Raw genomic sequence first — 110,637 nt, forward strand, 5'->3', positions numbered from 1 at the left:
CCCTTGCCCCGGACATGCAGGACGATTGCATCCGCCGTCATACCCTCCTGGATCTCGAAGCTACGGGGGACGACATCACCCCAGTCCAAATTCTTCAGCTCCGTAGGTCGCATGCCGGTGAACCCGGCGATCATGCAGAAGCAGTGGAGCTTGATCCGGTCCAGATAGATACGCTGGTTGCGCCCGCGCTCGTCATCATCCTTGATGCGCTTGCCCGGCTGGTAGTTGGGGTTCTGCTCGAACTCAGCGACCCTTAGTTCGCTGACCTTCTTTAAGTGCGCGAACTCCTCCAGCGTGAAGCCCGGGCGGGAGCGATCCCGGCGGGTTGTATCTTTGGGCGGCTGGATCAGCGGAACCGTCTTAACGAACCCTGTGCGCTTGCCGAACTCAAACAGCTGGCCCAGCAGCCACCCCTCCAGCTTGAGTGTCGCGGGTGAGGGGGACTTCTCCTTCACCGGCCGCACGATACGCGCTGGCGGGCCTGCGTCGTCCTTCTTACGGCGGAAATACACAATGCTCGGGTCTTTCGAGCCCGGACCGGTCAGCCAGAACTCGCGTCGCCAGTCCCAATAGCGCTCGATGTCTGCGGATGTGATGGCGCTCATCAGGCGATCGCCGAAGTAGCCGATGAAAAACCGGCGGATCACCCCGGGGTAGCCTTTGATTTGATAGCCCGGCTTGTCTCCGCGTTCGACCGCGCGCTCCAACCCGGCAATGTAGTCCGCGGCGATGTCGGCAAACTTTTTGTTCGTGACCACCAGTCCGGCCTCAGCGAGGATCCTGCACTTGTGCCATTCCGCCTGTGCTCGGCGATGAGCCTCGGTAAGATCCGCCGTTTTTAGGCTCACGCGACGCTGGCCTTGATCTGGAACAGAGAAGCGGGCGTTGATCTGAGGATTTCCCGGCCGTGTGAACAACTGGTAGTCGTCGCCACTGAAGATCGTCGGCATTAGAGATTTGCCCTGAATGATGCTGATGCTGCGCCATTAACAGCGCACATTATGCAGGGTACTTCCAAGTTATTTGCTAATCAAACGCGCTAGGCCTGCGCTACGTAGTATGACGCGCGAACACTTAAGCTATTATGGTTAAAGACTGCCTGTGCTAGGCTGTGCTAATTGGAAAAGGACGAAACGGCCTAAAGCCATCGCTTTCCGGGTCTGCCGAATTTACCTCTAACTCATTGTAAATGTTGAGAAAATAGTGGTGCCCAGGGACGGAGTCGAACCGCCGACACTGCGATTTTCAGTCGCATGCTCTACCAACTGAGCTACCTGGGCGCCTTGCTGCGGAGGGATGCGGCGGGCCGCGTCCCTCGCGGGTGGTGGCCTTATATGAAGATCATCCGGCGCTGTCCAGCCACTTTCTTCAGGCGAGGGACGGTGATGGCCAGCAACCGGTTCTGGCTTGGTACGCTGCGCGGTCGCCTTGGCGCGCTGCGCCGCCGCCACGCTCCGCTTCCCCCCCCCCCCCGGCCGATGGCCTTGCGCGAGGCTTTTGTCATTCACAGGGATATCGATTGTTTGCACCCGGACCGCTTGCGCTTCGCCCGGGGCTATGTCAGAAGGCCCTCGCTTTCAGCAAAAGCGCTGCGGTAGCTCAGTGGTAGAGCACTCCATTGGTAATGGAGAGGTCGGGAGTTCAATCCTCCCTCGCAGCACCATCATCTACTTCTCGCAGAAATCTCTGAAACGCCGCGCAATAGCCCGTTTCTGAAGATGCGGTACGTTCCCTTACGTTAAACCATTCAACTTGAAACCGGACTGACCCTGTGGTTTTTGCAGGATGCGTCGAGCGCAATCGTCCCGCTCGACAGCGTATGGGATCAACTGGTGTTGTGCCGCTGTAGCATCCGTCGGTGGGGCGGACTTGCCCGGTCGAAGCAAGAGACCCCCAATCCAGGAAGACAGAGCGTTCTTTTTGCACACTTCCGGGCGACTGCGCTCTCGCAAGCTGACCGGTATCAGAACTCGTTCCAGCTTTCGTTCTGACGTTCGTCCGCAGGCATGGCGGCGAGGGCGGTCCTGCCGGGCGTCCGGCGCTGGGCGGGAAGGGGCGGCTGCGGGCGTCGCTTGGCGACCGGTTTTGTCCGGGCGGCGACGGGAGCGCCGACGTCGAAGCGCGCCATCATGGCGGACATGTTTTCCGTCTCCTGCTGGAGGCTTTGAGCGGCGGCGGTCGCTTCCTCCACCATGGCGGCGTTCTGCTGGGTGATCTTGTCCATCTGGTCGGCCGCGATTGTCACCTCGCGCAGCCCCGTCGCCTGCTCAGTCGCGCTCTTGGCGATGCGTTCCGCCATGCCCTTCATTTCGGCAACGCCCGCGACGATCTCCTCGAGGCTCTTGCCCGAGGCCACCGCGAGCTTGACGCCGCGTTCCACCTGGCCCGACGAGGTGGCGATCAGGCCCTTGATCTCCTTGGCCGCTTCGGCCGAGCGCTGGGCAAGGCCGCGGACCTCCTGCGCGACGACTGCAAAGCCGCGGCCTGCCTCGCCCGCCCGGGCCGCCTCGACCCCGGCGTTCAGCGCCAAAAGGTTGGTCTGGAAGGCGATCTCGTCGATCACGCCGATGATGTTTCCGATGCGGTTGGAGGACTGCTCGATCTCGCTCATCGCGCCGATCGCCTCGGTTACCACCGCGACGCCCTGCTCTGCGCACCGCATCGCGGAGGACGCAGCCGTGCTTGCGGTTCGTGCCTCCGCGGCTGTGCTGTTCACCCCTTGCATGACTTCGGACAGCGAAGCGACCGTCTGTTCCAGGGTCGCCGCCTGCTGCTCCGTGCGTTGCGAGAGGTCGGCTGACGCGACGTTGATCTCGTCAAGGCCGACGGCGATCGTGCGGGACGTCTCTCCTACGCGTTCGATCGCGCCACCCAGCGTCTCGGCCGCGCGGTTGAGGTCGTGGCGGATCGATTCCAACTCGTGCGGAACGGCGGCGGTTATCCGCCGGGATAGCTTTCCGTCGGCGAGGTCGCGTAGGGCGGCGCCGATCTCCTCAACGGCCACACGCCGCGCCGTCACGTCCATGACGTACTTGACGACCTTGGAGACCTTGCCGTCGAGGTTTCTGATAGGATTGTAGGATCCCTGGACCCAGACCACCCCGCCGCCCTTGGCGATGCGCTTGAACTCGTCTGACTGGGACTCGCCCTCGCGTAACCGACGCCAGAAGTCCGCGTATTCGGTGCTGGCCGCAAACCCACTGTCGACGAACATACTATGGTGCTTCCCGACGACCTCGCCGAGTTCGTACCCCATCACCCTCAGGAAGTTGGGATTGGCGGTCAGGATGGTGCCATCGGGCTTGAACTCGATGATGGCCTGGGAGCCGATCGCCGACATCTGAGCCGTGAACTCCAGGTTCGCCAGCCGGTCCCTGGCATCTTTCCATTCGACGACGTAGCCCGAGAGCTTGCCCTTCGACCGCAAGGGAGCGACGAGGAGATCGAAGACGTGCTCTCCGACGTGGATTGTCGCGTTGTGCGGCGCCGTCAGCTTTGCCAGCATGTTACGTTGATGGCTCGGCGCCTTGTGAAAGATGTCAATGTTGCTGCCGATTAACTTGTCGACGGCGAATGCAGGCAGTTCGCGCTTCAGGTCCGCCTCGGCGTTCCTCAACAGGGACCGGAGCGACGGATTGAGATATCTGATGTGCAGGTTTGCGTCCGCAAGCATTACCATCGACGCCATTGCGTCGAGCGCAAGGTCTCGGCGGCGCGATGACTTGTCTTTGAGGAGCTCGATTGCCATGGAACGACTTCCTATAATAGAAGGCGGCCTGACCAACTCGTGCCGCAGTGATATATGATAAACATAATCGTCCTGTAGTAGGCTAACATTACATCCGAACGCATTAAAAATTTGATAAAGCTGGTCTGCTGCCGCAATAACTTATACTTAGTAGTGAAATTTGACCTATTATATATTTTGATATTCGGTATTTACTGTTATGTTTATTTTTTGAATCTGCCCGGGCTAGCGAGAGGCATGGCCCATCGGATCGCTGGCGACGATCGTTCTTCTGTTGGGGCCTCCGTTGTAGAGGTCAGTCGTCTGAGTCTCGCTGGGGGGCGTCTGCGGCGCCCCGGACGCCGCCTCCCTGGCGCCGCAACGCTGCAGACCTTGGGGCGAAGGGGCGAGGTGTCGCCGCCGGGTCCGGCGGGTCCGTTCACGATGGAGTTCCCTCGGCTTGTCGGTGGTTTCGAAACCGATTATCACACGCCCGGAAACGCTGCCTGCCGGGCGATCCGGCGAGGCGGCAGGCTTCTCCGCCGGCGGGCCTTAAGGTTCGCGGGGCCGGGTCCATGCTCTCCAGCTGGCGGATAACGCGTCCGGGTGGCAACGAAGCGTGACGAAGGCAGACGACATGTTGCACCTCTTTTTCGCCATTCCCTGCGTGTATGTCATCGCGCGGTTCGTCCTGCCGCTGGCCTTGCCGCTTTGGGCGACCCTCGGCGCGATCCTGCTGCTCCTCGCCGGGGCTGAATTCCATCTCTGGAACCGCCTGTCCTCGGGCTCGGTGTTCTCGCCCGAGTTCCCGCGGGCGCTGGTGATCGCGTTCAACGTGGCTTTCGGCGCCATCCTGTTCCTCGCCGTGCTGCAGTTCGCCCTCGACGTCGGCACCGCCCTTGTCAGCCTCTGGCGCGGGCACTGGATCGGCATCGCGCCGGGCGCGCGGGCGGCGATTGCGCTGCTTGCTTTGGCGCTGGCCGGCGTTGGCGTCAGCCAGGCCATCAAGGTGCCGGGTGTGCGGGATGTGACCATCGCCATTGCCGACCTGCCGCCGCAGTTCGCGGGCTACCAGATCCTGCAGCTGACGGATCTCCACATCAGCCGGCTGTTCGAAACGCCTTGGGCGGAGCAGGTCGTCGCGCGGGCCAATGCGGTCGGCGCGAACCTCATCGCCATCACCGGCGACTTCATCGACGGGACGGTCGAGAAGCGGCGGGCGAACGTCGAGCCGTTGCGCGGGCTCGCCGCGCCCGACGGGGTTTTTGCGGTGCCGGGCAACCACGAATACTTCTTCGATGCGGAAGCCTGGCTCCGGCACTTCCAGTCCTTTGGCATCCGCATGCTCGTCAACGACCACGCGGTGATCAAGCGGGACGGCGCAGGGCTAGTGCTCGCAGGTGTTGCCGATCTTTCGGCCGTTGAGGTCGGCCTTCCGGGGCCGGACCTCACCATGGCACTTGCCGGCGTACCGAAAGGAATGCCGGTGGTTCTCCTGGACCACCAGCCGCGGAATGCGCGAAAGTCTGCCGCTGCTGGCGTGGCGCTGCAACTGTCAGGTCATACCCACGGCGGCATGATCCTAGTCTTCCACTGGCTGCTGGAGAAGATGAACGGTGGCTTCGTATCCGGGCTCTATGCGGTCGACCGGATGAGCCTCTATGTCAGCAACGGCACCGGCATCTGGCCGGGATTTGCCTTGCGGCTCGGCAAGCCGGCGGAGATGACGCGGATCACGCTCCGCCGCTCGTAAGCGTTTCAGAAAGCTCGCTGCCCGCCGTCAGGCGAGATCGAGCGTCTGCCGCTGGATCCGCGCCGCGGCCTCGTCTTCCGTTTCCGCGTCGTCTTGCGGTGCCGGATCCCGGCTGTCCTCGAAAGCGGGGTCGTCGGAATGCCGGATTTCTTCGAGGTCGGGGGTCCGCGGGTTGATGCCGGGGGTGTTGGACATGGCTTCCTCCATTTCACTGAATCAGCAAGCCGGTTCTGCCTGTCATTGTTCCCAGCCCGACCCGCGACTGCCTCGGCGCGCCGCTCAGGGCGGGCCAGTAAAAAGCCCCCTCCGACCGGGTCGGAAGGGGCTGATGGATGGCTTAAACCGTGAGCGTTGTACCGAGCTGAACTTGCGCCGAGACGCTTCAGCGGCTCGGTCGCAAAACCGACCCAAGGGGTGGAATCACCCCTTCTGGGACTAGCGGACCGAGATCACGTCGCCCGAGCGGCGGTCGATGTCGACGCGGATGTCGCGGCCGCGACGGTCGGCGCCCAGCACCGAATAGGTGCGGCGCGACGTCCGGACGTCGTCGACCTCGCGCACGCCTTCGCCGCGGGCGATCCGCACGGCTTCGCGTTCGCTGATCTCGCGACGGTCGCGGCGATCGTCGCGCGGCGGGCCCCGACGGTCGTCGAGCGGCGGTCCGCGACGGTCGCGATCGGGCTCCATGACGCGCACGCCGTCCGGTCCGATGACGATGTTCTGTGCAAGGACGGGCGTTCCGACGGTGACCGCGCCCAGCGCGAGGAGACCAATAGCCCAGAATTTATTTTGCATGGGAATGCCTCTTTTCTGCCGACGCTCTCCGCGCCAATCTTGGTGCACTCTAACCGTTCACGCGACAGTTCGTTCCGCGCGCCCATTGCTTCTTTCACAGGCGTTCGGACGCGTTGCGGGTTTCGCATCCACTCGGTCTTGGGCGCCAATCTCGTTCGAAATTCGGCGAAAACCTATCATGGGTTAGAGAACGGGTTCCCGTTTCGTCTTAGTCTCCTGCGCATGAGGGGAACATCCAGGATGGATTTTGATCGGGACGGCGACCAGGGCTTTCTGCTTGATCTCGAGCGGGCAGCGAAGGGGCTGTCGATCGGCAGCGACGGATCCTCGATCGCGAAGCTTCGCCAGCTCTTCCAGGAGGCGGAGAGCGATCTCGGCGCCTCGGGGCAGACTCTCACCGTCGTTTGCCAGCCGAAGTGAGCCGCTAGCACGGCGTGATGCGGGCTCTCGGCCGAGACCACCTGTCCTCGGGATAGGGCGGAAGGGCGAAACAGGCTGGTTCGACCGGCATCGCCGCCGAGATGGCTTGGCCTTCGCGGGTCGCCTGGGCTAAACCCTCGGAAAGCCCGGCATGGATCCGGCAGCGCAAGCCCCGGGAATGCTCATGGTCGCGACCGATATCGCCACGCGGGTCTGGAACCACACCTTCAAGCTCGACCCGATCGTGCGCAGCCTGCTCGACACCGATTTCTACAAGCTCCTGATGCTCCAGATGATCTGGGGACTCCACCGGGACGTCGACGTGACGTTCTCGTTGATCAACCGGGCCAAGACCATCAAGATCGCCGATGAGATCGACGAGGGTGAACTGCGCGCCCAGCTGGATTATGCCCGCACCATCCGCCTGTCGAAGCGCGAGATGATCTGGCTCGCCGGCAACAGTTTCTATGGCTCGACGCAGATCTTCCGTCCGGCCTTCCTCGAATGGCTCGAGAATTTCGCGCTGCCGGAATACGAGCTTCGGCGGGTCGACGGGCAGTTCGAGCTGACCTTCAGCGGGCCGTGGACGCACACCACGATGTGGGAGATCCCGGCGCTCGCGATCATCAACGAGCTGCGCTCGCGTGCCGCCATGAAGGATCTCGGCCGCTTCGAGCTCGACGTGCTCTATGCCCGCGCGAAAGCCAAGATGTGGGGCAAGGTCGAGCGCCTGAGGCAGCTGCCGAACCTCAAGATCTCCGACTTCGGCACGCGGCGCCGGCACTCCTTCCTCTGGCAGCGCTGGTGCGTCGAGGCGCTGAAGGAAGGGCTGGGGGATGCCTTCATCGGCTCGTCCAACGTGCTTCTGGCGATGGAGACCGACGTCGAGGCGATCGGCACCAATGCGCACGAGCTGCCGATGGTGGTGGCGGCGCTGACCGACAGCGACGCGGCCCTGCGGCAGGCGCCCTACGAGGTGCTGAAGCAGTGGCAGAGCTATTACGGCGGCAACCTCCTCGTCGTGCTGCCGGACGCCTTCGGCACCGAATCCTTCCTGCGCTGCGCCCCGGACTGGCTGACCGAATGGACCGGCTTCCGGCCCGATTCGGCCCCGCCGATCGAGGGCGGGGAGGCGATCCTCGCCTGGTGGAAATCCCGGGGCATTGATCCGCGGGAGAAGCTCCTGGTGTTCTCCGACGGCATGGACGTCGGCGGGATCGAGGCCGCCTACCGGCACTTCGAGGGACGGGTGCGGATGAGCTTTGGCTGGGGTACCAACCTCACCAATGATTTCCGCGACGTGGCGCCGGACGGGCGCTCGGCGTTGGAGGCGATCTCGCTGGTCTGCAAGGTGACGGAGGCGAATGGCCGGCCGGCGGTAAAACTGTCCGACAATCCGGGCAAGGCCACCGGCGATCCCGCGGAGATCGAGCGCTACCGCCGGCTTTTCGGCGCCTCGACGGTTTTTCCCCGTGCGGTGCTGGTTTGAGTAAGGCGTGTCTCGCCACAGCCCGATTTATAGGTCAAACCCGCGCGATAGCCCTGTCGGCACCCCTGTCCTCCCGGCGCGCGCCTCTCGCGGGCCGGATCGCAATCCTGAACCGGAAGGCCCGCCTTCGATGAATGCCCTTGCCCCCGAGACCGCCGCTTCCTTCCCGATCCCGGCCGGCGTCTACGCCGAGACCGTGACCGAGGTGACGCACTACACCGACCAGCTCTTCCGCTTCCGGATGACGCGACCGGAAGGTTTTCGCTTCCGCTCGGGCGAGTTCGTGATGATCGGCCTGCCCAATGCCGAGAAGCCGGTCTATCGCGCCTATTCGGTGGCGAGCCCATCCTGGGCGGAGGAGCTCGAATTCTTCTCCATCAAGGTGCCCGGCGGCCCGCTGACCGAGCATCTGCAGAAGATCGAGATCGGCGACACCGTGCTGATGCGCAAGAAGTCGACGGGTACGCTGGTGCACGATGCGTTGGTGCCGGGCAAGCGGCTCTATCTGTTCTCGACGGGCACGGGCATCGCGCCCTTCGCCAGCGTCATCCGCGACCCCGAGACCTACGACAAGTTCGAGACGGTGATCCTGACGCACACGACGCGCACGCTGGCCGAGCTGACCTACGGCAAGGAGCTGATCGAGGAGATCAAGGCGGACGAGTTGATGAGCGAGTTCGTCGGCGACAAGCTGCTCCTGCATTCGAGCGCGACGCGCGAGGGCGATGCCAAGGGCGAGCGGATCACCACGCTGGTCGAGACCGGCAAGCTGTTCACCGATCTCGGCCTGCCGCCGCTCGATCCCGCCACCGACCGCGCGATGATCTGCGGCTCGATGGCGATGCTGAAGGATACGGCGGCCATGCTCGACCGCTACGGCTTCGAGGAAGGCGCCAATTCCAAGCCCGCGACCTACGTGGTCGAGCGCGCCTTCGTCGGCTGAGCCTGGCGTCGGTCGGGTTCGTCCCGGCCCGTCTGCAGGGCTGGCACTACGCGCCGCCGAAAGCCTTGAAGGCGACGGTAGTGAAGGTGTCGGTGACGCCGTCGATCACCTGCAGGCGCTCGGTGACGAAGCGGCCGAGATCGCTGGAATCGCCAAGGTAGAACTTTGCGAGGAGGTCGAACTGGCCGGAGGTCGAATAGACCTCCGAGATCTCCTCGACGTCCTGCACCAAGGCGTCGGCGACGGCATAGGCCTTGCCGGGTCGGCACTTGAACTGCACGAAGATGGTCTTCATCGAGATGCTCCGGCTGGGCGCTGAGAACGGTCCGCCGTCTCTACAGCATCGGCCGGCGGATCGGTATCGGTTTGCGGGCGCGCCAGTCGCGTGACTCGCTGCGTCGGGGTGCCATTTTAACCTGGGCCCGCATCGAACTTTCACGTTGGCAGACGATAGTTTTGCGCGCCGCTGGTCCGAGTGGGAATGCACGCGATGCGCTTCGGCGGTCGTGGCGGCTTCCATCGTCCGGCCGGGATGTCTATGGCTGCGGCAACGCCTTTCCATCCTCTCCGAAAGATCGCCATGACCCGCCTGACCCTTGCCGATGCCGAAGCGCTCGTCGTCGACGCTCTGATGAAGGGCAATGTCGACCGCACTGTTGCCGGCTCGGTCGCCCGCGCGCTGGTGTCGGCGGAGGCGGCGGGGCAAGGCAATCACGGCCTGCGCCGCGTCGTCGCCTATACCGGGCAGGCGCGGACCGGCAAGGTGAGCGGGCATGCCGTGCCGACCGCCGCCCGGCCGGCGCCCGGGGTGCTGGTGGTCGATGCCGCCGACGGCTTCGCCTATCCCGCGCTCGACATGGCGGTCGACCTCCTGCCCGAGATCGCCCGCAGCCAGGGCGTCGCGATGGCCGCCATCCGCCGTTCGCACCATGCCGGTGTCGCCGGTCTGACGGTCGAGCGGCTCGCCGATCTCGGCCTCGTTGCGTTGATGGTCGCCAATGCGCCGGCGGCGATGGCGCCCTGGGGCGGCCGCACGCCGCTCTACGGCACCAACCCGCTCGCCTTCGCCGCGCCCCTCGAGGGGCAGGAGCCGGTGGTTGTCGACCTCTCGCTGTCGAAGGTCGCGCGGGGCAATGTGATGACGGCGCGGCAGAAGGGTCTGCCGATCCCCGAGGGTTGGGCGCTCGACCGCGATGGCAACCCGACCACCGACGCCAATGCCGCGATGGCCGGCACCATGGTACCGGCCGGCGATGCCAAGGGGGCGGCACTGGCGCTGATGGTTGAAATGCTCGCCGCAGGGCTCACCGGCGGCAATTTCGCCTACGAGGCCGGCTCGCTGTTCGAGGACAATGGGCCGCCTGTCGGTCTCGGCCATATCATCATCGTGCTCGATCCCGTCCGCATCGGCGGCGCCGGCACGACGGTGCGGATGGCCGAGATGGCGACGCGCGTCGCCGACGAGCCGGGCGCGCGCCTGCCGGGCCGCCGCGGCCAGACGGCGCGCCGCAAAGCCATCGAGGAAGGCGTGGACATCGAGGCCGACGTGCTGGCGGCGATTGCCGCTTTGTAGACGGGCGTGACGTCTGCCAGATACAAAAAAAGGCGCCCAGCCAGAAGCTGCGGCGCCTTTTCATTTCGGGAGCGCGCGGTTGGCCGCGCGTCGCTCGTTCCTTAGCGCGAGGCCTGCGCCTGCGGGCTCTGCGCGACGCGCCAGATCGTGTTCGACAGGTCGTCGGCGATCAGCAGGATGCGCTTGTTCGGATCGAACAGCACGCCGACCGGCCGGCCGCGCGTCTCGCCGTCCTTCATGAAGCCGGTCACGAAGTCCGTCGGCTCGCCGGACGGGCGACCCTGTTCGAACGGCACGAAGGCGACCTTGTAGCCCGACGGATCCTGGCGGTTCCAGCTGCCGTGCTCGCCGATGAAGGCGCCTTGCGCAAACTTGCTGCCGAAGCCGTCCTGCGTCGCGAAGGACAGGCCGAGTGCGGCGACGTGCGAGCCGAGCGCGTAGTCCGGCGCAATCGCCGTCTCGACGAGGTCTGGCTTTTGCGGCTGAATGCGCGGGTCGAGGTTCTTACCCCAGTAGCTGTAGGGCCAGCCGTAGAATGCGCCTTCGCGCACCGAGGTCAGATAGTCCGGCACCAGCTGCGGGCCGAGCTCGTCGCGCTCATTCACCACGGCCCACAGCGCCTTGCTGTTCGGCTCAATCGCCAGCGCCGTCGGGTTCCGGATACCGCGGGCGATGGTGCGGTGGGCGCCGGTCGCCCGGTCGATCTCCCAGACGACGGCGCGGTCCTGTTCGACGTTCATGCCGCGCTCGCCGACATTGCTGTTCGAGCCGATGCCGACATAAAGCTTGGTGCCATCGGCGCTGGCCGCGAGCGACTTCGTCCAATGGTGGTTGATCGCCGAGGGAAGCTTGGTGACCTCCTCGCCGGGCGCGGTGATCTGCGTTTCGCCGTCCTGGTAGGGGAAGCGCATCAGCGCGTCCTGGTTGGCGACGTAGACCGCACCGTCGACGAAAGCGAGCCCGTAAGGCGCGTTGAGGTTGTCGATGAAGACCGTGCGCACCTCGGGCACGCCGTCATTGTCGGCGTCGCGCAGCAGCGTGATGCGGTTGCCGCTCTTCACGCTGGTATTGCCTTGTTTCTTGATCACGCCCGCGATGATGTCCTTCGGGCGAAGCGCCGGCGCACTGCCGCCGCGGCCTTCGGCCACGAGGACGTCGCCGTTCGGCAGGACGAGCATCTGGCGCGGAATGGCGAAGTCGGTCGCCATGGCCGAAATAGTGAAGCCCTGCGGGACGGTCGGCACTTCGCCGTTCCAGCTTGCCGGTACCGCGATCTTCATCGGCGGGATCAGCGTCTCGTTGATGCCGGGCAGCTCGGGCTGGCCGCCGGTCTGCTTGAGGCTCGGATCGCTGCTGTCACAGGCGGAGAGAGCAAGGGCGGCCGAAAGGGCCAGCAGAACGGATTTGGTCATCGGGCTACCTCCCACTGAAGGGTACGCGAGTAGAAGATCCAGCCGGCGACAAGGGCCAGCACGGTCGAGATGATGGTGAGGATGAGGCCGACAGTACCAACCGAGCTCCAGCCGTCGCGGGCATGGTGGAAGGCGTTGACAAGGCCGATGATCCACATCACCGCGAGGACGGCGAAATAGACAAGGCGGCCGCGGCTGGCAGGATGGCCGAGCTTGACCAGCCACTCGATCAGTGCCCAGGCGAGCACCAGTCCGCCGAAGACCAGCGCGCCGGCGATCGACCAGCTGGCGAAGTTCGTCCACTGCGTCTCGGCGGTCTTGAGGTAGGCGATGTCTGTCGCGAGGGCCAGGCTGAAGAGGGCAACGGGGAAGCTCAGCAAGATGCCGTGCAGCGCGCTGGCTTTCGATCCGTGGTCTTCGTATGTTCTACTCATTCTCAGCTCCAGCTTGGCTGCAAGTGAACGTCGGTCGCCGCCTTCCCTTGCGGTTTGCGCCTCGGGCGGCGACGAGCAGGAAGGCAGGCGTGACGCGTGTCGGAAATGGCGTTTGGTGTTTCGATGGCGACGAACAGATGTTCCGGTTCGCCTGAGAGGCGATGTAAGGCCGCCATCCGTCTTGGTAAGATCAAAACGGCCCGGCTTCACTATCTTTTGTGATTCCAGCGGGTCAAAGCCGTGGACCGACCGCAGAAGCCCTGCGATGGCGCTTGCAGAATGATCCTGTCATCGGATGACAGGTGGCCGTCCGTGAGCTCATACTTCGGGACATCGCTGCAAGCCTTCGGGGCACGTCGGAAAGTCAGCGCGTCGATGTGAAGATATCCTGTCCGGGCGCGTTGACAGGCTCCCGCGCTGATCGGCCGGGAGGCGCTGAGTAACGTCGGCGGCCTCTTGTCATTCCCGCGCCATGCAGGCCTGCAGCACATGAAAAGAGGTTGATGGGAAAGGTAATCTTCACCCCACCTGCGTCGCCGCCAGCCGCTCCTCGTCCAGCGCGATGCCGAGCCCCGGCGCGTCGGACAGCACCAACCAGCCGTCCTCGGCCTTCAGCGGTGCCGACATCGGGTAGTCGCGGCGGTCGAGCGACCATTCCGGCGGGTCGTAGGGCCATTCGAGCCAGGGCGCCTCGCCGATGCCGGCGGTGAGGTGGGCGTTGGCGGCGACGCCGATGCCGTTGGTCCAGGAATGCGGGGTGAAGGCAAGCCCCGCCTCGCGCGCCATGATGGCGACGCGGCGAAGGCCGGTGATGCCGCCGACGAGGGCGACGTCGGGCTGCAGCACGTCGAGGCAGCGGCCCTCGATCAAGTCGCGGAACTCGTGCAGTTCGCGCGTCATCTCGCCGCCGGCGATGCGGATCGACACGGCCTGGCGAAGCTCCGCCATGCCCCGGCGGTCGGCCCGGTGCAGCGGCTCCTCCATCCAGTAGATGCCGAGCCGCTCGAGTTCGCGGGCCACCTGGAGCGCGTCCTTGTAATTCCAGGGAGCGGACGTGTCCCAAGGCATGCGCCAGCCCTGGTTGCAGTCGACCATCAGCTCCAGCCCATCGCCGACCCGCGCGCGGATCGCCTCGAGCGCTTTGACGTCCTCGCGCCAGCCGAGGCGGCCGCCGGCGGAGGAGGTGAAGCGCACTTTCATGGCCGGAAAGCCCTCGGCACGAAAACGCTCGGCGGTCTCGGCCATGGCGCCGTGGTCGCGCAGCACGCCGGAGGAGGCGTAGAGCCGGACGCGGTCGGACCGGCCGCCGAGCAGGCGCCAGACCGGTTCGCCGGTGACCTTGCCGGCGAGGTCCCAGAGCGCGAGGTCGACCGGCCAGCAGCGTCCATTGTGGAACTGCAGGTGCGACAGCACCTCGTAGTGCCGTTCCAGAAGGCGCGGGTCCTGGCCGATGAAGAGGTCTTCATGCCCCTCGAAGCCCAGCATCAGGTCGCCGGAGCCGACGCCTTCGCGGCCCTCATCGTCGCGGATGCGGACGATGGCGGCGTCGAAGGCGGTGCGCGGACGGCCATCCCAGCTCGCCTTGAACGGCGGGTCGAGCGGCAGCCGGTGGCGGGTGATCTCGATCGCGGTGATCTTCGACATGTCAGGCGGCCTTTCCGGGCGCGGTGGCCAGCAGCAAGGCGGCAAAGGCCTCGATGTCGCTGTCGCCAATCTCGCGCACCGTGGCGGCGCGCATCGGCGCCTGTCCGGGCGCACGCATCGCGCCGGCGAGTTGCTCGGCGGTGACGCCGGCGAAGGCGTCGGGCAGCACGCGCTGGAAGCCGCACTGGTCCATCAGCGCGCTGACGAAGCCGGGGAGGTAGGCGACGGAGACGAGGCCCGCTGCCTCCGCGGCGGTCTGCATGTCGTGCGTCCCTTGCTCGGCGAGCCAGGGGAGCGTCGCCTCAAAGGCGAGTGCGGTGGCAAAGCCGTGGTTGACCGGCGCGATGCTGGCGAGCGCATGGCTGATCATGTGGGCGACGGCGGTGCCGCACTGGTCGATGGCGATGCCGGCATAGCAGGAGCCGAGCAAGAGGTCGCCGCGGGCCTCAATGTCGCCGGGCTCGGCCACGGCCCGGGCGAGGGCGCCCGCGATCAGCCGGATCGCGGCATGGGCATAGAGCTGTGCGCCCCGATGGGTCTTGCGGTTGGTCGCGGCCTCGAAGGCATGGATGAAGGCGTCGAGCCCGCAGGCGGCAGTGAGCGCCGGCGGCAGGCTGACGGTGAGCGCAGGGTCGAGCAAAGCAAGGTCCGCCTTGGTCTCGGGGCCCCAGATCCAGACCTTGTCGCCGCTGACGTCGGAGAAGACGGAGGTGGACGAGGTTTCCGAACCGGTGCCGGCGGTGGTCGGGATCAGGATCTTCTTCAGCGGCTCGGCCGGCAGCGGGTTGATGGCCAGCGCGTAGTGCATCGGGTCGGCCTCGCCGACGGCGAGGCAAGCGGCGACCTTGGCCACGTCGAGCGCCGAGCCACCGCCGATGCCGATGACCAGCCCGGCGCCGCGCGCGGCCTCGCCGGCGGCATGGAGGTGCGCGGCCTTCGGCTCGCCGGAAATCTCGCCGTAGACCGAGGCGTCGATGCCATCCGCTGCAAGGTCGGCCTGCAGCCGGGCGACGCAGCCGGACTGGACCAGGAAGGCGTCGGCGACGATCAGCGCCCGCCGGGACGGATCGAGCGCCAGCGCCCGGGCGCCGATCTGCTGCAGGCTGCCCGGCCCAAAGACAATTTCCGGGACGGCGGCGGCATTGAACGTCATGGACAAACCTCTTGCGCGATGCCGGGACGAGCGCCCGTCGGGACGGAGCGTGTCAGGCCGCAGCCCGCCGCGTCAATCGCCGAGTGCGACACCCTCGCGTCGCGGATCGGCACCGCCCTCGAGCCCGCCCGGCGTGATCTCGATCGCGTGCAGCCCCGAGTTCAGCTCGCCGGTCTTGGTCTTGAACCCGGCCGCCTGCAGCGGCGCCGCGAGTTCGGCGGCCGGCGTGCCGGCCTCCAGCTCGAAGGTGCCGAAGCGGTTGAGGAGATGCGGGGCGGCGACCGCCGCTTGCGCGTCCATGTTCCAGTCGATCATCGCGATGAGGCCTTGCGCGACGAAGCCGATGATCGAGCTGCCGCCGGGCGAGCCGATGGCGATCACCGGGCGTCCGTCCTTCATGACGATGGTTGGCGCCATCGAGGAGCGGGGCCGCTTGCCGGGCTGCACGGCATTGGCGACGGGGCGGTCGTCCTCCTGGGGGGTGAAGGAGAAATCGGTCAGCTCGTTGTTGAGGAGGAACCCGCCGGTCATCAGGCGGGACCCAAAACCGTTCTCGATCGTCGTGGTCATCGAGACGACGTTGCCGGCCTTGTCGGCGATGACGAAATGGCTGGTCGAGGGCAGTTCGATGCTGGCGTCGTCGCCGCGCGCAGGGACGGTGCCGGGCGCAAGGGCGGCATGATCCCAGCGCGGCTCGCCCGGCATGGCCGCGGCCTGCGGCAGCGCCGTCTCGCCGGCGATGAGCTTGGCGCGGTCCGCGAGATAGGCCTTGTCGAGGAGGCCGGTCGGCATCGGCACGAAGTCGGTATCGGCGACGTAGCGGCCGCGGTCGGCGAAGGCGAGGCGGGAGGCGTTGCCGATCAGCGTCCAGGCCTTGGCGTTGTCCGGGCCGAGCGCCGCGAGATCATAGGGTTCGAGCAGGCCGAGGATCTGACCGACGGCGATCGCGCCGGAGGAGGGCGGCCCCATGCCGCAGACGTCGTAGCCGCGATAGGCGGCGCACACCGGCGGGCGCACCGTCAAGCGATAGGCGGCGAGGTCGGCGAGCGAGAGCGTGCCGGGATTGGGGGCGTCGGCGATGGTCTCGCCCGACGCGACCGTGTCGACGATCCCTTGCGCGACCGGGCCGGAATAGAAGCCCTCAGCCCCTTGGTCGCGGAGGCGCTCCAGCGTTTCGGCGTATTGAGGGTTCTTCAGGATGTGGCCGACCGGCCAGGGCTGGCCGGCGGGATCGAGGAGATAGGCGCGCAGCGAGGGCGAGCGCGCGAGGTCCGGGTCGGCAAGCAAGGTGTTGAGGCGTTGGGTGACGGCAAAGCCGTTGCGGGCGAGGTCGATGGCGGGCTGGACGACGCGGCGCCAGGCGAGGTCGCCGGCGCGCAGGTGCGTGTCGTAGAGCAGCCGGACGGTGCCGGGCGTGCCGACTGAGCGGCCGCCGACGACGGCATCGAGGAAAGACAGTGGCTTGCCCGCGGCATCGAGGAAGAGGTCGGGCGTCGCCCGCGCCGGCGCGGTCTCGCGGCCGTCGACGGTCTCAAGCGTCTTCGTCGCCGCATCGTAGCGCACCAGGAAGGCCCCGCCGCCAAGGCCCGAGGATTGCGGCTCGACGAGGCCGAGCACCAGCTGCACCGCCACCATGGCGTCGACCGCATTGCCGCCGGCGCTGAGGATGTCGCGGCCGGCCTCGGCGGCGAGCGGATGGGCGGCGACAACCATCTGCGACTTCGCGCGGACCAGCGTCTTGCCGGCGATGGCCGAGGCGGCTTCCGGCGCTTTCGCGTCGGCGGCCTGCTGGGCTTGGACCGGGCTCGCGAGCAGCGTGAGCGCTAGGACGAGGTGGGATCGGCGCATGGACGTCTCCTTTGCCGCTGGCTGGACCGGCGTGTCGTCAGGCTCTGCAAGCCGGCGCCGGCTGTCAACGCCGGGAGGCGCCGTCACGGAGAGGATGCCCCCCGCGTTTTGCGGGGGGCGGAACGACGGCCGCGGGATAATTCGGGGCGGCTGCGATATAGGCTTTTCCTTCGCCGCCGAACCGGTCTAGGCTCCCGGCGGGCACCGACCGGCCGCGTGGAGGCGCAGCCGGATCAATGAAATCAAGGAGGTACGTCGTGGTAGCACGGCTAATGGGCGCGCTCGTCGCGCTCTTGATTCTGCCCGGCCTGGCACTGGCGCACGGGCCCACCCGCCAGAAGGTGACCGAAACCATCGAGGTCAACGCGGCCCCGGCGAAGGTCTGGGAGCGGATCAAGGAATTCAACGACATGTCCTGGCACCCCGACGTCGCCAAGACCGAGGGCGCCGGCGGCAATGCCGTGGAGACCGCGCGCCTCGTCACGCTGAAGAGCGGCGGCGAGTTGGCGGAGTCGCTCTACAAGTACGACGCGGCCAAGATGATGTATGCGACGCTGCTGCCGCACGTCGACGTCAAGGTGCTGCCGGTCACCAACTATTCCTCCTACCTCACCGTGAAGCCCGGCAAGACGCCGGAGACGTCGACGGTCGAGTGGCGCGCCGCCTTCTACCGCGGCGACCCCAACGGCAATCCGCCGCCGGACCTCAACGATGCCGCCGCGATCAAGGCGGTTTCCGAGTTCGCGCAGAAGGGGCTCGGCGGCATCAAGCAGGCGGCCGAAAAGGGCTCCTGACGTGACGCGATCGGCTCTCGCCGCGCTGGCTCTCGCCGTCCTGGCGGGGCCAGTGCAGGCGGGAGACACCGCCTTCGTCACCAACCAGTCGAGCGATAATCTCTCGATCGTCGACCTCGAGACGATGGCGGTGACGAAGACCATCCCGATCGGCGGCAAGCCGGCCGGGATCGCGGTGACGAAGGACGGGCGCCGGGCCTTCGTCACCTCGCCGGATTCGACCGAGCTCTCGGTGGTCGACACCGGTTCCGGCGATGTGATCCGGCGCATCAAGCTCGCCGGCGGGCCGCTCGGCATCGCGGTGCATCCCTCGGGCGTACCGGTCTACGTCGCCGATTGGTACGAGCACGAACTCTTCGTCGTCGATCCCGAGACGGGCGAGATCACCCGCCGCGTCGAGGTTGGCCAGTCGCCGTCCGGCGTCGCCGTCTCGGCCGACGGCAAGACCATCGTCACCGCCGACCGCGACTCCAACCAGATCTCGATCATCGATGCGGCGACGCTGACGGTGACGGGGACCGCTGTGGTCGGCGAGCGGCCCTTTGGGGTCAGCTTCTCGGCCGACGGACGGCAAGTCTACACCGCCGATGTCGGCAGCGATTCGGTGACGGTGGTGGATCTCGCAAGCCGCAAGGCGGTCGGCACCGTCAAGGTCGGCCTGCGGCCCTACGTCACCGCCACGGCGAAGGGCAAGGTCTTCGTCACCAACCAGTATGCCGGCACCGTCAGCGTCTTCGACGCGGCGACTTTGGCGGTGGTGAAGACGATCGAGGTCGGGGAATATCCGGAAGGGATCGAGGCCGGCAGCGGCGAGGATTTCGTCTACGTCGCCAACTGGTTCGACAATCTCCTGATGAAGATCGATACGGCGACGCTTGCCGTCGTCGGCGAGGTCGAGGTCGGCGACGGACCCCGGGCTTTCGGCCAGTTCATCCGGCGGGAGAAGTAGGCCGTTGCAGGGGCCGTGGGCCACCGTGACATCCTGCCGGGCTGCTTAAGCTGCCGCATCGAAGAGTTCAGAGGCTGGGAGGCCAACATGACGCGATTTCAACGACCGGGGTTCGCCGCGCTGGCACTTTTGATGTCGGCCGGGCTGGCATCGGCCCAGACGGCGGCGGGCGCGAAGACGGCGGCACCGATCCTGCCGTCGAACGACTACCCGACGGTCGCCACCGCCGACTACGTCTTCGGCTGCATGCAGGCCAACGGCAACACGCCGCAATCGCTGCAGCGCTGTTCCTGCTCCTTCGACGTCGTCGCCTCGATCGTGCCTTATGACGAGTATGTCGAGGCGTCGACCTATCTCTCGATGGGGCAGGTGTCCGGCGAAAAGGGCGTGCTGTTCAAGACCGGCGTCGAGTCCAAACGGGTGATCGGCGACCTGCGGCGCGCCCAGGCCGAAGCGGAGATCCGCTGCTTCGAGTGAGCGGGAAGGTGGGTTGTTTTGACGCGGAGTGTCGGGGCAACCGGAGAGGAATGGACCTCGACGAAACCAATGGTTTCGCTGGGATCAAGTCCGGCATGACAAAACTGATAAGACTCAGTTTTGCTTTCAGTCCGGCGACAAGCCAAGTCGGTGCACCGGTCGACCCTCTCCGATACTCTGGAGAGCGTACGCCCGCCCTTGCCTCGCTTACGAACTGCCGGCCAGAAACGTCTTCTCGAACACGGCGCCTTCGGTGTCCGTCGCCTTGGCGGTGAAGGTGGCATCGGCGCCGCCGGTGTAGTCGAAGCGGAAGTTCGGGTCTTCCGAGATCGAGATGCCGCCGGACATCGAGAACACCAAGGCGTCGCCGCGCTTGACCGTGAGGTCGGAGACGAAGTGCGCGGGGATGTAGAGCAGCGTCACCTGGTCCTTCTGCAGGCCGGAATTGTTGGGGTGGCGGATCATCAGCTGTGCCACGTCGCGGCCGGCATTCGGGCCTTCCTCGGCGCCGAGTCGCTTCAGCCGCATCTCGCCGAGGCTTTTCGCCGCCGCCGCGGCGTCCTTGGCCGCCGGGGCCGCACAGCCGCCCGCGGCCTTCACGAAGCGCTTGACCATGTAGAGCGTGCCGTCGTCGGCCTCGGCAACCGCGTGGATGTCGGTATAAGCGTTGACGCGCACGCGCGTCTCCAGCGTCGTCAGCCCCGACTGGTCGCCGAAGGTGAAGGTGGCGGCGACCGGCGAGGGGTTCTCGTCGATCACCAAGGTCAGCTTGCGGATGTTCTTGGCTGGATCAACGACCAGCTTGATGGGGACGAGGGCGGGATCGGCGGCGCGGGACGGCGCCTCCAGCGTCACGATGCCGGTGCCGTCGAGCATCGGCTTATCGTCAAACACGTCGGTGACGAGGCCCGGCCAGGACGATTGCGCCGAGGCCGCAGCTTCCTCCGGTGTCGGGGCGGATCCGGCGAGGGCGATCGACGTCGTGACCGACAGCAGTGCGGCGGTAAGGCCAGCGGAAACAAGAATGCGGCTTGGCCGGAGCGTGTGGGCACAGAGTTGCGAACGGATCATGACAATCTCCCAGTCGGCGCCGTCCGCGTGTGCCCGCCGCGGTTTTTCTGGATCGCCTGGACCAAGTTTGCCGCCGGCGGCCGGAAAGCTCAAGCGTGGTGGGGTCTTATGGTGACCATCAGCGGGCACATTGGCGTGAGGTCGCCACCGGGCGGCATCCTCGAGATCGTCCAGATTCGCCGCCAGGCGACCATTCCCCATCATCTCACCGGATGGCCGGGCCGACGTCGGTGTCGCCGGATCCGCTAACGAGGGGACCTCGCAAAGGCTGCCAGGAAGGGAGAACGAGGGCTGCGTCCCCGTGCCGCAAGCGATCACCTAGTCCTTTGGTCGAGCATTAGCGGAGGCGACGCTGTTGACGCAATCGTCAACCGGCCGCGAGGGGAAGCCAGATAATTAGAAGGGAATCTTATCACCGCCAGAGTTTCCGCAGGACTGCCGAGAACGCGAAAGTCGTTGGCGACAAATTGGGCTGATCGCACAAGCTTTAGCCAGCAGCCAGAGCAGTAGACACGCTCGCTAAAACTTTGGAAAAATAAGGCAAAGCCAGCGAAAAATGTCAGTTTTTGCCGGGCGGCTTCGCGGCTATTCAAGATATGTAACAGGTGAGTGCAAGCATGGACTGGGGATGCCGGAGTATCGCCAACTGAATTTAGTGCGATGCAACAGATCTATGCTGCAATGCACGCAATAATTCTTGGTTTGCGAGCTTGCGTAGCCGTCATCTTCAGCCTAGCGTGAACCATGGTTTCCGGCTTCAAGGTCGGCGTGTTGGGAGCATGCCGAATCTCGAAGGCCACGGTAGGGCAAGATCAACGGTGCCCACCAAGACCCCTATTGGCGGTCGTGACACGCTGCCGGGAACCTTCCCCCATATAAGATGTGAGCGGTCGCACGCGGACATTTCCGTTCGCGGGAGCCGAACGGGTGATGTTCCTTGGGAGGAATCTGATGCTGAAGATGATGACGAAGGCGGCGCTGGCGACAAGCCTGCTGATCGGTCTGGGAACCGCAACGGTCTATGCCAACGAAGCTTTGTCCGAGCTGGCGAAGAATCCCGCCGACTGGACGATGCCGACCGGCGACTACGCCAACACACGCTACTCCGCGCTCGACAAGATCAACAAGTCCAACGTCAAGGAACTCGTCCCGGCTTGGACCTTCTCGACCGGCGTGCTGCGCGGCCATGAGGGCAACCCGCTCGTCATCGGCACCACGATGTATGTCCACACGCCTTTCCCGAATATCGTCTACGCGCTCGACCTGAAGGATAACGGGTCGATCAAGTGGAAGTATGAGCCGACCCAGGACCCGAACGTCATCCCCGTCATGTGCTGCGACACCGTGAACCGCGGTGTGGCCTTCGCCCCCGGCGCCGACGGCAAGCCGGGCACGGTGATCCTTCACCAGGCCGACACCAGCGTCGTGGCGCTCAACGCCGATACCGGCGAAGTGCTGTGGAATATAAAGAACGGCGACAGCACTAAGGGCGAGACCGGCACGGCCGCGCCGATGGTCGTTAAGGACAAGGTGCTGATCGGTATCTCCGGCGGCGAGTTCGGCGTGCGCGGTTCTATCACCGCCTACAACCTCAAGGACGGCAGCAAGGCCTGGCGGGCTTATTCGACCGGCCCGGACGCGGAAATGCTGTTCGACCCGGCCAAGACGACCTCGCTCGGCAAGCCGGTTGGCGCTGACTCCTCGCTGAAGAGCTGGGAAGGCGACCAGTGGCAGATCGGTGGCGGCACCACCTGGGGCTGGTATTCCTACGATCCTGAGCTGAACCTCGTCTATTACGGTACCGGCAACCCGTCGACCTGGAACCCCTCGCAGCGGCCGGGCGACAACAAGTGGTCGATGACCATCATGGCGCGCGATGCCGACACGGGTGTCGCCAAGTGGGTCTACCAGATGACCCCGCATGACGAGTGGGATTTCGACGGCATCAACGAGATGATCCTGGCCGACATCGACGTCGGTGGGCAGCCCCGCAAGGTGCTGACGCATTTCGACCGCAACGGCTTCGCCTACACCCTCGACCGCGCGACCGGCGAGCTGCTCGTCGCCAAGAAGTACGATCCGGCGGTGAACTGGGCGACCGAAGTCGTCATGGACAAGAACTCGGAGCAGTACGGCCGTCCGCAGGTGGTGGCGCAGTATTCGACCGAGCAGAACGGTGAAGACGTGAACTCGACGGGCATCTGCCCGGCGGCGCTCGGCACCAAGGACCAGCAGCCAGCGGCCTACTCGCCGAAGACCAAGCTGTTCTACGTGCCGACCAACCACGTCTGTATGGACTACGAGCCGTTCCGTGTCGCCTACACTGCTGGTCAGCCCTATGTCGGCGCGACGTTGTCGATGTATCCGGCCCCGAACAGCCATGGTGGCATGGGCAACTTCATCGCCTGGGACGCCGGCAAGGGTGAGATCGTCTGGTCGCTGCCCGAGCAGTTCTCGGTCTGGTCGGGTGCTCTCGCCACCGCGGGTGACATCGTCTTCTACGGCACCCTTGAGGGCTACCTGAAGGCGGTCGACTCGACCACCGGCGAGGAACTCTACAAGTTCAAGACCCCGTCGGGCATCATCGCCAACGTGATGACCTACGAGACGGACGGCCAGCAGTACGTCGGCGTGCTCTCGGGCATTGGCGGCTGGGCGGGCATCGGCCTCGCAGCCGGCTTGACCGATCCGAACGCCGGTCTCGGTGCCGTCGGTGGCTATGCCGCGCTGTCGAAGTACACTGCGCTCGGCGGCCAGCTGACGGTCTTCACCGTGCCGAACCAGACGGCCACGAAGTAGACCTCGATCCCTCCCTCCGGCCCGCCGTCCTCCACGGCGGGCCAACCGGCCCTGCACCCGACGAGCGGCCCAGGTCGTTCGCCGGGTTTTTCATGTCTTCGGCCCGTTAGATTGCGGTGCTGCAAACTGTCGCAAGGAGGAATGCGTGTGCATTAAAGACTTGCGTTCGATCCCTTCTTCACGTGCTCTTTAGGGAATTAGCCGACATTTGCGGATGAGCTTGGCAGCCGCCGATCGTTATAGGCAAAAAGGTTTCAGTATCACGGCGTCGACCGTTTTGGTCGGTTCTTCGTACCCCGATATCCATGAGGTTAAGATGACTCGACAGCTTCTCGCGCTTGCAGGCAACCTGGTTCTGTCCACCGCCATGCTGACCACGGCGACCCTGGCCCCCATGTCCATGGCGAGCGCGCAGCAGGCTCCCGCCGAGATCGTGCCGGCAGCCCCCGCCGGCGCGGCCGCCCCCGCACCTGCGGCTCCCGCTGCCGCGGCACCGGCAGCACCGGCAGCAGCACCAGCCCCTGCGGCGGCTGCTCCGGCGGCACCGGCCGCCCCCGCAGCAGCTGCGGCGGCACCGGCGGGCGACGCCGCTGCGGCTGGTGGCGCGATGTCCGCCGACAGCAAAGCGAATGGCACCGCCGCCACCCCCGGCGAAGAGGGAAAATTCGTCGATTCGGCTGGCAATCCCATCTACAGCAAGGCTGCCGACGGCACCTTCGACTACTATGCCTGGCGCGGTTATAAGAAGTATTCCGCCAACTGCATGCAGTGCCACGGGCCCGACGGTCTAGGCTCGTCCTTCGCACCGAACCTGACCGAGCAGCTGCAGCGGATCAACTACTACGATTTCACCGGCATCATCGTGAACGGCCAGCAGAACAAGTGGCATCCGGTCAATTCGATCATGCCGGCTTGGGGTGAGGACCTCAACGTGATGTGCTTCCTCGATGGCATCTACGTCTATCTCAGAGGCCGGGCGGACGGCGCGATCGGGCGCGGTGAGCCCAAGAAGCCGAAGGTCAACAAGGAAGCGCAGGCGGCTGAAAACGCCTGCCTCGGCTTCTGACGATGGCCTCCCGCTTCGTCATTCTCGGCGGTGCCCTGATGCTCGCCTTGACGGCGACGGCGGGAGCACAGGACCGGGAGTTCGGTGGATCCATCGAACTCGTCGATCCCAACGTGCTGCGGGTCTGTGCCGACCCCAGCAACCTTCCGTTTTCCAACGAGAAGAACGAGGGTTTCGAGAACAGCCTTGCGACGTTCGTCGCCGAGAAGCTCGGCCGAAAATCGGTCGCCTACAGCTTCTTTCCGCAGGCGACCGGCTTCGTGCGGATGACGCTCGGCGCCAATGCCTGCGACGTCATCATGAGCTATCCGCAAGGCGACGAATTGGTGCAGAACACCAATGCCTATTACCGCACCGCCTATTCGCTGGTGGTGGCGAAAGGCGGACCGCTCGACGGGGTCGACGTGATCGGGGATCCCCGCCTGAAGGGCAAGGTGATTGGCGTCGTCGCCGGCACGCCGCCGGGCACCTACATGGCCCGCGCCGGCCTCATCGGCAAGGCGCGGGGCTACCAGCTGATGGTCGACACGCGCTACGACAACTCGGCGCAGAAGATGATCGGCGATCTCGACAAGGGCGAGATCGATGCGGCGATCCTCTGGGGCCCGCAAGCCGGCTTCTACGCCCGCAAGTCGGATAAGGACTACACCGTCACGCCGCTGGTCAAGGAGCCGAAAGGCGGCCCGGCGATGACCTTCCGGATCACAATGGGTGTGCGGGTCTCCGACCAGGAATGGAAGCGGACGCTGAACACCTTGATTCGCGACAACCAGGACGCCATCAACGAGATCCTGATCTCCTTCGGTGTGCCGCTGCTCGACGAGCAGAACCGTCCGATCGTCTCGAAAAAGGGCGGCTGATGCGGGGACTGCGCTGGATCCTGGCGGTCTCGGCGGTTTCCGCCGGGATCAGTTCGGCATTCCCGGCGCGGGCCGATGAGCCCGCCTCCACCGCAGTCGCGCCCGCTGTCGCCGTTACAGACGCTGCCGGTACCACCGCCGCCGTCGCCGAGCCGGCTGGCTACCGGACGGACGATTACCGCTCGCCGACCCCGGCCTCGCTGAAGGGGGCCGATGTCGTCGACACGGCGGCCGTAAAACGGCTGTTCGAGACGAAGGCCGCTGCCTTCATCGATGTTCTGCCAAGGGCGCCGAAGCCGAAGGGTCTGCCGGCGGGGACCGTCTGGCATCCTAAACCCCGCGCCGATATTCCGGGCTCGATCTGGCTGGTCGATACCGGCTATGGCGCCTTGCCGCCGGAGATGCAGACCTATTTCGAGGCGGGGCTCGCGCGTGCGACGGGCGGCGACAAGGCCAAGCCCTTGGTGTTCTACTGCCTCCGCGACTGCTGGATGAGCTGGAACGCCGCCAAGCGCGCTGTCGCTAGCGGCTACAGCGCAGTGTCCTGGTATCCGGACGGCACTGACGGCTGGAGCGAGGCAGGCCTTCCGCTGGAGCGGAGAGAGCCGGAGAAGCGGCCGGAGGAGTAGTGCGCTGGGCGCTTACTCCAGCGCGACTTGCCGCGACCTTTCAGCTTCGTCATCCCGGACTCGATCCGGGATCCATTCCTCAGCACGTCCGCTTTGGTCCATCTCAGAACATAAGGGAAGGTCGCCCCTTACCCCGCTCGTTCGGCGATTTGGAATGGATCCCTCGCGAAACCAAGGGTTTCGCGGCGATCAAGCCCGGGATGACGACCGTGATCGGTTCGTCGCCAAATGACGAGTTCCCAATGATTGGACGTCGGCCCGAGAGTCGAAGTCGTTTTACGGAAAATCCAACGCGACATCGGCGTCCCTGCCACATCCTACCTTACAGCGCGCCGCTCATCGCCCGGCCGAGCGCGAACAGGCGTTGTTCGATCAGCGTCGGGACCTCGCAGACATAGGTCAGTGATCGCCGGCGCTCCTCGAAGACCCGGGTATCCCAGAGGATCGCCTGCTGGGCATCGGCGGCCTTGGCATCGCCCTTGGTGCGGAGGTCGCTGAGGGCCGCGTTCTCCTGCCGCAGCTTGTCGGCCAGCGCCTGCTGGTGCGCGCCGTAGCGCTCGATGCCGCGCATGATCTGGCTGCGCTCGTCGTTCATCAGTTTGAGCAGTTCGGAAAAGGCCGCGGATGCAGCGGGCGCACGCTGGTCGGCCGGCAAGGCTTTGACGAAATCAACGGCGGTCTTTTCGGCCTCCGGCAGGGGCAAGCGGCGCGCGGCGACGGTGGCGACGAGCTGCCGCATGGCGTCGGTGCGCGGCACGTCCGCGGCCGCTTCGAGCGGCGGTCCCGGCCAGACCTGGCCGGCGTCGACATGGTCGACCTTGCGCTGGACGCAAGGCCATTGGTGCCGGCTGCCGGTGCCGGTGCCGAGGATCTGGGTCGTGCCCGCGCTCGGCAGGACGAAGCTCTGCGTTGCCACATTGCTGCCGGAGGAACTGGGGACGACGCCGGGCGACACCACGGCGCCGGCGGTCGTCCCCGGCGTAGAGGTCGGCACGGCGCTGGGCGCGGTCGCGCCGGGGGCGGGGGTCGTGCCGGCGGGGGCATTGGTCGGGGCGGGGCCGGGCAGCACGAAGCCTTTCGGGATCTCGCGCGGTGCCGGGGCTTGCGCCCGTGCGGGGCTGGTCCACGCCGTGCCGGCAAGGCCTGTGCCGGTCAGGGCGATGAGGCAGGCGGCCATTGCCGCTGTCCTGGTGTTCGCCATGTCATCCCTCCCAAGATGTTTTTGGTCTGTCTTGTCGGTCTATCAGCCTAGCCTAGGCTGGCCGGCAGAAGGTAAGTGCGATGCCCGTCCCTGCCGCTACTGCCGCTTGCGTCCGATCAGGCCACGGGCCGGGTCGTAGGCGAGGATCGCCCCGCCGAGGAACAGCGCCGTGCATCCCAAAACAATGCCGAAGGCCATCCAGTTCATCTGGCCGTAGAGCGCGAAGCGGATCAGCTCGACGGCGTGGGTGAACGGGTTGGCCTGGCAGAGCCGGTAGAGCGCCGGACTGGATTCCAGAATTCGCCAGAGCGGGTAGAGCGCCGAGGAGGCGAAATACATCGGGAAGATCACGAAGTTCATGACCCCCGCGAAATTCTCCAGCTGGTGGACCAGCGAGGAGAGCAGCATGCCGAGCGCGCCCAGCATCAGACCGGAGAGCACCAGCGCCGGAAACACCGTGAGGTAGCCGATGGCGGGTGGGCGCACTTCCCAGAACCAGGCGATGGCGAAGAAGACGTAGACCTGGACGATCGACACCGCGACGCCGGCGAGCAGCTTCGACACCAAGAGGAACCAGCGCGGCAGCGGGCTGACCAGCAGCGTCTTCATCGAGCCGGTCTCGCGGTCGTAGACCATGGAGAGCGAGGACTGCATGCCGTTGAACAGCTGGATCATGCCGATCAGGCCCGGCGTGATGTAGACTTCGTAGAGGATGTAGGTCTGGTAGGGCGCGACGATCGAGACGCCGAGCACCTGGCGAAAGCCCGCGGCGAAGATGAACAGCCAGAGCAGCGGGCGCACCAGCGCCGAGATGAAGCGCTCGCGCTGGTGCAGGAAGCGCAAGGCTTCGCGCCAGACGATGCCGGCAAAGCAGATGGCGTATTGCCCGGCGGTGAAGCCGTCGCGGCCCGTGTCCGCGGCCTCGGCGCGCTCGGCGATGGTGCTCATGGCTGGAACTCCGCAGGCGGGGCGCCGTCGAGGCGGACGAGGCCGGTGAGGCTGGCGAAGGCGTCGCGTACGGTCGACGCGCCCTGTTCCTCGACGATATCGGCGACGTTCCCTTCCGCCAGCACCTTGCCGTGGTGGAGGACGACGACGCGGTCGCTCTCCTCGATCTCGTCGATGAGGTGCGTCGCCCAGAGCACGCTGACGCCCTCCTGGCGCACCAGGCGCCGGACCTCGGCGACGATCTCGGCACGGCTGCCGATATCGAGGCCGACGGTCGGCTCGTCGAGGAGGATCAGGCGGGGGGAGTGCATGAAGGCGCGCACGATCTCGACCCGCCGCAGCTGGCCGCCCGACAGGGTGCGGGCCTTGTCGCCGAGCCGGTCGGCGAGATCGCTGCCGGCGAGGATCTCGGCGGTACGGGCCCGCGCGACCTTGCCGGGCAAGCCATGCAAGGCGGCGTGGTAGGCGAGGTTCTGGCGGATGGAGAGATCGAGGTCGAGCGTGCGGGCCTGGAAGACGACGCCGAGACGGCGCAAAGCCTCGCCGGGATGGCTGGCGAGCGATCGTCCGAGGATCGAGATCTCGCCCTTTTGCGTGTTGTAGAGCCGGGTGATCAGCGAGAACAGCGTCGACTTGCCGGCGCCGTTCGGCCCGAGCAGCGCGGTGAAGCTGCCCTGCGGCACGCGAAACGAAACGTCGCCGAGCGCCAGCCGGCTCCCGTAGGAGTGGCTGACGCCGACGACGTCGAGGGCGGGCGCCCCATGCACCGCAGTGCCGGGCCTGTCGCGCGAATCGATGAAACCCATGCTTCCCCTTGTGGTGCCGATCGCGGTAGCGGGCCGACGCTCGGCGCCGGCTCTGCTTGTGAACCTAGGGCATTTCTGCCGCAGGGTGACCCCATCGCGGAAGGCCCCCAGCCGCCGCGCGCGAAGGGCGTGGATCAGGGGATGACGGTGATCGTGCCTTGCATGTCCTGCGCCCCTTCGAGGCCCTCGATATGCCATTCGTAGTCGCCGGGGCGGATGGTGGTGAACTGGAGGGCGATGGTGCCCTTGTCGTCATATTCCAGCCAGGCGGGCGGGCCGGCCATATGGACCTCGAGATCCGAGATGACGATCTGGTTGAACCAGACGTTGCGGAAGAAGTCGTTGGCGTGGAACTTGTATTCGAGATCGCCGGCGGAGGTGATCTTCCAGCGATAGCCCTGGCCCGACCGCAGCACGAAATGCTTGTGGTTGGTGACGAAGGGCTTGTCGGCGGAGCCGAGGATCATCTCGGGAATGTCCTGGCTGGACTTCGAGACCTCGGGCAGGCCGAGCTGCTTGGCGTTGAGGGCGCTGGCCGGCATGCCCTTGCCCGGCTTCTCGGCCGGGGCCATCGGCGAGGCCTTGGCGGCTTCCGCGGGGGCGGCGGCGTCGTCGTCGCCATCATCATCATCGTCGTCGGCCTGGGCAAGCAGCATCTTGCCGCCCCCGGCATGGGCCGTCTCCGCATGGGCCAGGGTCATCGGCGCGAAGGCGAGCGAGGCCGCGATCAGCGACAGCCAGACTGGTTTCATCAAAAATTCCTCCCGTGTCATTGTTCTTGGGTCCGCCGCTCTGCGTCAGCGGGCCTTGGCGAAGACCGAAAGCTTTGGCCTCAGGGTGCCTTAACGTCGGCGATGGCGACGCCCCAGGGCTGCTGGCCGACCTGCACCGACTTGATCACCTCGTCGCTCTCGACGTCGACGACCGAGATGTCGTTGGAGATTCCATTGGTGGTGTAGAGGTATTTGTCGTCGGGCGAGAAGGCGAGCTGCCAGACCCGCTGGCCGACGAGGAGATAGTCGGTGACCGCGTAGGTCTTGGTGTCGACCACGGCGACGCGGTTGGCGGGCCCGAGCGCGACATAGGCCTTGCTGCCGTCCTTGGTGATGCGCACGCCGACCGGCTGGATCGATTCGGAATTGATGCCGGGGATGGCGAAGGTGATCTTGTGGGTGATCTCCTTGCTCGCATTGTCGATGACGCTGACCGTGCCGCCGATCTCGGCCGAGACCCAGATCTCCGAGCCGTCGTGCTTGTACTGGGCGAAACGCGGGCGGGAATCGACCAGGACGTTGGCGACGATCTGCTGGCTCTCGCGGTCGATGAAATGCGCCATGCTGGTGGTTTCGGACGTGTTGACGATGGTGTTGCCGTCCGGCGAGATGCCCATGCCCTCCGGCTCGACGCCGACCGGGATCTCGATGACGCGCGTGCCGTCCTCGAGGTTGATCACGGTGACGAGGTTGTCGTCCTCGTTGGCGACATACATGCGCGTGCCGTCGGGCGAGGCGACCATCAGCTCAGGATCGGGGCCCGATGGGAGGGTGCCGATCTTCTCGTAGGTCGTGGTGTCGTAGATCTCGATCGTGTCGTCGTCGCTGGCGCAGACGTAGACCTTCTTACCGTCCGGGCTGGTAACGATGCCGCGCGGCCGCTGGCCGGCCTTGATGGTGTGAATGATCTCGTTGGTCTCGCCGTCGAGCACGGTGACGTCGTTGCCCTTCTCGTTGGAGACGAAGACCTTGTAGGCGAAGGCGGGCGATGCCGACATCAGGAGCGTGGCGGCAAACGCCGCAGCGGTGAAAGTCCTCATCATTCCTCCCGTCGGCCCCGTTCGGAGCTCGTTGCCGGGGTTTTTCCCCCGGCTCTTCCTTCAGGCTTTCGCCTCCCGGCAATCGTCGGTGCGATCGCCCTTGAGGGCAAGCGCAAAGACCGCCGCTCCCCTAGTCTATTCGTCGCGGGTCGCTCCCGGTCCCTCCGGCAGATGTCGCACGGGCAGAAACGGCCGCGCCCGAAGGCTTGCAAGGCTCGAATCTCTCCCGGGCTCCGGCTCATTGGGAAAGACCGGAGCCACGGGAGTGTTCACGAGATGCCTTCCGACGGGTGATCGCCTTGGGAGAGCGAGAACGGAAGCCTGCCTTGCAACACCGACGCTAGCGAGGACCCGCCCGGCGCGCCATGGGACAAGTTCCCGTTGTCGGTGGACGAGGGCGTTCGGCCTTGGGCCGGGATGCTGCGGGAGACATGGAGATCCGAGATGCCGCGGCCAGCGTTTTGTTCGGCCAGAGTTAGAAGACGGCGAGGTTGGGTGGAAAGGAGACTGGCAGCTTTCGGATCGTGCGGGCCAAGAAGCTGACGGTCGTCGAACTCTGGAAAAGCACAGTTCGTTGCTGAGGCACGTAGCGGCAATCTGGCGGTCCCACGTCTGGTCGAAAGCGGGCGCTACTTGCCCAACCATCTTGCTCGCAGCGCATCACTCAGCTTTTGGCCAACCTGCCATCGCTGCATCCACGATCCCCATCAGCTTGCTGCGTCCAGCCCCGTCCTTGGCAAGCGTCGACATACCCTGGACCACCGCGAAGACATGGCCTGCCAGCGTCTCTGCGTCCGATCCCCATGGCAGAAGACCATCGCGAATGTCTCGCTCGATGCGGGCACGCAACGCCGCCTCAATGCCCCGGCGGATCGCAGCCAGTGTCTCGCGCACGGTGTCGGCATCGTTGGAACTCGTCACGAGAGAACTCGCGAGGAGGCATCCTGGCGGCGTCTCGTCGCCGGTGTCACCGAGCACGGCGGAAACCAGAAGGTCGCGGGCGGCATCATAGGCGCTCGCCGCGCCCGCGATGCTCTGTTCGACGGCTTCAAGTCCCCCCAGATAGCGTTCGACCGCTTCCAGGAAAAGGCGCCGCTTGTCCCCGAACGCGGCGTAGAGACTAGGAGGCGTGATCCCCATCGCACGCGTCAGATCGGCGACGGACGTTGCCTCGTACCCATGGCGCCAGAAGAGATGCATCGCGCTGACCAGCGCCGCATCCCGGTCAAAGGAGAGCGGTCGCCCCGTGCGTCGCGCGGCCGGAGGAGGCAAGGGTTCCATATCGCTCGCTATAGAACCCTTGACCGGGTCGATCAAGCTGGCTAGACGGCTTACATAGCGATCACTAGGAAACGATCTCATGTCCATGACCACCTATCGCACGCTGGGCCGATCCGGCCTCGTCGTCAGTCCTCTGGCGCTGGGGACGATGACCTTTGGCGTCGGTCGGTGGGGCATGGAACGGCCTGAAGCGGAGGCTGTCTTCGATGCCTATGTCGAGGCGGGCGGCAATCTCGTCGACACGGCCGACGTCTACGCCGGCGGCCGCAGCGAGGAGATGCTCGGAGCCATGATCGCCGATCGCGGGCTTCGCGACAGCCTCGTCGTTGCCACCAAGTCCGGCTTTTCCGCCGGGCGTGGCTCCCATGCCGGAGGCAATGGCGCCAAGCATGTGCATGCCGCACTGGAAGGGTCGCTGCTCCGGCTTGGAACCGACTACATCGATCTCTACTGGGTGCATGTCTGGGACTCGGTGACGCCTGCGGAGGAACTGCTAGAGACGATGGCGGGCCTCGTAAGAGCCGGCAAGATCCGCTATTGGGGCCTCTCCAACGCACCTGCCTGGTATGCCGCCAAGATTGCGACGCTGGCGTCCGCCCACGCGATGCCGGGGCCGATCGCGCTCCAGTATTTCTATTCCCTGGTCAGCCGCGAGGTCGAGGCCGAGCACCTGCCGCTCGCCCGGGACATGGGCCTTGGCCTGATGCCGTGGAGCCCGCTTGCCTACGGTCTGCTGACGGGCAAGTACGATCGCGCCGCAGTCGAGGCAGGCATGCCGCGTGCCGGCGGCCTTCCCACCGACGTCGGAACCGGCGTCTCCCGCCCGAAGAACGACAAGCGTCTCGATGGCAGCAATCCCTTCGGCGATACCCTCTTCACCGAGCGCAACTGGCGGATTGTCGACACCCTTCGCCATGTCGCGGAGGCGATCGGCGAGACGCCGGCCCGGGTTGCGCTGGCTTGGGTTCTCTCGAAGCCCGGCGTCGACACGGCCCTGATGGGTGTGAGCCGAGTGTCGCAAGTCCACGACAACATCGCCGCGACCGAGCTTCGCCTGCCCGCCAAGCAGATTGCAGTCCTCGACGAGGCCAGCAAACCGGAGGGGGCAATGATCTACGGCCTCTTCACGCAAGCCGCACGCCAAAACCTTGTCTTTGGCGGAAGCAATGTCGTCGATCGGGGGTAGCGACACTTCGACGAATTTTCGTCGGAAGGCATTTTGGATCCCTTCTCTTGCGTCCATCGGGCGGCCGCCACGGTGTCCGCTTCCGAGCCTTGTCCGCAATGTGGCAAGGACCATCTCGGGTCGTGAGCGGAAGGCCCAGTTCCGGGCGTCCGTTTCCTCTGCCGATCGGGTCGACTGGGTGGAAATCTGTCTGTCCGCTTCCGAGGCAGCTTTGCGGATAGCTTGCTTCCACTACGGCATAAGGTCGGTATCGCCGGAAGGCCTATCTCGGCGTACTTCCGGTGTGTCGTCACAGCGGCGTTACGGCATAGACTAAAGCCATAGTTTGGTATTTTGACGAATAATGGTCACATTCAACGCTGCGACGACACTTCGGGAGTTCGAAGATTGTCTCGTTGAGACTTTGCAAGCCTCCCGCAAACTCCCTTCCCGGGCGCATTCGCGTTCAGGATCACTGCGATGGAGACTCCGATGGAACTCGTTACGCCCGCCCAGTTCTCACTTGTCTACAATGCCTTTTCTTTCACGTTCGCGACGATGGGCGCGGCCACGGCGTTCTTTTGGCTCAGCCGTTCGCAGGTCGCCCCGGCATACCGTACAGCTCTCACGATATCGGGGCTGGTTACCGGGATCGCGGCTTATCATTACTTCCGAATATTTGAGAGCTGGAACGCAGCCTATACGTTCAGGGAGGGTATCGTCACTGCTACAGGTTTTGCGTTCAACGATGCGTACCGATACGTTGATTGGCTTCTTACGGTTCCGTTGCTGCTGGTCGAACTAGTGCTTGTCATGCGGCTGTCTCGTGAAGAGACGACCTCCAAGGCGCTCCGTCTTGGTTCGGCTGCCGCCTTGATGATCGTGCTCGGATACCCCGGTGAAATTGCCACGGATATTCCGACTCGCGCGATCTGGGGTGCGCTGTCCTCGATACCGTTCGTCTATATCGTTTGGGAATTGTTCGTCGGTCTTGGCAAGTCGATCCAGCAGCAGCCTGCAACGGCGCAAAATTTGGTGCGCAAGGCGCGCCTTCTGACGTTTGCCTCTTGGGGCTTCTATCCGATCGTCTACATGGCACCCTACACCGGACTGACCGGAGGAACGGTGACCACGACTATTCAGATTGGCTACACAATCGCCGATATCGTCGCCAAGGCCGGACTTGGCATCCTTGTCTTCCTGATCGCCGTGCGAAAGTCGGAAGCTGAAGCCATTGGACTGAAGATCCAGACCGCCTGATGCGAGGCAAGACGTGTTGCACCCCCTTAGACAATCCGCTCTTCGCGCCCCTATCGGGCACGAAGATGTCGTCTATCCAGCCTTCTGGATCGCAGCCATCGCACTTCTCGTCGCGATTATGTTGCGGGCACCGCTCGAGCAACCGTCGTCGGTTGCCGCAGCGACGGTTCTGTTCATCGGCGGCGGCCTTCCGCATGGTGCCTATGACATAGCATTGCTGCGGCGCGCCGTGACGCTCGATCGATTCGGCTTGGTGATGGTTATTGGCGGCTACGTAGCGGTCGCCGCTCTTATGGCAGCCTTATGGATGAGCCTGCCGCTCATCGCCCTCGTCCTCTTTTTGGGAGTGGCGGCTGTGCATTTTGGCGAGGATTGGCAAATGCTCGACGAACCATTGCTTCGCTTTGCAGCCGGTGCTGCGATCATCGCTGCGCCGACCATCGGTCATCCCAGCGACGTAGCTGAGCTGTTCATCTCGATGAGCGATCCGCGTGCGGCAATTCTGGCCCAAATCATCATAGCGTCTGCGCCTGTGTCTTTGTTGATGACGGCCGTTGGCATCGCAGCGGCTTGGCGGAACGGGAGCAGAAATTGGGCAGCGGCGATGGCGTTCTGCCTGGTGCTGCTCTTGATCCTGCCTCCCATCGCCGGTTTTGCGCTCTTCTTCGTTTTCCTACACTCGCCGCGGCACCTCGCGCAGACGCGGACCCTTCTCAGCGACATGACGCTGGCTCGATGGATCTTCACCGGTGCGATGCTTTCCAGCGCGGCTATCGTCGGCTGGTGGGCTCTGCGGAGACTGGCACCGGAACTCGTCGACGTCAGCATGGCTGCCCAGGCTTTCCAACTTTTGGCGTCGGTTGCCGTGCCGCATCTTATGCTGTCGCAGTGGATTGAGAAGCGGATCATCTGACGAAAGCCTTGGCGGAGCTTCGATAGCCAGGACGATAACTCGTCAGAGAAAAAATGGCGATTATTCCCCGTTCTAGCATAAGCGCGGTCCTCAGGCCAAGACTTCAAACGCGTCATGGGGCCTGAACTGCCACAGCATGAGATCATCGATGGCGCTGTTGGGATGGCCCTTGGACGGTGAGCGTGATGACGACGGCCATGTAGGCTGTGGATCGACGCTGTTGAGCTTGCAGGTCTCGATCCGCGAGGCGATCACGGCCTAGTGGCCGGCGCCGCCGTCAGAGCCGGGCCGGTAACGAACGGTTTGGGTTGGATCCCGCCTAGGGCCGCACTCGGATAAAAACTGCCTGCTCGAACCTCCCATTATTTAAGTGCCATCAAATCACACCGTCTGTAAGGTAAGCCGCAGGGGGAGGGTGGACCATTTGATGGCAAAGGGGGAGAGTGGTGTTTCCTATCAGCACCGCCACATTCGTCTTGTAATCGACAGCCCGATTCCGTCGGTGATCAGCGATCCGAGATTGCCGGACAATCCGATCGTCGCCTGCAACGATGCGTTCTGCCAGCTTACAGGATATTCCGTCGATGAAGTTGTGGGGCGCAACTGCCGTTTCCTCTCTGGACCCGCGACTGAACCTTGGCTGACCGAGGAAATCCGCCGCGGCGTGCGCGAGCATCGTCCGGTGCTGGTCGAGATTCTGAATTATAAGCGCAGTGGCGAGCCGTTCCGCAATGCGGTGCTAGTGGCGCCGATATATGACGAGCAGGACGCCCTTCTGTACTTCCTAGGTTCACAGGTCGAGCTCGACGTCGACGCGATGGCCCCGTCGAGCATGCGCCGAATTCGTGCCGCCGAGATGGTCAAGGGGCTTTCTCCTCGGCAGGGACAGGTACTGAAGCTAGTGGCCAACGGCCTGCTCAACAAGCAGATTGCCGCCAAACTCGAACTTGCGGAAAAGACGGTGAAAATGCACCGCTCGATCCTGATGGATCGACTTGGCTTGAGGACGACGGCCGACCTGATCCGTCTTGCCGTCGAGGCGGGCCTCTAGCGGCGCCTAGCTCCCGGATACGGCTTACACCCCGTATCCACGCCCCACTCGACAAGGGCCTATCGTCCATCTAGTGCCGTAGCGCCAATGGCGCAGAATCCCCAGGGTGGGATCTTGAGGGCCGCCGAAGCATGGACAGCGACGTCGAATAAGTCGCGACGCTGTTGCCCATGTCCGGTCTGGTGCCCCGCCATCTCGACATCGCGCCGCTTCTCGGTGAGGTAAACCGGCAGCTTCGCGAAAAGGCCGACTACACGAAGAGGCGCATTGCCGTGAGCGCTTTTGCTACGCTTCTCGGCGACGACTCGGACTTTCTCCTCCCGCCCGTGCATCGCGACCTCTAAGAGCCTGAGCGAAAAGGAGTTGAGCGATATCAGCAGGTTGTGATTTCGCTAAGTTGTCGAAATGATGGGGAATGCAGATGGCCTGGGATGATACCGCTCGGCTTGAGCATAACGTCAAAAACGGGCAAGATGCCATAGAGTTCATCGAGGTCTAAATGGGGACGGCATGAGGGGGCGCGGAGGACATGACGACTGTCGATAAAGCAGACAACGGCAACGATCTGAAGAGGGCCGTCGCCTGGATGCTGATGTTGCCACTTGTCGTGGCTTGGCCCATCCTGTCGACCATGTCCCTTCTGACTTTGTTAGTCGCTGGGCTGACGCCGATCGTCTACGCGGTCCAGTTCATGCTCTTCGTCACAGGATTTTGGTCGGCACTCGGCGGCTACCTGATCGTGAAATACATCCGTGGTCTAAGTGAGAAGCATTCTCATGCGCCGAAGCCACTGCTTGTCGAGCGCGAGGTAGTAGTCGGCGGTTATATATCGGTCTGGACCGTGTTCTACGCAATTGCCGCTTTCGCCAGCTTTTGATCTGTCAACGGGCGCCGGATGATGGGGCCGCAGCGACTTCGTGTGTGTGAGGCCTGTTCGTTTAAGAGCTTGAGCGAAAAGGAGTTGAGCGATATCAGCAGGCTGTGATTCCCGTACGTTGTCGAGACGATGGGGAACAGAGATGGCCTGGAATGATGCTGCTCGGCTTGAGCATAGCCGCAGATGAGTTCGCTATCCAAACGACCTGTCAGAGAGGGAATGGGCGCTGATTGCGCCGATACTGCTATCGGCCAAGCGTGGCGGCAGGCCGCGGACGACCTGCCTGCGGGAGGTCATGAACGCCGTTCTTTACGTTTCCTCGAGGGGTTGCCAGTGGCGAATGCTGCCCACTCATTTTCCGCCGGCCTCGACGGTTCGGGGCTATTTCTACGGCTGGCGTGACAGCGCCCCTCTTTCAACGATCAATGACGTTCTGGTCATCGGCGCCCGTGAACTGGAAGGGCGCGAGGCCAGCCCGACAGCCGGCGTGATCGATAGTCAAAGCGAGCAGGGATGGAGTTCGCCAGCGAGCGTGACGGCTGGCGCCTGCCCTCGACAGACTCGCTGTTTCTCCAGGATAAACTCGACGGCACTTATCTCCTGGCTACACGCCTCAAGGCGCGGATCGACGTGAAGGCGATGCCGTCGTCATCTCGGCCGATAGTTTGCACCCGCGGCCGGGCCCACTCCCGCCCGGCCGCAGGTCTCTTCGTTAGCCCTTGGGCAGAAGTACCGCGTCGATCACGTGGATCACGCCGTTCGTGCACTCGATGTCGGCGGACACCACATTGGCACCATCGACGGTAACGCCATCAGTCCCGTCCACGTGTACCGTCGCGCCACCGGCGGTCTTTGGGTCCATTACCTTTCCGGAGACATCCGCCGCCATAACCTTGCCAGGGAGGACATGGAGCAAGAGGATCGCGGTGAGTTTTTCCTTGTTCTCGGGCTTGACGAGGGAATCGACAGTCCCGGCAGGCAGAGCCGCGAAAGCCTCGTCGGAGGGGGCGAAGACAGTGAACGGGCCGGCGCCCTTTAGCGTGTCGACGAGGCCTGCGGCAGTCACGGCAGCTACGAGCGTCGAGAACGAGCCCGCGGCGACGGCGGTGTCGACGATGTCATGTGTGGAAGCGGTCATTTCAGTTTCCTTCGAAGGCGGCAGAACACCGAACGAGACGAATGCTCGGAATTGCCTGCCCATGGTTGTCCATACGGGCGTCTTCGTCCCCGTTTCCAACCATCGCATCGGGCGGCGGGGCTCCCAATACGGGCTTTGGGTCACCTTGATGCCTGATGCCTGATGCTTGGGGTGAATTCAAAACACGCTGGGGCAACCATAGACAGCCCTACGAGCATAGTAGAATGCCCGCGGCATTCTGCTTTAAAGTAGGCGCTGGGAACTGGTTAGTGGGTGCCTACCTCGTGGGAAGTCTGAGTGCGGCAAGGCGCTGGAGTTTGGGACGCACCCGAAGAAATGCGCGATACCCTCGCTCTAGGATGGCGAGCACCCAAGGTCGCCGTGCAATCATTCCAATCGGACGCAGAATTGGGATCGCACGCCACATCGCCGCAAACGCCGCCGCACCGTCAAGCATCACTCCGTCCTCGCGAGCGTGGAAACGTGCGAGCAATTTGGCCCGGTCCACTGGGCATCCGAGACCATCTTCGGTAGCGTCGACGAACTGGATCACGCCGTCACGGTCGAGCCGCCGCATTAAGGCGATTTCACGGCGACAGAGCGGGCAAGATCCATCGTGCCATACGGTCAGCTTGTTCATGTCCGGAATGTAGGAAGCCACTCCCTAGATCCTACCCGCTGTGCCGATATGTCCGATGCTAGCCGAAGGAGCCGAAGCGGCAGTTAAGCTCGGCACGAGCCGCATCGGAATTCATACATATTCGGTGGTCCTTGAACGTCGAGCCAATCAGGAATGGGGTGTCGATCGCTCCCATTCGACCGCTCGCTACGGCGTCGATGACGATCCGGGTTGTCAGGTTCAAGGCGTCGATGTAGACCGGGTCGTCGTAATCTGCGGGAACAGTGCGCCTCGCTGGCATCCAGCGCTTGGTCAGCATATGTGCGAAGAACTTGTCATTCACCGTCGAGGTGGTCGAGGACGAGTGCTGGGGAGACAGCATGTATCCGAGGGTCTTGTCGCAGCCTGCTGTCAGCAACGTGTCGGTGCGCTCGGCGATCGACGGTTTGCCGTAACGCATTGCCCAGTCGACCACTACCTGCGTGTCGCCGGCCATCCGGATGGCCAACTTCTCGCCCTGCGCCCGCGTAAAGTGCGCAGCGGCGACTCGTCAAGTTCCTTATTCCAGATCGAGGCATAGGCTTTGCCCGACCGGGTCGGGCGCGTGGTGAGCACGATGCCGTAGAGGATCGGGTTCCACGACCATGGCGACAGTTCGATCACCCGCTTGACTGAAAGGAACTATTTAAGGTAACGCCGCATCGGCATGTAGCTGGTGCAGTCCGGCGTTGCCAACCCATGGGAAACGCACTCGGCGTCGCAGTGCCGCGTACGCGCTTGGCGATCCTTGCTGCGGCGGGCCTTGCTACCGCGGGCGGTGTCCTGATCGTCGGCCCGCTCAGCTTCGTGGGCCTCATCGCTCCGCAGCTCAGCCGAGCCCTCCGCTTCTGAGAAACAGGGGGGCATCTCATCGCCTCGGCGGTGTCGGTGCCCCCGTCATTGTCCTAACCGACGGCCAACACGGCTGTTTCCAAACGAAAGTCGGCGGGAATCCTGGCCATCCTGTTCGGCGCACCGTATTTTCTTTGGGCAGTAAGACCACGTCGCCGAAGCTAAGTGTTCAACTCTCCCCATCCCCATGCAGGCTGAGACTCACATAACTGAGACGATCGAAGCTGACCGCGGATAATTCGAGATCTGACGTCCGCTTTTCGGCATGCGGTTAAAAGCGACGGATGACAAGAGTGGGTCGGCACTTGCCATCCGCCCGCTGTCTAGAAAGCTCAACTTCCTGCCGCCCCTCAAATGTCCCCCGGCTCGAACATCCGCCCGCCCCGCGTCTCAATCGCCAGCCGGATCAGATCCGACGTCCTTTCCACCCCAAGCTTTTCCTTGATGCGGGTCGAGGTGTTGGCGATGGTCTTGTAGGCGACGCCGAGGCCGTCGGCGATGTCGGAGAGGCTCTTGCCGTCGCCGAGCATGTGCAGGATCTCCAGCTCGCGGGTCGACAGTTTGCGCGTGGTGGCGGCGGCGCCGAGGTCGCCGAGGGTTTCGGTGTCGACATAAGGCTCGCCGCGCGCCGCCTTGCGGATGGCGGCGAGGAGCTCGTCCGAGGGGGCGCTCTTCGAGACGTAGCCGAGCGCGCCCTCGCGCTGCGCCGAGGTGGCGTAGACGAGGTCGGAATACATCGAGAAGACCACGATGCGGGCGTTCGGATCGTCCGCCCTCAAACGCCGGAGCACGTCGAGGCCGCTGCCGCCCTTCAGGTTGATGTCGAGGACGACGACGTCCGGCCGCGTCTTGCGGAAGGCGGCGAGCGCCTCGGAGGGCGTCTCGGCCTCGGCGATCTCGGTGGCGGGAATGGCGGCAACGAGCCGGCGCACCCCCTCGCGCACGATGACATGGTCGTCGACGATGAGGATTTTCAAGCGGCTTGCCTCGCGCCGGGGGTCGGCGCCGTGTGGGGATCGACCGCGCCGGCGGACCCGTTCGCGCTGATGGGGTCGGCAGCCCCGGCGGCGAGCGCACCGGGAGAAGGCATGTCGCGGCGGGCGGAGCGGGGCAGGAAGCCGGTCACGGCGACGCCGGCGGGCAGGCCGATCTCGACGAGGTCGAGCGTGCCGCCGATCGCCTCGACCCGCTCGCGCATTCCGATCAGCCCATAGCCCCCTGTCGGGCCCTTCGCGCCGAAGCCCCCGCCATCGTCGGCGATGCGGAACGACACCCGGTCTGCGGCCGTGCGCAAGGCGATGCTGATGGTGCTCGGCCGGCCATGGCGCAGCGCGTTGGCCAGTGCCTCGCCGGCGACGCGGTGGAGCACGGCGTCGAGCTCGGCGCCGAGCTCCTCCTCGCAGACCTCGAGCCGGAACAGGATGTCGGGATGGCGGAGGCGCGCTGCGGCGACGAGGTGGCCGAGGGTTCCGTCAAGGCCGATGCCGGGCATCAGCCCGGGGCGCAAGGTGCCGAGGATGCGTCGGACCTCCAGCCTCGCCTGTCGGGCTGCCTGCCGGATCGCCGTTGCCCGCTCGCGCCGCGGCTCCGTGCCGTCGCTGCTCCCCGCGGTGTCGGCGATGTGGGCGGCGTCGACGTCGATGGCAAAGAGCAGCGGTCCGATGTCGTCGTGGAGGTTGCGGGCGAGCTCGGCGCGCTCCTCGTCCTGCAGCCGCAGCAGCTGTTCCGACAGGCGGCCGTTCTGCCGTGCCATGGCGGCGAGCCGGTCGGCCATGTCGTTGCAGCCGGCGGCGAGCGCGGCAAGCTCCGGCGGGCCGCGCAGCGGCAGCGGGGCGGCATAGTCGCCGCGGCCGATGCGGCGGAAGGCCTGCGTCAGGTCGCCGAGCGGCGCCAGCGCGCGACCGACGACGAGGAAGACGAGGCCGAAGGCGAGGGCCAGGAACAGCGCGAGCATGCCGAGATTGAGCACGAGATCGGTCCAGACCTCGGCGATCTCGTTGATCGGAACCACCACCAGCATGGCCGCCACCACCGGCGCGGCGTTCGGCGGCAGCGGGATCATGTCGCTCATCCGCTGCGGCGCGAGCACCCGCTCGAAGGCGGCGGGCACCGATATCTCCGGCGGCGACAGATGCGATTGCAGGCGGACGCCGCCGAAGGCGTCGATCAGCAGCAAGCGGACGTGGCGGTCGCCGTCGAAGGTGCGGATGAGACTCTCGAGGTCGCGCTGGGGCGCGGCGGAGCCGGGGAGCGCGGCGATCAGGCGGGTGATGCCGTTCGCCGCGACGCTGCGTGCCGCCGACATCTCGGCGGCGATCCGGTGCTGCGCCCGGATGTAGCTCATCACCCCGCCGACGATCAGGATGACGACCGTCAGGAGCGCGATGGTGGCCGCCAGCCGTCCTCTCAGCGACATCGTCGCTTGTCCTTCCGATGCCCTGTGGTCGGGATCTTATACGCTGGCCGGCCGAGGCCCGGCAAATGCCGCCGGGCGAGCGCCAAAACGCTCAGAAACGGCACTTCGTCTCCGGCTTGTCGACGCCCAGCGTATCGAGCTCCGAGCCCTGGTGCAGGAACCCTTCCTGCGGCGAGCTGGAGACGACCGAGGTCTCGTCGCCGAGGAGGATCGGCTGGCGCAGCTGCCAGTTCCAGTCGCGGAAGGTCAGCCGCTGGCCCTTGAAGGCGGCGACGGTGAAGTCGGGGCCCTTGATGAAGGCATCGAGCTTCTCCGGCTCGAGCGACTGGGTACGGGACGCCGCCTCGCCGACGACGCGCACGGCGGTCCAGACCTGCATGTCCTTCGGCAGCATGCGCCGACCGATCGCCTTCTCGAAGCGGTTCTGGATCTGCGCCCCGCCCCATTGCTCGGAGGCGGGATGCCAGGAGCCGGGGACGAGGCCGGCGGTGCCGGCGACCGGGCGCGGCACCCAGGTGTGCCAGGGGATGTAGCTGCCGAACACCTGGCTCTCGTCGGCGACAAGGACGACGTCGTGGTCCGGCAGGCCTTGCATGAACACCGGGATCTGCCGCTGCACCAGCGCCTGGCCGGAATCGGTGGAGCGGGCGCCGCCCTTGTCCTCGAAGACGCGCTCCTCGAGAATGGTCCCGCCGAACTTGCGGGCGGAGGTCTTCATCGCCTCGGCAAAACGCTTGTCGGCCTCGTGGCTGCCGGAGATCAGCACCCAGTTCCGCCACTGCTTCCACATCAGGTACTGCGCGAGGCCATCGGTCAGCATCGAGCGGGTCGGCGCGGTGTGCAGCATGTTGGGCCGGCAGTTCTCTTCGCGCAGGGAATCGTCGACCGCGCCGGCATTGATCACCATCGCGCCCTTGGCCGCGGCCTTGTCGGCGACCTTCAGCGTGTCCTCGGGCCCGAGATCGGTGACGATGTAGTGGACGCCTTCGGCGAGCATCTTGTCCGCAGCGGGCGAGATGTCCTCGCCGGGCTTGGAGGTCACGGTCTCCAGCTCGAAGTGCTGGCCCATGAAGCTGCCGGTGGTGTTGTTGTCGGCAATGCCGACCGTGCCGCCGGCGAGGCCGTCGTCGGCCGGCGGGATGTCGAGCACCGACAGCGCGAGCACGCGCTCATAGGTTCTGAGGAAGCCGATCTTCAGGGTCTTCATCGCGACGCCCTTCGGCGCGAAGGACGCGGCGGGTTTGGGCGGCGCGGCTTGCTGCGCTGCGGCGCCGGTGACGAGAAGGCCGAGGCCGACGACGGCCCCCAGCACGGGCGCGAGGATATGGTTCGGCTGGCAGCGCATGGCGCCTTCCTCCCTGTGTGCGCCCGGCCTTCCTCTCGCCGGAGACGGCGGAGGATTTATCTTTGTCTCATGACCTGACGGCGCTAAGTCATGGGTCGGCGGGCGCCGATTGACGTGCATGAGGAGCAAAAACGCCATGCGAAGACAAGTCGGACTTTTTCCCGTTCTGTTGATCGGCCTTGCCGCGTTGCCGGCTCTCGCGCTGTCCCGGCCGGCCGATGCCGCCGAGAAGAAGGTGGCGGTGTTCGATTTCGAGCTGATCGACACCAGCCTCGAGGGCGAAATTAATGGCGTCAATCCGGCCCAGACGGCCCGCCTCGTGACCATGGCGCCGCGGCTGCGCGCCGACATAGCGGCTGAGCCGGAGATGAGCGTGCTCGACATCGGCGAGAAGGCCGCGCAGCCCAAGGACCGGCCGTTCTCGAAGTGCGAGAAATGCGCGCTCGAGCTCGGCAAGGAGCTTGGCGCCGACATCGTCATCACCGGCACCGTGCAGAAGGTCTCGAACCTCATCCTCAACATCAACGCCTACGGCCACGAGGTCGCGACCGGCAAGCTGGTCGCGCAAGGCAGCGCCGACATCCGCGGCAATACCGACGAGATGTGGGGCAGGGGCCTCGAGGCGCTCTGGAAGAACACGCTGAAGAAGCAGTTCAAGGCGATCGAGAGCAATCCATGAGCCGGATGCCGGCCGAGATCAAGATGCTGGCGAGCGTGACGGGGCCGGAGGAGGCCGCCGTCGCGCTGGCGGGGGACGCCGACTTCATCGACCTGAAAGACCCGTCGAAGGGCGCGCTCGGGGCGGTGTCGCCCGAGGTTCTTTCCGCGACCATCGCCGAGATCGCCGGCCGCCGGCCGGTCTCGGCGGTCGCCGGCGATTTGCCGATGGAGCCGGAGGCCGTGCGGGCCGCGGTCCTCGCGCGCCGCGCGGCCGATTTCGTCAAGGTCGGGCTGTTCCCGGCGGACCGAACCGCACGGCGGGCAGTGATCGCGGGGCTTGCCGATCTGGCCGAGGAGACCCGGCTGATCGCGGTGTTCTTCGCCGACGGCGATCCGGATTTCGCCTTGCTCGACGATCTGAAGGCCGCCGGTTTCCACGGCGCCATGATCGACACGCTTGGCAAGGACGGCGGTGGCCTGCTGAAGCATATCGCGACCGGGGCGCTGGCACGCTTTACCGCCCGGTGCCGAGCGCTCGGCCTCGTCAGCGGGCTCGCGGGTTCGCTCGAGGCCCCCGATGTGCCGCGGCTGGCGGTTCTCCAGCCCGACTATCTCGGCTTTCGCCGCGCGCTGACCGGCGGGGCGCGCGATGCTGCGGTCGATCTCGGCCGCATCGCGGCGCTGCGCAGCCTCATCAGCGCCGAAAGCCGGCAGGCCGGGCAGGGCGTCGGCGATCCCGAAGACGCCGCCAACGCGCTGGAGAGCGCCGAGACCGACCTCATCTTCGTGCGCGATTTCGTGCAGGAGATGGAGATCGGCGCCTACGGCTTCGAGCGCGGCCGCCGGCAGACGGTGCGCTTCTCGGTCGAGGCCGACGTCGTCCGCGCGCCCGTCCGGCCGGGCGAGATGGCCGACATCTACTCCTACGACCTCATCATGGACGCTGTCCGCAGCCTCGTCGCCTCCGGCCATACCGACTTCGTCGAGACCCTGGCGGAGGAACTCTCGGCGACGCTTCTCGGTGATCGGCGGGTGCGGGCGGTCAGGGTGAAGGTGGAGAAGCTGCAGCTCGGGCCCGGTGCCGTCGGCATCGAAATCCGGCGGAGGCGACCCCACTAACGCCGCGCCGGCCGCGCAAACTTGCATGGCTGACAGGGAAGCCTTGCCGAATGAGACTTTGCAACGTGCCCTGATCCCGCCCTATGATCGCCGGAGAGCGGCCACCATCCGAACGCGGCCGCAGTACATCATCCCGCCGTGCGCGTTTTCTTCCACGGCCGGTGAACAGGGCGCCGCACCCGCGGCGAAGCCGACATGGACAGCATTCTCGTCGTCAAGCTCGGCGGCAGTTCCGCCGCATCCCCGGATTTCCTGCGCTGGATCGAGGCGATCGAGAAGGCCACCGGGCCGGTCATCATCGTGCCCGGCGGCGGGCCTTTCGCCAACACCATTCGCCGCTACCAGCCGAAGATGGGCTATGACGACGATGCCGCGCACCACATGGCGATCCTCGCGATGGAGCAGTTCGGCCTCGCCCTCGTCAGCCTCGGCACCCGCATGGTGCCGGCCTATTCGCGCGAGGAGATAGACCAGCTCCTGGCCGACGGGCGCATCCCGGTCTGGATGCCGGCGCGTACCGTGCTCGGCGTGCCCGAGATCATCCGCGACTGGTCGGTGACCTCCGACAGCCTGTCGGCTTGGCTCGCCGGGCGGCTGCCGCAGTCGAAACTTCTCTTGGTCAAGCAGATCGACGTGCCGCAGCACTCTTCGCTCGAGGCGATGCAAGGCGCTCAGATCGTCGACGACAGCTTCATGTCCATGCTGCAGCCGGGCACCGTCGTCTATGTCGCCGGGCCCGAAGATCTGCCGCTTGCCGGCATTCGGCTTGCCGAAGGCCTCGTTCCCGGCCATGAAGTGCCGGGGCGGCCGCATCTCCTGGATGCCGCGCAGTAGACGTCAGGAAGCGACAGCGAGATCATGCCGGCCGAAAAGCTTCTGTTTCTGACCGGCCATCTGGCCTTGCCGCGGCTGGAAAAGCTGCTGGGCGATCTCGGCCAGACCGACTTCGAGTGGGCGATCCACGACATCGGCGTCAAGGTGGCGGCGCTGATGACCGGCGAGATCATCTTGCGCCGGCTGAAGAAGCCCGTCATCGCCGACCGCGTCATCGTGCCCGGGCGCTGCCGCGCCGATCTCGATGCGCTGTCGCGGCATTTCGAGGTGCGCTTCGACCGTGGTCCGGACGAACTCGTCGACCTCCCGGCCTTCCTCGGACGCAAGGGCGCGCCGCCGGACCTGTCGCGTCAGGACATGCGGATCTTCGCCGAGATCGTCGACGCCTCCGCGCTGACCGCGGGCGAGATCGCGGCGCGGGCGGTGGGGATGCAGGCGGCGGGCGCCGACGTCATCGACCTCGGCTGCTTGCCGGATACGCCGTTTCCGCATCTCGAAGAGACCATTGCCGAGCTGAAGCGGCAGGGATTGCGCGTCAGCGTCGATTCTGCCAGCCGCGAGGAGCTGACGCGGGCGACCAAGGCCGGCGCCGACTATCTCCTCAGCCTCAACGAGGAGACGCTCGACATCGCCGGGCTCGGCGACGCCGTGCCGATCCTGGTGCCCGCGGTGCCGCACGACATGGCCTCGCTCGACCGTGCGATCGCGCGCGCAACCGCGATGGGCATCCGCTTCATCGCCGACCCCATCCTCGACCCCATTCACTACGGCTTCTCGGCCTCGCTGGTGCGCTACCACCAGCTGCGCGAGCGCCATCCCGAGATCGAGATGCTGATGGGGACCGGCAACCTCACCGAGCTGACCGACGCCGATACCTCGGGCGTGACGGCCATGCTGCTCGGCGTCGCCTCCGAGCTTTTCATCCGCAACCTCCTCGTCGTGCATGTCAGCCCGCACACGCGGCGCACGATCGAGGAGCACGACGCGGCGCGGCGCATGATGTTCGCCGCCCGCGCCGACAGCGCCTTGCCGCGCGGCTATTCCAGCCGCCTGCTGCAGGTGCACGACACCAAGCCCTTCGCCTCGACGCCGGACGAGCTGTTCGCGCAAGGTGCCGAGGTGCGCGACCGCAATTTCCGGATCGAGACGGCGGTGGACGGCATCCACGTCTACAACCGTGATGTCCACCACGTCGAAACCGACGCCTTCGAGTTCTACCCGAAACTCGGCGTCGAGGACGATGCGGCGCATGCCTTCTACCTCGGCGCGGAGCTGCAGAAGGCGGAGATCGCCTGGCGGATCGGCAAGCGCTACGCTCAGGACGTGGCGCTCGACTTCGGTGTCGCCGCGCCGAGACCGGACAGCGACCGTACCCGGCTTGAGGCCGCCGGCCATACGCTGAAGCCGAAGACCGGCGAGGCCGGGGCGCGGCCGGTGGAAGAGCCGGTGCCGGACGTCGCGCCGGACGCTCCAAAGAACGGCTAGCGCAGGCTGCGGTCGGGCGTGCCCGTTCGAGGGTTAGCTGCTTTCGATGCCAGAGCCGCCGAAACTGCCAGCAGTAAAAGATTCTGGGAGGACCGATGCCCTACATCCGCGAGACCATCATCACCACCGTCAGTGCCGACGGCACGGTCCACATCGCGCCCCTCGGCATCATCGAGGACGGCGCCGGCTGGATCATCGCGCCGTTCCGGCCCTCGCAGACCCTTGCCAATCTCGAGGCCAACGGGGTGGCGGTGGCGAACTACACCGACGACGCCCTTATCTTCGCCGGCTGCCTGACCGGCCGGAAGGAGTGGCCGCTGGTGCCGGTGGAGGGTTGCGCGGTGCCGCGGCTGGAGGCCGCCTTGGCGCATGACGTTCTGGCGGTACAGCGGGTCGACGGCAGCGACGAGCGTCCTCGCTTCCATTGCACGGTGACCGCCGCCGGGCAGCACGCGCCGTTCCAGGGCATGAACCGTGCCAAGGCGGCGGTCCTCGAAGCCGCCATCCTCGTCAGCCGCCTCACCATGCTGCCGCGCGAGAAGATCGAAGCCGAGATGGCCTATCTCAACATCGCCATCGAAAAGACCGCCGGCGATCGCGAGCGCCAAGCCTGGTACTGGCTGATGGAGAAGATCATCGCGCATCTCGCGGCCGTCGACGCGGGTTAGGCGGGGCAACGAGGTTCGGTGCCTGGCAGTATTGTGCGGGATCGTTGGACAATCTTCGGTAGCTGATTAATTGTCCGGAAATCGATGTCCTGTAGGGTGGTGGCAACTCTTGTTCCGGGGATCGCCATGTCCCTCAGCATACGAACGAAACGCGACATCGCGAAATACGCCGCGATCATCACCGCCGTTGCGGTCGTCTCTACAGCAAGCTTTGTTCATTTCGCCACCTTCCGTTTGCTGAACCAGCAAGGATATTCCTTCGCGATGGTGCTAGCGATCGGGTTGCCGCTGGTGATCGCCCTGCCGATCGCGACGATTGCCCTGTTCCTTGTCCGGATGATCACCGCGGGGCTCGACAAGATCGAGGCCTTCGTAAAATTTGATCCCCTCACCGGGACGCTGGCGCGCAGCTATTTCATGGAAGTGGCACGAAGGGCCTTTTCAGGCGGGGGCGCCTTGCTGCTGGTCGACGCCGATCATTTCAAGCGCATTAACGACAGCCACGGGCATGATGTGGGTGACGAGGCGCTGCGGGTTCTCGGGGCAACGCTCAACTTCGCGGTCCCGGACACGGCCGCCGTGGGTCGTATCGGCGGCGAGGAATTCGCAATCTTCCTGCCCGGGGCCGACAGGTCCGCGGCCGAAAGGACGGCGGCGGCGATCAATGCGGTCATGCGCGAGAATGGCCGTGTGATTGCAGGCAAGCCGCTCGGCATGACCGTCAGCATCGGCGTGGCGATGGTGACGCCCGGTTCCTCCCTCACCCTTCTGTTCAAGGAAGCGGACGAGACGTTGTACTCGGCCAAGCACAACGGTCGCGACCGCTACCTCCTCGGCCGGTCCTGCATCGGGGCGCAGCCCGTCAGCGCCTCCGCCCTTGCCTAGCGGACGCGGAAGCGATGCTCAGGCCGAAGCTTCAGCCAGAAGGGCCAGTGCCGCAGCCGGTGCGGCCCGGCAGGTGGCATCACGGATGTCCGACCGGCAGTCCAGCAGGTCGGCGAAGTCGACCACGCCGCGATCGAGCCGCGCGGCGAGGCGCTTCAGCACCGAGCGTCCGGCTCCCGCCACCACTACCGGCGCATCGTCGGAGACGTCGCCGCGCGACAAGACGATCAGCGCAGCATCGTGGAGGCGGCGGATCTGCGCTTCGGCAAAGGCCCGCGCCAGTTGCTCGAACGCTTGCGGCGACGCCTCGGCGGCATCGCGGCCGATCATCCGGGCAAGCCGGGCGCGGGAGGCGTCGAGCGTCTTTTCCTTGCCGTCCGCGGCCGGGTGCTGGTCGTCTTCCTCGTCGAGCGTGCCGAGGAGCCGTTGGGCATCGGCCATGGTCGCGAAAAATTCCGCCATGATCGGCGTCTTGCGGCCGAGGAACGGCACCTCGGTCGCCACCGCCATCAGCGCCGTGCGGGTGTAGCCCTGATAGACGAGTTCGCCCGCGAGCAGGCGCTCGGCGTCGGTATGGCCCACGGCCAGCACGACACCATTCTTGACCGGCACGAGGTCGGTGGTGGTAGAGCCCATGTCGAGGAACAATGCCTCCTCGATGCGCGCGGCGGTCAACGCGGCAGTGGCGTGCCAATTGGCCGAGGCGATCTTCATCATCTGCTCGCCGGACGGCCTGGCCGACAAGAAGCCGGCGCTTCCGGCATAGAGCCTGAGGTCGTCGCCCAGATGTACCGTCAGGATGCGCGTGAGTTCGTACACGCCCTCGTCGCGGTCGGCGAAAATATCTGACAGCTCGCCGGTCATGGTGACGGCGTGCCGGTCGACGGGTCCGACCTTGGCGAGAATTGAGGTCAGCGCGTCGCCGAGATGGTGGAGGCCCTTCCAGATGGGCGTCGGCTCCTGCCAGACCTTCAGGATCTCGCCGTTCTCGGCCAGGGCCGCTTTCAGATGCGCGCCACCGACATCCCAACCGAGCGTTCTCATGTCTGCCTTTCGTCGCGCGCTTCCAAAGCGCTCGCTGCGATGCCGGAAGTGTCCTAGCTTTATAAAGGCGTCGACGACGGAAACCAACAGGTTGCCTGAGGTCGGCGCGAATGGATTCAGGGACGACGTGATGCAGATCATTCCGGTGCTCGACCTGATGGGCAGGCTTGTCGTGCGCGGGGTGATGGGCGATCGCGCCGCCTACCGCCCGATCGTCACGCCGCTTGCCACCTCGGCCGACCCGCTGGCCGTGGCGCGCGGGCTCTCCAGCCTTGGGGCGTTCGAGGCGTTCTATCTCGCCGATCTCGACGCTATCGAGGGGCGGGCTCCCAACCATCAGACGGTGGCGGCGCTGTGTGCGGCGTTTCCGCAGGCGGCCTTCTGGCTCGATGCCGGCGTGCGGGATGCGGCGGCAGCGCGTGTCCTCCTCGAGAACCCGCAGGTGACGGTGGTGCTCGGCAGCGAGAGCGTCGAGAGTGCCGGCGTGGTCGCTGGGTTCGCGGGGGAGCCGCGGGTGGTGCTGTCGCTCGACTATCGCGGCGACGATTTCCTCGGGCCGGCGGCGCTGGAGACGGATGCCGCTCTCTGGCCGGGCCAAGTGATCGCGATGACGCTCGCCAAGGTGGGCAGCGGCACGGGGCCGGATCTCAACCGTCTGCGGGACATCCGGGCGCGGGCCGGAGGGCGGGCGGTCTTTGCCGCAGGCGGCGTGCGCGGCGCGGCGGATCTGGCGCTGCTGGCAGCCGCCGGGATCGACGGCGCGCTTGTTGCCTCGGCGCTGCACGATGGCCGTCTCGATCAAGCGACGCTGGCGGCGCTTGGCGCTGCGCCCCGCGCCGGGCTTGCGACTTCAGGCAAATGAAAAAAGGGGCCGAAGCCCCTTTTCTCGAATCACTGGAAACCGAAGATGGCGGCCAATCGCCGGAGAAGGCCGGCTTTCATTGCAGGCTGTTGATCTTCTCCGGGATGGTCTCTTGTCTAGGCGCCGGCGAACGGATGTGCCGCCGAGCCCTTCTTGGCGACGACTTCCTTGGCGGTCGGCGTGCCCTTGATGGCGCGCTCGATCGACTCCTTGGTGGCCTGGTAGTTGTATTCGCGGATCTTGGCGTCGTCCGCGGCTTCCCAGTGGATGAACACGCCGACGCAGATGAACAGGTCATCGGCTTCGTCGGCCGGGATGGTGCCGTCCTCGACGCTGTCGGCGACGGCGCGGGCGACCGCGGTCTGGGCCGGTCCGAACATCTGCACCGCCTGGCGGGCATCCTTGATCGTGACCTTGTTGAACATCAGGGTGTTCGGCTTGCACGGCAGGTTGGGGGCGACCACTGCGAGGAGCGAGGTGAAGCCGTCCTTGTTGTTGGTCAGCGAGTTGCAGAACGCGGTTTCCGCGGCGCTGCCCCGGGGGCCGATGATCAGGTCGATGTGCGCAACCTCGTTGCCCTCGCCCACCAGCGATTCGCCGACCATTACCTTGTTGATGACTGCCATGGTGTTTCCTCCAAAATTGACAAAAAGCCTCCGGCGCCCTGCTGGGCCGGGGTCACAAGTTCCGTATTTCGGGACAAAGTTATGCCGCCGCATCGAGCGGCATGGATCTCTGGCTCCCTCCCGAACGCCGGACCTCAAAGTCCGGCACACGGCTATCCTTGTTCACGGCGTCCCCTGCGGGACCGGTTGGCCAGATAGCTGCCGGGGGGACATGGCCCCCGGCATTCGACAGTCAATCATTCAGGGCGTCATTCTTCAAGGCGTCTGACGAGTTCTTCGGTGAAAAGGCTGGCAACGGTTAGATCGGCGGAAGTGCCGGGATTGAGGCCGCGTTGTTTCAACCGGGTATCGGCACCAAGCAGCTCCGCCTCGCGGGCGGCGCGATCGGGCAAGGCGGCAAGGCTCCATCGGAGGTCGCCCATCTCCGCCTGCAGCGCCTTGGCGGCCGGAGGGCCGAACTTCCGGCCGACATGGCTGTCGGGAAATTCCTCGGCAAAGGCAAGGAAACAGGCGATCGCCGGCCACATCCCGGTCTCGCCGGCCTGCCGCGCGGCCGCCAAGGCGGGCAAGCCGACGTCGAAGATACCGGCAAATCCGTCCGCATACTGCCGGGCGACGAGATCGCGCGGCGCGGCGAGGCGCATCGCCTCGACGAGGCTTATGCTCGGCGTCGCGCGGACGTCGTGTGCATCCTCCGTGCCGAGCCCGCCCGGCGAGGCGTGGGCGATGGCGCGAAAGGTGTTGGCGGCGTCGTCCGCGGTGAGATCGGACAGGACGCCGCCGACCGCCACCCGCAGCCGCTCGGCCCCGCTGCCGCGGGCGGGCCCCGCTCGACGTTCGCCGCCCAGCCGCTCGGCCGCGACGGCGAGAGGGGCGGCCAGCAGCAGGATGCCGAGATTGGTGTTCATGCCGACGGCGGCCCATGTCGCCTCGACGGCGGCGAGAACGCGCGCTCCGGTCGGCGCGCCGACCGCGGCGATCGCCGGGGCGGAGACGACGGCGCTCCGCTCGAACACGCCGACATCCATGCCGTGGCCGCCAGCGAAGCGGTGGACGTTGCCGGGCTTCAGCGCGTCGAGTTCGGCCCGGCAAGCCAAGAGATAGGCGTCGGCGATCGCCTCGGACGAAAGCATCAGAAGGCCCGGGCAAGGCTCGCCGGGCGATGGCCCGCAGCCCGGCCCGCCAGCCGTTCCAGGAGATCGGCGACGCGCCGCGCGGGAATGTCGATGCCGCTCGCTTGTTGAAGGCCTGTCCAGGCCGGCATCGAGTTGACCTCGATCACCTGCGCCGCGCCGGTCGAGTCGCGCAGGAGATCAACGCCGCAGAAATCGCCGCCGACCGCCTCGGTCGCGGCGATCGCCAGCGCCTCCAGCTCCGGATCGGCTGGCATCGGCAAGGCCGCGGCGCCTTGCTTGATGTTGGTGATCCACTGCCCCGCCTGGCGCATCATGCCGGCGGCGACGCGGCTGTTCGAGACGAGGATGCGGTAGTCGGTGAAAAGGCCGTTGCCGCCGTGCCCGGCGAAGCGCTGGAGATAGTAGACGCCGGCGATCTCCGCCTCGGACGGCAGGTCGTCCGCCCCGTGCACCAGGCGCAAGCCCTTGCCTTGCGCGCCGAACAGCGGTTTCAGCACCAGCGCGCCGTCCTCGCCGTCACAGATGCGCGCGGCCTCCGCCCGGCTTTCGACGGTCCAGCTGCGCGGGCTCGGCAGGCCGGCACGGGCGAGGAGGAAGCTCGTCATCGACTTGTCGACGCAGCGCTCGATCGAGGCGGCGTCGTTGGACACGAGGACGCCGAGTCGGCCGAGCGCGTGCAGGACGCCGAGGCGGCGTGTCACCTGCTCGAAGCTGCCGGCATCGAGCGTGCGCACGCAGACCGCGTCCGGCAGGTCCTCGCCGAAGTGCGGCATCACCAGCCCGTGCTGGGCCTCGGTGTCGTAGGCGATGTCTGCGAGCTCGATCGCCGCCACGTCCGCGCCAGCCGCCGTGAAGGCGGCCAGCATGTCGTGGGCATGGCGGTCGAGATCGGCGGTGACGAGGGCGATGCGCGGCGCGGGCGCCATAGCGCCGGGTGACGGCGCGATGGCTTCGGCAGCGCTCACGAGAAGGAGGCGTCGAGCAGCGCCGGATGGACCCCGCCGGCGCGGAACGTCTCGCCGGTCTCGAGCGCGACCACGGCGACCTCGGCCGGGCTGAACAGGCTCGGATCGATCTTGTAGAAGTCGCCGTCGTATTGCTGGAAGATCTTGGCGAAGGGCGTGCCGTGGTCGGCGGAGTTGTGGCTCGGCAGCGCCTCGGCCAGCGCCTTTGCCTCGGCCGCCGGGCCCGTGACGTGGAGGAGCACGCGTCCGCCATAGATCACCGCATCGTTGGTGCGGCCCATGGCGGTGATGAAGTCGGGATGCGGCGGCGGCAGCGGGACCGTGCCGAGGCCCGACTTGATGCGCGCGAGGTCGAAGGCGAGCGTGTGCGCCTTGTGCAAGGCGACCTCGACGACGCGGCCGATGATCTGGACGGTGCCGGCAAGGCTCTGCGTCGGCGCGTAGAGGATGGTCAGCCGGTCCGGCGCGACCTTGCAGTCATCGGCGATGCGGCGGACGAGCTCCTCCGGCGGCGGGCTGCCGGTCTCCAGCACCAGGATTGCCCGCTCGCTGGCGTCGGCATAGGCGATGTCGGCAAACAGCGTTTCCTTACCGGCGAGCGCGCGGGCGGGGCCCGAGCCCATCGAGAAGTAGTTGCCGACCTCGGAGGTCAGCTGCCAGCCGGCATACTGGCTGCCGAGGCAGGCGAGCACCGGGTCCCAAGTCTCGACCGTCAGCGCGAAGGGATAGCGCGGCAGCGAGGCGTCGGCGACGAGGCTGGCGCGGCCGAGCCCGCCGAGACAGATCTCGGTCAGCAACCGGCCGGCCTCCAGGCTGCCGAACGCCGCGGCGCCGGCATCGACCAGCGTTTCGCCGGCACTGCCGGTCGACACCGCCACGCCGAGCGCGTCGGCGCGGTCGATGAGCTCGGCGACGATCCGCTCGGCGCCGCGGCTGACCGAGGGGGTGCGCGGGCCGCGCGCGGGCATCTGCGGATGGGTCATTGCGGCATTCCCTCGATCGAAGTCTTGATGGCGGCGAGCCGGCTGGCCAGAAGGGCCATGGCGGCATCAGGCGTCTCGCCGTCCGCCTTCAGCGTGCAGATCGGCTCGCCGTAGCGGATGACGGTGCCGGGCATGGGCCTGTCCGACACGAAGTCCGGCCAGGCGACGCTGCCGATCGTCAGCATCTCGGCCTCGCTGTAGGCAAAGCCCGCGGCGCGGATCGGTGTCGCCGGCAGCGCACCCGGGCCACCGGGGAGGCGGCCGGCGCAGGCGTCGAGATGGATCGTCAGGAGCGGCGCGCCCGGCCGTTCGAACACGTCCATCGAGGCGCCGGGGCGTGGGTTGATCTCGAGGAGGATCGGCGCGTCGCTCTCGTCGAGGATGAAGTCGGCGCTGCAGATGCCGGCCAGCGCCGGCACGGCCGCGGCGATCGCCGCGATGGCACGGCCGATGCCGTCCTCCAGGCCCTCGCGCAGCCGAACTGGGCCGCAGGCGCCGCCATAGCGGAACGGCTCCGTCGGGCTGGGGCTCGGCCATTGCTCGGAGAGCCCGAGGATTGCGGCCCGTCCGCCGGCGGCGACGAAGAGCGCCGAGCGCCGGTCGCCGGAGACGAAGCGCTGGTAGTAGCGGTCGGGCGCCGGGTCGCGGGTCGCGAGCGTGCCGATGTGCAGTCCGCCGGCCGCACCTGCGCGTTTGCTCAGCCAGTGCGTGCCGTCGTCCGCCTCGGCTTCCGGACGCTCGCGCTGGGTCTGGGGATGGCGAATGCCGTTTCGGCTGCACAGTGCGGCGAAGCCGAGCGGGTCCTTGAGGATCCGGACGGTGTCGCCGCTGTTGCCGAGCAGCGGCCAGCGCGCGCCGATGGCGTCGATCAGTTCGGGGCGGTCCTCGAAGCCCGGGCCGCAGACGACGCCGACGGGGTCGCGCCCGGCCGCCAGCGCACCCAGCGCTGCCAGCAGATCGTCGCCATCGAAGCCATCGACGAAATCGCCCTCGACGGTGCGGAAGTCGGCGACGAGATCGCGCAGGTCGTTGTCGGCGAAGAGGTCGGCGACGAGCGGCGTGTAGCCGGCCGCGCGCGCGCTGGCGGCCAGCGAGCGGCCGGAGAAGGTGGCGATGAGCAGGAAGGGTGCCGCCATCAGAGCTCGGGGACGAGCGTGCGGGCGAGGATGAAGGCATCGCGGAAATCGAGCGCCAGCACCTCGTCCGCCTCGATCATCCGCCGGAACAGACCGGACTCGGTCTGGTACTTGACGTTGCCGATGGCCAGCGCGCCGACGCCGAGGATCGAGGATCCGGCGATCGGCTTGCCCATGTCGAAGACGTCGACGCCCTCGATGCCGGACGGCGGCACGGCGTTGACGTCGGCGGCGGCCAGAAGCTTCGGGGCAGCCCGCAGGTTTTCTGCGGTGAGGACGCGCACGCCGGCCTTGGCGGCGGCCAGCACGATCTCCGCGCCCTCCAGCACCGCGGCCTTCTCCGCGTCCGTCGCGCCGTTGACCGCGGCGACGTCGACACCGAAGCGCGCCTTCATCTCGTCCGCCCGGGCCTGGACCCGCGCGACGCCGCTATGGCCGACGAGGGTCACCTCAGCGCCCTCGAGCGCGGCGATGACGGCCGAGCAGTAGCCGACGACGCCGGTCGCGCCGAACACGGCGATGCGGGTGCCGGCGAGCCCGCGGCCGTGCTTGGCCTGCACGACCTTTTCGGTGCAGGCGACCATGGCGGCGGCGGTGGTGAAGGAGCCGGCGGGATCGGCGAAGATGTTGGTGCCGAAGGGCGGCACCAGCGCCGCCTTGGCGGCGTCGATCATGTCGAGCGCCAGCACGGCGTCGTCGCCGCCGAAGAAGATGCCGGTCGAGACGCCGAAATGCGGCGGCCGGGAGAAGATCGCGTCCTGGACGAGGTCGGCGACCTCGTCCAGCGTGACGTTCTCATAGGGCACGATGACGTCGTAGCCGGCGTCGGCCGCCATGTTCACGTCGAACGGGCTGACATGCTTGTGCGGCGTCAGCATGTGCAGGATGTTTTTCTGGGCCATGTTTCCTCCAGGACGTTTTGGCCGGTTTGCCCGGCATTCTTGTTTGGGCGGCAGCGTTCAGGCGGCCGAGCTCGTCGTGATGGTCGCGCCGCTGTTGCGCCCTTCCACGACGCGGATGTCGAGGCTCTCGCCGGCGCCGCGCAGCCGCGCGACCATGGCGCGGGCCTCTTCGACGCTGGCGGCGAAGGCGAAGCCGGTGGGTCCCCAGGAGCTTTGGCCGATGCCGGTTGCGCCCATGGCCTTCAGCTGCGCCATGGCGCTGGCGACGCGTGGGCTGCTGAAGAGGCCGCCTTGCGCGGCCGCGAAATGCTCGCCGACATGGCGCTGAATCTCACCGAGCGCCGCGCCGAAATTGGCAAGGTCGGTTTCGACGAGGGCCGGCAGCAACTGCATCAGCACGAGGTGGCAGATCTGCGCCGCGGTGGTTTCAGGGAATGCCGGAAGGGCGGCGAAGGCGTCGATCTCCTCGCTGCCTTCGAGGCCGTTGCGGGCGGGATCGATCACCAGGATCACCCGCCAGGCCTCGGGAAACCGCAGCCGCGCGATGACCGGCGGCGGCAGGTTCAGCGCGCCCTTGCCGCCGTCGACGAGGAACCCGCCATCGTTGAAGAAGCCCGCGCCGACGCCGGACCGGCTGCCGCGGCCGAGGAAGGCGGCATCGCCTTCCGGATCGAGCGGCATGCCGTTCAGCCGGCGCAGTGCTCCGGCCACCGCGAGCGCCAGCTGCGTGCCCGAGCCGAGGCCCGCATGGGCGGGGATGACGCTGGAAATCGAGAGGTGGTGGTGGTGGTGGCTGATGCCGAGATGGGCGCGCATCGCCTCGAGGTGCCAGCGGGCCCGCGACTTCTCCGGTCCCTCGACCACCGTCGCCTCGGCGCGGCGCAAGGTGATGCGGGTCGAGGGCTCCGACACGGCCATGCCGATGCCGCCGAAACGGCGGCCGAGGCCGCCCTGCATGTCGAGAAATCCCAGATGCAGGCGCGCGGGTGCTGCGACGCTGACGACGTCCGTTGTCACGATATGTCCTGTCTTCTGATGCCCGCTCAACTATTATTCTTCTTTGGCGAAGGCCGGCAAGGGGAGAAACCGAGGCGATGGCGAACGAGGGCACCTATTGCGATGACGCGGTCAATGAAATCCTTCGGCGCGACCTGCCGCGCTGGCAGCTGGAGGACGGCTCGATCCGGCGGACCTTCAAGACCCATGGCTGGAAAGCCAGCCTGATGGTGGTCAATGCCATCGGCCATCTGGCGGAGGCGGCGTTCCATCATCCCGACCTCCTTGTCTCCTACGGTGCGGTCGAGGTGCGGCTTTCCCATCATGACGCCAAGGGGATCACCGACCTCGACTTCGAGCTGGCGCGCAAGATCGAGGTTGTGATCGGCTGGCAGCCTGGCCGGGAAGCCGGGGCACTGACCGGGCCGCCTGACGATCCACGCTTCGCCTATATCCGCTACGACGACTGAGATCGCGGGCGATCCGGCGACGGCGCCGGCGGCTTGCCGCTACAATTTTTGCACGCCGGGGCTTGGCGCTTGGGCGTCCTTGGCTTTAACTGGCCCCGGGCGCCAGGAAGCGATGTCTTTTGGGCAATGTAGGGACTGACGGGCCGATGGCTCCGCGGGACGGGTTGGACGGGGCGACTGCGCCTGTCGCCTGGATCGACGGGGCCGGAGCTGCACAGGACGGAGCGATCGCGGCGGCAGCGCAGCTGATCGGCCGCAGCCGGATGCCGTTGTTCACCGGGCTGTCGACGGACGTCGCCGGCGTGAAGGCGGCATTGCGGCTGGCAAAGCTCTCGGGCGGCGTGGTCGACCACGGCGCCTCGGAGGCGCTCTACCGCAACATCGAGGTGCTGCGCGGCAGCGGCATGTTCCTCGCCGTGCCCGCCGAAATGCGCCGGCGTGCCGATCGTTTCCTCATCGTCGGCGGCGACGCCGCGACCCTTGCGCCGGACCTTCTCGCCTTTCTCTTCAGTGGCACCCGCGATCTCGGCCGAGACGGCGAGGGTGGCGGCGAGCGGCGCATCGTCTGGCTCGGCGGGCCAGCCGATCCGCAGATCGGGTCCGGCCGCATCCCGGTCGAGGCTGTCGCCTGCGACATCATCGATCTCGCCGATGCCACAGCGATGATCCGCGCCGCGCTTGGCGGACGGCGTTTCGGCGAGGGGCCGATCGATCGCGACAAGGCCGCCGAGATCGCCGCCTGGCTGAAGGGGGCGGGCTTCGCCTGCGTCCTTTGGTCCGCTGAAAGCCTGGACGCGCTCGGCGTCGAGATGCTCGCCGGCCTCGTCGCCGACCTCAACCTCACCACCCGTGCCTCCTCGATCCCGCTCGCTGGCCCCGGACAGGCCTGGGGGGCGGCGCAGATTGCCACCGCGGTCACCGGCTATCCGCTGCGGGTGAGCTTTGCCCATGGCGACGCCGAGCACGACGCCTTCGCCTATGCCGCCGGCCGGCTGATCGCCGCGGGCGAGGTCGACCTTGTCGTAGACATCTCCTCGCTGGCCGCCTTCTCGGGCGCCGAGCCGAAAGGCGACGTGCCGCTGATCGTGCTCGGCACGCCGACCGCTGCCTCGGCCTTGCGGCCCGAGGTCGGCTTTGCCGTCGCCGAGATCGGTGCGGGAAGCCTCGTCTATGCCGACGAGATTTCGAGCTTCGTGCCGGTGGAGGCGTCCGATGAGGAGGCCGCCGCGCCCGGCGATCTGCCGACGGCCGCCGCCATCCTCGACGCGCTCGCCGCTGCCCTCGAAGCCGGCCTCGGCGGTTCCGAGCGAAAGGCCTGACGATGCTGACGAAACTTTCCGGCGGCCATGTCGTCGATCCCGTCAACGGCCGCGACGGCATCGGCGACCTCTTCTTCGAGGACGGCCTGATCGTCGCCGCGCCGGGCGAGGGGCGGACGCCCGACAGAACGATCGACTGCACCGGCATGGTGGTGATGGCCGGCGCCATCGACATCCACTCGCACATCGCCGGCGGCCACGTGAACACCGCGCGGCTGCTGCTGCCGGAGTTCCACAAGGCCTTCAAGGCCCGGCCCGATGCGACGGCGCTGACCAAGGTCGGCTGGACCACCGAGGAGACCGGCATCCTCTATGCCGGGATGGGCTTCACCACCGTCGTCGAGCCGGCGATGGCGCCCTCGGCGGCGCTGCACGCGCATCTGGAACTTGCCGACATCCCGATCATCGACAAGGCGACGCTGGTCATCCTCGGCAATGACGACTTCCTGCTGTCGCTGATGCGCGCCGGTGAGAGCGAGGCGGCGATCGAGGACTACGTTGCTTGGTCGGTCTCGGCGTCCCGCGCTCTGGGGGTGAAGACGATCAATGCTGGCGGGTCGGCGGCGTTCAAGGACAATGTCCGCGGCTTCTCCTTCGACGACACCGTGCCGGACTACGGCGTCACCTCGCGGCAGATCGTCAAGACCCTGCAAGGCGCGGTGACGCGGCTCGGCATCGCCCACCCGCTGCACGTCCACTGCAACAATCTCGGCATTCCCGGCAGCAGTGCCGATGCTGCCGCGATGACGATGGACGCCGCGGAAGGGCAGCCGCTGCACCTCGCGCACATCCAGTTCTACGGCTATGGCGCCGACGGCAAGCGCGCCTTCTCGTCGGAGAGCGAGCGACTGGCCGCCGTCGTCAACGCGACGCCGGAGGTGACCGTCGACATCGGCCAGGTGATGTTCGGCCAGACCGTCACCGTCTCGTCCGACGCCATGCGCCAGTTTGGCGGGCGGGCGGGGGCGAGCCCGAAGAAGAGCGTGATCCAGGACGCGGAGGCGAATGGCGGCGGCGTGGTGCCGATCGACTATCGCCAAGCCAACTACTTCAACGCGCTGCAATGGGCGATCGGGCTGGAGCTGTTCCTCTTGATCGAGGATCCCTGGCGGGTCTTCTTCACCACCGACCATCCGAACGGCGCGCCCTTCACCGCCTATCCCGAGATTTTCGCGCTGCTGATGGACCGGGAGGTTCGCGCCCACTGGATCGAGGCGATGCCGAAAGCCGCGATGCGGATGACCAAGCTGCCGGAACTAACACGCGAATATACGCTGAACGAGATCGCCATCATGACCCGCGCCGCGCCCGCCAAGCTGCTGGGCCTTGCCGACCGGGGCCATCTCGGGCCCGGCGGCATTGCCGACGTCGCGGTCTACCGCGCCAGCCCGGACAAGGCGGCGATGTTCGGCAAGGCGGCCTACCTCTTCAAGGACGGCGAGCTGGTGGTGAAGGACGGCGACGTTGTCGCGCGGCGGATGGGCAAGACGCTGTCGCTCGGCACCAAGGCCGATCCCGCCATGCGGCGGCGGCTCGAGACTTATTACGACGAGACATACGGCATCCCGATGCGCTGGTTCGAGGTGCCCCAACACGCCCTCGGGCTCGGCGATCCATTCAAGGTGGTCCCATGGCAGCGCTGATCCGCAACGGCGTCACCATCGACGACACCTTCGCCGAGGCTTTTCCGATGAGCGGCACGGGGGTCATCGTTACCGCCGTCAACGAGCGCTGGGTCATGGCCGCGGCGCAGTCGATGACCGGCTTCGCCACCTCCGTCATCGCCTGCGGCTGCGAGGCCGGCATCGACCGGATGCTGTCGCCGGAAGAGACGCCGGACGGGCGGCCCGGCGTGCGGCTGTTGATCTTCGGGATGGAGCCGGTGGGACTGGCCAAGATGCTGGCGACGCGGCTCGGCCAGTGCATCCTGACCAGCCCGTCATCGGCCTGCTATGCCGGGCTGGAGGGCGAAACGCGCATCGATCTCGGCAATGCCATCCGCTATTTCTCCGACGGCTGGCAGGTCTCCAAGAAGTTTGGCGAGAAGCATTTCTGGCGCATGCCGGTGATGGAGGGCGAGTTCCTCTGCGAGGCGCAGACGGGGTTGACCGGCAAGGCGGTCGGCGGCGGCAACCTCCTGTTCCTCGCCAAGGACGCTGCGCATGCGCTGCGTGCCGCGGAGGCGGCGGTCGACGCGATCCACGCGGTCGACGGCGCGATCATGCCGTTTCCGGGCGGCGTGGTGCGCTCGGGCTCGAAAATCGGCGGCAAGTACAAGGGCATGATGGCCTCCAGCAACGATGCCTTCTGCCCGACGCTGAAGGGCGTGACGAAGTCCGAGCTCGGCTCCGAGATCGGCTCGGTGCTGGAGATCGTCATCGACGGCGTGACGTCCGAGGTGGTGGCCGAGGCCATGCGCGTCGGCCTGAAGGCGGTGGTCGACCTCGGCCCCGACAAGGGCGCGCTGCGCGTCAGCGCCGGCAATTACGGCGGCAAGCTGGGACCGCACCACTACCACCTGAAGGATCTCGCACCATGAGCGGCCTGACCTTCACCCTGCGGCACGCGCCGGACCAGCGGCTCGACCTGTCCAGCCTGACCGCCGCCCGCCTCGCGGGGCTCGGCACTGCGGCGATCTCCGCTCTGCCGATCGGCACGACCCGGATAGGCCTTGCTGTCGGCGACGTCTTTGCCGTTACCGGCGACGATCCCGCCGACATCCGCATCGTCGGCGGCTCCGAAAGGTTCGACCGGGTCGGCGAGGGCCAGGCGGGCGGTGCCATCCTCGTCGAGGGCGATGTCGGCCAGCGCGCCGGGCGGGCGATGACGGGCGGCACGCTCGAAATCCGCGGTTCGGCCGGCCCGTTTGCGGGCTCCGGCATGTCGGGCGGTACGCTGACGGTGACGGGCGACGCCGGCGACGATCTCGGCGGTCCGCTGGCCGGCGAGATGGCTGGCCTCCGGGGCGGGACGGTGAATGTTCTGGGGAGCGCCGGCGCGCGGGCCGGCAACCGGATGCGCCGCGGCGTCGTCCGGATTGGGGGATCTGCCGGACCGAATGCGGGCGCGCGGATGATCGCCGGCACGATCGTCATCGGCGGACGGGCGGCGCGCGGCGCCGGCATGCTGATGAAGCGGGGCACCATCGTGCTGGCGGGCGGCGCGGACGCGATCGGGCCGACCTTTCTCGACAACGGGCCCGCCGACCTCCTGATCCTGCGCCTGATGGCCCGGACCTTTGCGGCCGAGCCGTTTGACCGACCTATGTTCGACGGCAGCCCGATGCGGCGCCTAGCCGGGGACACCGCAGTCTCGAGCCAAGGCGAGATCTTCCTGCCGCTGGACTGATCCTGATCGGGCCTTCCGCCATGCTGCGAGATCCGTGAATACGTCACCGCAGATCATAGAAAAACCGCCGGCACCTTTTGATGCCGGCGGTTTCGAGATGGACCGGCGTCTCCCAGGGAGACGCCGCAGTCTCTTCATCGAGATTAGCTGCCGAAAGCTTTGGTCAGAGCCTTGACGGCCATGTCTGTCGCTTCCTTCGCTTCCGGCACAACCGCCGCCATGCCGAAGAACTCGTGCGTCACGCCGTCAAAAGTCTTCTGCTCGGTGGCGACGCCGGCCGCCTTCAGCTTCTCCGCGAGCATTTCACCTTCTGACCGCAGCGGATCGATCTCAGCATTGATGATCGTGGTCGGCGGCAAGCCGGCGAGATCCGTGCGGTTGACGAGATCGAGCCGCGGGTCCGCGGCCTGGTCCTTGCTCTCGAACACGTTGGAGACGAACCACTCCATCGCCTGCTTCGACAGCGGCGCGGCCTCTGCATTCTCGACGTAGGACGGGGTCATCATGTCCTTGCCGGCGACGGGATAGACCAGCACTTCGGCCAGCGGCATGGTGAGCTTCTGGTCGCGGGCCGCGATGGCGACGTTGGCCGCCAGGTTACCGCCGGCGCTCTCGCCGACCAGCGCGACCTTCTTGGCATCGCCATTGAAGCTTCCGGAATTCTCGATCGCCCACTTGTAGGCCGCGATGGCGTCCTCGTGCGCCGCCGGGAACTTGTTCTCCGGGGCATGACGGTAGTCGGCCGAAACCACGACCGCCTTGGCGTTGGCGGCGATGCCGCGGGCCGAGGCGTCATAGGTATCGATGTCAGCGATCACCCAGCCGCCGCCGTGGAAGTAGACGACAACCGGAAAAGGCCCGGTGCCTTCCGGCGTGTAGACGCGGACCGGAATCTCGCCGGCTGCACCGGGGATCATCATGTCCTTGGTCTTCACCGCCTTGAAGGCAGCGTCAGGCTCGATGCCCTTCTCCTTCATGACCGCCATCGCCGCGTCTGCCGGCGTCGGGCCCTTGCGGGTTTCTTCCACCGACTGCGTGCCGATCGGCTTGGCGCCGAGTTCCTCTAGCTTGTCCAGGACGGATTTCATCTCGGCCGTCGGCTGCGCCATCGCAGGTTTGGCCGTGTCGCTCATTGGGGCAGTCGCCGGAGTGGCGGTCTGCGCGAGGGCGGCGGTCGAGAGGAGCGTTGCCGAAACAAGCGCCAGAGCCAGACGGGTTGCGGTTTTCATAAGGTATCCTTTGGAATGCAGAGGGATGTGGCTGGAGAACCGCACATCCTCTCGATGCGTTCCGGGTCGGTGAGCGAACAGAAACGTGATTGATTCCGAACGGTTTTTCGGCGTGTCTGTCTGCCGTGGCGGGAACCAGAAGAAGGCTCGGGCGTGTCTTGGCCTGCGAGAAACGGCCAGCGAGTTCAAGCGTGACGACGGATCGCCAAGAGGGCTCCGCCTGTGCTCGCGAAATCTTGAGAGATCTGGTGTCTGCGCGTGTCTTCCTCCCCATGCAGGCTGCTCTACGATCAGATGTGCAGGGGATGGGTGCGGCCGATGTAGCGCTCCCTCGGTTTCCTGCGATGGGCACCAAAATCGGGCTGTCGGCCCAGGGAGCGCGAAATGATCGACCTGATCCTGTCCGTCTGCATGGTTTCCCAGCCGCAGACTTGCAAGGAAGAGCACCTCTACTACGAGAGCCGGGGCTCGCTGACCCAGTGCATGATGCTGTCGTCACCCTATGTCGCCCAATGGGCCGGCGACCATCCGCAGTGGAAGGTGACGAGCTGGAAGTGCGGTTGGCCTCAGGCCCGTAAGCAGCCAATCTGAACAGCAACGTGCCATCTGCCTCATATATAGGCAATTGTACTGGTGCAGCAGGCGCATGCAGCGGCGGAGAAGGTCTTGCGCATCGAGCCTGCTGATTCTCGCGGCATTCCGACCGTGCGGAACGCCCTGCAAGGCCTTGATCAGCAGTCGACTGACTATTTTGTTGCGCTCGAACTTTGGTCGGCAGCGATATGGCACGCGGCTTGCCAATCCACTTGCGAGGATCCGTCAGGGGGCGGGTCGGAACGAGTGGAGAGTGGGAATGTTTTCAGCGAAGAAGTGGCTGCGGGGAGCCGCTGCGGCCTTGGCTCTTGGGTCTTTTGGGGCCCCTGCAGCCCAGGCGCAGGAGACCATCAAGGTCGGCGTGCTGCATTCGCTCTCCGGCACGATGGCGATCTCCGAGACGACCCTCAAGGACGTCATGCTGATGCTGATCGAGGAGCAGAACGCCAAGGGCGGCCTGCTCGGCAAGAAGCTTGAGCCGGTCGTCGTCGATCCCGCCTCCGACTGGCCGCTGTTCGCCGAGAAGATGCGCGATCTTGTCTCGGCCCAGAAGGTCGCGGCGGTGTTCTGCTGCTGGACCTCGGTCTCGCGCAAGTCGATCCTGCCGGTCGCCGAAGAGCTCGACACCGTCGTGTTCTATCCCGTGCAGTACGAGGGCGAAGAGTCCTCGAAGAACATCTTCTACACCGGCGCTGCCCCCAACCAGCAGGCGATCCCGGCCGTCGACTACATGATGGAGGAAGGCGTGAAGCGCTGGGTGCTGGAAGGCACCGACTACGTCTATCCCCGTACCACCAACAAGATCCTCGAAGCCTATCTCCTTTCGAAGGGCGTCCCGGCCGAGGATATCAAGGTCAACTACACGCCATTCGGCTTCAGCGACTGGCAGACCGAGGTCTCCGCGATCAAGGAATTCGGCGCGGCCGGCAAGAAGACGGGCGTCGTGTCGACCGTCAACGGCGACGCCAACGTGCCGTTCTACAAGGAACTCGCCAACCAGGGCATCACCGCCGAGGATATTCCCGTGATGGCCTTCTCGGTCGGCGAGGAAGAGCTTGCCGGCATCGACACCGCCCCGCTGGTCGGCCACCTCGCCGCCTGGAACTACTTCCAGTCGGTCGACACGCCTGAGAACGCCGCCTTCATCAAGGCCTGGCATGCCTACATCAAGAACGACAAGCGCGTGACCAACGACCCGATGGAAGCCCATTTCATCGGCTTCAACCTCTGGGTCAAGGCGGTCGAGAAGGCCGGCACCACCGACCCGGACAAGGTGATCGACGCCATGGTCGGCCTGTCCGTGCCGAACCTTTCCGGCGGCATGGCGACGATGGGCAAGAACCATCACATCACCAAGCCGACGCTGATCGGCGAAATCCAGGCCGACGGTCAGTTCGAAGTCGTCAAGGAGATCCCGGCTGTCGAGGGCGATGCCTGGTCGGACTTCCTGCCGGAGTCGAAGCCGCTCGTCGCCGACTGGACCGACCCGATCCGCTGCGGCAACTACAACACCGAGACGAAGACCTGCGGCGGTTCCGTCAAGGCCAACTAAGCCTCCCGCGCCGCTGCAACCAGCGGCGCAAGACCCTTCGGCAGACCGCGGCGATACGGCACCCTCTTTCGCAAGGCCTGCCCGGATGGCGTGCATGACCTCCCGCATGCGCGCCCTCCCCACGGGGCGGCGGCCCTCGCCGCCGCCCCGTCTTTCCTTCCCTCGCAACCGGCGTCCCGATGACATCTTCTACGCTGCGACATGCCTTTCTTGCTGGCCTCATGCTCTTGGCCGCCTTCCTCCTGCCGGGCCCCGCCATGGCGCAGGACGCCGCCGGCATCGCTCCGATCATCGCCGAATTCGCCGGCAAGAAGAGTTTTGACGCGACCGAGGCGACCGTCCGCAAGCTCGCCGCCACCGGCGATCCGGCCGTCGCGACCGTCTTGAACGCGCTGGCGGCGGGTGAGCTGTTCTACCGCGCCGACGGCAGCGTGGTGATCGCCCGGGGGCGGGCGGATCCGGCTGAAATCCTCGACCCCTATACCGGCGCACCGCTCGGCACCGCCGCGGCGGCGGACCTCCAGAAGGTCCGCGTCAAAAATTCGATCCGCGTTGTCGTCGCCGATGCGCTGGGCACGCTGACGCTCGGCTCACCTGATCCCGCACGCCGCCTGTCCGCGGCGATGAATCTCTTTACCTCGGCGACGCCCGATCAGGTCGGCGTGCTCGATGCCGCCATCGCCAAGGAGGACGTCCCGGCCGTCAAGCTGCGGCTCAGCCAAGCGCGCGCCGCCGCGGTGATCAAGTCGGACCGCCCCGTCGCCGAAAAGCTTGCGGCCATCGACCTGATCGCCGACCGTGGCGACCGCCAGTCGCTGGTGGTGCTCGCCGAAATTCGCTCCGCCGAAGCGTCCGAGCTGACCGCTGCCGCAACCGCCGCCGCGGCCGCCATCGAGCAGAACATCACCCTCTGGGGCTACGCGCAGAACGTCTGGTACGGGCTGTCGCTCGGCTCGGTGCTGCTGCTCGCCGCCATCGGCCTTGCCATCACTTTCGGCGTGATGGGCGTCATCAACATGGCGCATGGCGAGATGGTGATGCTCGGCGCCTACACCACCTTCGTCGTGCAGGAGGCGATCCGCACGCATGCACCTGGCCTGTTCGACTGGTCGCTGCCGATCGCGCTGCCGCTCGCCTTCGCCGTTTCCGCCCTCGTCGGCCTGGTGATGGAGCGCTTCCTCATCCGCTTCCTCTACGGCCGGCCGCTGGAGACGCTGCTCGCGACCTACGGCGTCTCGCTGATCCTGCAGCAAGGCATCCGCACGATCTTCGGCCCGACCAACCGCGAGGTCGGCAACCCCTCCTGGATGTCCGGCGCCTTCGATGTCGGGCTGATGTCGGTGACCTGGAACCGCGCCTGGATCATCGTCTTCTCCGCCGTGATCTTCTTTGCGCTGCTCGCCGCGCTGAACCGCACGGCGATGGGCCTGCAGATGCGGGCCGTCACCCAGAACCGCAAGATGGCCTCGGCCATGGGCATCCGCACCCCTTGGGTGGATGCCGCGACCTTCGCGCTCGGCTCGGGCATTGCCGGCATTGCCGGCGTCGCGCTCAGCCAGATCGACAATGTCTCGCCCGATCTCGGCCAGGGCTACATCATCGACAGCTTCATGGTCGTCGTCTTCGGCGGCGTCGGCAATCTCTGGGGCACGCTGGTGGGCGCGATGTCGCTCGGCATCGTCAACAAGCTGCTCGAGCCCTATGCCGGCGCAGTGCTCGGCAAGATCGTGGTGCTCGTCCTCATCATCCTCTTCATCCAGAAACGACCGCGCGGCCTGTTCGCCCAGAAGGGGAGGTTCGTGGACGCATGATCTTTGCCAAATTCCTCGGACCGCGCGTCTGGTTCATCGTCCTGTCGCTGATCGCCGCTGCCATTTTGGTGCCGATGGCGAACCAGTGGATGCCGCCGGAGAGCCCTTTCCATATTCCGTCCTATGCCGTCCCGCTGATCGGCAAATATCTCTGCTACGCGCTGCTGGCGCTCTCGCTCGACCTCGTCTGGGGCTATGTCGGTATTCTCAGCCTCGGCCACGGCGCTTTCTTTGCGCTCGGCGGCTACGCCATGGGCATGTATCTGATGCGCCAGATCGGCACCCGCGGCACCTATGGCAATGCGGTGCTGCCGGACTTCATGGTCTTCTTGAACTGGAAGGAACTGCCCTGGTTCTGGACCGGCTTCGACCAGTTCTGGTTCGCCGCTCTGATGGTGTTCCTGGTGCCGGGGCTGCTCGCCTTCGTCTTCGGCTACTTCGCCTTCCGGAGCCGGGTCACAGGCGTCTATCTCTCGATCATCACCCAGGCGCTGACCTACGCGCTGCTCCTTGCCTTCTTCCGCAACGACATGGGTTTTGGCGGCAATAACGGACTGACCGACTTCAAGGAACTGCTCGGCTTCCCGCTGGCCGCCGCGTCGACCCGGCTCGGCCTCTTCGTCGCCAGCTGCGTGGCGCTGGCGCTTGGCGTCGTCCTCGTCGGCCTCATCACCCGCTCGAAGCTCGGCAAGCTGATGATCGCCGTGCGCGATGCCGAGAGTCGCACGCGCTTTCTCGGCTGGCGCGCCGAGCACGTCAAACTCTTCGCCTTCACCGTCTCGGCGATGATGGCGGGGCTCGCCGGCGCGCTCTACGTGCCGCAGGTCGGCATCATCAATCCCGGCGAGTTCGCCCCGGTCAATTCCATCGAGGTGGTGGTTTGGGCGGCGGTCGGCGGCCGCGGCACGCTGCTCGGCCCGGTGATCGGCGCGCTGATTGTCAATGCCGGCAAGAGCTTCTTCACCGCGGCGGCGCCGGAGTTCTGGCTGTTCGTGCTCGGCGGCCTCTTCGTCTTCGTGACGTTGTTCCTGCCGCGTGGCATCGTCGGCACGTTCGACGCCGGCTGGGGCGGGCTGCGTGATCGCCGGCGGGCCCGCGCGGCGGAAAAGGGCATCGGTGATTCCCGGACCGGCAGCGATGCCGCCGTGCCGAGTGCGGCGGAGTGAAGCCGATGAACGAGATCAACCCTGCCTTCTCGGCGCTCGACGGTGCTGGCTTCGTCGTCTCGCCGCACCCCTATGCCACGCAGCGCGCCGCCGAACTCGCGGCCAAGGCCAGCCTTGTCTCGCCGCGACGCGAGACGCTGCTCTACCTCGACGGCGTGACGAAGACCTTCGACGGCTTCAAGGCGATCAACGGCCTGTCCATCGTCATCCAGAAGGGCGAGATGCGCGCCATCATCGGCCCGAACGGCGCCGGCAAGACGACCATGATGGACATCATCACCGGCAAGACCAAGCCCGATGCCGGCGAGGTCTTCTTCAAGGGCGACGTCGACCTCACACAGCATGACGAGGCCGACATCGCCTCGATGGGCATCGGCCGAAAATTCCAGAAGCCGACGGTGTTCGACAGCCACACCATTGAGGACAATCTGCGCCTCGCCATGGCCGGGACGCGGAGCGTCTTCGCGGCGCTGTTCCACCGCAACACCCCGGCCGAGGCGCACAAGATCGACGAGATCCTGACGACGACGCGGCTCGGCGCGCGGCGCGCGACGCTCGCGGGGGATCTCAGCCACGGGCAGAAGCAATGGCTGGAGATCGGCATGCTGCTGGCCCAGGACCCGGAACTGCTGCTCGTTGACGAGCCCGTCGCGGGGATGACCGATGCCGAGACCGAGGAGACCGCGCGGCTCCTGAAGGACATTGCGCGGACCCGCTCGGTCGTGGTGGTCGAGCACGACATGCATTTTGTGCGCGCGCTGGACGTGAAGGTCACCTGCCTGCACGAGGGCTCGGTGCTGGCCGAAGGCACGCTCGACGCCGTCAGCGCCGATCCGCGCGTCGTCGAAGTGTATCTGGGGCGGTGAGGGTGCGCACCGGGCTTCAGCCGCCGATCTCCCCCCTTGAGGGGGAGATGCCCAGCAGGGCAGAGGGGGGCGCCGTCGAGCGCCGACTTTACCGCCCATCGGCATCCGGAATAGCCCGCCGACGCAGCGGCAGCTTGCCCCCCTCTGGCCTGCCGGCCATCTCCCCCTCGGGTGGGGAGATCGGCGCGTCGACGCCGCGCTTGATCTGTGTCCCCGCAGGCCGGCCACTGCAAAGGACCAAGCCATGCTGAACGTCTCGAACATCGACCTCTACTACGGCGCCGCACAGGCACTGCGCGGCGTGTCGATGAGCGCCGGGAAGGCCGAGATCACCTGCGTTCTCGGGCGCAACGGCGTCGGCAAGACCAGCCTCCTGCGCGCCATCGTCGGCCAGCAGCCGATCCGCTCGGGCGAGATCGCGCTGGACGGCCACCCGCTCGGCCGCGAGGCGCCCTATGCGCGAGCGCGGCGCGGCATCGGTTTCGTGCCGCAAGGGCGTGAAGTGTTTCCGCTGCTGACGGTGAAGGAAAACCTCGAGACCGGCTATGCGCCGCTGAAGCGGGCGGACCGGCATATCCCCGAGCACGTCTTCGAACTCTTCCCGGTGCTGAAGACCATGCTCGGCCGGCGTGGCGGCGACCTGTCGGGCGGCCAGCAGCAGCAGCTCGCGATCGGCCGCGCGCTGGTGACGCGGCCGGGCCTCCTGGTGCTGGACGAGCCGACCGAGGGCATCCAGCCCTCGATCATCAAGGACATCGGCCGGGCCATCCGCTACCTCAAGGAGCATTCGGGCCTCGCGATCTTGTTGGTCGAGCAGTATCTCGACTTCTGCCGCGAACTCGCCGACAAGGTCTACATCATGGATCGCGGCGAAATCGTCTTCGAGGGCACGGCCGAGGATCTCGACCGCCCGGAGGTCCGCAAGCATCTCACCGTCTGACGCGCTGCCCATCGCCATCGCTCTGTCCGATCCCGCTCCCGCGCCGGCGCCCAGCCTGCAGCGGGCGCGCGGCCGGGCGTTGGCCGAGTTCCGCTTGACCGACGGCCGGTCGCGGCTGGCGAAGCTGCACCAGGCGGGCTGCCTGAAGCTGCGGTTTCCCCGGAACGGCGAGGCGATGGCGGAAGCCGTGCTGATCAACTCCTCCGGCGGTCTCACCGGCGGCGACCGGCTGCAGCAGGATTTCGCCGCCGATGCCGGATCTGCCTTCAGCCTCACGACGCAGGCCTCGGAGCGCGTCTACCGCGCCTCCGCTGGCGAGGCACAGATCGCGACCACGATCCGGGTGGGCGAGGGGGCAAGCTTCCACTACCTGCCGCAGGAGACGATCCTGTTCGATGGCGGAGCGTTGGCCCGGACGCTTGATGTCGACTGTGCCGCGTCGAGCCAGCTGCTGGTGGCCGAAAGCGTGGTGCTCGGGCGGACCCTGATGGGCGAGACCGTGCGGGAGGGATCGCTGCGCGACCGCTGGCGCATCCGCCGCGATGGCGTCCTGGTCTTTGCCGACAATCTGAGCCTCGTCGGTGCGATCGACGACATCGCCGCGTCCAAGGCAAGCCTTGCCGGCGCCAAGGCCTTTTGCACGATTCTCTGCCAGTCGCCGGACGCCGAGAGCCTGCTCGACGATGTTAGGCACCGCATCGGCCCGGACGGCGGCGCCAGCCTCGTCGATGGCTTCCTCGTGGCGCGCTTGGTGGCCGGCAGCGGATTTTTGCTGCGCAAGCGGCTGATCCCCGTGTTGCAGGTGCTGGCAAACGCCCCGCTTCCGCGGGTATGGTCGATATGACGGGATCTGAAAGAAAGTTATGCGATGCAACTGACGCCGCGCGAGAAGGACAAGCTGATCATCGCCATGGCCGCGGAGGTTGCGCGCAAGCGGTTGGCGCGCGGCGTCAAGCTGAACCATCCCGAGGCGATCGCCATCATCTCCGACTTCGTCGTCGAAGGCGCCCGCGACGGGCGCTCGGTCGCCGACCTGATGGATGCCGGCGCCCATGTCGTCACCCGCGGCCAGGTGATGGAGGGCATTGCCGAGATGATCCACGACATTCAGGTCGAGGCGACATTTCCCGACGGGACCAAGCTCGTGACGGTTCACCAGCCGATCCGCTGAACGTGACGGTCGACTACTGCGTGTCGGCGGTGTCGAGGCCGGCAATTTCAGCATCGTTGGCTGTGCTGACAGCGAGATAGCGTCTTTCGAGGCTGGAATAATAGACCGGGCCAGTCACGCCATTGATCGTCGCGGTGCGGATGATCATGCGCTCGGGCCCGCCCGTCTGGCCGACGAGCGCGAGGAGGGCGACGACGGGGAGGCCGAGAAGGAGGCAGCGGGAGAGAGTGCGGGGCATCGTGGGTTCCGTGGAGCGGCGTTGGCTGTCTGTCTCGCCTTGCCGCCATCATAAGACAGAGGTCTTGGCGGAGCGGCTGCAAACTGTCTCGAATTTGAACGACCAATGAGTATGCACTTGCCAAGAAGGCGGATCCGGTAATGGTCTTTGACAGGAACGGCCGGGTCTTCCAAAGTATCCCGGCGGAAACGGTTTTTTAACCAGACTCGCCATGCCGGGCGCGACCCAAACCCGGGCGCCCTTGTTGACCTTTGAGGAACAGATGCTGAAACCTATCGCACTCGCCGCCGCTGCGCTCCTGACCGGAGTTGCCCCCGCCTTCGCACACCTCAATCCTGCGGAGCACGGCTCGCTGATGGCCGGCCTGTCGCACCCGCTGTTTGGGCTTGATCATATCCTGGCGATGGTGGCTGTCGGCCTCTGGGCGGCGCAACTGGGCGGCCGAGCCACCTGGATCGTTCCCACGGCCTTCGTCGGGACCATGATGGCCGGCTTCGTTGCGGGCACCGCGGGCTTCGCACTGCCCTTCGTCGAGCCGACGATCCTCGCCTCGGTCGTGGTGCTCGGCCTCCTCGTCGCCGCGGCCGTCCGCTTTCCGCTGGCCGCATCGGCGCCGCTGGTCGGCATGTTCGCCCTGTTCCACGGCCATGCCCACGCAGCCGAGCTCGGTTCGGCCGGCGCACTGAGCTTCGGCCTCGGCTTCGCCCTCTCGACGGCGCTGCTGCATGCGGCGGGTGTCGGCCTCGGGCTGTCGCTCGGCCGGTTCCAAATCGTCGCCCGACTGATCGGCCTCGGCACCGCCATCGTCGGCGTCGCGCTGATGGCGGGCTGACTATGATCCCCGGCGAAGTCATTACCGCACCCGGCGACATCGTCCTCAACGAGGGCCTCGACGCCGTCACTCTTGAGGTTTCGAACACCGGGGACCGACCGATCCAGGTCGGCTCGCATTACCACTTCGCCGAGACCAATCCCGCGCTCGACTTCGATCGCGTTGTGGCGCGGGGCCATCGGCTCGACATCGCTGCAGGAACGGCCGTGAGGTTTGAGCCCGGCCAGACCCGGGAAGTGGCCTTGGTGCCCCTCCGCGGTCTGCGCGAAGTCTACGGGTTCAACGCAAAAATCATGGGCGCGCTGTAGCGCCCATGATTGCTTCCGAAACTTGACGGCTCACGGGACGATTCAGTCGCCGTTCGGCTTCGGAGTGGCACTGGGCTGAGCCTCTAGTGCTCCGCGGATCTGCTGCGGGTCGACCGCGATCTTCGGGGCCGGAATGCTGTAATCCTCCGCCCGGCCCGCGCCGGAAGCGCCCATTCCGGTGCCACCCGAACCGCCACCACCGATGGCGTTGCTCGATCCGCTGGAGGACGTCGTCGCCCCGGCATTGCCCGTGCGGGCGATAGTATCGGCATTGGTGCTGTTGACCGAGCTCGAGCCTTGCGTCGCCGTCCCCTCGCTGCCCATCGTATCGGCCGGCGCGCTGGTGGAGATACCGCCCGACGGCCCGACATTGCCGCTACCGACCGTCCCGCTCGTCGTGCCCGACCCTGCAGTGCCTGTCGCGCCGGATCCGACCGTGCCGGAAGAGCCGAGGCCGCTGGCGCCGGAGCCGGTGGTGCCCGAGCTTGCGCCGCTGCCGACGCCCGCGGCGCCGCCACTGATGCCACTGCCGCTACCGCTGGCCGCCGAACTGCCGGTTACACCACCGGAACTGCTGCTGCTGCCCGAGCCGGTTGCGCCGCCGCCGGAGGCGCCGCCGCCCGAGCTGCCGCCGCCCGAGCCGCCGCCGGAAGACTGCGCGAAGGCCGGTGCGCCGGCGAGGAGGACGGAGGCGGAGATGGCCAGAAGGAATGTGCGAGACATGGCATGAATCCTGTCGGTTGGTTCGTGACGCCACTCGGGCCGTATGCTGGAGCGGCGACGAACGTCCTGTCTCAACAATGCTGGGTCATCTCAGGCGTTCCGATATCGGTCGCCTGCCAACGGAGCGAACGTCTCTCCGTCACTGCGCGGGCTTGACGATCCGCGCCCGGCCGCCGCGGCTGAACGTGCTGTTGCGGGTGACGGCGCTGCGGCCGATGGCCGTCGGACCGTCCACCGCGTAAGCACCCGCGGCAGCGGGGTCGAGGCTTGAGCGTCCCTCGGCCGCGCGCTCGGCATTGCTCTTGCCGGACCGGATGCCCTTGCGCACCTTCGGCTTGATGTAGCTGTCGTCGAAATCCTTGCCGTAGGCCCGCTCTTCGGCCGTATCGCCGAAGACCCGCGCGTTCGGAACCCGGTTGCCGCTTCTGACCTTCGGCTGGCCGACGATGCGCGCTCCGGACATCGAACTGCCGGTGGGAGTGCCCGGTGGGCCGCTGCCGAAGGCCTGCGCCTGGGCCGCGCCCGCAGAGAAGGTGAGGCCTGCGAGAAGGGCAGCCAGTGTCGGTGCGAATATTCTGTTCATGCCCTGTAGGTGGGGCGGGAAGCGGCCTTTGACAAACCGGATGGTTTGCGGTCCGAATGCGCTTCGGCACTGCAGCACGGTTCGGCCCGCTCGAATCCCGTCAGCGCCGGTCCCGCGCCGTCCCAAGAGGTTCCCGATGTCGTTCCGAATTGCCCGCTCTTCCTATGCCGCGATGTTCGGCCCGACGACCGGCGACAAGGTGCGGCTTGCCGACACCGAGCTGTTCATCGAGGTGGAGAAGGACCTCACCACCTATGGCGAGGAGGTGAAGTTCGGCGGCGGCAAGGTGATCCGCGACGGCATGGGCCAGTCGCAGAGGAGCCGGGCCGAGGGCGCCGTCGACACGGTGATCACCAATGCGCTGATTCTCGACCATACCGGCATCTACAAGGCCGACATTGGCCTGCGCGACGGGCGCATCCACGCCATCGGCAAGGCCGGCAATCCCGACACCCAGCCGGGCGTCACCATCATCATCGGCCCGGGCACCGAGGCGATCGCGGGTGAGGGCAAGATCGTCACCGCCGGTGGCTTCGACGCGCATATCCATTTCATCTGCCCGCAGCAGATCGATGCCGCGCTCTATTCCGGCATCACCACCATGCTCGGCGGTGGCACGGGCCCTGCGCACGGCACGCTTGCCACCACCTGCACCCCCGGCCCCTGGCACCTTGCGCGCATGCTGCAGGCGGTCGACGGCCTGCCGATGAACATCGGCTTTTCCGGGAAGGGCAATGCGTCGAAGCCGGCAGCGCTTGAGGAAATGGTGCTCGGCGGCGCCTGTGCGCTGAAACTGCACGAGGATTGGGGGACGACACCGGCGGCGATCGACTGCTGCCTCTCGGTCGCCGACGCTTACGACGTGCAGGTGATGATCCACACCGACACGCTGAACGAATCCGGCTTCGTCGAGGACACCGTCGCCGCCCTCAAGGGTCGGACCATCCACGCCTTCCACACCGAGGGCGCCGGTGGCGGCCATGCGCCCGATATCATCAAGGTCTGCGGCCTGCCGAACGTCATCCCGTCCTCGACCAACCCGACGCGGCCCTACACCGTCAACACGCTCGAGGAACATCTCGACATGCTGATGGTCTGCCACCACCTCGATGCCTCCATCCCCGAGGACATCGCCTTTGCCGAGAGCCGGATCCGGCGCGAGACCATCGCCGCCGAGGACATCCTGCACGACATCGGCGCCTTCTCGATCATCTCCTCCGACAGCCAGGCCATGGGCCGCGTCGGCGAGGTGCTGATCCGCACCTGGCAGACCGCCGACAAGATGAAGCGCCAGCGCGGTCGTCTCGCCGGCGAGACCGGCGACAACGACAATCTGCGGGCCCGTCGCTACATCGCCAAATACACGATCAATCCGGCGATCGCGCAGGGCATGAGCCGCGAGATCGGCTCGATCGAGGTCGGCAAGCGCGCCGACATCGTGATCTGGGACCCCGCCTTCTTCGCGGTGAAGCCGGCCATGGTCCTCCTCGGCGGCATGATCGTCGCCGCGCCCATGGGCGATCCCAACGCCTCGATCCCGACCCCGCAGCCGGTGCACTACCGGCCGATGTTCGGCGCTTTCGGCAAGGCGACGGCGGCGATCGGCGCGACCTTTGTCTCGAAAGCCGCGCTCGACGACGGCCTGCGCGGCCGCATCGGCTGCGACAAGACCTTCCTCGCCGTCGAGAACACGCGCGGCGGCATTTCGAAGTCCTCGATGATCCTCAACGATGCCATGCCGCACATCGAGGTCGACCCCGAAACCTACGAGGTCCGCGCTGACGGAGAGCTCCTGACCTGCGAGCCCGCCACGGTGCTGCCGATGGCGCAGCGCTATTTCATGTTCTAGGATCGGCGGATCGAGCTGCGTCCCGGCGTGGCTCTCGTCGCCGAAGGAGCCGAACCGGTGTCCCGTCAGCTTGGCCAGTCCCGAGACGTCCCCGCGCCGCAGCGCGAAACGACGGCTTATGCGGCGGACTATTTTGCATGGGTACAGGATCAGGTCGCGGCGATGAAGGCTGGAGAGTTGGATCGGCTCGATCTCGAAAATTTAGCCGAGGAGCTGGGTGATTTAGCTAACTCGGCCAAGCGCGAGATCGCTTCGCGGCTTAACGTGCTTCTGAGCCACCTGCTCAAATGGCGTTTCCAGCCCGCACGCCGGTCGAACAGCTGGAAGGCCACCATCGTCGAGCAGCGCAGCCGAATTCTCGATGAACTTGCGACAAGTCCATGCCTGAAAGTCTATCCGGCGAAAGTTTTCGGCAGGGAATATGAAATTGCGCGCCTGAAGGCTTCCGGCGAAACGCGACTGCCGGAGAACGTCTTTCCGCAGGACTGCCCCTTCGCCATCGCCGACATCCTCGATCCCCATTTCTATCCCGAGAGCGATGCATGACCGCATCCCTGAAGAAGCCCGAACCGAGTCTCTACGACACCGACCTCTACGCGTGGGCGCAGGAACAGTCCGCGCGGCTTCGCGCGCACGCCTCATCCGCCATCGACTGGGAGAATGTCGCCGAGGAGATCGAGAGCGTGGGCAATTCAGAATGCAGCGAGATCGAGAACCGGCTGGCAATCCTTCTCGTGCATCTCCTGAAATGGCATTTCCAGCCCGACTGGCGGTCGAACAGTTGGCGCGCGACGATCCACGAGCAGCGAAGCCGTATCAACCGGAAAATCCGGCGCAGTTCGAGCCTGAAAGGCTATCCACTCGAAGTCCTCGCCGAGGAATATCAGATCGCGCGTTTCAACGCGGTCAGCGAGACGAGGCTGCCGCTCGAGACGTTTCCTGTCGCCTGCCCCTACGCCATTTCCCAAATCCTCGACCTGGAATTCCTGCCGGGTGATCCAGCTTGATCGCCCCGCTGAAGAAGTCCGCCCCCTCGCTGTACGACAGCGACTTCTACGCCTGGACGCAGGAGCAGGGTGAGAAGCTGCGTGCTCGTGCTGCCTTCGACCATCGCGGCGATCTCGACTGGGACAATCTCGCGGAGGAGATCGAAGGCGTGGGGCGCAGCGAGAGGCGCGAAATCCGGACGCGGATGGGGGTGCTGCTGCAGCATCTCCTGAAATGGCGTTTCCAGCCGGAGCGCCGGTCGGACAGCTGGCGGTCGACGATCGCCGAGCAGCGTCTGCACATCGGCGAGGTGCTGATCGACAGCCCGAGCCTGCGGGCATTTCCCATGGAAGCGCTGGGCTGGTCCTATGACTGGGCAGTCCGCGAGGCGGTTCGCGAGACCGGCCTGCCGGCGACGCACTTTCCCAGCGTCTGTCCTTTCACTGCCGAGGCGTTGCTCGATCCCGATTTTCTGCCGGAGGCCGAATGAGCGCGCCCCTCAAGAAGCCCGAACCGAGCCTCTACGACATCGACTTCTTCGCCTGGACCCAGGATCAGGGGGCGAAGCTGCGGGCGCACGCCGGCTTCGACAACCGTGGCGACATCGACTGGGAGAATGCGGCCGAGGAGATCGAGGGCGTGTGGCGCAGCGAGAGACGCGAGATCGCCAGCCGGTTGACGCTCATCATGACGCATCTGCTGAAGTGGCGGTTTCAGCCAATGCACCGTTCTCGGAGCTGGAGCGGAACGATCCGAGAGCAGCGGCGGATGCTGCGGAGGGTTCTGGACGACAGCCCAAGCCTTGCATCTTTTCCAGCCGAAATCCTTGCCGAAGAATATGCGGCCGCCGTCGCCCAAGCGAGTGACGAGACCGGTCTTTCGCCTGACGTTTTTCCCGCGACGTGTCCCTTCGCTATCGACGATATCCTGACGCCCGATTTTCTACCGGAGGCCGAATGACCGCGCTCAAGACCGTTGTCGCTCTGGCCGGGTTTTCCATTGCAGCCGTCGTCACGGCCAAGGCTGCGACCGTCACGCTCGACCTGCCGGGAAAACTTGACCAGCAGTCGGTGTCCTATGCCTGCGCCGGCAGTGATGCCAAGCTTGCGGTGACCTATTACAACCTGCCGGACACGCAGCTCGCGGTCCTGCCCGTCGCGGGCACGCCGCGTGCCTTCGTCGGCGTCCTCGCCGCATCGGGCGCGAAATACGCGTCGGGCTCGACGATCTGGTGGACGCGCGGCAATGTCGCCGACCTCTACGACGAGCGCCAGCCCGATGCCAAACCCATCCGTTGCAAGGTAAGCCGATGATCCGCGCCACCACCGTCAAGTCCCGCGACCAGCAGTTCGACTTCGCCGACACCATCACGCTCGACGAGATGCAGCGGCACCGGCGGCGGATGGCGATGGTGTCGGACGGCGGCATCGCCTTCCTGCTCGACCTGCCGGAGACGGTGCGGCTGCGCGAGGGCGACGGAATCGCGCTGGACGACGGGCGGTTCCTGAAGGTGCGGGCGAAGGACGAGCCGCTCTACGTCGTCCGCGGCTCGAACGCGACGCATCTCCTGACGCTCGCCTGGCACCTCGGCAACCGCCATCAGGCGGCGCAGATCTGCGCCGACCACCTGTTCATCCGGCGCGAGCCGGTGCTGAAGGACATGCTGGAAGGTCTGAACGCTAGCGTCGTCGAGATCGAGGGGCCGTTCGATCCGGAGGGCGGCGCCTATGGCGGCGCCCACAACGACCACCACGAGCACGACGCGCCGACGGCTGAACGCGGCACCGATCATCACACCCATGACTGATGGTGCTGAGGCATTTTCGGGCGAGGCGTCTCGGGCTCCGGACAGGCCTCCTTCGGCGGACGGCAGTGCCGCACTGCTGCGGCTGCTGACCTGGCTGTCGCCCTCTTTCCCGGTTGGCGCCTTCGCCTTCTCGCATGGGCTGGAGAGCGCCATCGCGGCGCGGCAGGTCGCCGATGCCGAGACGCTTTTTGGCTGGGTACGCACCTTGCTGGTACACGGCTCCGGCTGGAACGACCTCGTGCTCTTCGCCGAAGCGCATGCGGCCGCCGCCGATCCCCTCCGGCTGCAGGCGGTCGCGGAACTCGCCGTGGCGCTCGGGGGCAGCCGCGAGCGCCGGATTGAGACGCTGGCGCTCGGCGCCGCCTTTACCCTTGCATCGGCGCCGTGGCGCACGGCGCCGGCGGATCTTCCGGACGCGCCCTATCCGGTCGCCGTCGGCCGGCTGGCCGCCGCTGAGGGCGTGCCGCTGCAGCCGGCGCTCACCGCCTTCGCGCACGCTTTCGCCGCGACGCTTGTCACCGCGGCGACGCGTCTCGTGCCGCTCGGCCAAGGCGACATGGTGCGGGTCACCAAGCGCCTGGAGCCGGTGATCCTCGCTGCGGCTGAGCGGGCCGCCGGGTCAACGCTCGACGATCTCGGCTCGGCGGCCATCCTCTCCGACATCGCCGCGATGCGGCACGAAACCATGGAAACGAGGCTCTTTCGCTCATGATCTCCCAGAATGGACCTTTGCGCGTCGGCATCGGCGGCCCCGTCGGCTCCGGCAAGACGACGCTGGTCGAAAAACTCTGCAAGGCGGCGCGCGACCACTGGTCGATCGGCGTCGTCACCAACGACATCTACACCCGCGAGGATGCCGAGGCGCTGGTGCGGCTGCAGGCTCTGGCGGCCGACCGGATCATCGGCGTCGAGACCGGCGGCTGCCCGCACACGGCGATCCGCGAGGACGCCTCGATCAACATCGCCGCCATCAAGGAGCTGCGCGCCCGGCATGCCGGCCTCGACCTGGTGCTGGTGGAATCGGGCGGCGACAACCTCGCCGCCACCTTCTCGCCGGACCTTGTCGACCTCTCGATCTACGTCATCTCGGTCTGCCAGGGCGACGACATCCCGCGCAAGGGCGGCCCGGCGATCACCCGCTCGGACCTTCTGATCGTCAACAAGACGGACCTAGCGCCCTATGTCCACGCGGACCTCGCCCGGATGGAGCGGGATGCCGCGAAGGGCCGGGGTGACCTCCCCACCGTCTTCGCCGACCTGTCCCGCGGCCAAGGTCTCGGCGACATTCTCGCCTTCCTTGCGGCGCAAGGCGGCCTTCCCGTCATCGCGGCGGCGGCCTGACCATGGCGCGGCTGTTCCTGAAGGAGCCGCTCGGCATCCTCGCCGAGGGCGCCGAGGGCGGGCTCGTCGTCGAGGACGGCCGCATCGCCGAGCTGGTGCCGGCGGGGGCGGGCCCGTCGCAGCCGGTGGACGAGACCTTCGACGCGTCCCGCCACGTGGTGTTGCCGGGCCTCGTCAACGCCCATCACCATTTCTACCAGACCTTGACCCGCGCTCACCCGGCGGCGGTGGACAAGGAACTCTTCCCCTGGTTGAAGAGCCTCTACCCCATCTGGGCGCGGCTCGATCCCGACGCCTTCCGTCTCTCCGTGCGGCTCGCTCTGACCGAACTCTTGATGTCGGGCTGCACCACGGCGGCCGACCACCACTATCTCTTCCCGAAAGGCCTCGAGAACGGCATCGACATTGAGGCGGAAGAGGCCGCAAGCCTCGGCATCCGTGTGACGCTGACGCGCGGCTCGATGAACCTGTCCGAAAAGGATGGCGGACTGCCGCCGGACGGCGTGGTGCAGGACGAGGACACGATCCTTGCCGACAGCGAACGGCTGATCGTGAAGTACCACGACCGCTCGGAAGGCTCGATGCTGCAGATTGCGCTGGCGCCGTGCTCGCCCTTCTCGGTGACCAAGAGCCTGATGGTGAAGAGCGCCGAGCTTGCCGAGCGCGAGGACTGCCGGCTGCATACCCATCTCGGCGAGACGCGCGACGAGAACGACTACTGCCAAAGCCTCTTCGGCTATCGCCCGCTCGACTATCTCGAGGAGGTCGGCTGGCTGACCCCTCGCACCTGGCTGGCGCACGGCATTCATTTCACCATCGAGGAATGTGCGAGGCTCGGCCGCCACCGCGTCGGCATCTGCCATTGCCCGACGTCCAACGCGGTCCTCGCCTCCGGCTTCTGCCCGGTCGAGGACCTCATGGCCGCCGGCAGCCCGGTCGGGCTCGGCGTCGACGGCTCGGCCTCGAACGATGCCTCCAACCTCATCGAATCTGCCCGCCATGCGCTGATGGTCGGCCGGCTGCGCACGCAGTCGGCGGCGGCGGTGACCTCGCGCGACGTGCTGCGCTGGGGCACCGAGGGCTCGGCCGCGTGCCTCGGCCGCCGCGACATCGGCCGCATCGAAGTTGGCAGGCAGGCGGACCTCGCGCTGTTCACGCTCGATGAGCTGCGATTTTCCGGCGCGCACGATCCGGTCGCGGCGCTCGTGCTCTGCGGCGCGACGCGGGCGGACCGGGTGATGGTCCGGGGCGACTGGCGGGTGGTCGACGGCATGCCGCGCGGCGTCGACGTTGCGCGTCTCAGGGCCGAGCACGGGGCCGCGGCAGCGCGCTTCGGCTGAACAGGTAGCCGAAGGAAACCCGCAACGCCGCCGCCGCCTTCTTCGCCCCTCCGGGGAGAAGTGGCCGGCAGGCCGATGAGGGGGCTTGCGCATGCAAGGTTTGCGCCGCCCCTCATCCCGCTGCCGCGACCTTCTCCCCGAAGGGGAGAAGAAGCCAGCGGGATCGCCGTGCCCGTTCTGATTGGCCTGTCACATGACTGTCGGGTCACGGGTGTAACCGCGGCCGACCCCGCCGATCGGCTGGGACTTTCCGGAGACTGGCATGGCCTATCCCGACCTCGAACGATTCCGCGCCGCGAACCATGCCGGGCCGCCGCCCCACCTCGGGTTCCGCTACGACCAGGACGGCCATTTCCAGCCCGAGCACGGCAACACCGTCGTCTGCCATCTCGTCGAGGGATCGCCGTCGGCAGCAGTGGTGATGGCCGCGCGGTCGCGGCTGATGGCGTTCGCGCCGCCGGGCAAACTCGCCTTCACCCCAGTCGAGAGCCTGCACATGACCTTGTTCGAAGGCCTGACGGAAACCCGGCGAACGCCCGCCTACTGGCCCAAGGACCAGCCTGTCGATGCCGACATCGCCGAACTGACCGAGTACTACCGCCGGCGTCTCGAAAAGTTTGCGGGCTGCGGCGACTTCGACGTCGCGGTCGTCGGCGTGACGCCGAACGGCCTGCAACTGGCGGGAGCCACGGATCGGGACGAGGCGGTGCTGCGTGCCTGGCGAGACGCCCTGACGGTGCCCTTCGGCCACCGCCAACCGCAGCACGACGACTACCGCTTCCACATGACCTTCGCCTACATGATCGACTGGCTCGACGATGCCGAACTGCCCGCTTGGCAGCAGATGCTGGACGCCGAACTGGCAAACCTGCAGCGCGACGCCCCGGTGCTCGAACTCCGCCCGCCGGCCTTCTGCCGCTTCGCCGACATGAATCATTTCGAGGAGTTGCTGGTCCTCGGGTGAGAGGCGGGTGCGAAACCGCAGAAGTTTCGGCGGGTCGCAACCACCACAGGTTCGTCATCCTCGGCCGAAGGCCGGGGACCCATGCCGAGGCGTGAAACGCAATCCCTCCGGAGGACGCGAGCTGCCTTCTGCTGCGGTGAAGCCGTGTTGGCATGGGCGGCGGCATGGGTCCCCGCGCTGCGCGCGAGGATGACGACCGTCGGGGTTTGCATCTCTGCGCAACATGGCCACCGGAGGTTTGCGCCAAGTCGCCCCGCTTACAGTGCCTCGATCCGGAACGGGGCCTCGTAGAACGCCTCCTCCAGATTATCCCCCTCGCCGCCGCGGTCGATGACCAGGAAATCGCTGATCACGTCGAGCGAGACCAGCGGGTGGTGCCAGGTGTTGCGGGCGTAGTTCACCCCCTGGCCGCCCTCGGCGACGAAGGCCTGCGGCCGGCCGGGGCGGCCTCCCTCGTCGGGGGCCACGACGATCAGGAAGGGCCGGTCGTGCAGCGGCACGAAGGCCTGGCTGCCGAGCGGGTGGCGTTCCATCATCGCGATCTCGACCGGCAGCGAGAACGGCTTGCCGCGGAAGATGTTGATGAGCGGCCGGCCGCCCTCGGTGCCGACGTCGACCTTGGCGAGGTCGTGGAAGCGGGTCGTGGTGCCGCCGTTGATGAGGCGGATCTCCTCGGCATTGTCCGGCTCGATCACCTGCCCGAAAGGCTCGAAGGCCTCGATGGTCAGCGGCAGGACGTCGAGAATGACGGCCGCCATCAGGAGGCCTTCCGGCCGAACAGCCGCAGCCGCGAGATGCCGCCATCGGGGTAGATGTCGACCCTCAAATGCGTCACCGGCCCGGCGCCGGATGGCGCCGTGAACTCGGCGACGGCGTCGGCGGCAAGCTTCGTCTCCGGCAGGAGGACGGGCCAGCCGGCGCTCACGGCCTCGATCTCCGCGGCAGACGGATCGCCGTCGAGCCGCGCCGCCTTCAGCGAGAACCGGTCGGGGAAATTGCCCTTGAAGTGCTTGGTGTCGCACAGGATCCGCTCGATGGTGCCGGCATGGCCGAGCTTGATGACGCACCAGTCATTGCCCGGCCGGCGCCGGCGCGCCGTCTCCCAGCCGTCGCTCATGACAGGCGCGCGGCCGGGCGCCAGCATGTTGGCGGGGGCGCCGTAATGCGCGTCGTTCCAAGCGATCGCCGTGCCGCCGTTCTCCTGCGCGGCGAGGTCCAGCACCACGTCCGGCGCGACGAGGCTCCAGTCCTTCTCGATCGTGCCGTAGACGCGCAGCCGCGCGACGCCGCCATCGGGATAGATGTGGAGGCGCAGCCAGGTGAAGGCGCGGTCGGGCGAGGTCTCGACCACGTTGTGGCTGTTGCCGGCGAGCGGGCGCCGGTCGACCAGCACGGTCCAGTCGGCCTCGCCGGGCTCGCCCACTGTATCGGCCGCCTCCAGCATCGCTTCGGGCGGAAAATTGCCGGTGAAGAAGGCGGTGTCGATGTCGACGGCGTGGATGCGGCCGCGCTGGCCAAGCTTCACCACGCAGAAGTCGTGGCCGGGCACGCGCTTGCGCCGCGATTCCCAGCCGTCCATCCACTTGCCGTGGTCGTCGAAGCGGTCGGGGTAGAAGACCGGCGCCGCCGGCTCGATCAGCCGGCTCTTGTCGGCGAAGAAGTCGTCGGTGGCATAGGTCACCTCGGTGCCGAGGCGGGGATGGGCGAGGTCGATGGTGCGCCGCAGGAGGTCGGTGGCCTCGGGTGCCTCCGGGGCCGTGATGAAACGCTCGCTCATGCTTGTTCTCCGAAAATGCCTGATATGCGGATGGCCGCGATCGTCTCGACTTCGCGGGCGGCGGTGCCGAGCTCGGTGTCGCGGTCATTGGCGATCCGCGTCTCGAAGGCGGCGAGGATCTCCGCCGTCGTCCGGCCCCTGACCGCGATGATGAAGGGGAAGCCGAAGCGGGCGACGTAGTCCGCGTTCAGCCGTTCGAACCGGGCGCGGTCTCCCAGTGTCAGGCGGTCGAGCCCGGCCGATGCCTGCTCGCCCGCCGATTCCGCCGTCAGTTCGCCCGCCTGTGCCAGTCTGCCGGCGAGATCGGGATGCGCCTTGAGCACGGCGAGTTTCTCGTCGGCACTGGAGCGCCGGAAGGCCGCCTGCATCGCCACCGTCAGGCCGGGCGCGCTGTCGTGCGCGGCCGAAAGACCCCGGTCGAAGGCGCGTTCGGCGACGAAGGGCGAGTGCTCGAACACGCCGCCGAAGCGGGCGACGAAGGCGTCGCGGTCCATCGCGCTCGGCCGCAGGTCCGGGGCGTAGGGAAAGTGCGTGTGCCAGTGCTCGGCGATGTCGATCCGCTTGGCGACCCAGACGTCCGGCTTCGACTGGATATAGTCGAGGAACCGCGCCAGCGCCGCCGTGCGCCCCGGCCGGCCGACGAGGCGGCAGTGCAGGCCGATGTTCAGCATCTTCGCCGAACCGGCCTCGCCTTCGGCGTAGAGCACGTCGAACGAATCCTTGAGGTAGGCGAAGAACTGGTCGCCCGAGTTGAACCCCTGCGGCGTCGCGAAGCGCATGTCGTTGGTGTCGAGCGTGTAGGGCACCACCAGCAGCGGTCCGGAGGGCGTTTCCTGCCAATAGGGCAGGTCGTCGGCATAGGCGTCGGAGGCATAGCGGAAGCCGCCTTCCTCGGCGACGAGGTCGAGGCTGTGGACCGAGGAGCGGCCGGTGTACCAGCCGGTCGGGCGGCGGCCGGTGAGCGCGGTATGGATCTCGATCGCTTCGGCCATGTCGGCCCGCTCGGCCTCGATGGAATGATCGCGGTAGTCGATCCATTTCAACCCGTGCGAGGCGATCTCCCAGTCCGCCTCGAGCATCGCCGCGACGATCTCGGGGCTTCGCTCCAGCGCCGTCGCGACGCCGTAGACCGTCACGGGCATCGCCCGCTCGGTGAACATCCGCCACAGCCGCCAGAACCCGGCGCGGGCGCCGTATTCGTAGATCGACTCCATGTTCATGTGCCGCTGCCCCGGCCAGGGCGCCGCGCCGACGATCTCCGACAGGAAGGCCTCCGACGCCTTGTCCCCGTGGATCACCGCATTCTCGCCGCCCTCCTCGTAGTTGACCACGAACTGCACGGCGATCTTCGCGTCGTCCGGCCAGTGTGGATCAGGCGGGGTGCGGCCGTAGCCGCGCATGTCACGGGGATAGGAGGGCATGTCGGCTCCGATGATGGTGCAGCCGCGTTGCGGCGGCCCTATCCTGCATGGCCCGACCGGCGGGTCGTCGTCAAATCCCAGGCGCGGCGCACCTCCAGTATTCCTCATCCCGGACTTGATCCGGGATCCATTCCAAATCGCTAAGCGAACTCGGGCACGGTGGATCTTGCCGCCATTCTGCCTCGAACAGGGTTTGTCAGCGTGCGAGGAATGGATCCCGGATCAAGTCCGGGATGACGAGACTGATACGTGCTGCACATCCTATTGCCCACAAGCGTGCATGCAACGCCGCCCTTTCCTCTGGACGGCGCAGAGTCCGCCGTTGCACACTGACCAGACGGTCAAATTCGGAAGGGTCCGCATGGTGCAACAGGGTCGGCTGACGACGCATGTCCTCGATACCAGCCTCGGGCGCCCGGCGGCGGGGCTCGGGGTGACGCTGTTCGGCATCGCCGAGGACGGCCGGCGGACCGAGATCACGGCGCGCCAGACCAATGCCGACGGCCGCTGCGATACGCCGCTGCTGGAAGGCGACATTGCCGGCGAATACGAGATCGTCTTCGCCGCCGGGCCCTATCTCGCCGCCACCATGCCGGCCTCGGGCGCCGCGCCCTTCTACGACGATATCGCCGTGCGCTTCACCATGTCCGAGCCGCGACACTACCACGTGCCGCTGCTGCTCTCGCCTTTCGGCTACTCGACCTACCGGGGCAGCTGACCATGGCCGATCCCATCCGCTTCGTCCTCAACGGACAGCCGCGCCGCATCGACGGCGCCAGGCCGACGACGACCGTCCTCGAGCACCTGCGCCGGACCGAGCGCCTGACCGGCACCAAGGAAGGCTGCGCGGAAGGCGATTGCGGCGCCTGCACCGTCCTGATGGTCGAGCCGGACGGGGCGGGCGGCGTCACCCGCCGGGCGGTCAACGCCTGCATCCAGTTCGTGCCCTCGCTGCAGGGCCGCGCGATCGAGACGGTCGAGCATCTCGGCCGGGACGGACCGCACCCGGTCCAGACCGCAATGGTCGAGACCCATGCGAGCCAATGCGGCTTCTGCACGCCGGGCTTCGTCATGCAGCTTTATGCCGGCTGGCTGAATGGGGTTCTCGCCGACCGGCAGGCGGTCAAGGACACCATCGCCGGCAATCTCTGCCGCTGCACCGGCTATGGCCCGATCATCGACGCCGGTCTGCGCCTTGCCGAAACGCGGCTGCCGGACACGCGCGCCGCAGATGCCGCTCTCGCGTCCGAGTTGGCGGCGCTGAAGACTGGCGACGTCTTCCGCTATGAGGGCGCGGGCGGGCTCTGGTTGTCGCCCGACAATGTCGATGCGCTCGCCGACCTCTATGCCGAGCATCCGGACGCGGTGCTGGTCGCCGGGGCCACCGATGTCGGGCTGTGGGTCACCAAGCAGCACCGCGACTTCCCCGTTCTGATCGATGTCTCGCGCGTCGAGGATCTCCGCCATGTCGAGGAGGCCGGCGGCAGCCTGTTCATCGGCGCCGCCGTCACCCACCGCGAGGCACATGCAAGGCTCGCCGCGATCCACCCGGCGCTCGGCGAACTGCTGCGCCGCTTTGCCGGGGCGCAGATCCGCAATGCCGGCACGGTCGGCGGCAACATCGCCAACGGCTCGCCGATCGGCGACCTGCCGCCGGCGCTGATCGCGCTCGGCGCAAGGCTGCATCTGCGCTGCGGCGACGAGATGCGGGGCCTCGCGCTGGAGGACTATTTCCTCGCCTATGGCAAGCAGGACCGGCAGCCCGGAGAATTCGTCGCCGCGGTCGAGGTGCCGGGCATCGCCGCCCACCAGCGCTTCTTCTGCCACAAGATCTCCAAGCGCTTCGACTCCGACATCTCCGCCGTCCTCGCAGCCTTCCTCCTGACCTTCGACGGCGCGGTCGTTGCCGAGGCGCGGCTGGCCTTCGGCGGCATGGCGGGGACGCCGAAGCGCGCTGCGCGGGCAGAAGCCGCGCTTGTCGGCCGGCCCTTCGATGCCGCCGCGGTCGAGGCGGCAGCGGCAGCTTTGGCCGAGGATTTTACTCCGCTCGACGACGTCAGGGCCTCGGCCGCTTACCGGCTGAGCGTCGCGCAGAACCTCCTGCGCCGTTTCCTCATCGAGAACGACGGCGGCCTTGCCACCCGCGTCCTGGATGTCGCCTGATGGGCGCCGAGCCGGAAACCCGGATCCAGGACCGCGGCGAGGCGGGCGACGTCTCGCCCGCGGTGCTGCAGGAACTGCCGCCGGCGCCTGACGCTGAGATCCGCGGCGGCGTCGCAAAGCCGCTCGCGCATGACAGCGCCGCGCGGCACGTCTCGGGCGCCGCCCGCTACATCGACGACGATCCCGAGCTGCCGGGCATGCTGCAGGTCTACATCGCGATGTCGGCGAAGGCGCATGCGCGGCTCGTCTCCATGGATCTTGCCGCCGTCCGCGCGGCGCCGGGCGTCGCGGCGGTGCTGACGGCGGCGGACATTCCCGGGAAGAACGACTACTCGCCGGTGTTCGGGGATGACCCGATCTTTGCCGTCGATACCGTGGAGTATGTCGGCCAGTCACTGTTCGCCGTGGCCGCTGAAACCCTGGGTCTTGCCCGCGCCGCTGCCAAGCTCGCGACCGTCGTCTATGACGATCTGCCGGCTGCGATCTCGATCGACGAGGCCGAGCGCTTCGCCGACGCGGCGGGAGAGGATCTCCTGTCGCCGCACGAGATGCGGCTTGGCGACGTCGACGCCGGCATGACCGGCGCGGCGCACCGGATCGCCGGGTCGATCGACATCGGCGGGCAGGACCATTTCTACCTCGAGGGCCAGATCGCCGTCGCCATCCCGCAGGAGGACGGCGACATGCTGGTGCGCTCCTCGACCCAGCATCCGTCGGAGGTCCAGCACAATGTTGCGAAGGCGCTCGGCCTCTCCGACCATGCGGTGACGGTCGAGGTGCGGCGCATGGGCGGCGGCTTCGGTGGCAAGGAGAGCCAGCCGGCGCTGTTTGCCGCGGTCGCCGCGCTGGTGGCGGCCAGGACCGGGCGGCCGGCGAAATGCCGGCTCGACCGCGACGACGACATGGAGATGACGGGCAAGCGGCACGAGGCGCGCGTGCGCTACGAATTCGGCGTTTCCGAGGAGGGCGTCATCGCGGCGGCCGACATCCAGCACCTCATCCGCTGCGGCTATTCCAAGGACCTTTCCGGCGCCATCGCCGACCGCGCGATGTTCCACGCCGACAACGCCTATGTCCTGCCGGCGGCGCGCATCCGCTCGCGCCGGCTGAAGACGCACACCGTCTCCAACACCGCCTTCCGCGGCTTCGGCGGGCCGCAGGGCATGCTCGGCACCGAGCGGGCGATGGACCATGTCGCCCAAGCGCTCGGCCTCGATCCGCTCGACGTGCGCCTCCGCAATTTCTACCCGCCCGAGGGCGGGGCGCTCACGCCCTACCACATGGCGGTCACCGACTCGGTGATCGGCGAGCTCGTCGCCGAGCTCGAGGCGTCGTCGGACTATCGGGCGCGCCGCGCGGCCGTCGCTGCGTTCAACGCGGCGAACCCGATACTGAAGAAGGGGCTGGCGCTGACGCCGGTGAAATTCGGCATCTCCTTCACCACCAGCCATCTCAACCAGGCCGGTGCTTTGGTGCATGTCTACAAGGACGGCTCGGTCGCGCTGAACCATGGCGGCACGGAGATGGGGCAGGGGCTGTTCACCAAGGTGGCGCAGGTCGTGGCCGAGGAGTTCCAGATCGACGTCGACCGGGTGAAGATCACCGGCACCACGACGGCGAAGGTGCCGAACACCTCGGCGACCGCGGCCTCCTCCGGCTCCGACCTCAACGGCATGGCGGCGCAGGCGGCCGCGCGCACCATCAAGGACCGGCTGATCGCCTATGCCGTGGACCGCTACCACGTGCCGACGGAGAGCGTCGTCTTCGCGCCCAACCGGGTGACGATCGGCAACCGCGAGATGCGCTTCTCGGACCTCGTCGCCGAGGCCTATCTCGCCCGCATCTCGCTGTCCTCGACCGGCTTCTACGCCACGCCCGGCATCACCTACGACCGCGAGAGCGCGACCGGCACGCCGTTCTACTACTTCGCCTATGGCGCGGCGTGTTCGGAAGTGGTGATCGACACGCTGACCGGCGAGAACCGGCTGCTGCGCGCCGACATCCTGCACGATGTCGGCCGGTCGCTGAACCCGGCACTGGACCTTGGCCAGATCGAGGGCGGCTTCATCCAGGGCATGGGCTGGCTGACCACCGAAGAGCTTTGGTGGAACAAAGCCGGGCGCCTGCGCACCCACGCGCCCTCCACCTACAAGATCCCGACCGCCAACGACCGCCCGGACGATTTGCGGATTTCCCTCTGGTCGAAGGGCGAAAACCGCGCCGCCACCATCTACCGCTCCAAAGCCGTCGGCGAGCCGCCGCTGATGCTCGGCATCGCGGTCTTCTCGGCGCTGACCGATGCGGTGCTGGCGGCGGGTGGGGGCAAAGTTTTTCCCACTCTCGACGCGCCGGCAACGCCCGAGCGCATCCTCGCCGCCGTCGAGATGGTGCGGAGGGCGCAGTGAAGGTCGCGACGGTCGACAATCGGCCGATCTCCCCCCTTGAGGGGGAGATGTCCGGCAGGACAGAGGGGGGAGAGCCCCGCTCAAGCGTCCCGAGCCGGCCCGGCGCAAACCTCGGCACTCCACGGCGCCCCCCTCTGCCTACCGGCATCTCCCCCTCAAGGGGGGAGATCGACCACGCAGCCGCCTGGGTGCCGGCATGACGCCGCTATCCTTTGCCCTGCGCTCCCTCCTCGATGCCGGCACGCCCGCGATCCTCGTCCGCGTTGCGCAAGCGCTAGGCTCGACGCCGCGCGAGGCCGGGGCGGCGATGATCGTGACCGCGGAGAGCTTGTCGGGAACGGTCGGGGGCGGGGCGCTGGAGATGGTCGGGATCGAGCGGGCGCGGGCGATGCTGCGGGATGGCGCGGCCGAGGATCGGCTGGCGATTCCGCTTGGGCCGGCGATCGGCCAGTGCTGCGGCGGGCATGTGACGCTGACGCTGCAGCGGCTCGATGCAGGCCTGCTCGCGGCCGAGGTCGCCGCGGAAGCCGCGGCCGCGGCGACGCTGCCCGCGGTGCTGCTCTTCGGGGCCGGGCATACCGGCCGCGCGCTGGCCCGGTCGCTCTCGCCGCTGCCGTTCCGCCTGTGCAGTGTCGATACCCGCCGCGAGGCCTTTGCCGACTGGCCGGGCGGCGGCGAGACGCGCGTCACCGCTCTGCCGGAGGCCGAGGTCGCCACGGCGCGCCCGGGCTCGGCCTTCCTCGTCATGACGCACGACCACGCGCTCGACTTCCTGATCGCGGCCGCCGCGCTGCGGCGCGGAGATGCCGCCTATGTCGGCATGATCGGCTCGGCGACGAAGCGCGAGACGTTCCGGCGGCATCTGGCGGAGGCGGGCGAGGGGCATCTGATCGAGGGGCTGACCTTGCCGATCGGCGGCCGAACCGTGCGCGACAAACGCCCGGAAGTGATCGCCGCACTGACCGCCGCCGAGCTGATCGAGGCATTGCTCTCCAAGGCTGAGGAAAAGCTAGGCAGTGGCTTTTCGACAGGCACATCGCAATGCAATAGTGAGCGCATCGAACCGGAGCCGAAGCGCCCCTATCCGAAAGCCCGCAATGCCCGCGCGTCTTGAGCTTTCCCGCATTACCAAGCGCTTCCCGGGCGTCACCGCCAACGAGGACGTGTCGTTTGCCGTCGGGCCCGGCAAGATCCACGCCCTGCTCGGCGAGAACGGGGCCGGCAAGTCGACGCTGGTGAAGATCATCTACGGCGTGCAGAAGGCCGATGAGGGCAAGGTGCTGTGGGACGGCCGGGAGGTCTCGATCGCCAGCCCGCGCGAGGCTCGAAAACTCGGCATCGGCATGGTGTTCCAGCATTTCTCGCTGTTCGAGGCGATGACGGTGCTGGAGAACATCGCGCTCGGCATGGACGACCCGCCGCCGCGCGCCGCGCTGGAGGCGAAGGTACGCGCGGTGCTGGAGAGCTACGATCTCGCGCTCGACCCGCACCGGTTCGTGCACACGCTGTCGGTCGGCGAACGCCAGCGCATCGAGATCGTGCGGGCGCTCCTGACCCAGCCGAAACTTTTGATCATGGATGAGCCGACCTCGGTGCTGACGCCGCAGGAGGTCGAGAAGCTGTTCGCGATCCTGCGCAAGCTCGCCGGCGAGAGCTGCTCGATCCTCTACATCTCGCACAAGCTCGCCGAGATCAAAGCGCTCTGCGACAGCGCCACCATCCTGCGCTTCGGCAAGGTCGTCGCCAGCTGCGACCCCCGCGCGGAAACCGCACGCTCGATGGCCGAGATGATGATCGGCGGCGCGCTGAAGGATCTGTCTCACAAGCAAGGCGGCACGTTCGGCGCGGACCGCTTCGCCGTCGAGGCCCTGTCGGCGCCCGGCGAGCCGCCTTTCGGTACCGCGCTGCACGAGATCTCCTTCCGTGTGCGGGCCGGCGAAATCTTCGGCATCGCCGGGGTCGCCGGCAACGGGCAGAACGAGCTGGTGATGGCGCTGTCGGGCGAAAAACCGTCCAGCGGCGGGATTTCCATCGACGGCAAGCCGGTCGACAGGCTCGGCGTCGAGGCCCGGCGCAAGGCGGGGCTCGCCTCGGTGCCGGAGGAGCGCAACGGCCACGCCGCGGTGCCCGGCATGAGCCTTTCCGACAACGCCATCCTGTCGGCCCGCGGCAGGAAGAGGCTGTCGATCGGCGGCTTGCTGCGCCAAGGCGCGACGCGGGCCTACGCGGCCAAGGTGATCGAGGCCTTCTCGGTGCGCACCACCGGGCCGCGCTCCTTCGCGTCGAGCCTCTCGGGCGGCAATCTGCAGAAATACATCATGGGCAGGGAGATCCTGCAGGAGCCGGCGGTGCTGGTCGTCTCGCAGCCGACCTGGGGCGTCGACGCCGGCGCTGCCGGCTTCATCCGGCAGGCGATGATCGACCTTGTCGCCAAGGGTGCTTCGATCGTGGTGATCAGCCAGGATCTCGACGAGCTCTTGGAGTTGTGCGACCGCATCGCCGTCATCAACGGCGGCCGGCTGAGCCGGGCGATGGATGTGAAGGGCGTGTCGATCGAGGAGATCGGCCTCCTGATGGGCGGCGTGCACGGCAGCGACGTACCGCCGCCGCCGCTGTCCGCCGACGTGATCGGAGCCGTCCATGCTGCCTAGGCTGGAGCCGCGCCTTGCCCCGAGCCGCAGCATGGTCGTCGCCGCCCCGGTGATCGCCGTCGCGGCGACGATCCTCCTCGGTACCATCGCTTTCACGCTGCTCGGCTTCGACGGGCTCGGCGCCGTCCAGACGATCTTCGTCTCGCCGCTGCTGTCGGCCTATCGCTGGCAGGACATCCTGGTGAAGGCGGCGCCGCTCGCCATCATCGCGACCGGCCTTTCCATCGGCTTTCGCGCCAATGTCTGGAACATCGGCGCCGAGGGTCAGTACGTGCTCGGCGGCCTCGCCGGCACCGGCGTTGCGTTGGCGACGCACGAGATGACCGGCGGCTGGATCCTGCCGCTGATGATCCTGGCCGGCATACTCGGCGGTATGGCCTGGGCCTCGGTGCCCGCCTTCCTGCGCACGCGGCTCGGCGTCAACGAGATCCTGTCCAGCCTGATGCTGAACTATGTGGCGATCCAATTGCTCTATTATCTGATGCGCGGTCCGTGGAAGGACCCGATGGGCTTCAACTTCCCGCAGACCGTGCTGTTCTCCGCCGACCAGACGCTGCCGATCGCGATTTCCGGCACGCTCGTCCACATCGGCGTGCCGATCGCTGCGGCGCTCGCGCTCACGGCCTGGTTCGTCCTGTCGCGCAGCCTGACCGGCTACCAGATCCGCGTCGTCGGCCTCGCGCCGAACGCCGCCCGCTTCGGCGGGTTTCGCGAGAAGCGCACCGTCTGGCTCGCCATGCTCGCGGGCGGCGGCGCGGCGGGCCTCGCCGGCGTGCTGGAGGTCTCCGGACCTTTCGGGCAGATGGTGCCGGCCTTCCCGACCGGCTACGGTTATACCGCGATCATCGTCGCCTTCCTCGGCCGGCTGCACCCCGTCGGCATCCTCGTCGCCGCGCTGGTGCTGGCGTTGACCTATGTCGGCGGCGAGAGCGCGCAGACGACGATCGGTTTGCCGGCGGCGGCGACCGGCGTGTTCCAGGCGATGATGCTTTTTCTCCTCTTGGCCGCCGACATCCTCGTCCGCTTCCGCCCGGTCTGGGGCAAGCCGGGCACCGCATCGAGGGTGCCGGCATGACGCTGACGCTGCTGATCTCGATCCTGATGACGGTCGCGGCGGCCGCGACGCCGATCCTCATCGCCGCACTCGGCGAGCTGGTGGCGGAGAAGTCGGGCGTCCTGAACCTCGGCGTCGAGGGCATGATGCTGATCGGTGCCGTCACTGGTTTTGCCGTCGCGGTGACCACCGGCAGCCCGGCGCTCGGCTGCGTCGCGGCCATGCTGGCGGCCGCCGCAGCATCGCTCGTCTTCGCTGTGCTGACGCTCAGCCTCAGCGCCAACCAGGTGGCGACGGGCCTTGCGCTGACCATCTTCGGCACCGGCGTCTCGGCGCTGGTCGGCGCGCCCTTCGTCGGCATCACCACGGCGACGCTCGGCCTCGTCTTCCCGCCGAGCTTGGCCAGCGACCCAGTGCTGCGCATCGTCTTCGGCCACTCGCCGCTGGTCTATATCGCGCTTCTCCTGACGCTCGCCGTCTGGTGGTTCCTCAAGCACAGCCGGGCCGGGCTGATCCTGCGGGCCGTCGGCGAGTCCGACACGGCGGCGCATTCGATCGGCTATCCCGTGCTGAAGGTGCGCTATGCCGCGGTGCTGTTCGGCGGGGCGATGGCCGGGCTCGGCGGCTGCTACTACTCGCTGGTGCTGACGCCGATGTGGGCGGAGCGGCTGACCGCCGGGCGCGGCTGGATCGCCATCGCCCTCGTCGTCTTCGCCTCGTGGCGGCCCGGCCGGCTGGCGCTCGGCGCCTACCTTTTCGGCGCGGTGATCACGCTCGAGCTGCAGGCGAAGGCTGCCGGCTTCTCGGCCTTCGCGCCGGAGTTCCTGTCGGCGCTGCCGTATCTCGCCACCGTCGTGGTCCTCGCGCTGATCTCGATGGGGCGCGGCAACGGCAGCACGGCCGCCCCCGCTTGCCTCGGCAAGCCGTTCCGGGCGTCGGCGTGAGCCGGCGATCGCATCCAATCTTCGTACACAATCGGTGTGCGCAAACCGTCCCGTATCCCACTGAGAAGGAGTGTCCCATGCTCGAGATCACCCGGCGCCGGCTTCTGGCAGGCGGCGCTTCGCTGCTGGCCCTGTCCGCCCTCAACCTCGTCCCCGGCTTCAGCGGCCTTGCCGCTGCGCAGGAGAAGAAGGACAAGGTGAAGGCCGCCTTCGTCTATGTCGGCCCGGTCGGCGACTACGGCTATTCCTTCGCCCACGACCAGGGCCGCAAGTTCCTGGCCGAGAAGCTCGGCGACAAGGTCGAGACGAGCTTTGTCGAGAACGTCGCCGAAGGCCCAGACGCCGAGCGCGTCATCCGCCAGCTGGCTCAGGACGGCAACGACATCATCTTCACGACCTCCTTCGGCTTCATGCAGCCGACCGCGAAAGTCGCCAAGCAGTTCCCGAACGTGAAGTTCGAGCACGCCACCGGCTTCACCACCGGCGCCAACATGGGCATCTACAACTCGCGCTTCTACGAGGGTCGCGCCGTGCTCGGCACCATCGCCGGCATGATGTCGAAGAGCGGCAAGGGCGGCTATGTCGCCTCCTTCCCGATCCCGGAAGTCGTGATGGGCATCAACGCCTTCACGCTGGCCGCCCGCAAGGTGAACCCGAAGTTCGAGACCCAGGTCGTCTGGGTCAACTCCTGGTATGACCCCGCCAAGGAGGCCGATGCCGCAAAGGCGCTGATGGACCAGGGCGCCGACGTCATCACCCAGCACACGGACTCGCCGGGCCCGCTCCAGGCCGCCGAGCAGCGCGGCGCCATCGCCTTCGGCCAGGCCTGGGACATGCAGAGCTTCGCGCCCAACGCCCACATGACCGCAATCGTCGACCATTGGGGCCCGCATTACGTGACCTCGGTGCAGGCCGTGCTCGACGGCACCTGGAAGCCCGGCGACGTCTGGGGCGGCATGAAGGAGGACTTCGTCGAGATGTCGCCCTTCAACCCGAAGATGCCGGAGGACGTGAAGGCCGCCGCTGAGAAGATCGTCGCCGGCACCAAGGACGGCTCGTACAAGGTGTTCACCGGCCCGATCAACGACCAGTCGGGCGCCGAGAAGGTGCCGGCCGGGACGGCCATTCCGGACGGCGATCTGTTGAAGATGGACTGGTACGTGGAAGGCGTGAAGTCGTAAGGCTTCGGATTTCGTGACCGAGCGGGGTTCACCCCCCTCTGCCCTGCCGGGCATCTCCCCCTCAAGGGGGGAGATCGAGCGCGTTAAGGGCGGCGACTAGCCCATCTCCCCCCTTGAGGGGGAGATGGGCGGCAGCCCAGAGGGGGGTGTGCGCCGCCACCGGCCCAAAGTTCGTAACCAAGCAGGCAATGCATGGCCCCCTACCTCTACGAATGGCTGAGTTTCGCGGTGCGGTGGTTGCACGTGGTGACCGCGATGGCGTGGATCGGCTCGTCGTTCTACTTCATCGCGCTCGATCTCGGGCTTCGCAAGTCGCGCCAGCTGCCGCCGGGTGTCGGCGGCGAGGCCTGGCAGGTGCATGGCGGCGGGTTCTATCATGTGCAGAAGTACATGGTGGCGCCGCCTGATATGCCGGAGGACCTCACCTGGTTCAAATGGGAGAGCTACGCCACCTGGCTGTCGGGCGCGGCGCTGCTCTTCCTCGTCTACTATCTCGGCGCGGAGCTCTATCTCATCGATCCCGAGCGTGCCGACCTGCCGGTCTGGGGCGCCTCGGCGATCGGCATTTTTGGCATCCTCGCGGGCTGGGTGTTCTACGACCTCCTCTGCAAGTCGCCACTGGCGAAGAACGACACGGCGCTGCTTGCGGTGCTTTTCGTCTACGTCGTCACCGCCTCCTTCCTGTTCTCCCAGGTGTTCTCGGGGCGCGGCGCGATGCTGCACACCGGGGCGATGATCGCGACGATCATGACCGCCAACGTCTTCCGCCTGATCATCCCGAACCAGACCATCGTCGTCGCCGACCTGAAGGCGGGGCGCACGCCGGCGGCCTATCTCGGCGCCCAGGCCAAGCAGCGCTCGCTGCACAACAACTACCTGACGCTGCCGGTGATCTTCCTGATGCTGTCGAACCATTATCCGCTGGCCTTCGCCACGGAGTGGAACTGGGCCATTGCGGGGCTGGTGCTGCTGATCGGCGCGGTGATCCGGCATTATTTCAACACGCTGCACCGGACGCATGTGAAGCTCTGGTGGTGCTGGGCGGTGGCGGCCGTGCTGTTTGCCGCCGTGATCACTCTGTCCGGCTTTCCCGGCTGGCGGGCGGTGCCGGCGGAAGCTGCCGCGGCGCCTGTGGCCCGCGGGTGGACCAAGGACCCGCAGATCGCGCTCGCCAGGTCGCCGCATTTCGCCGAGGCCGAGGCGATCGTCCAGGCGCGCTGTACGATGTGCCACGCCCGCGAACCGCTCTGGCCCGGCATGGTGCATCCGCCGAAAAACGTTCTCCTCGAGACCTCCGACGACATCGTCCACAATGCCGGCCTGATCGAGGTGCAGGCTGTGCGCAGCCATGCGATGCCGCCTGGCAACATCACCGGCCTCGAGCCCGAGGAGCGCCGCCGGCTCTCCGCCTGGATCGACGCGGCCGACGGGATTTACACGCGATGAGCCTGCCCCCTTTGAAGATCCGCAAGACCGCGCTGCGCGGACGTCTCGTCTCGTTCGACGCAGAGCCCTCGACCTCTTCGAAAGCCGTACGCTTCATCGAGGACGGGCTTCTCGTCTTCGAGGACGGCATCATCACCGAGATCGGCGACGCCGCCGAGATCCTGAAGCGGTTGCCGGTCGATGTCGCGGTCACCGACCACCGGCCGTATCTCATCATGCCGGGCTTCGTCGATCCGCACCTGCACATGCCGCAGACCCAGGTGATCGGCTCCTACGGCACCGAACTCCTGGACTGGCTGGCGAACTACACGTTTCCCGAGGAGAGCCGCTACCACGACCCCGATCTCTGCGCGGCCGCTTCGCTTTTCCTGGTCGAGGAGCTGCTGCGCTGCGGCACGACGACGGCGGCGGTCTACTGCACCTCGCATCCCGCCAGCGTCGACGCCCTGTTCGGCGAGGCCTTGCGGCGCGGCATGCGGCTGATCGCCGGCAAGGTGATGATGGACCGCAATGCGCCGGAGGCGCTGCTCGACACGGCCGAGCGCGGCTACGAGGAGTCCAAGGCGCTGATCGCGCGCTGGCACGGGCAAGGGCGGCTGTCCTACGCCATCACGCCGCGCTTCGCGCCGACCTCCACCGAGGCGCAGCTGCGCACAGCCGGGGCGCTGGCGGTCGAATATCCCGACATGCACATCCAGACGCATCTCTCCGAGAACCACGGCGAGATCGCCTTCGTGCGCGAGCTCTTCCCTTGGTCGAAGGACTATACCGAGGTCTACGAGCGCTACGGCCTGGTGCGCGACCGCGCGCTCTTCGGTCATTGCATCCACCTGACCGAGCGCGAGCGCACCGCGCTGGCCGATGCTGGCGCCTCGGCGATCTTCTGCCCGACCTCGAACCTCTTTCTCGGCTCCGGCCTTTTCGATCTCGCCGCGATGAAGACGGCGGGCATCAAGGTGGGGCTCGCCACCGACATCGGCGGCGGGACCAGCTACTCCCTGCTGACGACGGCGATGGAGGCCTACAAGGTGCTGGCGCTCCAGCGCCAGACGCTGCCGGCCTTCGAGGCCTTCCACATGCTGACCGCCGGCAATGCCGCGGCGATCGGAATGGAGGACCGGATCGGCCGGCTGGCACCAGGCTATGAGGCCGATGTCGTCGTGCTCGACGGCCATGCCACGATGGCGCTGCAGCAGCGTATGGAGCGGGTGACGTCGCTGGCCGAGGAACTCTTCGTGCTGATGACCATGGGCGACGACCGCGTGGTGGCGGCGACCTATGTCGCGGGCAAGAGGGTGCACGACCGCCAGGCGTTCACGCACCGGCCGATGGAGGATCGGCCGGAGTTTCCGTTGCGGGCAGCCGAACTGCCGGCGGAATCACTGGCCGCCACCGACGACCAGTAGGGCGCCGCCACCGCTTTTCTCCCGGCCAAAGCGGGACAAATGCGCTGATCGGGCTATCTCTACCCGCGACGGCCGGCGCCGCGCGCCTGCCGGGAGCGAAACGCTGAGGAGAATGCGATGCGACTGGTACGATTTGGCGCCCCTGGCGAGGAGAAGCCGGGACTGATCGACGCGGAACACGTGCTGCGCGACCTGTCTGGCGAAATCGATGACCTGTCCGGGGCGCATCTGTCGCGCGCCGGGCTGGAGCGCATCCGGGCGCTCGACCCGAAGAGCCTGCCGAAGGCCGACCCGTCGCACCGCCTCGGCCCTTGCGTCGGCCGCGTCGGCAACTTCATCGCTGTCGGGCTCAACTATGCCGACCACGCCGCCGAGACCGGCGCCCCGATCCCGGCCGAGCCGATCCTGTTCAACAAGGCGCCGTCCTCGATCGTCGGCCCACATGACGACGTCGTCGCGCCGAAGAACTCGACCAAGCTCGACTGGGAGGTCGAGATCGCCATCGTCATCGGCGAGGAGGCGCACAACGTCTCCGAGGCCGACGCGCTCGACTACGTCGCCGGTTACTGCCTATGCAATGACGTGTCCGAGCGTGCCTGGCAGACCGAGCGCGGCGGCCAGTGGATGAAGGGCAAGGGCGCTCCGACCTTCGGACCTCTCGGCCCCTGGCTGGTGACGCAGGACGAGATCGCGGACGTCCAGGCCGTCGACCTCTGGCTCGACGTCAACGGCGAGCGCATGCAGACCGGCTCGACCGCGACGATGATCTTTCCGATCAAGAAGATCGTCTCCTACATCTCGGAGTTCATTCTCCTGCAGCCCGGCGACGTCATCACCACCGGTACCCCGCCCGGTGTCGCCATGGGCATGAAGCCGCCGCGCTGGCTAAAGGCTGGCGACATCATGACCCTTGGCGGGTCCCATCTCGGCGAACAGCGCCAGACGGTGAAAGCCTACGCCGAGTAGACACTTACGCCGCGCTTGCCCCGTTCGCGCCGAAGAAAGCGCGCGAACGGGCGCAACCCGTAAGCAGCTCGGCTGTTCTCTCCCAAAGCGCTGCAGTGCGAAGAGACCGGGATGCCGACGGCATGGCGTGATCTTGGCGCGCGTAGCGTCCTCGCATTCAAGCTCGGAAGGGTCATCATGGCCAGTGCCACCGAAACACCCCGCAAGCCCTCGAAGATCGTCGCCCCCAAGGTGCCTGTCGATGCCCGCCTGCAGGTGCTGGCCGACAGCCGCATGGTCATCGAAGGCGTCTCGCCGGAGATCGACGGCGGTCGTTTCGCCGTCAAGCGCGTCGAGAACGAGCCGCTGATCGTCGAGGCCGACATCTACTGCGATGGCCACGAGCAGCTGGGCGCGGCAGTGGTCTACGGCGCAGCCGGCGGGGAGCTGCGCGAAAAGCAGTTTACCTTCGTGGAGAACGACCGGTGGCAGGCCGAGATCGCGTTCGAGACGCCGGGGCCGCACCGCTACTCCGTCATCGCCTGGCGCGATCTCTACGCCACCTGGCGCTATGAGGCGGAGAAGAAGAAGACCGCCGGCCTCGACATCACGCTGGAGCTGACCGAAGGGCGCCAGCTGATCATCGAGGCCGCGACCTCCGACCGCGGCAGCGCGGCCGACCGCGCTGCGCTGAAGTCGCTGGTACAGAAGCTGGAGCAGCTGCAGGCTAAGGGCGACGCCGAGACACAGTACACGCTGATGATGGATGCCGAGACGGTCCGCATCCTCGTCGAGACCGGCATGCGCACCAATCTGACGCGCTATCCGATCGACGTGCCGGTCTGGGTCGACCGCGAGCGGGCGGCGTTCAGCGCTTGGTACGAGCTGATGCCGCGCTCGCAGTCGGGCGACGTCAACCGCCACGGCACGTTCGATGACGTCATCGCGCGCCTGCCGGACATCCAGGAAATGGGCTTCGACGTCCTCTATTTCCCGCCGATCCATCCGATCGGCAAGCTCAACCGCAAGGGCAAGAACAATACGCTGACGCCAGGTCCAGACGATCCGGGCAGCCCGTATGCCATCGGCTCGGAGGAGGGCGGCCATGATGCGCTGCATCCCGAGCTCGGTACGTTCGAGGATTTTGCCCGGCTGGTCGAGAAGACAGCTGAGCACGGCATGGAGATTGCGATCGACTTTGCGATCCAGTGCTCGCCAGACCATCCCTGGATCAAGCAGCATCCGGAATGGTTCGACTGGCGCCCGGACGGCACCATCAAGTTTGCCGAGAACCCGCCGAAGAAGTACGAGGACATTGTCAACGTCCACTTCTACCGCGGCGCCATTCCCTCGCTCTGGTACGAGCTGCGCGACATCGTGCTGTTCTGGGTCGACAAGGGCGTGAAGATCTTCCGCGTCGACAACCCGCACACCAAGCCTTTCCCGTTCTGGGAGTGGATGATCGAGGAAGTGCGCAAGGTCGAGCCGGGCGCGATCTTCCTCGCCGAGGCGTTCACGCGGCCAAAGCCGATGAAGCGGCTGGCGAAGGTCGGCTACAACCAGTCCTATTCGTACTTCACGTGGCGGAATCTGAAGTGGGAGCTGGAGGCGTACCTGACCGAGCTGACTACGACGGAAGCGGCCGAGTACATGCGGCCAAACTTCTTCGTCAACACGCCGGACATCAACCCGCGCTACCTGCAGACCTCGGGGCGTCCGGGCTTCCAGATCCGGCTGGCGCTGGCGGCGACGCTCGGCGGCAATTACGGCGTCTACTCCGGCTACGAGCTTTGTGAGTACCTGCCGGTGCTCGGCAAGGAGGAGTATCTCAACTCCGAGAAATACGAGATCCGCTCCTTTGACTGGAAGGCACCGGGCAACATTCGCGACGACATCGCCTTCTTCAACCGCATCCGGCAGTCCGAGCCGGCGCTGCGTTCGTTCCGCGATCTCGCCTTCTATAATTTCTGGAACGACAACGTCCTCTATTACGGCAAGCGGACGCCCGACGGCTCCAGCTTCCTTCTTTTCATCGTCAACCTCGATCCGCACAACCCGCAGGGCGGCAATTTCGAGGTCCCGTTGTGGGAGCTCGGGCTGCCGGACGATGGCGTTGTGCATGTCGAGAACCTCGCGAACGGCCAGCAGTTCGACTGGCAGGGCAAGATCCAGAACTGGTGGCTGGACCCGGCGGCGACGCCTTACGTTGCGCTGCGCATCACCGTCTGAGCGTCGGGAGCCGACCTTCCCGTGCCCGCCGGGCGCTAAGCGCCGTCCCCTGGTTCCCGCTGCCCTCGGCAGCGTGGACCGGCGATCAGAGAGCAATCCTTCATGACCTCATCGACCCCCGCTGCCACCGACAACAACGCCGCAAAGCGGCTGACCCTTTCCGACGGGCCGCTTCATGCCGTCCTGACGCCCGAGGCGCAGCAGGAAATTGCCCGACTGCTGCCGGAGTTTCTCGGCCGGCAGCGCTGGTTCTCCGGCCGCAACCGCGGTGCGGGCGAGACGGAGCTCAAAGTTCTGGGTGTGCCCGCGCCGGGCGATGGTCGCCATCTCCTGACGGAAACGGTGACTCGGACCGCCGCCGGCGAGCAGCGCTATCTGCTGCCGCTGAGCACGCGGTTCGACGAAGGGCATGACGGGGCGGCCAGCCTGCCGCACCGCCTGACGGCGATCGACCAGGGCATGCGTCCGGGCTCCCTCATCGACGGGACCCGCGATGCGGCCTTCGCCGCCATCGTCACCGCGCTCATCGCCGATGGCCGCGATGTCGACCTCGGCAATGGCCGGCTCGAGATCATCGCCTCGCCGCTTGCCGGTGATGTGCTGGAGCGTGCCCGCGCCGTCGCGCCGGAGCGCATCCGGGTGATCTCCGGCGAGCAGTCGAACACCTCGATTCTGATCGGCGACGTCGGCGTGCTGAAGTTCTACCGTCTGCTCCGCGATGGCGTGCAGCCGGAACTCGAGGTGACGCGGTTCCTGACCGACCACACCGACTTCACCGGCACGCCGGCGCTGTTCGGCTCGATTGAACTCGTGCGGCCCGACGGCACGCGCGCCGCGGTCGCGGCGATGTTCAAGCTGGCGGAGAACCAGGGCGACGCCTGGACGGTGGTCACCGGGGCACTGGCGGCGTCGCTCGCCGCCGGAACCGCCGGGTCAGGCGATGACGGCCACGGCACGGTCGTCGGCCGTCGCACTGGTGAGATGCACGCGGCGCTGGCTACCGTGACGGGCGACGCGGACTTCGATCCCGAGCCGGTCGATGCGGCAGCGCTGGCCCATTTCGTCGGCGGCGCCAAGGCCGGAGCCGCCGAATCGCTCGGCGTCCTCCGGCAGATCCGCGGTTCCGCGGGCGGAGACGTGGCGCCGGACATCGATCGCCTTCTGGCGGCCGAGCCCGGCATCATGGCGTGGTTCGACGGCTTTGCCGGCACTGCCATCGCCAGCCACCGGACCCGCATTCATGGCGACTACCATCTCGGCCAGCTGTTGGTCTCCGGCGACGACGTGGTGATCCTCGACTTCGAGGGAGAGCCGGGCGCGCCGCTGGAGGAGCGCCGGGAGAAATCCTCGCCGCTGCGTGACGTCGCTGGCATGTTGCGCTCGTTCGACTATGCGGCCTTCGCGGCGCTTGACCAGGCGGTGCCGGTGACGGATTCCGCCTACGATACGCGGCGGGCGATGGCCGCAGCTTGGCGCGACAAGGTCAGCGCCGCCTTCCTGTCTGCCTGGGGCGAGGCTTCCGGCCTGTCGCTGGACGATGCGGGGTCGGCGCAGCTGCTCGATCTCTTCATCCTGCAAAAGGCCTTCTACGAACTGAAGTACGAGGCGGCGTCGCGCCCGGCTTGGCTGTCGATCCCGCTGCGCGGCATCATTTCCCTTCTCGAAAAACGACAGGTTCTGTGATGAACATCACCGCCACGACCCCGAAGACCCCCGAGCATCGCCCCAACGAGTGGGAGGCGCAGGAAATCGCGCGCGGCACGCACGGCGACCCCTTCGCCATTCTCGGCCCCAAATTCTCCGAGGGCGGCGCCATCATCCGGGCATTCCGGCCGGGCGCCGAAACCGCCACCGTCGTCGACGCGTCGGGCAAGGAACTGGGCCGGCTCGAGCCGGTGCTGGGCGAAGGCTTCCACTCCGGCTACGTCGCCGGTTTGAAGCAAGGCGACACCTATCGCTTCAAGTTCACGCACGGCACCGACGACTGGCTCGAGGACGATGCCTATCGTTTCGGCCCGATCCTCGGCGAACTCGACGTCTATCTCCTCGCGGAAGGCTCGCACTCGCGCCTCTATGAGAAGTTCGGCGCGCACCCGACGGAGATGGACGGCATTGCCGGCACCAGCTTCGTCGTCCTGGCGCCCGATGCCCGCCGGGTGTCGGTGGTCGGCAACTTCAACTCCTGGGACGGCCGCCGCAACGTCATGCGCAAGCGGCATGAATGCGGTTGCTTCGAGATCTTCATCCCCGGCATCGGCCGGGGCGAGGTTTACAAGTTCGAGATCATCGGCCCGCACGGCGAGGTCCTGCCGCTGAAGCAGGATCCGGTCGGCTTCCTTCAGGAAGAAGCGCCGGCCACCGCGTCGATCGTCGACGGGCTGGTTCAGCACGACTGGAAGGACCACGCCTTCACGTCGAAGCCGCGAGATTGGCAGGATGCCGGCAAGCCGATCTCGATCTACGAGGTGCATCTCGGTTCCTGGCGCCGCGGCGACGGCGACACCATGCTGGACTATGACCAGATCGCCGGGCAGCTGGTGCCTTACGTCAAGGAGATGGGCTTTACCCATGTCGAGCTGATGCCGGTCTCCGAGCATCCGTTCTACGGCTCGTGGGGCTACCAGCCGATCGGCCTCTACGCCACGACCTCGCGCTACGGCTCGCCCGAGGCGTTCGCACGGCTGGTCGATGCGCTGCACCAGGCGGACATTGGCGTGCTGCTCGACTGGGTGCCGGGACACTTCCCGACCGACATCCACGGCCTCGCGCGCTTCGACGGCACGGCGTTGTATGAGCATCCGGATCCGCGGCGCGGCTTCCACCAGGACTGGAACACGCTGATCTACGATTACGGTCGGACCGAGATCAAGAATTTCCTCGTCTCCAACGCGCTGTTCTGGCTCGACCGCTTCCACATTGACGGCCTGCGCGTCGATGCTGTCGCGTCGATGCTCTACCTCGACTACTCCCGCAAGGAGGGCGAGTGGGAGCCCAACATCCACGGCGGGCGCGAGAACCTCGAGGCGATCGCTTTCCTCAAGGAGACCAATGAGAAGGTCGGTGGCTACTATCCGAATGCCACGACGCATGCCGAGGAATCGACGTCCTTCCCGGACGTCTCGCGGCCGACCTATGCGGGCGGTCTCGGCTTCCACTTCAAGTGGAACATGGGCTGGATGCACGACACCTTGCACTACATGCAGGAAGACCCGGTCAACCGCCGCTACCACCATCACCACATGACTTTCGGCATGGTCTACGCCTACTCCGAGAACTTCATCCTGCCGCTCAGCCATGATGAGGTGGTCTACGGAAAGGGCTCGCTGCTTGACAAGATGCCGGGCGACCGCTGGCAGAAGTTTGCCAACCTTCGCGCCTATCTCGGCTTCATGTGGAGCCATCCCGGCAAGAAGCTGATCTTCATGGGCGGCGAGTTTGCGCAGCAGAAGGAATGGAACCACGACCAGTCGCTTGACTGGCACCTGCTGGACGATCCCTCGCATGCGGGCATGCAGCGGCTCGTGCGCGACCTCAACACGCTCTACCGCGAGATCCCGGCGCTGCATGAATTGGATTGCGACGCGGCCGGCTTCGAGTGGATCGACACCCAGAACTCGGAGGAGAGCGTTATCGCCTTCCTGCGCAAGGATGCGCTGGGCAATCCGGTGCTGATCGTCTCGAACTTCACGCCGGTGCCGCGCCACGGCTACCGGATCGGCGTGCCGATCGCCGGCGAGTGGGTGGAGCGGATGAACACCGACGCCGACCTCTACGGCGGCTCGAACGTCGGCAACATGGGCGCCAAGACGGCGGACGAATGGTCGGTCAACGGCCGGCCCTATTCGCTCTCGCTGACCTTGCCGCCGCTCTCGACCATCGTGCTGGTCTCGGCCTCCGCGGCAGTCTGACAGCGCAACATCATCCAGACGCTAAGGGGCACCCTCGCGGGTGCCCCTTTTGCATGACCACTTCTGGTGCTCTGCCACTTAGAGAGCGCCTGCCATTCCGTGATCGCCGTTGGACACGGCAAGCCCGTTTCGACCCGCTCGCTTGGCCCGGTACAGTGCCTCGTCCGCTTCCCGCAGCAGTTCATCGAGATCCAGCGACTGCGGAGGGATGGCGAGGCCGGCGCTGACCGTTGCGCCGACCGGTCGTCCGGCCACTTCCCGCGCCGCGGCTGCAAAATCCTCGATGATGGACAGCGCCTTCCGGCGGGCGCCGCTCTCGGTATCGCCCGGCAGCAGCAAGGCGAACTCCTCCCCGCCGAGACGGCCGAAAAGGTCGGCCGGGGTAAGTTGCGCCTGAGCCACGCGGCAGAACAGCTTCAGGATCTCGTCGCCCAGCGCATGTCCGTACCGGTCGTTGATCTGCTTGAAATGATCGAGATCGAAAATCAGCGCGGCCACGGCGCCCCGTTCGGCGATCTCGCGCCGGGCCTGTTCGGTGAAGGCGCGCCGGTTGGCGACACCGGTCAGGTAGTCGACCTGGTATTTGGCGATCAGCAGTTTCTCGCTGCGCTCCCGTGTCATCGCGAGGTAGAGGTAGGTCGTGACGACGATGAACAGCACCGCCTCGAACATCACGATGACCATCGGCAAGCTGCCCGACCGCAGCGGATCGGCGGGGCTGGAGAAGATCGGCAGTGTTGCGATCCGGGCGAGGTAGAGAGTGCCGTGCAGGAGAAAGGCCCATCCGGCCTGGCGCGTCGCGGCAAGGCCTTCGCGCGACCTGAGGAAACAACTGGCGACGCCGAAGCTGTAGGCCGCGATGAGCGCCGAACTTAAGAGAATGCGAAGATCGACATTGGCGGCAAAGCCGGGGAAGGTCCAGGCCACCAGCCATACCAGGACGCCTCCTAGCAGCAAAGGGACAGGGCCGCGCTGGCCGGTGAACTGCGCTGCGGCATGCCAGATCATCCCATAGCCAGCGACCAGGAGGGCATTCGACAGCCCGATCCCGATCGTGACAAAACCAAGCGCGCGCAGACTGCTGAGGAGGCCGGCTACCGCGATCGTGAGATAGCTAAAGCTCCACCACAGGAGTGACGGGGATCGCTGGCGCTGCCACTCCAAGGCCATCCTTCCGGCGGCCAAGAGGCTGATCCCGCACATCAGGTAGAACAGCGTCGGAACGTGTATCTGCATCGGGTTCGCCAGGCGTTGTCACTTTTATCCGGCTGGAACATCGCACGACCGGGTCGGCCGGCCCTACCCGGAAAATCCCAGATGGGTAACTCATCCCATCGCAGCCTTGTTCTAGCGCCAGATGCGCAAAACTTCCTTTAAGATGCGGGTCCGTCGTCCTGCGTCCCGGCAGCCGTCTCCAACTCGACGGGCACGACGTCCACGCTGTGCCGGCTCTTTTGCGAGCCGGAGGTGACGAAGAAGCCGCCGATCGGGGCGACGTCGGCATAGTCGCGGCCAATCGCGACTTCGATATGGTCGGCGCCGGTGACGACACCATTGGTCGGATCGAAGCCGACCCAGCCCGTCTCCGCGCCGAGCCAGACCTTGATCCAGGCGTGCATCGCGTCGGCACCCTCGAGCCGCGGCCGCCCCGGCGGCGGCAAGGTGCGCAGGAATCCGCTGACATAGGCGGTGGGAATGCCGAGCGCCCGAAGCCCGGCAATACCGAGATGGGCGAAATCCTGACAGACCCCGCGGCGGGTGCGGAACACGGTCTCGACCGGCGTGTCGATGCGGGTGGAGCCGGGCGCGTAGGTGAAATCCTCGTAGATCTGGCGGGTCAGGAACAGCACCGCGTCGCCGCCGGAGCTGGCCGGGGCGAGGGGGGCGCCGAGATAGGTGCCGATCTCGGCCGACTGGCGCACCAACCGGCTCGAGGCGAGGAAATGCACCGGGCTGAGGGGGCCGAAGTCGCGGCTGCGCAATGCGGCGTCGCGGATGTCCGCCAGCGTCGGCGTGGCGCCGAGATCGGGCGCCCTTGGCTCGACGCGCACCCGGGCGCGCATCTCGACACTCAGTCGGTCGTGCGCCTTGCGCAGCAGGACATGGTCGATCTCGTTGCCGAAGAAATCATGCTCGGTGCTGTGCTCCTCGGCCTGCGGCAGCACGTTCAGAGACTGGGCAATCGTGGTCTGTCCGGCGCCATCGCGCAGCCGGATGCGCAGGACGTGGCGCGCATCCTTGACGGCCGACGGGTAGTCGGACGCGATCTTCAGAGTGATGTCGTAGATCATTCGTGATCGAACCGTTCGACCGTTTCGCCGGGGTCAGAGGCAAAATAGCGCTGCGTCAAGAGATCGGAAAGGTCGGAGAAGTCGCCAGCGACCCTCTGCAGGAAGGCCTCGTCGACCTCCGTCGGCCCGGCCGTCGCAAGCCGCACCTGCAAGCGCGCGATCCGCCGCGCCAGCTGGTCGAGCGTCTCCCCGGCGACGACGCCCGGCAGCTCGCCGATGGCCCGCTTCAGCGAGTTCACCTGATAGGCGACCGAGCGCGGATTGGCGGGGTCGAGGACGGTGAGGTCCAGCACCGTCTCGCGCGAGAGGGTCACGGTATAGCGGCGGCGGTAGGTGACGCGGCTGTCGGTGAACTCCAGCAGGACCTCGAAGGCGCCCTCGGGCACCTCGCCGGCGGTGACGGCGGCGGCGATCGCGGCGGTCATCGCGCCGCGCTCGATCCGACGCCCGCATTTGAGGAAACGCCAGCCGGCGAACTGGTACATGTTCTCGCGCACCAGCCCGGTGAAGCCCGAGAGCCGGGTCATCACCTGGCTGGTCAGCGCGATCAGGTCCTCGTCGCCGCCGTGCTGCGTCGCGTCGTCGAGGAGATCGACGATCTCGCTCAGCGTCCGCCAGCCGTCGGGCGAGAAGCGGTCGCGGATGCGCGAGGCGGTGTTCAGCGCCGAGCGCGACAGTTTGAGGAGACCCGCGGCCGGATGCGCCGCGGTGACATCGACGCCGACGCGTTGCAGCAGCTGGGCGACGCGCCGGTCGACAAGGCCTTGCCGGGCGGCTTCCGACTGGCGGGAGGCGTAGAGCCGCAGAAGCCGCGTCGCGACTTCCGTGCGCTCGGTATAGCGGCCGAGCCAGAACAGGTTGTCGGCGGCGCGGGCCGGCAAGGCGCCGGGGCGGCGGCGCAGGAAGTTGCCGGTCGGCACTTCGCCGAGCAGCGTCAGCGGCTCCTCGTCGGTATCGGAAGTCACCCAGACATCAGTCGAACGCCCGCCCGCCTGCATCGACACCGCCTTGGCGTCGGTCTCGTCGGAAACCCGGGCGAAGCCGCCGGGCATGACGTGCCAGCCGGTCGCGTCGCGGGCGAGGAACACGCGCAGCGTCACCGGCCGGGCGACCAGCGTGTCGTCGAGGAAGACCGGGGCGGTCGACAGCGCGACGAGTTCCTGGCCGACGACGCCGGTGCCGCCGGCGTCGAGTTCGGCGGCAAGGCGGTCGTGCCGGTTGCCCGGGGGCGGATCGGAGGCGTGCGGGAAGGCGTCGGCGAGCGCCAGACGGTGGCGGTTGCGCGAGACGTGGTCGCGCTCTTCCGCCTGGCCGCACCACCAGGTGGCGATGGTCGGCAGTTCCAATGTCTCGCCGATCAGCGCCTTGGCAAGCGCCGGCTGGAAGGCGAGGAGCGCGCGCGTCTCGAGAATGCCGGAGCCGAGCGCATTGACCATCTGCAGCGATCCCGCGCGGATCGCCCGCAACAGGCCGGGCGTGCCGATGCGCGAGCGCTGGAACAGCTCCAGCGGATCGGC

The 110,637-nt window shown here is 66.7% G+C and carries 105 protein-coding genes, 2 tRNA genes and 3 pseudogenes (1 of these 110 only partly in view); 67 read left to right on the top strand and 43 right to left on the bottom strand.

The window, feature by feature from the left end:
• Both ACZLZY_RS20620 and ACZLZY_RS20625 read right to left on the bottom strand, forming a co-directional pair.
• Positions 1–950: hypothetical protein (locus ACZLZY_RS20620; protein ID WP_472935932.1), on the bottom strand; the 950-nt coding region annotated here is incomplete at its 3' end.
• A gap of 254 nt (positions 951–1,204) precedes the next feature.
• Positions 1,205–1,280, bottom strand: a tRNA-Phe gene (locus ACZLZY_RS20625).
• A gap of 308 nt (positions 1,281–1,588) precedes the next feature.
• Here ACZLZY_RS20625 and ACZLZY_RS20630 point away from each other — a divergent pair.
• Positions 1,589–1,663, top strand: a tRNA-Thr gene (locus ACZLZY_RS20630).
• 300 nt (positions 1,664–1,963) lie between these two features.
• Here ACZLZY_RS20630 and ACZLZY_RS20635 read toward each other — a convergent pair.
• Positions 1,964–3,748, bottom strand: a complete 1,785-nt coding sequence (locus ACZLZY_RS20635; RefSeq protein WP_472935933.1) for a methyl-accepting chemotaxis protein — start codon at positions 3,746–3,748, stop codon at positions 1,964–1,966.
• Positions 3,749–4,364: 616 nt separating this feature from the next.
• Between ACZLZY_RS20635 and ACZLZY_RS20640 the strand changes: the two genes are divergently transcribed.
• A complete protein-coding gene (locus tag ACZLZY_RS20640) occupies positions 4,365–5,480 on the top strand; it encodes a metallophosphoesterase (protein WP_472935934.1) in 1,116 nt (371 codons plus the stop codon).
• A 27-nt stretch (positions 5,481–5,507) separates the two neighbouring features.
• On the opposite strand, the gene ACZLZY_RS20645 is transcribed toward ACZLZY_RS20640, so the two are convergent.
• A complete protein-coding gene (locus tag ACZLZY_RS20645; protein ID WP_472935935.1) occupies positions 5,508–5,675 on the bottom strand; it encodes a hypothetical protein in 168 nt (55 codons plus the stop codon).
• Between the two features lie 240 nt (positions 5,676–5,915).
• Positions 5,916–6,275 (bottom strand): PepSY domain-containing protein, encoded by a 360-nt coding sequence (locus ACZLZY_RS20650; protein WP_472935936.1) that lies wholly within the window; start codon positions 6,273–6,275, stop codon positions 5,916–5,918.
• A gap of 240 nt (positions 6,276–6,515) precedes the next feature.
• Between ACZLZY_RS20650 and ACZLZY_RS20655 the strand changes: the two genes are divergently transcribed.
• The 3 genes from ACZLZY_RS20655 (at position 6,516) to ACZLZY_RS20665 (ending at position 9,127) form a co-directional block, all read left to right on the top strand.
• Complete coding sequence (locus ACZLZY_RS20655) at positions 6,516–6,695, top strand: hypothetical protein (RefSeq protein ID WP_472935937.1); 180 nt, start codon at positions 6,516–6,518, stop codon at positions 6,693–6,695.
• Between the two features lie 184 nt (positions 6,696–6,879).
• Positions 6,880–8,184, top strand: coding sequence for a nicotinate phosphoribosyltransferase (gene pncB / locus ACZLZY_RS20660; protein ID WP_472935938.1), 1,305 nt, complete (start codon positions 6,880–6,882; stop codon positions 8,182–8,184).
• 130 nt (positions 8,185–8,314) lie between these two features.
• A complete protein-coding gene (locus ACZLZY_RS20665) occupies positions 8,315–9,127 on the top strand; it encodes a ferredoxin--NADP reductase (RefSeq protein ID WP_472935939.1) in 813 nt (270 codons plus the stop codon).
• Between the two features lie 46 nt (positions 9,128–9,173).
• On the opposite strand, the gene ACZLZY_RS20670 is transcribed toward ACZLZY_RS20665, so the two are convergent.
• The gene (locus tag ACZLZY_RS20670; RefSeq protein WP_472935940.1) at positions 9,174–9,422 is read right to left on the bottom strand and encodes an Lrp/AsnC family transcriptional regulator; all 249 of its coding nucleotides are present in this window, start codon (positions 9,420–9,422) and stop codon (positions 9,174–9,176) included.
• Positions 9,423–9,707: 285 nt separating this feature from the next.
• Between ACZLZY_RS20670 and ACZLZY_RS20675 the strand changes: the two genes are divergently transcribed.
• The gene (locus ACZLZY_RS20675) at positions 9,708–10,700 is read left to right on the top strand and encodes an Ldh family oxidoreductase (protein WP_472935941.1); all 993 of its coding nucleotides are present in this window, start codon (positions 9,708–9,710) and stop codon (positions 10,698–10,700) included.
• Positions 10,701–10,801: 101 nt separating this feature from the next.
• Here the strand turns inward: ACZLZY_RS20675 and ACZLZY_RS20680 are convergent, their stop codons facing one another.
• From ACZLZY_RS20680 to ggt, 5 genes are all read right to left on the bottom strand, one after another.
• Entirely contained in the window at positions 10,802–12,112 is a 1,311-nt protein-coding gene (locus ACZLZY_RS20680) for a PQQ-dependent sugar dehydrogenase (RefSeq protein ID WP_472935942.1), read from the bottom strand.
• Positions 12,109–12,546: a DUF2231 domain-containing protein gene (locus ACZLZY_RS20685; RefSeq protein ID WP_472935943.1), complete on the bottom strand. Its 438-nt coding sequence runs from the start codon at positions 12,544–12,546 to the stop codon at positions 12,109–12,111. The genes ACZLZY_RS20680 and ACZLZY_RS20685 overlap by 4 nt, the downstream gene beginning before the upstream one ends.
• Positions 12,547–13,065: 519 nt before the next feature.
• Entirely contained in the window at positions 13,066–14,190 is a 1,125-nt protein-coding gene (locus tag ACZLZY_RS20690; protein WP_472935944.1) for a mandelate racemase/muconate lactonizing enzyme family protein, read from the bottom strand.
• 1 nt (position 14,191) lies between these two features.
• On the bottom strand, positions 14,192–15,343 hold the full coding sequence (locus tag ACZLZY_RS20695) for an iron-containing alcohol dehydrogenase (protein ID WP_472935945.1): 1,152 nt from the start codon (positions 15,341–15,343) through the stop codon (positions 14,192–14,194).
• Between the two features lie 72 nt (positions 15,344–15,415).
• The gene (gene ggt, locus ACZLZY_RS20700) at positions 15,416–17,191 is read right to left on the bottom strand and encodes a gamma-glutamyltransferase (protein WP_472935946.1); all 1,776 of its coding nucleotides are present in this window, start codon (positions 17,189–17,191) and stop codon (positions 15,416–15,418) included.
• Positions 17,192–17,427: 236 nt separating this feature from the next.
• Here ggt and ACZLZY_RS20705 point away from each other — a divergent pair, with 236 nt between their 5' ends.
• From ACZLZY_RS20705 to ACZLZY_RS20715, 3 genes are all read left to right on the top strand, one after another.
• Positions 17,428–17,985, top strand: coding sequence for an SRPBCC family protein (locus ACZLZY_RS20705; protein WP_472935947.1), 558 nt, complete (start codon positions 17,428–17,430; stop codon positions 17,983–17,985).
• A 1-nt stretch (position 17,986) separates the two neighbouring features.
• Positions 17,987–18,934 (top strand): YVTN family beta-propeller repeat protein, encoded by a 948-nt coding sequence (locus tag ACZLZY_RS20710; protein WP_472935948.1) that lies wholly within the window; start codon positions 17,987–17,989, stop codon positions 18,932–18,934.
• Between the two features lie 87 nt (positions 18,935–19,021).
• On the top strand, positions 19,022–19,411 hold the full coding sequence (locus ACZLZY_RS20715; protein WP_472935949.1) for a hypothetical protein: 390 nt from the start codon (positions 19,022–19,024) through the stop codon (positions 19,409–19,411).
• 207 nt (positions 19,412–19,618) lie between these two features.
• Here the strand turns inward: ACZLZY_RS20715 and ACZLZY_RS20720 are convergent, their stop codons facing one another.
• Positions 19,619–20,482 carry a quinoprotein dehydrogenase-associated SoxYZ-like carrier gene (locus tag ACZLZY_RS20720; protein ID WP_472935950.1) on the bottom strand — a complete coding sequence of 288 codons (864 nt, stop codon included), beginning with the start codon at positions 20,480–20,482 and terminating at the stop codon, positions 19,619–19,621.
• A 951-nt stretch (positions 20,483–21,433) separates the two neighbouring features.
• Between ACZLZY_RS20720 and ACZLZY_RS20725 the strand changes: the two genes are divergently transcribed.
• The 4 genes from ACZLZY_RS20725 (at position 21,434) to ACZLZY_RS20740 (ending at position 25,836) form a co-directional block, all read left to right on the top strand.
• Positions 21,434–23,281 (top strand): methanol/ethanol family PQQ-dependent dehydrogenase, encoded by a 1,848-nt coding sequence (locus tag ACZLZY_RS20725; RefSeq protein ID WP_472935951.1) that lies wholly within the window; start codon positions 21,434–21,436, stop codon positions 23,279–23,281.
• 220 nt (positions 23,282–23,501) lie between these two features.
• Positions 23,502–24,347: a c-type cytochrome gene (locus ACZLZY_RS20730; protein WP_472935952.1), complete on the top strand. Its 846-nt coding sequence runs from the start codon at positions 23,502–23,504 to the stop codon at positions 24,345–24,347.
• Between the two features lie 2 nt (positions 24,348–24,349).
• A complete protein-coding gene (locus tag ACZLZY_RS20735; RefSeq protein ID WP_472935953.1) occupies positions 24,350–25,207 on the top strand; it encodes a substrate-binding domain-containing protein in 858 nt (285 codons plus the stop codon).
• Positions 25,207–25,836 (top strand): PQQ-dependent catabolism-associated CXXCW motif protein, encoded by a 630-nt coding sequence (locus tag ACZLZY_RS20740; RefSeq protein ID WP_472935954.1) that lies wholly within the window; start codon positions 25,207–25,209, stop codon positions 25,834–25,836. The genes ACZLZY_RS20735 and ACZLZY_RS20740 overlap by 1 nt, the downstream gene beginning before the upstream one ends.
• 322 nt (positions 25,837–26,158) lie before the next feature.
• Here the strand turns inward: ACZLZY_RS20740 and ACZLZY_RS20745 are convergent, their stop codons facing one another.
• The 6 genes from ACZLZY_RS20745 to ACZLZY_RS20770 form a co-directional block, all read right to left on the bottom strand.
• The gene (locus ACZLZY_RS20745; protein WP_472935955.1) at positions 26,159–27,037 is read right to left on the bottom strand and encodes a hypothetical protein; all 879 of its coding nucleotides are present in this window, start codon (positions 27,035–27,037) and stop codon (positions 26,159–26,161) included.
• A gap of 96 nt (positions 27,038–27,133) precedes the next feature.
• A complete protein-coding gene (locus tag ACZLZY_RS20750) occupies positions 27,134–27,985 on the bottom strand; it encodes a lanthanide ABC transporter permease protein PedC (RefSeq protein WP_472935956.1) in 852 nt (283 codons plus the stop codon).
• Positions 27,982–28,791, bottom strand: a complete 810-nt coding sequence (locus ACZLZY_RS20755; protein WP_472935957.1) for a lanthanide ABC transporter ATP-binding protein PedB/LutE — start codon at positions 28,789–28,791, stop codon at positions 27,982–27,984. Before ACZLZY_RS20755 ends, ACZLZY_RS20750 begins: the two co-directional genes overlap by 4 nt.
• Before the next feature lie 134 nt (positions 28,792–28,925).
• On the bottom strand, positions 28,926–29,543 hold the full coding sequence (locus ACZLZY_RS20760) for a cupredoxin domain-containing protein (protein WP_472935958.1): 618 nt from the start codon (positions 29,541–29,543) through the stop codon (positions 28,926–28,928).
• Between the two features lie 80 nt (positions 29,544–29,623).
• Complete coding sequence (locus ACZLZY_RS20765; protein WP_472935959.1) at positions 29,624–30,607, bottom strand: PQQ-dependent catabolism-associated beta-propeller protein; 984 nt, start codon at positions 30,605–30,607, stop codon at positions 29,624–29,626.
• A 657-nt stretch (positions 30,608–31,264) separates the two neighbouring features.
• Positions 31,265–31,972 carry a TetR/AcrR family transcriptional regulator gene (locus ACZLZY_RS20770; RefSeq protein ID WP_472935960.1) on the bottom strand — a complete coding sequence of 236 codons (708 nt, stop codon included), beginning with the start codon at positions 31,970–31,972 and terminating at the stop codon, positions 31,265–31,267.
• Between ACZLZY_RS20770 and ACZLZY_RS20775 the strand changes: the two genes are divergently transcribed.
• From ACZLZY_RS20775 to ACZLZY_RS20785, 3 genes are all read left to right on the top strand, one after another.
• Complete coding sequence (locus tag ACZLZY_RS20775) at positions 31,965–33,071, top strand: aldo/keto reductase (RefSeq protein WP_472935961.1); 1,107 nt, start codon at positions 31,965–31,967, stop codon at positions 33,069–33,071. The two genes, ACZLZY_RS20770 and ACZLZY_RS20775, sit on opposite strands and share 8 nt — an antisense overlap.
• A gap of 471 nt (positions 33,072–33,542) precedes the next feature.
• Complete coding sequence (locus tag ACZLZY_RS20780) at positions 33,543–34,310, top strand: bacteriorhodopsin-like (protein ID WP_472935962.1); 768 nt, start codon at positions 33,543–33,545, stop codon at positions 34,308–34,310.
• Between the two features lie 13 nt (positions 34,311–34,323).
• Positions 34,324–35,223: a Brp/Blh family beta-carotene 15,15'-dioxygenase gene (locus tag ACZLZY_RS20785; RefSeq protein WP_472935963.1), complete on the top strand. Its 900-nt coding sequence runs from the start codon at positions 34,324–34,326 to the stop codon at positions 35,221–35,223.
• Positions 35,224–35,313: 90 nt separating this feature from the next.
• Here ACZLZY_RS20785 and ACZLZY_RS20790 read toward each other — a convergent pair.
• Positions 35,314–35,508: pseudogene (locus ACZLZY_RS20790) on the bottom strand (transposase domain-containing protein); the annotation flags it as partial.
• Between the two features lie 142 nt (positions 35,509–35,650).
• Between ACZLZY_RS20790 and ACZLZY_RS20795 the strand changes: the two are divergent.
• From ACZLZY_RS20795 to ACZLZY_RS20805, 3 genes and pseudogenes are all read left to right on the top strand, one after another.
• Positions 35,651–36,274, top strand: a complete 624-nt coding sequence (locus ACZLZY_RS20795) for a PAS domain-containing protein (RefSeq protein WP_472935964.1) — start codon at positions 35,651–35,653, stop codon at positions 36,272–36,274.
• A 529-nt stretch (positions 36,275–36,803) separates the two neighbouring features.
• Complete coding sequence (locus tag ACZLZY_RS20800) at positions 36,804–37,151, top strand: hypothetical protein (RefSeq protein WP_472935965.1); 348 nt, start codon at positions 36,804–36,806, stop codon at positions 37,149–37,151.
• A gap of 142 nt (positions 37,152–37,293) precedes the next feature.
• Positions 37,294–37,656, top strand: a pseudogene (locus ACZLZY_RS20805) (transposase); the annotation flags it as partial.
• Positions 37,657–37,863: 207 nt separating this feature from the next.
• Here ACZLZY_RS20805 and ACZLZY_RS20810 read toward each other — a convergent pair.
• From ACZLZY_RS20810 to ACZLZY_RS20820, 3 genes and pseudogenes are all read right to left on the bottom strand, one after another.
• A complete protein-coding gene (locus ACZLZY_RS20810) occupies positions 37,864–38,289 on the bottom strand; it encodes a fasciclin domain-containing protein (RefSeq protein WP_472935966.1) in 426 nt (141 codons plus the stop codon).
• A gap of 277 nt (positions 38,290–38,566) precedes the next feature.
• Positions 38,567–38,950, bottom strand: coding sequence for a thiol-disulfide oxidoreductase DCC family protein (locus tag ACZLZY_RS20815; RefSeq protein ID WP_472935967.1), 384 nt, complete (start codon positions 38,948–38,950; stop codon positions 38,567–38,569).
• Between the two features lie 199 nt (positions 38,951–39,149).
• A pseudogene (locus ACZLZY_RS20820) lies at positions 39,150–39,643 on the bottom strand (ferrochelatase); the annotation flags it as partial.
• Between the two features lie 3 nt (positions 39,644–39,646).
• On the opposite strand from ACZLZY_RS20820, the gene ACZLZY_RS20825 reads away from it, so the two are divergent.
• On the top strand, positions 39,647–39,799 hold the full coding sequence (locus ACZLZY_RS20825; protein ID WP_472935968.1) for an iron chelate uptake ABC transporter family permease subunit: 153 nt from the start codon (positions 39,647–39,649) through the stop codon (positions 39,797–39,799).
• A 350-nt stretch (positions 39,800–40,149) separates the two neighbouring features.
• Here ACZLZY_RS20825 and ACZLZY_RS20830 read toward each other — a convergent pair whose 3' ends face one another.
• From ACZLZY_RS20830 to ACZLZY_RS20840, 3 genes are all read right to left on the bottom strand, one after another.
• Positions 40,150–40,776 carry a response regulator transcription factor gene (locus ACZLZY_RS20830; RefSeq protein ID WP_472935969.1) on the bottom strand — a complete coding sequence of 209 codons (627 nt, stop codon included), beginning with the start codon at positions 40,774–40,776 and terminating at the stop codon, positions 40,150–40,152.
• Positions 40,773–42,215, bottom strand: coding sequence for a sensor histidine kinase (locus ACZLZY_RS20835; RefSeq protein ID WP_472935970.1), 1,443 nt, complete (start codon positions 42,213–42,215; stop codon positions 40,773–40,775). Before ACZLZY_RS20835 ends, ACZLZY_RS20830 begins: the two co-directional genes overlap by 4 nt.
• Before the next feature lie 91 nt (positions 42,216–42,306).
• Entirely contained in the window at positions 42,307–43,560 is a 1,254-nt protein-coding gene (locus ACZLZY_RS20840) for a lanthanide ABC transporter ABC transporter substrate-binding protein PedA1 (RefSeq protein WP_472935971.1), read from the bottom strand.
• Positions 43,561–43,696: 136 nt separating this feature from the next.
• Here ACZLZY_RS20840 and ACZLZY_RS20845 point away from each other — a divergent pair, with 136 nt between their 5' ends.
• From ACZLZY_RS20845 to ACZLZY_RS20870, 6 genes are all read left to right on the top strand, one after another.
• Positions 43,697–44,239 carry a DUF3280 domain-containing protein gene (locus ACZLZY_RS20845; RefSeq protein WP_472935972.1) on the top strand — a complete coding sequence of 181 codons (543 nt, stop codon included), beginning with the start codon at positions 43,697–43,699 and terminating at the stop codon, positions 44,237–44,239.
• Positions 44,236–45,339 (top strand): (5-formylfuran-3-yl)methyl phosphate synthase, encoded by a 1,104-nt coding sequence (locus tag ACZLZY_RS20850; RefSeq protein ID WP_472935973.1) that lies wholly within the window; start codon positions 44,236–44,238, stop codon positions 45,337–45,339. The genes ACZLZY_RS20845 and ACZLZY_RS20850 overlap by 4 nt, the downstream gene beginning before the upstream one ends.
• Before the next feature lie 195 nt (positions 45,340–45,534).
• Positions 45,535–46,173 carry an amino acid kinase family protein gene (locus tag ACZLZY_RS20855; RefSeq protein WP_472935974.1) on the top strand — a complete coding sequence of 213 codons (639 nt, stop codon included), beginning with the start codon at positions 45,535–45,537 and terminating at the stop codon, positions 46,171–46,173.
• A gap of 24 nt (positions 46,174–46,197) precedes the next feature.
• Positions 46,198–47,658 carry a DUF6513 domain-containing protein gene (locus ACZLZY_RS20860; protein WP_472935975.1) on the top strand — a complete coding sequence of 487 codons (1,461 nt, stop codon included), beginning with the start codon at positions 46,198–46,200 and terminating at the stop codon, positions 47,656–47,658.
• Between the two features lie 95 nt (positions 47,659–47,753).
• The gene (locus ACZLZY_RS20865) at positions 47,754–48,326 is read left to right on the top strand and encodes a DUF447 domain-containing protein (protein WP_472935976.1); all 573 of its coding nucleotides are present in this window, start codon (positions 47,754–47,756) and stop codon (positions 48,324–48,326) included.
• Between the two features lie 126 nt (positions 48,327–48,452).
• A complete protein-coding gene (locus tag ACZLZY_RS20870; protein WP_472935977.1) occupies positions 48,453–49,211 on the top strand; it encodes a GGDEF domain-containing protein in 759 nt (252 codons plus the stop codon).
• Positions 49,212–49,229: 18 nt separating this feature from the next.
• On the opposite strand, the gene ACZLZY_RS20875 is transcribed toward ACZLZY_RS20870, so the two are convergent.
• Positions 49,230–50,396, bottom strand: a complete 1,167-nt coding sequence (locus ACZLZY_RS20875; RefSeq protein ID WP_472935978.1) for a hydantoinase/oxoprolinase family protein — start codon at positions 50,394–50,396, stop codon at positions 49,230–49,232.
• Here ACZLZY_RS20875 and ACZLZY_RS20880 point away from each other — a divergent pair.
• Positions 50,386–51,117, top strand: coding sequence for a HisA/HisF-related TIM barrel protein (locus ACZLZY_RS20880; RefSeq protein WP_472935979.1), 732 nt, complete (start codon positions 50,386–50,388; stop codon positions 51,115–51,117). The genes ACZLZY_RS20875 and ACZLZY_RS20880 overlap by 11 nt on opposite strands.
• Positions 51,118–51,233: 116 nt before the next feature.
• On the opposite strand, the gene fae is transcribed toward ACZLZY_RS20880, so the two are convergent.
• The 7 genes from fae to ACZLZY_RS20915 all read right to left on the bottom strand — a co-directional run bounded on the left by fae (position 51,234) and on the right by ACZLZY_RS20915 (position 57,882).
• Entirely contained in the window at positions 51,234–51,743 is a 510-nt protein-coding gene (fae, locus tag ACZLZY_RS20885) for a formaldehyde-activating enzyme (protein ID WP_472935980.1), read from the bottom strand.
• 248 nt (positions 51,744–51,991) lie between these two features.
• Positions 51,992–52,876 carry a triphosphoribosyl-dephospho-CoA synthase gene (locus tag ACZLZY_RS20890; protein WP_472935981.1) on the bottom strand — a complete coding sequence of 295 codons (885 nt, stop codon included), beginning with the start codon at positions 52,874–52,876 and terminating at the stop codon, positions 51,992–51,994.
• Complete coding sequence (locus ACZLZY_RS20895; RefSeq protein ID WP_472935982.1) at positions 52,876–53,844, bottom strand: ATP-grasp domain-containing protein; 969 nt, start codon at positions 53,842–53,844, stop codon at positions 52,876–52,878. The genes ACZLZY_RS20890 and ACZLZY_RS20895 overlap by 1 nt, the downstream gene beginning before the upstream one ends.
• On the bottom strand, positions 53,841–54,827 hold the full coding sequence (mch, locus tag ACZLZY_RS20900; RefSeq protein ID WP_472935983.1) for a methenyltetrahydromethanopterin cyclohydrolase: 987 nt from the start codon (positions 54,825–54,827) through the stop codon (positions 53,841–53,843). Before mch ends, ACZLZY_RS20895 begins: the two co-directional genes overlap by 4 nt.
• On the bottom strand, positions 54,824–55,963 hold the full coding sequence (locus tag ACZLZY_RS20905; protein ID WP_472935984.1) for an ATP-grasp domain-containing protein: 1,140 nt from the start codon (positions 55,961–55,963) through the stop codon (positions 54,824–54,826). The genes mch and ACZLZY_RS20905 overlap by 4 nt, the downstream gene beginning before the upstream one ends.
• Positions 55,963–56,865: an NAD(P)-dependent methylenetetrahydromethanopterin dehydrogenase gene (locus tag ACZLZY_RS20910; protein WP_472935985.1), complete on the bottom strand. Its 903-nt coding sequence runs from the start codon at positions 56,863–56,865 to the stop codon at positions 55,963–55,965. The genes ACZLZY_RS20905 and ACZLZY_RS20910 overlap by 1 nt, the downstream gene beginning before the upstream one ends.
• 57 nt (positions 56,866–56,922) lie before the next feature.
• A complete protein-coding gene (locus ACZLZY_RS20915) occupies positions 56,923–57,882 on the bottom strand; it encodes a beta-ribofuranosylaminobenzene 5'-phosphate synthase family protein (protein ID WP_472935986.1) in 960 nt (319 codons plus the stop codon).
• Between the two features lie 77 nt (positions 57,883–57,959).
• On the opposite strand from ACZLZY_RS20915, the gene ACZLZY_RS20920 reads away from it, so the two are divergent.
• The 5 genes from ACZLZY_RS20920 to ACZLZY_RS20940 all read left to right on the top strand — a co-directional run bounded on the left by ACZLZY_RS20920 (position 57,960) and on the right by ACZLZY_RS20940 (position 62,998).
• Positions 57,960–58,331, top strand: a complete 372-nt coding sequence (locus tag ACZLZY_RS20920; protein ID WP_472935987.1) for a 4a-hydroxytetrahydrobiopterin dehydratase — start codon at positions 57,960–57,962, stop codon at positions 58,329–58,331.
• A gap of 146 nt (positions 58,332–58,477) precedes the next feature.
• Positions 58,478–59,650: a hypothetical protein gene (locus tag ACZLZY_RS20925; protein ID WP_472935988.1), complete on the top strand. Its 1,173-nt coding sequence runs from the start codon at positions 58,478–58,480 to the stop codon at positions 59,648–59,650.
• A 2-nt stretch (positions 59,651–59,652) separates the two neighbouring features.
• On the top strand, positions 59,653–61,293 hold the full coding sequence (locus ACZLZY_RS20930; protein ID WP_472935989.1) for a formylmethanofuran dehydrogenase subunit A: 1,641 nt from the start codon (positions 59,653–59,655) through the stop codon (positions 61,291–61,293).
• Positions 61,281–62,189 (top strand): formylmethanofuran--tetrahydromethanopterin N-formyltransferase, encoded by a 909-nt coding sequence (fhcD, locus tag ACZLZY_RS20935; RefSeq protein WP_472935990.1) that lies wholly within the window; start codon positions 61,281–61,283, stop codon positions 62,187–62,189. The genes ACZLZY_RS20930 and fhcD overlap by 13 nt, the downstream gene beginning before the upstream one ends.
• Positions 62,186–62,998 carry a formylmethanofuran dehydrogenase subunit C gene (locus ACZLZY_RS20940; RefSeq protein ID WP_472935991.1) on the top strand — a complete coding sequence of 271 codons (813 nt, stop codon included), beginning with the start codon at positions 62,186–62,188 and terminating at the stop codon, positions 62,996–62,998. The genes fhcD and ACZLZY_RS20940 overlap by 4 nt, the downstream gene beginning before the upstream one ends.
• Positions 62,999–63,141: 143 nt before the next feature.
• Here ACZLZY_RS20940 and ACZLZY_RS20945 read toward each other — a convergent pair whose 3' ends face one another.
• On the bottom strand, positions 63,142–64,227 hold the full coding sequence (locus ACZLZY_RS20945) for an alpha/beta hydrolase (protein ID WP_472935992.1): 1,086 nt from the start codon (positions 64,225–64,227) through the stop codon (positions 63,142–63,144).
• Between the two features lie 384 nt (positions 64,228–64,611).
• Here ACZLZY_RS20945 and ACZLZY_RS20950 point away from each other — a divergent pair, with 384 nt between their 5' ends.
• The 8 genes from ACZLZY_RS20950 to ACZLZY_RS20985 all read left to right on the top strand — a co-directional run bounded on the left by ACZLZY_RS20950 (position 64,612) and on the right by ACZLZY_RS20985 (position 72,327).
• Positions 64,612–64,818 (top strand): hypothetical protein, encoded by a 207-nt coding sequence (locus ACZLZY_RS20950; RefSeq protein WP_472935993.1) that lies wholly within the window; start codon positions 64,612–64,614, stop codon positions 64,816–64,818.
• 262 nt (positions 64,819–65,080) lie between these two features.
• Entirely contained in the window at positions 65,081–66,373 is a 1,293-nt protein-coding gene (gene urtA, locus ACZLZY_RS20955; RefSeq protein WP_472935994.1) for an urea ABC transporter substrate-binding protein, read from the top strand.
• Between the two features lie 179 nt (positions 66,374–66,552).
• The gene (gene urtB, locus ACZLZY_RS20960; protein WP_472935995.1) at positions 66,553–68,184 is read left to right on the top strand and encodes an urea ABC transporter permease subunit UrtB; all 1,632 of its coding nucleotides are present in this window, start codon (positions 66,553–66,555) and stop codon (positions 68,182–68,184) included.
• Positions 68,181–69,350, top strand: a complete 1,170-nt coding sequence (urtC, locus tag ACZLZY_RS20965; RefSeq protein ID WP_472935996.1) for an urea ABC transporter permease subunit UrtC — start codon at positions 68,181–68,183, stop codon at positions 69,348–69,350. Before urtB ends, urtC begins: the two co-directional genes overlap by 4 nt.
• Before the next feature lie 5 nt (positions 69,351–69,355).
• Positions 69,356–70,216 (top strand): urea ABC transporter ATP-binding protein UrtD, encoded by an 861-nt coding sequence (gene urtD / locus ACZLZY_RS20970; protein WP_472935997.1) that lies wholly within the window; start codon positions 69,356–69,358, stop codon positions 70,214–70,216.
• A gap of 244 nt (positions 70,217–70,460) precedes the next feature.
• Positions 70,461–71,156, top strand: coding sequence for an urea ABC transporter ATP-binding subunit UrtE (gene urtE / locus ACZLZY_RS20975; protein WP_472935998.1), 696 nt, complete (start codon positions 70,461–70,463; stop codon positions 71,154–71,156).
• A 55-nt stretch (positions 71,157–71,211) separates the two neighbouring features.
• Positions 71,212–72,000: an urease accessory protein UreD gene (locus tag ACZLZY_RS20980; protein ID WP_472936068.1), complete on the top strand. Its 789-nt coding sequence runs from the start codon at positions 71,212–71,214 to the stop codon at positions 71,998–72,000.
• A 24-nt stretch (positions 72,001–72,024) separates the two neighbouring features.
• Positions 72,025–72,327, top strand: a complete 303-nt coding sequence (locus tag ACZLZY_RS20985) for an urease subunit gamma (RefSeq protein WP_472935999.1) — start codon at positions 72,025–72,027, stop codon at positions 72,325–72,327.
• A gap of 13 nt (positions 72,328–72,340) precedes the next feature.
• On the opposite strand, the gene ACZLZY_RS20990 is transcribed toward ACZLZY_RS20985, so the two are convergent.
• Complete coding sequence (locus ACZLZY_RS20990; RefSeq protein WP_472936000.1) at positions 72,341–72,565, bottom strand: hypothetical protein; 225 nt, start codon at positions 72,563–72,565, stop codon at positions 72,341–72,343.
• Positions 72,566–72,827: 262 nt separating this feature from the next.
• On the opposite strand from ACZLZY_RS20990, the gene ACZLZY_RS20995 reads away from it, so the two are divergent.
• Together ACZLZY_RS20995 and ACZLZY_RS21000 are read left to right on the top strand one after the other, a co-directional pair.
• Entirely contained in the window at positions 72,828–73,397 is a 570-nt protein-coding gene (locus ACZLZY_RS20995; protein WP_472936001.1) for a HupE/UreJ family protein, read from the top strand.
• 2 nt (positions 73,398–73,399) lie between these two features.
• The gene (locus ACZLZY_RS21000; protein ID WP_472936002.1) at positions 73,400–73,705 is read left to right on the top strand and encodes an urease subunit beta; all 306 of its coding nucleotides are present in this window, start codon (positions 73,400–73,402) and stop codon (positions 73,703–73,705) included.
• A gap of 42 nt (positions 73,706–73,747) precedes the next feature.
• On the opposite strand, the gene ACZLZY_RS21005 is transcribed toward ACZLZY_RS21000, so the two are convergent.
• Both ACZLZY_RS21005 and ACZLZY_RS21010 read right to left on the bottom strand, forming a co-directional pair.
• Positions 73,748–74,428 carry a hypothetical protein gene (locus tag ACZLZY_RS21005; RefSeq protein ID WP_472936003.1) on the bottom strand — a complete coding sequence of 227 codons (681 nt, stop codon included), beginning with the start codon at positions 74,426–74,428 and terminating at the stop codon, positions 73,748–73,750.
• Between the two features lie 139 nt (positions 74,429–74,567).
• The gene (locus ACZLZY_RS21010) at positions 74,568–75,011 is read right to left on the bottom strand and encodes a hypothetical protein (RefSeq protein WP_496253597.1); all 444 of its coding nucleotides are present in this window, start codon (positions 75,009–75,011) and stop codon (positions 74,568–74,570) included.
• A gap of 136 nt (positions 75,012–75,147) precedes the next feature.
• On the opposite strand from ACZLZY_RS21010, the gene ureC reads away from it, so the two are divergent.
• From ureC to ACZLZY_RS21065, 11 genes are all read left to right on the top strand, one after another.
• On the top strand, positions 75,148–76,860 hold the full coding sequence (gene ureC / locus ACZLZY_RS21015; RefSeq protein ID WP_472936005.1) for an urease subunit alpha: 1,713 nt from the start codon (positions 75,148–75,150) through the stop codon (positions 76,858–76,860).
• Positions 76,861–76,917: 57 nt separating this feature from the next.
• The gene (locus ACZLZY_RS21020; protein WP_472936006.1) at positions 76,918–77,406 is read left to right on the top strand and encodes a DUF29 domain-containing protein; all 489 of its coding nucleotides are present in this window, start codon (positions 76,918–76,920) and stop codon (positions 77,404–77,406) included.
• Positions 77,403–77,867: a DUF29 domain-containing protein gene (locus ACZLZY_RS21025; RefSeq protein ID WP_472936007.1), complete on the top strand. Its 465-nt coding sequence runs from the start codon at positions 77,403–77,405 to the stop codon at positions 77,865–77,867. The genes ACZLZY_RS21020 and ACZLZY_RS21025 overlap by 4 nt, the downstream gene beginning before the upstream one ends.
• Positions 77,864–78,337, top strand: a complete 474-nt coding sequence (locus tag ACZLZY_RS21030) for a DUF29 domain-containing protein (RefSeq protein WP_472936008.1) — start codon at positions 77,864–77,866, stop codon at positions 78,335–78,337. The genes ACZLZY_RS21025 and ACZLZY_RS21030 overlap by 4 nt, the downstream gene beginning before the upstream one ends.
• Positions 78,334–78,807, top strand: a complete 474-nt coding sequence (locus ACZLZY_RS21035) for a DUF29 domain-containing protein (RefSeq protein WP_472936009.1) — start codon at positions 78,334–78,336, stop codon at positions 78,805–78,807. The genes ACZLZY_RS21030 and ACZLZY_RS21035 overlap by 4 nt, the downstream gene beginning before the upstream one ends.
• Complete coding sequence (locus tag ACZLZY_RS21040) at positions 78,804–79,160, top strand: MliC family protein (RefSeq protein WP_472936010.1); 357 nt, start codon at positions 78,804–78,806, stop codon at positions 79,158–79,160. The genes ACZLZY_RS21035 and ACZLZY_RS21040 overlap by 4 nt, the downstream gene beginning before the upstream one ends.
• Positions 79,157–79,654, top strand: coding sequence for an urease accessory protein UreE (locus tag ACZLZY_RS21045; protein WP_472936011.1), 498 nt, complete (start codon positions 79,157–79,159; stop codon positions 79,652–79,654). The genes ACZLZY_RS21040 and ACZLZY_RS21045 overlap by 4 nt, the downstream gene beginning before the upstream one ends.
• Positions 79,647–80,366 (top strand): urease accessory protein UreF, encoded by a 720-nt coding sequence (locus tag ACZLZY_RS21050; protein ID WP_472936012.1) that lies wholly within the window; start codon positions 79,647–79,649, stop codon positions 80,364–80,366. The genes ACZLZY_RS21045 and ACZLZY_RS21050 overlap by 8 nt, the downstream gene beginning before the upstream one ends.
• Entirely contained in the window at positions 80,363–80,995 is a 633-nt protein-coding gene (ureG, locus tag ACZLZY_RS21055) for an urease accessory protein UreG (RefSeq protein WP_472936013.1), read from the top strand. Before ACZLZY_RS21050 ends, ureG begins: the two co-directional genes overlap by 4 nt.
• 2 nt (positions 80,996–80,997) lie before the next feature.
• Positions 80,998–82,335 (top strand): 8-oxoguanine deaminase, encoded by a 1,338-nt coding sequence (locus ACZLZY_RS21060; RefSeq protein ID WP_472936014.1) that lies wholly within the window; start codon positions 80,998–81,000, stop codon positions 82,333–82,335.
• A 262-nt stretch (positions 82,336–82,597) separates the two neighbouring features.
• The gene (locus tag ACZLZY_RS21065; RefSeq protein WP_472936015.1) at positions 82,598–83,299 is read left to right on the top strand and encodes a DUF1868 domain-containing protein; all 702 of its coding nucleotides are present in this window, start codon (positions 82,598–82,600) and stop codon (positions 83,297–83,299) included.
• Between the two features lie 257 nt (positions 83,300–83,556).
• Here ACZLZY_RS21065 and ACZLZY_RS21070 read toward each other — a convergent pair whose 3' ends face one another.
• From ACZLZY_RS21070 to puuE, 3 genes are read right to left on the bottom strand one after another with little or no spacing between them, the layout of a single operon-like run.
• The gene (locus tag ACZLZY_RS21070; RefSeq protein WP_472936016.1) at positions 83,557–84,057 is read right to left on the bottom strand and encodes an ureidoglycolate lyase; all 501 of its coding nucleotides are present in this window, start codon (positions 84,055–84,057) and stop codon (positions 83,557–83,559) included.
• A complete protein-coding gene (gene alc, locus ACZLZY_RS21075) occupies positions 84,057–85,076 on the bottom strand; it encodes an allantoicase (protein ID WP_472936017.1) in 1,020 nt (339 codons plus the stop codon). The genes ACZLZY_RS21070 and alc overlap by 1 nt, the downstream gene beginning before the upstream one ends.
• Positions 85,073–86,497: an allantoinase PuuE gene (puuE, locus tag ACZLZY_RS21080; RefSeq protein WP_472936018.1), complete on the bottom strand. Its 1,425-nt coding sequence runs from the start codon at positions 86,495–86,497 to the stop codon at positions 85,073–85,075. The genes alc and puuE overlap by 4 nt, the downstream gene beginning before the upstream one ends.
• Positions 86,498–86,858: 361 nt before the next feature.
• Between puuE and uraH the strand changes: the two genes are divergently transcribed.
• From uraH to glgB, 14 genes are all read left to right on the top strand, one after another.
• Positions 86,859–87,215 carry a hydroxyisourate hydrolase gene (uraH, locus tag ACZLZY_RS21085; RefSeq protein WP_472936019.1) on the top strand — a complete coding sequence of 119 codons (357 nt, stop codon included), beginning with the start codon at positions 86,859–86,861 and terminating at the stop codon, positions 87,213–87,215.
• Positions 87,216–87,217: 2 nt separating this feature from the next.
• On the top strand, positions 87,218–88,660 hold the full coding sequence (gene xdhA, locus ACZLZY_RS21090) for a xanthine dehydrogenase small subunit (protein WP_472936020.1): 1,443 nt from the start codon (positions 87,218–87,220) through the stop codon (positions 88,658–88,660).
• Entirely contained in the window at positions 88,660–91,065 is a 2,406-nt protein-coding gene (gene xdhB, locus ACZLZY_RS21095; RefSeq protein WP_472936021.1) for a xanthine dehydrogenase molybdopterin binding subunit, read from the top strand. The genes xdhA and xdhB overlap by 1 nt, the downstream gene beginning before the upstream one ends.
• Before the next feature lie 196 nt (positions 91,066–91,261).
• Positions 91,262–92,179, top strand: coding sequence for a xanthine dehydrogenase accessory protein XdhC (gene xdhC / locus ACZLZY_RS21100; protein ID WP_472936022.1), 918 nt, complete (start codon positions 91,262–91,264; stop codon positions 92,177–92,179).
• Complete coding sequence (locus ACZLZY_RS21105; RefSeq protein ID WP_472936023.1) at positions 92,163–93,716, top strand: ABC transporter ATP-binding protein; 1,554 nt, start codon at positions 92,163–92,165, stop codon at positions 93,714–93,716. The genes xdhC and ACZLZY_RS21105 overlap by 17 nt, the downstream gene beginning before the upstream one ends.
• On the top strand, positions 93,706–94,791 hold the full coding sequence (locus ACZLZY_RS21110) for an ABC transporter permease (protein ID WP_472936024.1): 1,086 nt from the start codon (positions 93,706–93,708) through the stop codon (positions 94,789–94,791). Before ACZLZY_RS21105 ends, ACZLZY_RS21110 begins: the two co-directional genes overlap by 11 nt.
• A 2-nt stretch (positions 94,792–94,793) precedes the next feature.
• The gene (locus tag ACZLZY_RS21115; protein ID WP_472936069.1) at positions 94,794–95,714 is read left to right on the top strand and encodes an ABC transporter permease; all 921 of its coding nucleotides are present in this window, start codon (positions 94,794–94,796) and stop codon (positions 95,712–95,714) included.
• A gap of 77 nt (positions 95,715–95,791) precedes the next feature.
• Entirely contained in the window at positions 95,792–96,895 is a 1,104-nt protein-coding gene (locus tag ACZLZY_RS21120; protein WP_472936025.1) for a BMP family ABC transporter substrate-binding protein, read from the top strand.
• A 192-nt stretch (positions 96,896–97,087) separates the two neighbouring features.
• Entirely contained in the window at positions 97,088–98,341 is a 1,254-nt protein-coding gene (locus ACZLZY_RS21125; RefSeq protein WP_472936026.1) for a urate hydroxylase PuuD, read from the top strand.
• Entirely contained in the window at positions 98,338–99,747 is a 1,410-nt protein-coding gene (gene guaD, locus ACZLZY_RS21130; protein ID WP_472936027.1) for a guanine deaminase, read from the top strand. Before ACZLZY_RS21125 ends, guaD begins: the two co-directional genes overlap by 4 nt.
• A gap of 117 nt (positions 99,748–99,864) precedes the next feature.
• The gene (locus ACZLZY_RS21135) at positions 99,865–100,713 is read left to right on the top strand and encodes a fumarylacetoacetate hydrolase family protein (RefSeq protein ID WP_472936028.1); all 849 of its coding nucleotides are present in this window, start codon (positions 99,865–99,867) and stop codon (positions 100,711–100,713) included.
• Positions 100,714–100,890: 177 nt separating this feature from the next.
• Entirely contained in the window at positions 100,891–102,921 is a 2,031-nt protein-coding gene (locus tag ACZLZY_RS21140; protein WP_472936029.1) for an alpha-1,4-glucan--maltose-1-phosphate maltosyltransferase, read from the top strand.
• A gap of 102 nt (positions 102,922–103,023) precedes the next feature.
• Positions 103,024–104,604, top strand: a complete 1,581-nt coding sequence (locus ACZLZY_RS21145) for a putative maltokinase (protein ID WP_472936030.1) — start codon at positions 103,024–103,026, stop codon at positions 104,602–104,604.
• On the top strand, positions 104,604–106,829 hold the full coding sequence (gene glgB, locus ACZLZY_RS21150) for a 1,4-alpha-glucan branching protein GlgB (protein WP_472936031.1): 2,226 nt from the start codon (positions 104,604–104,606) through the stop codon (positions 106,827–106,829). Before ACZLZY_RS21145 ends, glgB begins: the two co-directional genes overlap by 1 nt.
• Before the next feature lie 78 nt (positions 106,830–106,907).
• Here glgB and ACZLZY_RS21155 read toward each other — a convergent pair whose 3' ends face one another.
• From ACZLZY_RS21155 to ACZLZY_RS21165, 3 genes are all read right to left on the bottom strand, one after another.
• Positions 106,908–108,065, bottom strand: coding sequence for a GGDEF domain-containing protein (locus ACZLZY_RS21155; protein WP_472936032.1), 1,158 nt, complete (start codon positions 108,063–108,065; stop codon positions 106,908–106,910).
• A gap of 137 nt (positions 108,066–108,202) precedes the next feature.
• On the bottom strand, positions 108,203–109,120 hold the full coding sequence (locus ACZLZY_RS21160; RefSeq protein WP_472936033.1) for a transglutaminase family protein: 918 nt from the start codon (positions 109,118–109,120) through the stop codon (positions 108,203–108,205).
• A protein-coding gene (locus ACZLZY_RS21165; protein WP_472936034.1) for a circularly permuted type 2 ATP-grasp protein crosses the window boundary here: on the bottom strand, positions 109,117–110,637 show its 3' portion. 897 nt of this gene lie beyond the right edge of the window; 1,521 of the gene's 2,418 nt are visible here — the last part of the coding sequence; its start codon lies off the right edge, out of view; the stop codon is at positions 109,117–109,119. The genes ACZLZY_RS21160 and ACZLZY_RS21165 overlap by 4 nt, the downstream gene beginning before the upstream one ends.

Source organism: Mesocryomonas lacus (genome assembly GCF_055730135.2).

What these genes read in the sequence shown, in the direction of transcription:
- ACZLZY_RS20720 (WP_472935950.1), bottom strand. Translation starts at nt 20,482, where the DNA reads ATGATCCGTTCGCAACTCTGTGCCCACACGCTCCGGCCAAGCCGCATT.
- pncB (WP_472935938.1), top strand. Translation starts at nt 6,880, where the DNA reads ATGGTCGCGACCGATATCGCCACGCGGGTCTGGAACCACACCTTCAAG.
- ACZLZY_RS20940 (WP_472935991.1), top strand. Translation starts at nt 62,186, where the DNA reads ATGAGCGGCCTGACCTTCACCCTGCGGCACGCGCCGGACCAGCGGCTC.
- ACZLZY_RS20855 (WP_472935974.1), top strand. Translation starts at nt 45,535, where the DNA reads ATGGACAGCATTCTCGTCGTCAAGCTCGGCGGCAGTTCCGCCGCATCC.
- ACZLZY_RS20910 (WP_472935985.1), bottom strand. Translation starts at nt 56,865, where the DNA reads ATGGCCCAGAAAAACATCCTGCACATGCTGACGCCGCACAAGCATGTC.
- ACZLZY_RS21070 (WP_472936016.1), bottom strand. Translation starts at nt 84,057, where the DNA reads ATGGCGGCCGTCATTCTCGACGTCCTGCCGCTGACCATCGAGGCCTTC.
- ACZLZY_RS20875 (WP_472935978.1), bottom strand. Translation starts at nt 50,396, where the DNA reads ATGATCTGCATCACGTCGTCCCTGAATCCATTCGCGCCGACCTCAGGC.
- ACZLZY_RS21105 (WP_472936023.1), top strand. Translation starts at nt 92,163, where the DNA reads ATGCCCGCGCGTCTTGAGCTTTCCCGCATTACCAAGCGCTTCCCGGGC.
- ureC (WP_472936005.1), top strand. Translation starts at nt 75,148, where the DNA reads ATGTCGTTCCGAATTGCCCGCTCTTCCTATGCCGCGATGTTCGGCCCG.
- ACZLZY_RS20945 (WP_472935992.1), bottom strand. Translation starts at nt 64,227, where the DNA reads ATGAAAACCGCAACCCGTCTGGCTCTGGCGCTTGTTTCGGCAACGCTC.
- ACZLZY_RS20745 (WP_472935955.1), bottom strand. Translation starts at nt 27,037, where the DNA reads ATGGCGAACACCAGGACAGCGGCAATGGCCGCCTGCCTCATCGCCCTG.
- ACZLZY_RS21120 (WP_472936025.1), top strand. Translation starts at nt 95,792, where the DNA reads ATGCTCGAGATCACCCGGCGCCGGCTTCTGGCAGGCGGCGCTTCGCTG.
- glgB (WP_472936031.1), top strand. Translation starts at nt 104,604, where the DNA reads ATGAACATCACCGCCACGACCCCGAAGACCCCCGAGCATCGCCCCAAC.
- ACZLZY_RS20640 (WP_472935934.1), top strand. Translation starts at nt 4,365, where the DNA reads ATGTTGCACCTCTTTTTCGCCATTCCCTGCGTGTATGTCATCGCGCGG.
- ACZLZY_RS20795 (WP_472935964.1), top strand. Translation starts at nt 35,651, where the DNA reads ATGGCAAAGGGGGAGAGTGGTGTTTCCTATCAGCACCGCCACATTCGT.
- ACZLZY_RS20870 (WP_472935977.1), top strand. Translation starts at nt 48,453, where the DNA reads ATGTCCCTCAGCATACGAACGAAACGCGACATCGCGAAATACGCCGCG.
- ACZLZY_RS21155 (WP_472936032.1), bottom strand. Translation starts at nt 108,065, where the DNA reads ATGCAGATACACGTTCCGACGCTGTTCTACCTGATGTGCGGGATCAGC.
- ACZLZY_RS20655 (WP_472935937.1), top strand. Translation starts at nt 6,516, where the DNA reads ATGGATTTTGATCGGGACGGCGACCAGGGCTTTCTGCTTGATCTCGAG.
- urtE (WP_472935998.1), top strand. Translation starts at nt 70,461, where the DNA reads ATGCTGAACGTCTCGAACATCGACCTCTACTACGGCGCCGCACAGGCA.
- xdhB (WP_472936021.1), top strand. Translation starts at nt 88,660, where the DNA reads ATGGGCGCCGAGCCGGAAACCCGGATCCAGGACCGCGGCGAGGCGGGC.
- ggt (WP_472935946.1), bottom strand. Translation starts at nt 17,191, where the DNA reads ATGCGCCGATCCCACCTCGTCCTAGCGCTCACGCTGCTCGCGAGCCCG.
- guaD (WP_472936027.1), top strand. Translation starts at nt 98,338, where the DNA reads ATGAGCCTGCCCCCTTTGAAGATCCGCAAGACCGCGCTGCGCGGACGT.
- ACZLZY_RS20990 (WP_472936000.1), bottom strand. Translation starts at nt 72,565, where the DNA reads ATGCCCCGCACTCTCTCCCGCTGCCTCCTTCTCGGCCTCCCCGTCGTC.
- ureG (WP_472936013.1), top strand. Translation starts at nt 80,363, where the DNA reads ATGATCTCCCAGAATGGACCTTTGCGCGTCGGCATCGGCGGCCCCGTC.
- ACZLZY_RS21140 (WP_472936029.1), top strand. Translation starts at nt 100,891, where the DNA reads ATGGCCAGTGCCACCGAAACACCCCGCAAGCCCTCGAAGATCGTCGCC.
- ACZLZY_RS20705 (WP_472935947.1), top strand. Translation starts at nt 17,428, where the DNA reads ATGAAATCAAGGAGGTACGTCGTGGTAGCACGGCTAATGGGCGCGCTC.
- ACZLZY_RS20635 (WP_472935933.1), bottom strand. Translation starts at nt 3,748, where the DNA reads ATGGCAATCGAGCTCCTCAAAGACAAGTCATCGCGCCGCCGAGACCTT.
- ACZLZY_RS20800 (WP_472935965.1), top strand. Translation starts at nt 36,804, where the DNA reads ATGACGACTGTCGATAAAGCAGACAACGGCAACGATCTGAAGAGGGCC.
- xdhC (WP_472936022.1), top strand. Translation starts at nt 91,262, where the DNA reads ATGACGCCGCTATCCTTTGCCCTGCGCTCCCTCCTCGATGCCGGCACG.
- urtD (WP_472935997.1), top strand. Translation starts at nt 69,356, where the DNA reads ATGAACGAGATCAACCCTGCCTTCTCGGCGCTCGACGGTGCTGGCTTC.
- alc (WP_472936017.1), bottom strand. Translation starts at nt 85,076, where the DNA reads ATGAGCGAGCGTTTCATCACGGCCCCGGAGGCACCCGAGGCCACCGAC.
- mch (WP_472935983.1), bottom strand. Translation starts at nt 54,827, where the DNA reads ATGACCCATCCGCAGATGCCCGCGCGCGGCCCGCGCACCCCCTCGGTC.
- xdhA (WP_472936020.1), top strand. Translation starts at nt 87,218, where the DNA reads ATGGCCGATCCCATCCGCTTCGTCCTCAACGGACAGCCGCGCCGCATC.
- ACZLZY_RS20925 (WP_472935988.1), top strand. Translation starts at nt 58,478, where the DNA reads ATGGCTCCGCGGGACGGGTTGGACGGGGCGACTGCGCCTGTCGCCTGG.
- ACZLZY_RS20920 (WP_472935987.1), top strand. Translation starts at nt 57,960, where the DNA reads ATGGCGAACGAGGGCACCTATTGCGATGACGCGGTCAATGAAATCCTT.
- ACZLZY_RS20725 (WP_472935951.1), top strand. Translation starts at nt 21,434, where the DNA reads ATGCTGAAGATGATGACGAAGGCGGCGCTGGCGACAAGCCTGCTGATC.
- ACZLZY_RS20750 (WP_472935956.1), bottom strand. Translation starts at nt 27,985, where the DNA reads ATGAGCACCATCGCCGAGCGCGCCGAGGCCGCGGACACGGGCCGCGAC.
- ACZLZY_RS20650 (WP_472935936.1), bottom strand. Translation starts at nt 6,275, where the DNA reads ATGCAAAATAAATTCTGGGCTATTGGTCTCCTCGCGCTGGGCGCGGTC.
- ACZLZY_RS20715 (WP_472935949.1), top strand. Translation starts at nt 19,022, where the DNA reads ATGACGCGATTTCAACGACCGGGGTTCGCCGCGCTGGCACTTTTGATG.
- ACZLZY_RS20905 (WP_472935984.1), bottom strand. Translation starts at nt 55,963, where the DNA reads ATGGCGGCACCCTTCCTGCTCATCGCCACCTTCTCCGGCCGCTCGCTG.
- ACZLZY_RS20685 (WP_472935943.1), bottom strand. Translation starts at nt 12,546, where the DNA reads ATGAGTAGAACATACGAAGACCACGGATCGAAAGCCAGCGCGCTGCAC.
- ACZLZY_RS21050 (WP_472936012.1), top strand. Translation starts at nt 79,647, where the DNA reads ATGACTGATGGTGCTGAGGCATTTTCGGGCGAGGCGTCTCGGGCTCCG.
- ACZLZY_RS20950 (WP_472935993.1), top strand. Translation starts at nt 64,612, where the DNA reads ATGATCGACCTGATCCTGTCCGTCTGCATGGTTTCCCAGCCGCAGACT.
- ACZLZY_RS20765 (WP_472935959.1), bottom strand. Translation starts at nt 30,607, where the DNA reads ATGATGAGGACTTTCACCGCTGCGGCGTTTGCCGCCACGCTCCTGATG.
- ACZLZY_RS21010 (WP_496253597.1), bottom strand. Translation starts at nt 75,011, where the DNA reads ATGAACAGAATATTCGCACCGACACTGGCTGCCCTTCTCGCAGGCCTC.
- fae (WP_472935980.1), bottom strand. Translation starts at nt 51,743, where the DNA reads ATGGCAGTCATCAACAAGGTAATGGTCGGCGAATCGCTGGTGGGCGAG.
- ACZLZY_RS20680 (WP_472935942.1), bottom strand. Translation starts at nt 12,112, where the DNA reads ATGACCAAATCCGTTCTGCTGGCCCTTTCGGCCGCCCTTGCTCTCTCC.
- ACZLZY_RS21145 (WP_472936030.1), top strand. Translation starts at nt 103,024, where the DNA reads ATGACCTCATCGACCCCCGCTGCCACCGACAACAACGCCGCAAAGCGG.
- ACZLZY_RS20835 (WP_472935970.1), bottom strand. Translation starts at nt 42,215, where the DNA reads ATGTCGCTGAGAGGACGGCTGGCGGCCACCATCGCGCTCCTGACGGTC.
- ACZLZY_RS21005 (WP_472936003.1), bottom strand. Translation starts at nt 74,428, where the DNA reads ATGTCTCGCACATTCCTTCTGGCCATCTCCGCCTCCGTCCTCCTCGCC.
- ACZLZY_RS21045 (WP_472936011.1), top strand. Translation starts at nt 79,157, where the DNA reads ATGATCCGCGCCACCACCGTCAAGTCCCGCGACCAGCAGTTCGACTTC.
- ACZLZY_RS20890 (WP_472935981.1), bottom strand. Translation starts at nt 52,876, where the DNA reads ATGCTTTCGTCCGAGGCGATCGCCGACGCCTATCTCTTGGCTTGCCGG.
- ACZLZY_RS20770 (WP_472935960.1), bottom strand. Translation starts at nt 31,972, where the DNA reads ATGGACATGAGATCGTTTCCTAGTGATCGCTATGTAAGCCGTCTAGCC.
- ACZLZY_RS20825 (WP_472935968.1), top strand. Translation starts at nt 39,647, where the DNA reads ATGGGAAACGCACTCGGCGTCGCAGTGCCGCGTACGCGCTTGGCGATC.
- ACZLZY_RS20665 (WP_472935939.1), top strand. Translation starts at nt 8,315, where the DNA reads ATGAATGCCCTTGCCCCCGAGACCGCCGCTTCCTTCCCGATCCCGGCC.
- ACZLZY_RS20690 (WP_472935944.1), bottom strand. Translation starts at nt 14,190, where the DNA reads ATGTCGAAGATCACCGCGATCGAGATCACCCGCCACCGGCTGCCGCTC.
- ACZLZY_RS21160 (WP_472936033.1), bottom strand. Translation starts at nt 109,120, where the DNA reads ATGATCTACGACATCACTCTGAAGATCGCGTCCGACTACCCGTCGGCC.
- ACZLZY_RS20865 (WP_472935976.1), top strand. Translation starts at nt 47,754, where the DNA reads ATGCCCTACATCCGCGAGACCATCATCACCACCGTCAGTGCCGACGGC.
- ACZLZY_RS20740 (WP_472935954.1), top strand. Translation starts at nt 25,207, where the DNA reads ATGCGGGGACTGCGCTGGATCCTGGCGGTCTCGGCGGTTTCCGCCGGG.
- ACZLZY_RS20810 (WP_472935966.1), bottom strand. Translation starts at nt 38,289, where the DNA reads ATGACCGCTTCCACACATGACATCGTCGACACCGCCGTCGCCGCGGGC.
- ACZLZY_RS21060 (WP_472936014.1), top strand. Translation starts at nt 80,998, where the DNA reads ATGGCGCGGCTGTTCCTGAAGGAGCCGCTCGGCATCCTCGCCGAGGGC.
- urtB (WP_472935995.1), top strand. Translation starts at nt 66,553, where the DNA reads ATGACATCTTCTACGCTGCGACATGCCTTTCTTGCTGGCCTCATGCTC.
- puuE (WP_472936018.1), bottom strand. Translation starts at nt 86,497, where the DNA reads ATGCCCTCCTATCCCCGTGACATGCGCGGCTACGGCCGCACCCCGCCT.
- ACZLZY_RS20985 (WP_472935999.1), top strand. Translation starts at nt 72,025, where the DNA reads ATGCAACTGACGCCGCGCGAGAAGGACAAGCTGATCATCGCCATGGCC.
- ACZLZY_RS20880 (WP_472935979.1), top strand. Translation starts at nt 50,386, where the DNA reads ATGCAGATCATTCCGGTGCTCGACCTGATGGGCAGGCTTGTCGTGCGC.
- ACZLZY_RS20735 (WP_472935953.1), top strand. Translation starts at nt 24,350, where the DNA reads ATGGCCTCCCGCTTCGTCATTCTCGGCGGTGCCCTGATGCTCGCCTTG.
- ACZLZY_RS20930 (WP_472935989.1), top strand. Translation starts at nt 59,653, where the DNA reads ATGCTGACGAAACTTTCCGGCGGCCATGTCGTCGATCCCGTCAACGGC.
- ACZLZY_RS21135 (WP_472936028.1), top strand. Translation starts at nt 99,865, where the DNA reads ATGCGACTGGTACGATTTGGCGCCCCTGGCGAGGAGAAGCCGGGACTG.
- ACZLZY_RS20860 (WP_472935975.1), top strand. Translation starts at nt 46,198, where the DNA reads ATGCCGGCCGAAAAGCTTCTGTTTCTGACCGGCCATCTGGCCTTGCCG.
- ACZLZY_RS20850 (WP_472935973.1), top strand. Translation starts at nt 44,236, where the DNA reads ATGAGCCGGATGCCGGCCGAGATCAAGATGCTGGCGAGCGTGACGGGG.
- ACZLZY_RS20995 (WP_472936001.1), top strand. Translation starts at nt 72,828, where the DNA reads ATGCTGAAACCTATCGCACTCGCCGCCGCTGCGCTCCTGACCGGAGTT.
- fhcD (WP_472935990.1), top strand. Translation starts at nt 61,281, where the DNA reads ATGGCAGCGCTGATCCGCAACGGCGTCACCATCGACGACACCTTCGCC.
- uraH (WP_472936019.1), top strand. Translation starts at nt 86,859, where the DNA reads ATGGTGCAACAGGGTCGGCTGACGACGCATGTCCTCGATACCAGCCTC.
- ACZLZY_RS20675 (WP_472935941.1), top strand. Translation starts at nt 9,708, where the DNA reads ATGACCCGCCTGACCCTTGCCGATGCCGAAGCGCTCGTCGTCGACGCT.
- ACZLZY_RS21035 (WP_472936009.1), top strand. Translation starts at nt 78,334, where the DNA reads ATGAGCGCGCCCCTCAAGAAGCCCGAACCGAGCCTCTACGACATCGAC.
- ACZLZY_RS20760 (WP_472935958.1), bottom strand. Translation starts at nt 29,543, where the DNA reads ATGAAACCAGTCTGGCTGTCGCTGATCGCGGCCTCGCTCGCCTTCGCG.
- ACZLZY_RS20645 (WP_472935935.1), bottom strand. Translation starts at nt 5,675, where the DNA reads ATGTCCAACACCCCCGGCATCAACCCGCGGACCCCCGACCTCGAAGAA.
- ACZLZY_RS20695 (WP_472935945.1), bottom strand. Translation starts at nt 15,343, where the DNA reads ATGACGTTCAATGCCGCCGCCGTCCCGGAAATTGTCTTTGGGCCGGGC.
- ACZLZY_RS21125 (WP_472936026.1), top strand. Translation starts at nt 97,088, where the DNA reads ATGGCCCCCTACCTCTACGAATGGCTGAGTTTCGCGGTGCGGTGGTTG.
- ACZLZY_RS20775 (WP_472935961.1), top strand. Translation starts at nt 31,965, where the DNA reads ATGTCCATGACCACCTATCGCACGCTGGGCCGATCCGGCCTCGTCGTC.
- ACZLZY_RS20755 (WP_472935957.1), bottom strand. Translation starts at nt 28,791, where the DNA reads ATGGGTTTCATCGATTCGCGCGACAGGCCCGGCACTGCGGTGCATGGG.
- ACZLZY_RS21025 (WP_472936007.1), top strand. Translation starts at nt 77,403, where the DNA reads ATGACCGCATCCCTGAAGAAGCCCGAACCGAGTCTCTACGACACCGAC.
- ACZLZY_RS21000 (WP_472936002.1), top strand. Translation starts at nt 73,400, where the DNA reads ATGATCCCCGGCGAAGTCATTACCGCACCCGGCGACATCGTCCTCAAC.
- ACZLZY_RS20670 (WP_472935940.1), bottom strand. Translation starts at nt 9,422, where the DNA reads ATGAAGACCATCTTCGTGCAGTTCAAGTGCCGACCCGGCAAGGCCTAT.
- urtA (WP_472935994.1), top strand. Translation starts at nt 65,081, where the DNA reads ATGTTTTCAGCGAAGAAGTGGCTGCGGGGAGCCGCTGCGGCCTTGGCT.
- ACZLZY_RS21040 (WP_472936010.1), top strand. Translation starts at nt 78,804, where the DNA reads ATGACCGCGCTCAAGACCGTTGTCGCTCTGGCCGGGTTTTCCATTGCA.
- ACZLZY_RS20840 (WP_472935971.1), bottom strand. Translation starts at nt 43,560, where the DNA reads ATGCGCTGCCAGCCGAACCATATCCTCGCGCCCGTGCTGGGGGCCGTC.
- ACZLZY_RS21065 (WP_472936015.1), top strand. Translation starts at nt 82,598, where the DNA reads ATGGCCTATCCCGACCTCGAACGATTCCGCGCCGCGAACCATGCCGGG.
- ACZLZY_RS20780 (WP_472935962.1), top strand. Translation starts at nt 33,543, where the DNA reads ATGGAACTCGTTACGCCCGCCCAGTTCTCACTTGTCTACAATGCCTTT.
- ACZLZY_RS21110 (WP_472936024.1), top strand. Translation starts at nt 93,706, where the DNA reads ATGCTGCCTAGGCTGGAGCCGCGCCTTGCCCCGAGCCGCAGCATGGTC.
- urtC (WP_472935996.1), top strand. Translation starts at nt 68,181, where the DNA reads ATGATCTTTGCCAAATTCCTCGGACCGCGCGTCTGGTTCATCGTCCTG.
- ACZLZY_RS20845 (WP_472935972.1), top strand. Translation starts at nt 43,697, where the DNA reads ATGCGAAGACAAGTCGGACTTTTTCCCGTTCTGTTGATCGGCCTTGCC.